We start from the raw sequence: 115,343 nt of genomic DNA on the forward strand, positions 1-115,343 counted from the left end.
GGCAGCCAAAATAAAACCTAAATGGGAGCTCCAATGTTCGCGTTGCTTCTGCATAAAAAAAACTGCATGATGGTGTATTGCGAAGACAGTCTAACATGTCGAGATGTTTCTTGACAAATGGACAGTCCCTAAACTACTCTTAGCAGCGAAGTCAATCCACTCGGAATATTAAAGACGGATGCAAATTTTATTCGCAAATTTATTCATTGAAGCAGCAGTCGTCGGCGGCGTCTGCATCGTGTTTCTCATCCTCATGGTAATCGCAGGCATCAAACAAATTTTAGAAGACCGTGAAGAATAATCCCTCTCCACCACAAACATACTTTGTCGGTTCCGGCAAGGGAGGCGTCGGAAAATCTACAGTAACGGTTAATTTAGCCGTTGCTCTCGCTGGGCAAGGGCTCAAAGTAGGGATTTTGGACGCGGATGTCTATGGCCCCTCCATTCCGATCATGATGGGCCTTAGAAGGCTGTCGCCAAGAGTGCAAGAAGACGGCGACGGCAGGGAACAGGTCATCCCTTTTACGAAGTTTGGCATTCAAGTGATCTCTTTGGGCTTTTTCATTGAGGAAGCGCGTTCCGTTGTTTGGCGGGGGCCGATGCTTCACTCGACGCTGCAAAAAATGCTGCAAGATGCCGCATGGGGTGAGCTGGACTTCCTTCTGATCGACCTCCCTCCAGGCACAGGCGATGTACCGCTATCGCTGTCTCAACTCCTCCCAATTCAAGGAGCTTTAATCGTAACCACTCCTCAAGAAGTCGCCATGCTAGACGCCATCAAAGCGATCAACGCCTTTTCTCAGCTTAATATTCCTTTGATCGGCATTATTGAAAACATGGCGGGATTCACCCCTTCCGGCTCCCAAACAACCTATCCCATTTTTGGAGAAGGAAAAGGTGCAGAGCTTGCAAAACGTTTTGAGACAACGCTTTTACATAGTATTCCCCTTATCCCGGAAATCAGAAGAGGAGGCGACGAAGGCTACCCCTCTGCAGCACATTTAGGGGACGAGCAGTGCGGCCGCCATTTCCATCAACTCGCAGAATCTTTCCTCAATCAATGCAAATAAAAACAACAACACAAAAGAATTTAAAGACTTGGCTGGATGCCGATATTGCTCCTGAAATAAAAAAAGAGCTTAAGCGATTAATCAAAGAACATCCGAACGAAATCGAAGAAGGGTTTTATACACGGCTAACCTTTGGAACAGGCGGCCTAAGAGCGGTAATGGGACTTGGCACCAACCGCATGAACATCTACACTGTTGGAATGGCTACTCAAGGATTGGCCAATTACATGAAGCGTGTTGAGAGCAAAAAGCGCGTCTTCATCAGCTACGATTGCCGGAACAACTCGCGCCTGTTTGCAGAGCGCACTGCAAAAGTTCTGGCAGGCAATGGCATCGAAGCCATCCTGACAAAAGAGCTGCGCCCCACTCCTTACGTCTCTTTTGGCTGCCGTTTTTTAAACTGTGGCGCAGGCGTGATGATCACAGCCTCCCACAATCCTCCGGAATACAATGGGTACAAAGTCTACTGGAAAGATGGAGGACAGGTGGTAGCTCCGCACGATGCAGGAATCATTCAAGAAGTGAATCGCATCTCATCCCTTGATGAGGTCCATGCAGTCGAAGACCTTAAACACCCGTTCATCAAAGAAGTGTTGAAAGAGGTCGACACCGCTTATCTCGATACAATCGCTGCCATGCAACTGACTCCGGACACAAACCGGAAGTTCGGCAAACAGATCCATATCGTCTATTCCAATTTACATGGAACAGGAATCACCTTAATGCCTCGCGCAATGGAACGGTGGGGCTTTACTAGAGTTTCAACAGTGGAGGAGCAGGATGCGCCTGACGGCAGCTTTCCCACTGCTCGCAGCCCCAATCCGGAAGAAAAAAAAGCACTTGAATCCGGGTTAAAAAAACTCAAAGAGGTTGAAGGAGATCTTCTCATCGCGACAGATCCGGATGCTGACCGCGTCGGTCTTGCTGTTAGGCATCAGGGAAAAACACATCTTTTAAATGGCAATCAAGTCGCTTGCCTTCTGCTTAACCATATCTGCAAAGCCGAAAAAAAACTTCCAGACAATGCAGCTTTTGTCAAAACAATCGGCACAACCGAACTTTTCAGATCGATTGCCGAGGCACATGGAGGCGCATGCATCGAGGTGCTGACAGGGTTTAAATACATTGCCGAAAAAATCGAGCAATGGGAAAACACCCCTCAAGGAATGCAATTCATTTTTGGAGGTGAAGAATCATATGGCTACCTTTTTGGGACACACTCTCACGACAAAGACGCGGTCATCTCGTCTACCTTAATTGCCGAAGCCGCTTTGGCTGCCAAGTTGGAAGGGAAAACGCTCATCGATCAGCTGCATGCATTGTGGAAAACTTACGGTATTCATGTCGAGAAACTCTCCACGTTCACTTTCCCAGAAACCAAAGAAGGAAGGGAAAAAATGGAAAGCGGGATGCATAAAATCAAGCATTCCCCTCCAAAAACACTCAACGGCATTATCGTCAAAACCATTGAGAACTATCAAACATCGACAAAAACCAACCTGAGCACTGGATCGAAAGAACCACTTTCGCTTCCAAAGTCAGAGACTTTGCGGCTTTGGCTGGAAGATGGCAGCAAAGTGATGGTCAGACCTTCCGGTACTGAGCCTAAAGTCAAGTTTTACTGCGGTGTGAAAAGCGATTCATTCCACTCCATTGACGACGGAGTGGCCAAGCTGGAACTGCATGCGCAGCATTTGCTCGATTCCCTTAAGAATCTTTTTTAGCCCGCACTCTTTTTCTATTTCTTGGCTTTGACTCAGGTACTCTTTCTGGAGGGGGATGACCGATCCATTGCGGCTTTTTCTTTAAAAATTTCAAGACTTTACCCAATACTCCAAGATCACGCTTTGTGACCAATGTAACGACCATCCCTTGTTTATCAAATCGACCTGTTCTGCCGGAACGGTGAACGTAAATATCGGGATCATCCGACATTTCATACATAAACACATGAGAAACCTCGGAAAAATCCAGCCCTCTTGCCGCCACATCAGTTGCAACTAAATGCTGAATCTTTCCTCCACGAAATTTTCTCGTGACAATCCGCCTCACATCCTGGCTCAAGGCGCCATGGAGAAAATCGACCCCTTTCACGCTTTTTTGCAGAGATTTCGCAAGAGATTCCACTTGAAATCTCGTCCTTCCAAAAATAATGCTCTGTACAGGCTGGCACTCGTTCAACAGTTGAATTAAAGAAGCATCCCTTTGATCCGGCCGGCAGTATAAAAACCGATGTTCAATCGAACTAGGCCCCTGTTTTTTTTGGGTGAGCAGAATGTCAACGGGATCTTTCATGTGCCCTTCTGCAATGCGGCGGATCTCTTTGGGCATTGTTGCGGAGAAAAGGAGGATCTGATGTTCTTGGACAAGGCAATTAATGATAAATTCCAAATCCTCATAAAATCCCATGCTGAGCATTTCATCGGCTTCATCCAAAGCTAAAATAAAGACTTGAGATAAATCGATACGGCGGGAGTAGATAAAGTCGATCAGACGGCCGGGCGTGGCAATCAGGACATGGACTCGATGTCCGATTTTTGCTTCCTGAATATCTGCATCCTCTCCTCCATAAATCGCAAAAGCATGCACTCCCCTCTTTTTTCCGATTTTCTGCGTTTCTGTTGCATACTGAAGAGCAAGCTCCCGCGTTGGGACGATCACCAATGCCTGAATGGCGTCTTTACTAGTATCCACCATGTGGCATAAGGGGATTGCGCAAGCGGCAGTCTTTCCTGAACCTGTTTGGGCTAAAGCAACGACATCTCTTTTGTTGAGAATTTCGGGAATTGCTTTTGTCTGGATTTCGGAAGGCTCCAGATACTTCATTTCCCTAAGAGATTCAATGATCTTAGGGTCTAAATTGAAGTCGTTGAATGTCAAAGTGTTGATTTCCAATTTTTGAGCACGCTCATTTCAATGCCATTCTATCAAAATTTCCCTTTTCAACCAAGAAGGATTACATAATGTAATAAGCATTTCTTTTATTTAAAAAATATATTAAAATAAATTTGAAAAAGAAAGAGGTTGATCATGGTTCAATTCAATAACATTCAAAAAGCTCTTCATCATCAAATAGGGCAATCAGGCATTACTGTCGGAGATTGCCTGCACGTCATTGGCTCTAATTTTCTAGGTAGGACAATCACTCAATTATCGCTCTTATTCCAAGGCAAAGGATGGGTTAACGAAAAGCAAGCTCTTCAAAAGATTCAAAGTTTGGATTCTATAAGCCGGCAATCCATCCATTCCATCAGTGGACAAATCGTTCTCTCTCTAGAAGATGGCTATCTAAAAAATCGTTTAAATGATGACAACCCTCTTAGAGGCGATCAAAAAAAAATATCTCGAAAAGAAGAAAAGCAACTTTTAAAAGATTTAGAGCTACCTACAGACCAAACCATTCGAGAAATAATAAAAGAAATGAAGCTTTTGTCAGAATTAACCGAGTTAAAATACGAAGGCTGGTAGCTATTTCAATAAAAATTTAAACATTTCTTTTTAATTGATCTTAATCTATAATGGTCACTGAATACCGAGGCATTTTTAATGGTTAACTTCCAAAATATTCAAGAAGCATTAAATTTTCCCTTAGGTCAAATCAAAGGCGCCAAAGTTGAAGTGACCATTGGCGACTATCTCGATGTCATCGATTCTTCAAATGCCTTTACCAGGCTATTGACTCAAGTTTCTCTTTACATCCAGGGCAAAGGCTGGATTACCCAAGCCACAGCAGAAGAAATGATCAAATCTGTTGATCTGGAAACGCTGAACGCCATCACAAACATTTGCAAAAAAGTGATCACCAGGCTTTCCGAAGTCAATCTGATGAAAAAGGACTCTATCGGGTTCAAACTATCAAAAGTTGACGAACAGACGGTGTTAAAAGGGATCAAATCTCTTGGTGATCACCACATCGATAGATCGGTTCAAACAGTAATTCAAGAGATGCAGCTGTTGAGAGGGTGGGTAGGCGCAGAGAGGGTCAACCGCCATCAACATCTTGTGCAGCTCATGGGGCACTGGAATGTGGATCACTTTGAAATGATCAGAGAAGACGGCAAGCTTAAAAGCATTTTTTTGCTATTTGTCAACTGGGCAAATCAATGGGGCTTTGAACATCCTCCCGGCACCTTGGGAGAAGCGGTGAAATATTTGAACAACAACCAATCCAACAAACATTACATCGACGGAAACTTTGACATGAGCACATTCGATACCTCGCAGCTGGCAACTAGAGCCTCTATTTTAACGCTTATCTCGGGTTTCAAAGAGTGGTTAGCCTGGAGTTTGGAAACCGGAAAATTCAATGAAAGCAAAAAACAAGAAATCATTGACAGCCTCTGCAAAATCAACCCGGGAAATCAAGATCAAATCCGCAAAGCATCGGCAGACCTTCCTTCTTCTAAAGACTGAGGTCCAATCTTCCTTCAACCTCTTTTCTCATTCCTTTTGCCAAAAGAGGTTTCGGAATCCATCGACTTAATGCTAGTCCTAAACGATACTTCCAATTGAAAATGTGAACACGTTTGCGCTTTTGAATCTGCCGCCAGATCTCCTTGGCGGCATACTCCACGCCCATCGACCTGCCAGAAGGTTTTTGATGCTCATTTCCCGATGCTCGATAGCGGAAATGGGTATCCACCATGCCTGGGCAGCTTGTCAACACTCTCACCCCTAACGGCGCAACCTCAAAGTCAAAAGATTCCGAAAAATGGGTCACAAAACTCTTGCTTGCAGCATAGATGGAAAAAGTGGGAAAAATTTTCATCTCGCCCGCAACCGAGGAAACATTGAGAATCACCCCCTGCATGCCTGCTCCGATCAAAGTACGGGCGCCTTCGACCGTTAATTCCATCAACGCTTTCACATTCACATCGATCATTTCCTGCAACTGTTCAGTCTGGTAGGTCAGAAGATCGCCGTAAAGTCCGAATCCCGCATTATTCACAATAAGATCCGGTTTTCTGGATTTGACCGCTTTGACCAAGCTAATCAGCTGACCCGGATGCGAGAGATCACAGGTGATCACCTCAACAGGAACAAGCGGAGAGAGATCTTTTGCCAGCGAATGCAACCGTTCTGCAGAGCGCGCAACAAGGATTAAAGGGATCCCTTTTTCAGCGAAAAGACGCGCAAGCGCTTCTCCGATCCCATAGCTTGCGCCCGTAATAAGCGCTGTCTTAAAATTCATTGACTTCACTTTTCAACGTCTCCTCTCCAATTTCCCGAGTCGGGTATTTTACCCTTGAATGGCCGTAAGCGACAAGCGTCTTTACCAACGTTTCCTTAACAGTTGCTAATTCCTGAAGAGTCAAGCATGTATGATCAAACTGCCCCTCCTCCGATTTTTCCTTGATGATCCGGGAAGTCAACTCCCAGACGGTCTCTTTATTGAACTCATCAAGAGAGCGGGAGGCCGATTCAAGGGAATCTGCAATCATGATAATTGCAGATTCTTTACTCCGCGGTTCGGGGCCGGAATAACGGAAATCGCCAAGATTCACAACCTCGGCACCCTCCTGGTTCATTTTCAGCATTTTTCGATAGAAAAAGTAGACAAGCGTTGTTCCATGATGTTCTTTGATGACATCGATAAACTGCTCCGGCAAATTCGCTTTACGAGCCATCGCAACCCCTTCTGAAACGTGGGCAATGATCACCTGTGCAGACTCTTGGGGAGTCAGCAGCTGGTGGATATTCATCCCTTCCCCGTGCTGATTTTCAGAAAAATACTGAGGTGTCGCCATTTTTCCTATATCGTGATAGAGCGTTGCAACCCGGCAGAAAAGGCCATTGGCGCCAATCGCAAGCGCTGCCGCCTCAGCAAGATTTCCTACAACAACGCTATGCTGGTAGGTTCCCGGAGCCTCAATGCTCAACCTTCTCAACAGATCGTGATTAGGATCCATAAACTCCATCAACGTAACGTCTGTCATAATCTTGAAACCGCTTTCTAAAAGCGGCAGCAGACCAACCACCAAAACTGCCGTCAGCAGCATAAACCCGCCAGCACTAAAAATATCGACCCAAAACCCATTCCAATCCGTAGATTGGTACAAGTGCATGGAAATGATCACGACCATACTGCAAAGCCACGCCTTGCCGCAAACAACGAACACCTCGCGCCTTTGCCTTAAACCTTTTGCGCTTAGAATGGCAATAAGCGCCGTTGCCAAGTTGAGAATCATAAATCCCTGTCTTTCAAATGCAAGCCCCATCATTAAAATGATCGTAAGAAAAGCGCTCGTAAATGTGGCAATGGCGGGATTGAGCAAACTGCACAAAAGAATAGCCGAAAACGGCACGAACAGCGGATAGCGGATCACTTCGATCAGATTGCTCTTATTTGTCAAAAAGAAAAATTCGACCGACTTTGCAATGATAAAAGTTAACACAATCACTGTCACAATTAAAAAAAGCTTCCGATTGGAAGCCATGATTTCGGGGTAGTGGACATGGACAAAAGCTGCACAAATCGCCGTTAACAGAAGAGACAGCATCAAGCTTCCGGCAAGAGTTGAGGGATGCCAAAGATTCCTCTGCTCGTTCATTGCATTTTTCATCGCCTGCAAGATGGCAACATGCCTGGAAGTCACCCGATCTCCCTGATCAATGATTCGACTGCCAGCACTGATCTTGGTATACTTTTCCGGAACGCTTTTTTGAATACGGGTCCTTACCGCTCTTTGCTGAGGAATATCTTCAATAAGTTCCCATGTCCTTTTCTTAAAATAGTCGATGATAAAATCATCGGTATCCGAATGGAATTTCTCAGGAGGAAACGCCATTTGAGCAGCCAGATGCCACGTACTTTTCGGCAATGAAACCGGCGCATCCGTCTGAAGGGGAGTATAAATGATATAGCTACTTGTCGGCAGACTCAATTCATTCATTTTTTGCAAAGTACGGGAATCTGTAAATCTGATCGAAACAAGCGCTCTGTCAAGCGCATCAGCTCCCTTATACATTTCGTCGAACGCGGTATCTCCAAGCTCTAACCTCCAACTTTCATCTTTGATCAGAAAATTTTCAAACTCTCCCCTTACCAGTTTGATCTGCTTGTCGGATATCTCATAAATCTTGCCAATGTCCCGGACAGCTTCCTGCCTTAAAATAATCGTTGCCTCTTCATCATAAAACTCCAAGTCGGTTTGTGCAACGATATAGCTTGGAGCAATGCTGCCTAACTCGAGAACCTCGACCCGCACCTCTCTAAAGTGCAAGATCGAGAACAAGGACAGGGCAAAAATAACTCCGATGATGAGTTTGATTCCCAGACTTTTGTCAAAGTAGCCTTGTTCATTGGAAAATTTAAATTCGGAAGCATCCGTGTTTTCGTTTTGAGAGGTCATGAACCTATCCGTTACTTGCTAATGGTTCAGGTTTTTTCATTTTTTGAGAGATTTCTTTGTCATTTTTCTTGCCAAATCTGCTCAAGTTTGCCTTCAAAGAATGACAAAAAAAGATCCAATAAATGAAAGGAGACAACAAATATGAATTGACGGGGAGGTTCATAATCCTGGCTTATTTTGCAACTCACCCCTATTATTGAAAATCTTGGAGAATTTTTACCAGCTAAGATTATGAAACAAACAATTCTCGTTGTTGGAGGGGCCGGCTATATTGGATCCCACGTCAATAAACAACTGCATGAAGCCGGATATCAAACAGTTGTGCTAGACAATCTCTCAACCGGAGACAGGAAAAGTGTCACTAGAGGCTCCTTCATCAAAGGGGATGCTTCCTCCTCCAAACAGCTTGATGAAATTTTTAAGTCGCAGAAAATCGATGCCGTGATGCACTTTGCAGCCTTTACCGATATCGGTGAATCGGTTGCAAATCCCTACCAATACTACCGCAACAACGTCTGCCATACGCTTAATCTTCTCCATGCCATGGAGAGATACAAGGTGGATATTTTTATTTTTTCCTCAACTGCTGCAATCTTCGGCCTTCCTCAAACAAATAAAATCGCGGAATCCCATCCTAAAAATCCAATCAATCCTTACGGAAAATCCAAATTGATGGTAGAGCAAATGTTATCGGATGCGGAAAGTGCGTACGGACTGCGCTCTTGCGCTTTGCGCTACTTTAATGCTGCAGGAGGTGATCCCGAGGGAGAAATAAAAAATCATAAAAAGAAGGAAACTAACCTTATCCCCATCCTATTGCGCAGCTTGAAAAGCGGAGACCATTCGATCACCATTTTTGGTACAGACTACCCGACTCCCGACGGCACCTGCGTTCGAGACTATATCCATATCCTCGATCTAGGCCAAGCGCACATCCGGGCCATGGAGCAACTATTTAACGGGGCTTCCTCTTCTCAATATAACCTGGGAAACGGCCAGGGATTTAGCGTAAAGGAAGTGATTTCAGCTGTGGAATGTGTGACCAAAATCCCCGTTAAAAAAATCAGCGGAGAGAGAAGGCTCGGGGATCCCCCCCTATTATTAGCCGATTCGCGAAAAGCAGAGCAGGAATTGGGTTGGAATCCTCGATTCCCCTCCCTGGAAGAGATGATTTTCCACGCATGGAACTCTCTTAATTAAAAATTAATTTATTAAAAAAAATAATTTTATCTTGTATAATAAACTCAAAAGGTGATGTTAATAAAAAAGTGAAGTATCATGGCACAGCCAGACTTTCAATCCAGATTTCCTACCGATAATTTTTTTCATTTTGGCCTAAATGATCAAGCAATCGAAAGCGCAACTCAAAAAATCGATCAACTTTTAACCGAAGCCGGAAAATGGGTGGCCGATGACAAAAAGCCGCAGGCAAGAGCCTCTGCAAGGAGCCGCATCCATGTCATCCTTGAGGTTGATAAAAACAATCCTTATCTAATTAAGAATGTAGAGGTTGTCCAATCAAACTGGCTAGCCTGGCAAATCACAAAATTGGGGAAATTCATTCAAGGAATCCGCGAAAACAAAACCTATCATTTTGGGAAAGGAGGCGCAATCCGCAATTTATCACAGTATATGAAAGCTTTATCTGAAGAGTATGCTAAAAATTCTTCTTTAGACGATCATCAAATTCTCCGATCTGAAAGCAGTTTTAACCCTACAGTTCGAAAAATCAGCAATTTTCTTGAGCTCATTACTCCTAACAAGAAAAAGGGGGGAAATCAAAAAAAATTGAAGACGTTATACCTTCAACATGACATTGCTATTGCGCATGCTATGGTACGCAAAGGGATTCAATTGTTAGATTCAAATCCTCAACAAGGAATCCTCGATATTTTAGAAGGGAGAAGAGAGTTATTATTTAGAGGGTATGACTTACATGAATACAGCAAAGATCTCTTCGAGAGTTTCAGGTAGTCCTAAACAAGTAATGCCATCCTTTTGTTGTAATCACAAATGAAATACTGAATCATACCAATATGGTTGGCTAATTTTTTTGAAAATGACAGGGTTTTCCTAACCAGCCTCGAACATCTTTGCCTCAAGGTGTTGTTAAATCTTTCAATGTAACTCGTTTTTCCTGAATTTTTTCCGACTGCCTGGTGTTGCTTCCAAGGAAGGACTTCGTAGTACACAGAGAACCTATCAGAGTAAAAGAAGGTTTTTTTTTTAAATCCTCAGGAAGTTTTGCTAATAATGCTTCGGCAGCTCTCTTATCCCTTTTTCCTACATGCATTGCCAAAACCTGCCTGCTAGCCGAATGGAACGCCAACCAAAGCCATTGCTGATTTTTCTTATTTCCGACATAACTCCACTGTTCATCAAGCTCTATAATTGCCACTTCAAAATCCTTATAATCCTTGACCACAGTAGCGTTTAAATCGTCGGGCAACTCATAAATTATCTGTTGTATAAAGCTGTAGTGCTACCCGTTAATCAAGCAAAAACTAAGAGAGTTTTCGCCCCCCTGATACAGGAATTTTCGAAGCTCTCAGATTGCAGTAAATGCTGCCTTTCAGCTCGCTAACGCTCGGCATTGACCGCAATCTGATTTCTCCTTCAATGCTTCCTATCAGGGGCGCTCGCATTAAGCAGCCTCACATTTATAATAATGTTTTTCCATTTCATTTGGAGATCGGTATTTCAAAGTAGAGTGCAGGTAATCGGAATTGTATTTCAGAACCCAACTTTGCAATTCTTTTGAGAGTTCTTCTGAAGACCTCCATTCTTTTAGCCATAAAAGCTCCTCTTTCATGGTGCGCATGAATCGCTCGGTCTCTGCATTTCCCTTTGGATTGTTGTAGCTTGTGTAAATTTGCTCTACATCTACTTTTGAGCAGTAACGCATATAAGCCTCTGAAGTGGGCTGACATCCGTTATCTGAGACAAGTTTTAGTCCTTTGCCACGGGCCCCTTCTGGAAATTGCGTGTTAAGCGCCCGGTCTAATGCTTCTAGCCAGTCTATTGACTTAGAGCGCCTTCCAGACTTCAACCCCACAATTTTTTTCGTGTACCAGTCAAGTACAACTGTTATGTAAGTCCAGCCATCGCCTTCGACAAAAACTTTTGTCATGTCTGTTCCCCATATCTGATTAGGTTTTTCCGCCTTGGGCTTCGGTCGATGATGTCTATCAGCAGTTTTAGGCCTCATTTTTTTGGCGCAAAGAAGATTTCGCTCTTTCATAATTCGATAAATGCGTTTCAAATTGCACGGTATTCCATCTCTATAACGCAAACTTGCCCATACTCGCCTGTAACCCCAAAAGGGGTGCTCCATTTTTATCTGAGCAATTCTTTCGGCGAGGACATCATCGATTTTTCTTCTTATCTCAGGACGTTTTCTCTTCACAGATACCACTCCTCGTCGTTTTTTTTTAACTCGAGAGTAAGATCTGCAACCACTTGTTTCAAACGATTGTTTTGCTTCTGAAGACGTGCTTCCTTTTGGTCTGATTTTCCTTTTTCAAACGCTCGGCTCGCATTGTTTAGAAAACAGTCCTTCCATTGGTAGAACTGAGCCTGACTTATTTCGTATTCAGTGCAAATTTCGGCAAGGGGACGACCCTTTAATCCTTCCAATACAATTTTTGTTTTTAATTCAGGAGTCCATTTTCTTCGTTTCATGAGTAAAGCCCTATAGTTTAGATAGTTATTTTACTCTCTTAGCACCTTTTATGTCTTAACGGGGAGCAGTATAAAGCTCAATAACCAGGGCATACTCACACTGAAAATTCTACAGATGCCTTCTAAAGAAACTCTTTCCAGAAGTGCTTGACGGACCTCACTTTTAGTTTGATCTGTAATAATTTTTTGTTGGGGGTCTAGAACAAATTGGCGGCCGCAAACAAGGCAACGATGATTTTGTTTTCCATTGTGGATATGTCCATTCTTTTTTACCGCGGTTGACTCGCATTTAGGGCACGATGGGTTCATTTCATTTCTCCAGCTGTTATGGCTGAATATGAAACTTTAAATTTCCATCAGTGTCAAACGAATTTTGATTTGAGCATTACATGTTTAGGACTACCGAAATCGACAAAAAAATAAGACAGCTCATTGATAAACAAAAAAAGGAAGAATTCATGCTTCTTGCAAATGAAAAAACAAGAATTTTGGAAATGGTTGCAGCCTATAAAGAGAGAAGAGACCTTGAAAATCAGTTAAAAAGAGCAGAACAAAAAGCTGGTGAAGCTGAGGCAAAAGTCATCGGATGGAACCAATTATTTCAAGGATTGCATCATTTTACCAAAGTCTTTGCCCGTTACGCCAAAGCAGATGAGACGTCCAAACAAGTGGCAGAATTAACCGAAAAAATGAAAAGCGGAAAAGAGGAAATCTCTGCCCTTAGACAAAGGCAAGAAGTTATTCATGGAAAAATCGAGCGTTTGAAAACTTATTACAAGGCACAAGCTTCTATAAGCTCTGCTCAAGCAATGGCGGGGCTTCTCGAACGCATCGGCGAGTTTCAAACTGCCCAAATTTAACATTGCAAAGTCTAATCAGTGGGAGTAAAATAACTCCCTTATGACTGAATATCAAGTACTCGCCAGAAAATACCGCCCCCAGACATTTCGCGAAGTCCTGGGTCAGGACGCTATCGTCGCTACTCTGAAAAACGGCATCAAAAAACGGAGAATGGCTCACGCCTACCTTTTTTCCGGCTCTCGCGGCACAGGCAAAACAACCTTAGCACGCCTCTTCGCCAAAGCTCTCAATTGCCAGGCGCCCTCCAATGATTGCGAACCGTGCAACGCTTGCTCTTCCTGCAAGGAAATTGCAGCGGGCAGCTCGCTCGATGTGCTGGAAGTCGATGGTGCTTCCAACCGAGGAATCGACGACATCCGGCAGATCAATGAAACCGTCGGCTACTCCACTGCTTCAGGCAGGTACAAAATCTACATCATCGACGAAGTGCACATGCTCACCAAAGAAGCGTTTAACGCGCTTCTAAAAACGTTGGAGGAGCCGCCCGAAAAGGTAAAATTCTTTTTCGCGACAACAGAGCCGCATAAGGTGCTTCCAACAATTCTAAGCCGCTGCCAACGCTTTAACTTAAACCGCATTCCTCAAGATTCCATCATTGGCAAGCTAAAACGGATGACCGAAGAGCAGGGCTTCCAAGCTGATGAAGACGCTTTGCGCCTTGTCGCCAACCGAGCTGACGGAGGCTTGCGCGACGCAGAGTCTCTTCTCGACCAAATCCTTTCTTTTCATGAAGGGGGTATTATCGACAGCCAATCGGCTGCAAAAATTCTGGGAGTGATGCCGCAAGAGACTTTTTTCCGCTTGGATAAAGCAGCGCAAATCTGCAACTTTGCCGAAGCATTCGAAATCGCAGAAGAGATCTTTTCCGAAGGGAAAGACTTGACTCATTTTGTTGAAATGCTGTCGGAACATTTCAGAAACATTTTAGTCGTCAAATTATCCGGAGCCGACACTCCTCTTTTGTCTCTTTCCGAAAACGCCAAAAAACAGTACATAGAATCTGCACAAAAATACCGCAAAGAGCAATGCCTGGAACTTATCGACTACTTGGTGAAGACACAACAGGAGATCCGCTTTGCCCCGTCTCCACGCATTGCGTTGGAAGCTGCTCTTTTGCATGTCATCCGGACTGTCCACAAAATCCCAATCGAAGTGATTGTGCAGCGGTTAGCCGAATTGGAGAACAAAGCCCTTTCCATACCGCAAACAGCCTCCCCTCCTCCGGTAGCACAACCTGCCCCAAAACCGAAGCCAAAGGAGGCTGCGCAGCCGAAAGAAAAACCAAAACCAATGCCGGCAAAGCTCATCGATCCGGAAAAACAAGCTCAATACGATACTCTTCTCCAGTTCGCAGCCGTCGAGCTAGAAGGGACTCTACAAAAATCATCACAGAGGTAGTTGAAAATGGGAAAAGGATTCCAGAAAAAGAAAAAGCAAGCACGTCAAATGCAAGAGCAATTCGCTCAACTTCAAGAACAGATGCAAAACGTCGAAGCTGAAGGACAAGCAGGCAATGGTTTAGTCACGATCAAGCTGAACGGAGATTTTGAAATCAAAAGCCTTAGGATTAAGCCCGACTGCGTCGACCCTGATGATGTCGAGGGGCTGGAAACATTAATCAAAGCTGCGCATAAAGACGCTATGGAAAATGTGCGTAAAACGATGCCTTCAATGGGCGGCGGCATGCCCGATCTCGGAAGCCTGGGCTTTGGTTTTTAGAGGCGCAGCCTAACAATTGTAAAGCTGATCATCGGGAGAGTTGCGCATGTACTCTTCCGAAAGCAAATCTTGAATCTCTTTTGCATGCGGCAGCATCAGCGCTTTCTCAGCAAGGGCGCAAGCTTCTACAATGCAGCAGCTGCGCACAGCACGACGCACAGTCGGAAGATAACGGGGCGCAACAGACAATTTATGAACCCCCAAACCAAGAAGAAGTGCGGTAAAACGGGGGTCAGCAGCAATCTCTCCACACACAGTCACAGGGATTCCCTGATGGTTTGCCTCGCTCACAATGAGCTTAATCATCCTTAAAACACTTGGATCTGTCGACGCATGAACCTGATGGGGCGAATGGCTGCGGCGGTCAACAGCTAAGGAATATTGCACAAGATCATTGGTCCCTATAGAGAGAAAATCGCACTCCTTGGCGATAAGGTCGGCGACAATAGCTGCCGAAGGCACTTCAATCATCGAACCGACACGCACTTGCGGAATCCCCTCCACCCCTTGTTGACTAAGCTCTTCAGTTGCTTCAAATAAAAGCTCCTTAGCTTCAACTAACTCAGACAGCGTCGAGATCATAGGAAACATGATGCTAACATTTCCATGGCAGCTCGCCCTCAAAATCGCACGCAGCTGAGATTTGAAGATATCACGTTCTTTTAGGAGATAGCGAATGGCTCGGCAGCCGATAAACGAACTCCCCTCAGCAGGGAAATAAGGGTTGAGCATTAACTTGTCGCCTCCGAAATCAAAGGTGCGAATCACAATGGGAAGACCGCGCATCTTCTCAACAAGTTTTTTATAAAACAAACACTGCTCTTCTTCTGTAGGGAAGGAATCGTTGTTCAAAAACATATACTCGGACCTGAACAGCCCCACCCCTTCTCCACCATATTCGTGAAGAACATCCACGTCATCTACCATATCGATATTTGAAAAGAGCTTGATCCGATAACCGTCGATTGTTTCGGCAGGCAGCGGCTCCTTTTCTCCCCAGGAGATCACTTGGAGCTCAAGCTTCTGCTTCAATTCTTGATAAGCTTTCAATGTCTCTACAGTAGGATAAAAAATGATATCGCCTGTGCGGCCGTCTACAATTACTTGTCCTTCCTGTTCCAACTCCAACAGCTGTTCAAACGCAATATCAGACACATAAGGAATTCCTTTTGCTTTGGCAACAATCGCCGCATGAGAAGTCGCACTCCCCTTATGCGTCACAAAAGCTTTAACGAAAGAAACGTTCGCCTCTGCAGTATCGAAAGCGGTCAAATCATCGGAAAACACGATGGAGTTCTCTGGAATATCGGCAAGAGACACACTGACGCTATCGCGCAAGTACCCCATAACCCTGCGGGAAATATCCTGGATATCTTTAAACCGCTCTCTGAAAAAAGGGTCGGCCAGGGACTGAAACTTTTTTTGATATTGGCTGACAAAAGAATGAAAGACATGCTCGGCATTTTTGAAAGACCTTCTAATCTCCTCTTCGATATGCTGAGTCAACAATGGATCCTGCATCATCTGGATATGAGCATCTAAAATCGCTGCGCCTTCCAAAATTTTTTCTTTCTTTAATTTTCTCTGAAGTTTCTTAATATCATCCCGGCTGCGCTCGACTGCCCTGCGATAACGGTCGATCTCTTCATCGATATCTTTTCTCGGAATGGTAAATTCCGGAACATTATCCTCGATTAAAGTAAAAAAAAAAGGGTTTGCCGATCGCAATGCCTCGGCAAATCGGAGCTCCCTGCAAGCAAACTTGCCTCTCTTTAACCTTCATGATTCTCCAAACTGGGTATCGAAAGCTTCCACCAGCTTCCCCATAACCTCTTCTGCGTCATGTCCTTCCACAGTAATCGTAATACGGGAATTGCGCTTGGCAGCGAGCATTAAGATACTTAAAATACTTTTAGCATTCACTGTTTCTTTCCTGCAGGTGAACTGCACACTGCTCTGTACGCGCTGCAAGAGCTTGACAATCATTGTCGCAGGCCTGGTATGAAGACCCAGCCGATTTTTAACTTGGACTTTTTGTACTAATTTCACTGTCGAACGACCTGGATTGCGGTTTCTTGTTGATCATGTTTAACAATTTCGAATTGAATTCCTTAGCCGAATGATAGCCCATTCCCCTTAAACGATGATTTAAAGCAATGGTCTCTAATAAAAGAACGACATCTCTTCCGGGCTTTACAGGAAGAATATGCAAAGGAAGCTTCACTCCAAGAATGTCGCAAAATTTCTCATCAAGTCCAACTCTGTCGTAAAAACTTTGCTCATCCCAAGACTCCAATCTAACGACAAGGTCGATACTCTTGTAATCCCTCACACAAACAGCGCCGTAAAGGTTTGCGACATTAATGATCCCAATTCCGCGGATTTCCATGTGATGGCGCGTCAACTCGGCACCACTTCCTTCAAGATAGTGGCCTTCCCGTTTTTTCACCTTGACGATATCGTCAGAAATCAGGCGATGCCCCCTTTCGATCAGTCCCAAGGCAGCTTCGCTTTTCCCAACAGAAGAATCTCCTTGAATCAGCACACCTACTCCAAAAACCTCAACAAGAGTTCCATGCACACTCATGCTCAAAGCAAATTCCTCATTAAGAAGGAGAGTCAGTTTACTGAGTAAATTCATCGTGCTCATGCTAGCGCGAAACAGCGGAACACCGCGCTCTTCGCACAAATGAATCAATTCCTTGGGTGGACGGAACCTGCGAGCAACAATCACAGCAGGGGTAGGTGTGACCAAAACCCCCTCTAGCCTTTCCACGCGGACCGAAGGTTTAAGATCGCGCAGATATTCAATTTCCACCTTGCCAAAAATCAAAATTCTTTTATCTGCATGTCCCTTTAAATATCCTGACAAGCTTAAACCGGGCCTGTGAGCCTCAGGAACTTTGATTCTCCGCTTCATCCCAACGCTTCCGCTGATCAGCTCAAGGCCTAGGCGCGCTCCGTGCCTTTTGTATAGATCCTCAACTAAGTACATTTATATGTTCATCTGTTCCAGGTAAAAAATTAACCAGCCTAGAAACGTCGGGAATGTCATCGTTTCAGAGCTTTCGCCGTTTCCGATCTCCGAAATGGAATTCATCTCTCCGCTGTAATACACATTCCCCATCTCCTGTTCCGGATGCCAACCGCTCCAGAAGCACTGATAATAAGGCATCCCAAACGATTTATAGAAAGGGATCAACCCCTCAGGATCAACTGGATTTCCGCTCGTCGTCGTCACCATTCCTTGGCTTGCAATGAGCGCTTGCAGCTGCTTGTAAGTAGAAGCAACCTTTTCAGCACTCATAATACCGGTACAATCCGTTGTTTTACAGAAACCATTATGAATCTGCAAAAAAGCTAAATAATCTTCAGGAAGAATATAATCTAAGAACAGTTTTTGTAAATCAATAACATCTTCTTCTGATGCCGGAATTGCTCCTCTATAAAAACCTCGGTTTTGACTGACGCTGTACACCATTTCCACTTTCAGCGGATCCGATTTTTTTACCTGAGTCGCAAAACACCCCACATCATCTAATTCTCCAAAAAACTGCGAAATCGCCTCATCCAAATGAAGATGATAAGGGAGCTTCGCAAGCCAATAATCCAACGTAAACTGAATCCTGTCATTTCGGGGAAGTTGACAAAGCTCATGCCAGCCTTTCGGCAGAGCCGGAATAGAATCGCATAGATTTTCCCAATCCATATCGGGACAGTCGTGAAAAGAAATGACCTTAGAAAATTTTTTCCTAGGGATCTCCTCATCGGTATAACCATAATAGTGAAGGACATGCTCGTTCATGAATTTGCAACCATTCGAGTTCTCTTCAATATAAGGGCTTTCCCCTCTCCTGTAAATAAAAAAATTCTAGAATTTTTATTAATTATTAAGCTATAGTAAAGATAGGTAAAGCAATGAATTTTGATAGCAGAGCAGTCATTATTGGAGTTAATCTCCGCGATCTGGAAAGCCAAATCTCGGGAAAACATCTTTTCGTCGACGTTGTCTTCATCGACAGGTCGAATGAAATTCTCCATCCATTGCTCTACCAACTGAACGCCCAGGCAATGCGATCTGACCAAGATTTAGAACAATTCCGTCGCAACGGTTATCTTTCTCTTGGCTGCAACGCCTTTGCAATGGTTGGCGAAGTGATCGGAATTGATAAAAAGAAAAAGCAGATCCATCTAAGAAACAACGATTCTGTCACCTATAAGCACTTGATCACTGCAACTGGATTAAGCCAGACTCAAATGGGTTCTGTCCACGACCAGGAGATGACTGCCGGATTCCATACACTGTCGGAAGCTCTCCGGATCAACAAAAATGCAAGACAGCTGCATAGCAGCCCTTCATTTGAGCATCTGCGCTTTAACAAACAACGGACGCATGCCTTAACAAAGCAAAAAACGGCAGATGAATCGACGATTCAAAATCTGATCAAGACTCTTTCACAATACGACTCTTCAAAACCTTTGGAAATGACCTTGGCTGGCACTAGTACCCTGTGTACTAGCCACAGGCTCTATGAAGTTCAGCTCTAAGCATCCCATCCTCATTTACGCATCCGCTTCACTCTTCGGCTTTTATTCTGCAACAGATCTATCCCCTTGGTTAAGCATTCCTTTAACCGCCTTCTTTTTCCTCGATCGAAATCGACTGCTGCTTTGCGCAATCTTATTCTGTACTTTCTTCGCCTATTCGAAAATCAACTACCCGACTCTTTCCATTCCTCCTGAAGGGATTCATTGCCAAGTTCTTTTTACCCCTTCCTCTGTTGCCGCTTCCCGTTCAGCATTCGGCACTCAATGGATCTATCAAGGAACAGCGACCACCCTTCTTCAGAAAAATACAGTTCCTTGCCAAATCCGGCTGCCAAAGCGAGCATCAGCTCTCCGCCCTCCTGCAGACAGATCCTACATGATCAAAGGGATCTTGAAGCCCGGATACGGGTACCAAACCTCTCTTTACCCCGACAAGGAAGAGCCCTGGCTTCCCATCAAAGGAACATGGACCCCGACAGAGTGGCGCTATGCTTCAAAACAATGGGTGAAAGGATATGTGTCCAGACATTATTCCCCTTTCCAGTCCGCTGAATTTTTAGGAGGAATTTTAACAGGAGATTTTGAAGACCAGGCAATTAAGCGATCGTTCGGACGCGCGGGCCTACAGCACATTCTTGCAATTTCAGGTTTTCACTTTACCATCCTTACTGCAGTTTTTCTCTTTTTTTTAAGGCTCCTTCTCCCTCCTAAATGGGCACTAAATACACTCCTCATCCTATTATGTTCTTACTTTGTGTTTTTAGGATGCGGCGCATCCATCTTGCGCGCCTTTCTGATGAGCCTCTGCGCAATCATCGGCCTTTTATGCCGCCTGTCTCCGGTCGCTCTAAATTCATTGGGATTTGCTGTTTTTGCTATCCTTGCAATCGATCCTCTGCTCGTTTTCTCGATCGGTTTTGTTTTCAGCTTCAGCGTTACAGCTTCCATTCTTTTATTTTTTCCTTCGACCTTGAAACTTCTCAACGCTATTTTTCCTTCCAGGGAAGCCCATGTTCTGAAACAGATGGGAATTGCCGACCAACATTGCTATCTCATCGTAACAGCTGCCAAAAACACTCTTGCCCTTGCTCTCGCGGTGAATCTAACCGCAATCCCTTTAACCCTGTTTTTTTTCGGAAAATTTCCTCTGATCAGCCTTCTATGCAATCTAGTTGTCCCATTGATGGTCAGCATATCAATGTTTTTGTTTATTCTTGGCATCTTCATTCCCTGGCTGCACGGCCTGAACCAATTCCTTGTAAGAATTTTGCTAGACTTCGTTGATCAGCTGCCAGCTCCTCTTCATGTGCATTGGCGCCTGCCCTTAAACAAGCCTGCTCTGCTTGGATGGTTGACTGCAGCAGCTTTGCTCGGCATTTGGGGATGGAGAAAAGCGGAGCGGCGCCTGGAAATCATCTATTGACATTTAAAGCGCATTCCTCCAATATTTCCCTCATTAATGGCGGTCGTAGCTCAGGGGTTAGAGCACTGGATTGTGGTTCCAGGGGTCGAGGGTTCAAATCCCTTCGGTCGCCCACCTTTTTTTCCTGTTTATGTCAACTGTCGAAGCGATTATCCTTGGAATCATTCAAGGCCTCACAGAATTTTTCCCTGTCAGTTCTTCTGGACATCTCACTCTGGCTCAACATCTTTTTGGAATTGAAAACCTCTCTCGAATGATCCCTTTCGATCTCGTCTGCCACCTCGGCACTCTTCTTGCCATCTTCATTGTCTTCAGAAAACAGATTAAGTCTTTGCTGACAAGCAACTCCAAGTTTCTGCTTCAAATCATGATCGGCACACTTCCTCTATTCCCCATCCTGCTGATCCTGAAACAAATAGAAAATTTGTACGATCAAACGGAGCTGCTTGGCTATTTTTTTCTGATTACCGCAGCACTCCTCTGGATCGGCATTCGCAGCGGCTACGAGCAGGCAACTGAAAAAAAACAAAAACATTGGATCAGAACCCCTTTAATCATTGGCATTTTTCAAACATTTGCCCTTTTGCCCGGTGTCTCGCGAAGTGGAGCGACCATCTCCGCTGCCAGATTATTAGGTTGGAAAACTGAGGAAGCTCTAACTTTTTCATTTCTTCTTGCAATTCCAGCCATCTTGGGAGGAACTGTTCTCAAAACAATCCAGCTGCTTTCCGGAAACTCATCTCTAATAGGCAATCTGTCCATCTCTAACTACCTGGCAGGGTTTGCGGCGGCATTCGTGTTTGGCTTGGCAGCTCTTAAAATCCTAATCAAGCTGGCAGCTAATCAAAAAATGATGTATTTTGTATGGTATTGCCTGTTGATCGGGCTAGCCTGCATTTTATTGAACTGAAGATTATGAGTGGAAAACGCCGCACAAAAGCGGTCAAAAAAAAATCGAAGAAACAACCGTTGGCAATCAGCGACCTGCCTGCCGAGGCGCAAGGATCGCTACTGTTTGCTCTTGGCCTCATGATGCTGGTCAGCCTTTTGAGTTTCGCGTACGGCGAAGGCTCAACCAATTGGCTGGGCCTTGTCGGCTATACCCTTGGCTGGATCCAAACTGCCCTGCTTGGACTGTCGAGCTACCTGCTTGCAGTCTACGTCGGGTGGATCGGCTGGCGCATCATGTTCAAAAAATCGATCAACAACCTTGTTTTCAAGCATTTGAAGGTTGGGCTTCTCATGGTTTCCTTCAGCTTGATCCTAACCTCCATCGAAGAACTTTTTCCCTCTGCATCCGAGCAGATCAGAAGCTTTTTCTACACCCAGCTTTCCCGGCGCAACCTTCACTTCCATCTCGGAGGAGCTCCTTTCTACTTTCTCTATAAAGACTTGCCGTTATTGAATTTGGAAAAAATCCTAAACGCTGGAGGTGTGCTGATCACCTCTTTTTGCCTGCTCCTTGCCAGCATCCTGCTTTTAACCAAAACTAATCCCCGTTCCATTTTTTCCTTTTTTGCTTCGCTTAAGGAAAAAATCGGGGAACAATTCAAACAGGAATTGAAGCCGGCTCCTGTTATTCAAGAACCCGGAATTAGGCCCAACCTCTTACGCAATGTCAAATTGCGCATCCCTTCTTTTTCTTCTGCGAAAAAAGAAAAAAAAGAAGATCATGAACTATTGGAGATCAATCCCGATCTAAACTTGAAAGACCGTCCGTCAATCTCAAGAAAATCTCTAAGTGAAGCATCTTCGAGCTCGCAGCCATTTGAAGGGCATAAAGAGCGGATGCGCACTCAGGCAAAAGAGACACCGACTAAACCGGAAACTAAAGAGGAACGCAGGGAACGCGCATTGCAAGAGCAAAGCGTGTACAACGGCGACTTTACGAATTACAAACTTCCTGTGTCCTCCATGCTGACGCCGCCCAAAAGAGTGGATCAATCGTCACTCAAAAAAGATCTGCGCCGTCAGGCCGAAGTTTTGGAGGAAACGCTGCTCAGCTTCGGAATTGAAGCAAAAGTGGGCCAGATCAATTGCGGTCCAACCATCACATCGTTTGAAGTGCATCCCGCAATTGGCGTGAAAGTGCAGAAAATCAAGGCACTAGAAAGCGACATCGCCCTTAATATGGAAGCAAAATCGATCCGTATTCTGGCTCCAATCCCCGGCAAAGCAGCCATTGGGATCGAAGTTCCCAATCCAAATCCGCAAGAGGTCGGATTTAAAGAATTGCTCAATTCTTACCAGCAGGGATCAAAAAAGTACCAAGTCCCTCTTCTGCTTGGAAAAACCGTCAACGGCGATTATGTGACCGAAGACCTTGCACGGATGCCTCATTTGATTATCGCGGGTGCAACAGGATCGGGAAAATCGGTCTGTATCAATACGATCGTGATGTCGATTCTGATGAACGCAAAGCCTGATGAGATCAAAATGATCATGGTGGATCCCAAGAAGGTCGAGCTGACTCCCTATACACGCCTTCCCCACATGCTTGCTCCGGTCATTACCGAACCTGCTGGCGCTTGCGCCGCTCTTCACTGGCTCGTCAAAGAGATGGAAAACCGCTATGAGATCCTCAAACAGGTGGGATATAGAAACATCACCTCTTTCAATGAGAGGAAAATCGATCGGGAATTTGAAGAGGGATTGAAAAAAGAGATTCCGGAAAAGATGCATTACATTGTTTGCATCATTGATGAATTGGCCGATTTAATGATGGTTGCGAGCAACGATATCGAAACGCACATCGCCCGAATCGCTCAAATGGCGCGCGCTGTCGGGATCCATTTGATTTTAGCCACGCAGCGCCCCTCCAGAGAGGTGATCACAGGGTTGATCAAAGCCAACTTTCCCACCCGTATTGCATTCAAAGTCTCCAGTCGGATCAACAGCCAGATCATTCTCGATGAAGTGGGAGCCGAGACGCTTCTTGGCAACGGCGACATGTTGATGCTTCCTCCAGGCGTCCATCATCTCACCCGTGCGCAAGGAGCTTATATCCGCGACGAAGACATCAATACGGTTGTGCAAAAAATCTGTGATCAATCGCCTCCCAATTATGTCATCGAATCTTTCGATCAAATGGAAAGTCTTGGAGCATTGGACAACGCCGGTGACATCAGCTCCCGCGACCAGCTCTATGATGACGCTCTTGAGATCGTTTTGAGCACAGGAAACGCTTCTACAACGTTTTTACAGAGAAAGCTCAAAGTTGGTTATGCCCGTGCTGCCAGCATTATGGATCAGCTGGAGGAAGCGCGCATCGTTGGACCGGCAGAAGGTTCAAAGCCTCGGAAAATTCTCGTCAAATCAGAGACAGCTGACGATCTATTTGATGAATAACCACTTAAATAATAGGCGGACATGTTTGGATACACTCCTCTTGCTTCAGGATCGAAAGGCAACTGCATCTATCTTTGCACTCCCCACTGCAAGCTTTTGATCGATGCAGGGATGAGCGGACTTGCCATCAAGAGAAGACTTGAAGAGATCAATGTCGACATTGATGAGATCGATGCGATCCTCGTCACTCACGAACACTCCGACCACATTCAGGGATTGCGCGTACTGGCTTTTAAACATCGAATTCCCGTTTTTGCCAACCACGAGACGGCAAAAGGAATTGTCAACCGATTTCACGACTGTCCAAAATTCAAAATTTTTTCAACAGGAGAGTCCTTCGAGTACTGCGGCTTAGAGATCCATCCTTTCAGTATTCAGCATGACACTCTTGATCCTGTCGCTTTCACGATTAAAATCGACAACTTGAAAATCGGATTCTGTACAGACTTGGGGTTTGTGACCTCTCTCGTCCGTAAAAATCTCCTTCAATGCGACTATCTCTATCTGGAAGCGAATCACGAACCCTCAATGGTTCATTCATCCGCTCGGCCAGATGTCTACAAACAACGCGTTTTAGGACGTAGCGGCCATCTCTCAAATCAAGCTTGCGCTGAGCTGTTAACCCAAATTGCCCATCCTAACCTGAAGCATGTCCATCTTGCTCATCTTTCTGAAGAATGCAATTCCGAAGAGAAAGCGATGTCGACAGTCAAACAGATTTTATCGGATGCAAACATGAATCTAGAGTTAAGCATCGCCCCTCAACACTCTATTGGAAAATCTGTAGTTTTTAATTAGGGCGTGTAGGCGATTTTAGGAAACTGAAGGAATATGTTAAAATTTTCTCAATTTTAACGCAAAGACCGCAAAAAAAATGTGAATATGTAAGACGTCAGCAAAATAAGCCTTTCAACTTATCAAGAAATCCCTTTCTCTTAGGAAGGTTTGCCGGGCTTTCCAACTTTGCAAACTCTTCGAGAATTTCGCGCTGCTTTTTAGAAAGATTAGTAGGCGTTTCAACAAAAATCCGCACAAGCAGATCCCCTTTTCCATGGCCATGCACATTGGGAAACCCTTCTTTTCTCACGCGGAGAATTTTTCCGCTTTGCGTCCCTTCAGGAATCGTGATTCGGCAAGAGTGGTCTGTCAGAGAGGGCACCTCTTTTTTTGTACCCAAAGCCGCTTCAGAAAAACTTACAGGAAGATCAAGAAGAATGTCGTCTCCTTGACGCTCAAATACATCATGAGGCTTAACATTGATAAATACATACAAATCTCCAGGAGGGCCTCCGTTGGGTCCGGCATCTCCGTACCCCGCCATCTTAAGCCTCATGCCTGAATCGACCCCAGGAGGAATATGCACCTTGACATGCTGCTTTTTCTTGGTCATCCCCTTTCCATGACACTCCTTGCAAGGATCGGTCACCATTTGCCCTTCACCGTGACACTGCGGACAGGTCATGGACATGCTGAAAAAACCACGTTGCTCAAAGACTTGACCTTGGCCCCCGCATCGATCACAAGTTTTGATGCCATCGGAAGAACAGGCCCTCTTCCCATTGCAAGCACTGCACACGACATAATTCGTAATCGCCAACTCCTTGTCGACCCCTTTTGCAGCTTCTGCAAAATTAAGCGTGATATTCGCACGCTTGCTCGCTCCCTGGCGCTTGCTGCCTCCCTGAGCTCGGGCAAATCCTTCGCCGCCGCCAAAGAAACTATCGAAAATCGAATCGGCGCCCATGCCTCCAAATGCTCCCATGAACGTGCGCAACGCTTCATCCATAGAAGCAAAACCGGGGCCTCCGCTCATACCGGCGCCTCGTAAACCATCCTTTCCGTAGCGATCGTAAAGCTGCCGTTTTTGATCATCACTGAGCACTTCGTAAGCTTCTGAAATCTCTTTGAATTTTTTTTCTGCTTCCGCATCTCCCGAATTTCGGTCAGGATGATACTTTAAAGCCATCTTACGATAAGCTTTTTTAATCTCATCGGAAGATGCATTCTTAGAAATCCCTAAAACTTCGTAATAATCAGTCATACTCAGAAGCGGCACCTAGTTTTATCGGAGGATGTTTACAAAAGATAGAGAGTGAGAATTGCAGTAGATTTTTCTCTGAGAGGATCCAAAAAAAGATCTTCTCATGAAAAAGATGCTGCAAAATCTATTGCTGAATTTGTAAACATCCTCTCTGGTTTAAAAAAAAATAAATAAAGCTTGCGTACAAGCGACGGTTATCTTCTATATTTCAAAGCAGCTTTAGATTTCGCACGCTTTTTGATGGATGGCTTCATGTAAAAGCGATGGGCCTTTACAGATTTCATGACTCCTTCCTTATCAAGGCGTTTTTTAAGAGCGCGCAATGCCTTATCTATCGATTCACCAGGTCGAACTTTTACTGTCGTCATTAATGATCACCTAAATCTCGTTTGATGGTTTATACTGAAAGGAAATTAGCATACAGGAAAATAAGATATCATTCAACCCCTCATGTAGAGAAGGTCTAAAGATCCGTCAATTGAAAATTCCCCGTCCCTGTATTTTTTTTCAGCTCTTGAAGCAAAATGCTCCACGTTGATCGCTGTTTCCTGCCATTCCCACTGCCGGTTCAGATCATTTTTCTGAAATTTTTCCTGCAAACTTCTGCAATGGGGAGAAACAATCACATCGACATCTTTAAGCACAGAACCAATATGCTCCATTTTCCACACTTCAGGCCCTGTCAAATAATTCACCTCATTTCCCTTTTTTCTGCCTTTCATCAGATAACAGCCAGCCATCTTTGCATCAATCATCGCTGCAAAGATCCCTTGATGATCGGAAAGATACCCTTCAAGAGAAGAGACGCCGATAAGAGGAATGCCATGCGCAAAAGAGAGTGCTTTGGCAACCATGGACCCCACTCTCATTCCGGTATACGATCCCGGGCCGATCCCAACAGCAATCAACTCAATCTGACTGGATTGGATTTCGAGAACCTTGAGCCCCTCTTCAATTTTAGGCATTAAAAATTTTGAGTTGTGCAATCCCAAGGGCAAGCCGGCAAAATAACCGACCTTTCCATTCCGAATAAACGCGGCAATCCCTCTATCAGAACAAACATCAACGACTAACGTTAACATGAACGCCACTCAATACGGGTGGGCACAAAGACCTTTTCCAAGGTGCGGATGAAATAACTGTCGGTCATACCGGCAATAAAATCTGCCGTTTTTTGAATTGGAGAAGACTCCTTCAAATACGCCTCAGGCTTGTTCTCGAGAAAGTTTTTCCAAAGATAACTGTTTTCCTGCTGGCGTTCGAAATCTTGTAAAAGGTATTCAAAAAGGATGCGATAGCTGCGCTTCACTTTAGCCGACTCTTTTTTCAAGCTTGGATCCTGATAGATCCTTTCAAAATTAAATACCCTCAATATTTTCAAAGCTTCGAACGCTTCATCGGAAATCGCAATGTAATTTTTTTCAAAACTGTTGGAGATGATATCGCAGGCCAACGCTTTTAAGATTTCCCGATTCGATTTTCCAAGCAAAGTCTCGGGCACATCCCTCCGTTCGATGATCCCCAAATTGATCGCGTCTTCGATATCTTTTCCAAGGTAACTCATTGTGTCGCAAAGTTTGACCAGACACCCTTCCAACGTCGCAGGAATGATCGTTTCTTCCGGATATTTAAGCTTTGTTTCCAGATCTTTAAAATGATCATCCCAAGTTTTCCCATATCGGGGCTCCAAATGCGTTTTACGCATTCCTCCGTCATGGCAAAGGATCCCGTCGTAAACGGTCAATCCGAGATTCAGAGGTTCAATTTTTGAAAATAATCGGCATGATTGATAAGGATGGGCAAATGCATACCCGCCATATTCCTGAGTTAGCTCAGATAAGTACCCCTCCCCTTCATGGCCAAACGGCGGATGGCCGACATCGTGGCCGAGAGAGACAGCTTCCACTAAATCCAGATTCAACCGCAAGATCTCCGCAATGCCCCGGGCAAAATTACCGACAAGCTGCACATGAAGACCTCGATGCGTAATATGGTCATTTTCAATAAGGTAGGCAACTTGTGTCTTATCGATATAGCGCGCATAAGCCTTGGAATGCACGATTCGATCGACATCCCTCTTATACGGCAAACGATGGTCAACCTCGCTCAACTTATAACGCTTATGGCTATCTGAAAAAGCCGCCATGGGATGCATGTTGGCTTTTTCATTTTCCTGCGCCTTTTTGCGGCATTTCTCAAGAAGCGGAGAAACGTTCTCCGCTACGTTTAAGGGGTAAAAGCTGGGGAGTTCTTTCATACTCCCCAGTATAAACTAAAGACTATATTATTCGCCACCCACGCGCAACGGAACAAATGGTGTTTTAAGGAATAGGGTTTTATGCAACGCTTTCAATTGTTCGACATGCTTGAAGCTCATCTCCATCCCTTCAACAAATCTTTCAACCCTTTCTGTAAGAGGGGGACGTTTGCGCACCAAAAGAGCGCGCACCATCATCAGCATCAACACATGCCCTTGCTGCTCTGAGGTCAGTTTGCCGTCTTTTTGGCTGACGATGTAGCAGTTTGCCGCCAATTGAGCATTTGTCCCGGCTCCCCGGTCAATCTGATCTTTGCAGCTTCCATTCACAGAATCGAAGTCTCCCTCTACAATAATCATTTTTACAAGGTTGTCATAGAAAAGTTCGATGAACCAGCGCCGCTCTTCAACAGAGAGGTTCTCTTTGCCTTCGAATACCTTCTCATGAATTTGTTCAATGACATTTCTCGCCTTTTCGTCAAATTCCGGGATCAACTCGCGAATCGTCTCAGGAATGTAGCTGCCGGTGATGTGACGTTTCCCTTTACAAACCTGTTCAAATACATTGCCTTTGAATGTTTCAGCAAGATCCCTTTCTTTCCACTCTCCTTTCTGCTCATAAAAGGTAGAATTTTTCGAAAGAGCGATCGCAAAGTAAGCGCCTTTCACATCTTCATCATCTTGTTTGTCGAGAATCAACTTGCAACGAGCTGTTTCATCACCATTGATAAGGGAGGCCGTCCAACCTGTTTTTGGAATCAAATTCTGGTTATTGATAAATAAGTGTTTCTTTCCGACAGTTTTGTACCGCTTCATCAAGGCGATAAACTCTTCATTCATATGAGCTTGTGACCAAGAATCCTCATTTGTCGGCGTTCCCATACCCAACATTTTCACCTCTTTTTTCCCTACACGCAAACTCCAGAAATGGTGCGTCGGGTTTCCTTGACGATAGGGGTCGAAATTTCTGTTCCACTGACCGCGGGCACTGTTTGCCCATTGATTGAAAAGAGGAGCTTTTGCGCTATAAGGAACTGCACTGATCCTGTGATAGATCGTATTGATCCATTTGACAAAAGGATGCTCGCCATGGACAGTGTCATCCACTTCCTCTGGCAACTGTCCTAAGGCATCCGCCCCCATTTGGTTAAACAAAGCCAGCGTGTCAAAACACTGTTTTTCTAAAGAAACATGAGTAAACATAATCTCTGCAATCTGATGGAGGCTGGAGTTCTCCGAATCGCTCTTAAGCTCCTTTCGCAAAACGGGGATAAATTGCTCGTTGATCAAACTCCTCACCTGCCCCAAATAGTCTTGGCTAAAACGAGAGTCGTCAGTAGTATCAATTTCCACTTCGCATAAGATATCGTATAACCTCTGCACAGCATCACGATGGTTGCCGACAAAGAGCCTGCTGGATACTAAATCCTTGTCCTGTAAAACGAAGGGAAATGCTTTTTCTATATGCTTCTTCAGTTCCAGCACTTGCGTTTCGTATTTTATCACCTTCCAGGCAAGGTCCTTCACTTCCTGTGATTGACCGAACGCGCCGCCCAAGCGCTCCCAAAATGTTTTCGTCGATTCGACTTCTTCTTTTTTCGGTAATTCTTCTATCAATGCCTCAATAATTTCTAGAGCTTGATTAAGCTCTGACTCATCGCTTTCTAGCTCCAGCTTTTCTTCAATCGCTTTTGAAACTTCAACTAACCGATCGCCCATCTCTTGCATCAACGCCAAATCGCTTTCATTTTTCATCGATGAAGCTTCATGCATGAAGGCATGAATATCTTTTTCGATATTCTTAATTGTTTCTAACATTCCTTCTACACCTAAAGGAGGTTTTGCCAACGTTTCCAGTTCTTTATTACACTGAACCAGCTGTTTTCTAGCTTGCAGATACCGCTCCGACTTCAGCTCTTTACCGAAAACAGGTTGGACAATTGTATCTACTTTGGAAGCTGACGATTCCTGTGGACTGTCACTGTCGGACGGCTTCCGAAGATTGATAGGAGCATAGTGCCGTACCATCGCCCTAAAAACTGCAATTCCTCCCAACCCCAATAATGGCAAAGTCGCAAGCGCCGCCAATGCGGTTACTGTTATTGTTTTAAGCTTTTCCCACCTTGTTAATTGAAAAAAATCTTCCCTCGCTTGGAATTTATGAGAGAAAGGGCAAAAATAACTTGCAATTTTCATGAAATATTCCTTTATTTTTAATAAAAACACTAATATAGAATTGAATTTTAAATAAACTATAAAGATTAAAACTATATGACTATTAAAAATTTATTTAACCAATTAACTTCTTACCTTTGTCCACCAACTGAACACGTTTACTCCTCTCTTTACGATTCTCTTTGCGATGTGCAAACAGCGCTCGACCAACAACGAAATTTTCAAGAAGTCAGACAAGACGGCATCGAGCAATTAGCCGAAAAATTGAACGGGATTGTCGATGAAGTGATTAAAGTGGAAAGCAGTAGTTCTTTTGACCAAGACGACCTGCATAAACTTTACGAATTCTCCGGTTCATTACTCACTATCGATCCCGTCAACGCGGCTTTATGGGAGCGATTAGCAAAACCAGTGCAAGAGTTTATTTGCAGCCTTCACCCCCTATTTCAACCTCCAACAGATAAGATCGACCTAGCCATGCGCATCCCTCGCACTTCCAGACTGGGGAAAGGAGAAACAAAAACTTTGATGTTTGGAGACCGGCACATCTTCCGCGCAACTTTCTTAAAAACTTCTTTTTCAAGACTTTCCTTTTCCATTGCCAAGCAAAAAGACCTTAAGCTTAAAGCAACAGCTTCTCTGGACTCAAGGATACAAGAGAAGGTTCAGGAATACACGGCTCATCTTCCTTATGGAATCAACATTTTTTTTCACATAGATAAACTTCTAAAGACAATCCGACAATTCGGCAACCAGCCAAACCTGAAAGTGCAAATCGTTTCGCAGCTGACCCATCAGTTGTTTATCGCAAAACAAACCTACTTGAACATGATGCTTCATGCTGTGGGCATGCCGGCCAAATATCCTCTGGAATATGCCCTTCAAGGAGAATGGATCATCGAGCCGCGAGAAACATCCGAATCTCCTCAAAAGATTGCAGACCAAATCGCACAGTTTCTTATTTTAGAGAAAACTTTAGGGATCTATCTTCTGGGAGACTCTGAAAGTGTGCTAGATCCCGAACAAACAGCCTTATTTGAAGTAAAAGAAAACTTGCTTTATTGTTCGATCCCGAGGAAGCGAATTGAATTCCTACGCATGCCATTCGAACAAAGGCTAAAAAAGGTCAACGACTTCCTCGCGCAATCACATCCGGATTTTGCCCGCTGCATTCCTCAAATTGAAGAAGCGGTCGGCAAAGTTCCTAGTCCCAACAAAATAATCGAAATGATCAGAGAGGGATTTGCCTCCGGACGATTAGAAAGAGACCATCCACTCAACACCGCAATCGTTTCCGTATGCCTTCAGCTGCCTGAGGCATTCTTTTCACCCCCTATCGAATGGGATCAATTTCAATCTCCAAAAGATTTTTTCCTTTACTGTAAGCTCCAGCTTGAAACTTCAGGAAAAAGTCTAGAAATCCCTGAACAACAAACCTTTTTACAAGAACACCTCATTCTCATTTCCGCATGGCCGGAGGACAATCCAGAAGAAAAACAGCTGCGGTTGGAAAAGCTCCTCTTTGAAAACCTTGCACAATTTCAAAAAAGACGCATTGCCTCAATCATAAAAAACGCTCTAAAAAATTGAAAATAAATATTTTATTGAATATTGCAAATAAATCTGCTCAAAGCTTATTGTTTTATTAAAAATATCAGGATCATTATGTTAGACGAAGAAATGGAAGATATCGAAATAGAGATTGAAAACGCCCTTTTCGATTCGATCAACAACAACTCAAAAGATCCTGTCAAAGATGTGATCTATCCTGAAACAATCGATATTTTTCCTTTGATCAAGCGTCCCTTTTTCCCAGGAATGGCCGCTCCGTTGGTCATTGAGCCCGGCCCATTTTACGAAACGCTTAAAAGGCTGGCCAAATCCGACCACAAATGCGTCGGTCTTCTTCTAGCCAAATCTGAAGAAGCGGATATCTATAAAGTCAAGATGAAAGACCTCAATAAGATTGGCGTTCTTGCCAGGATTCTTCGGATTATTCCGATAGAAAAAGGCGGCGCCCAAGTGATCCTGAATATGGAAAAACGGATCAAGATATCTAAAAACGTCCCTGCAAAAAAACATTTGAGAGCCAAAGTCACCTATCACGACGATCAGATCAAGCAAAGCACTAAACTCAAAGCATACACCATCAGCATCATCTCAACAATTAAAGACTTGTTGAAGCTCAATCCTTTATTCAAGGAAGAGTTGCAAGTTTTCCTCAGCCATTCCGACTTTACCGAACCGGGAAAAATCGCCGATTTTGCCGTCGCGCTGACAACGGCCAGCCGCGAAGAACTCCAGGGAGTGCTGGAAACGTTCAATGTGCCAAAAAGAATTGAAAAAGCTTTGATTCTTCTGAAGAAGGAATTGGATCTCAGCCGCCTCCAGCAAAACATCAACCAAAAAATCGAAACAACGATCTCCAAAGGGCAAAAAGATTTTTTTCTAAGGGAGCAACTGAAAACAATCAAAAAAGAGCTTGGCATTGAAAAAGATGACAAAACTCTCGACAGAGAAAAATTCGAGAACCGCCTTAAAGACAAGATCGTACCGAAAGATGTCAGATCCGTGATCAACGACGAGTTGGAAAAGCTTTCCGTGCTTGAGCCTTTGTCCTCGGAATACGCCGTGGCCCGCAGCTACCTGGACTGGCTGACAATCATTCCTTGGGGAATTCAAAGCGAGGAGTGCCACGATCTCGAACGGGCTGAGGATGTATTGCAGCAAGACCACTACGGCTTGCAAGATATTAAACAGCGCATCCTGGAGTTTATCAGCGTCGGCAAGCTCGCCGGAAGTGTGCGCGGCAGCATTATTTGCATCGTCGGTCCTCCGGGAGTGGGTAAAACCAGTGTTGGAAAAAGCATCGCCCGTGCTCTTAACCGCAAATTTTATCGCTTTTCTGTCGGGGGAATGCGGGATGAAGCAGAAATTAAGGGCCACCGCCGCACCTATATTGGGGCGATGCCGGGAAAGATGGTTCAAGCCTTGAAATACTGTAAAACGATGAATCCTGTCATCATGCTCGATGAGGTGGATAAAATCGGAAACAGCTACCAAGGCGATCCGGCTTCAGCATTGCTGGAAGTGCTTGATCCTGAACAAAACAAAGATTTCCTCGACCATTATCTCGATGTGCGCTGCGATCTGTCGGACGTTCTTTTTATCGTCACAGCCAATGTTCTCGATACAATTCCGGAACCTCTAAAGGATCGGATGGATATCTTGCGCCTTTCCGGATATATCATGGAAGAGAAGATCGAAATTGCAAACAAATATCTGATCCCCCGCAACCGCAAGCTGATTGGATTAAAAGCAAAAGAGATCTCATTTACCAAGCCTGCAATCCGTCAAATTATCGAAGGTTATGCGCGGGAAGCCGGCGTTAGAAGTTTTGAAAACCAAATCAAAAAAATCATGCGCAAGGTGGCGCTGGAAATCGTCAAAGAAAGAGCTGAATGGGAAAAGAAAAAGCACAAGAAAGGGATGGAGCTTCCAGCCGAGAAAAGACTGATCACTCCAAAGACGGTGGAAAAATATCTTGGCAAGCCGGTTTTCATTTCTGAAATGTTCTATAAGAAAAATCCTATCGGAGTATGCACCGGATTGGCCTGGACTGCTCTCGGAGGTGCGACCCTCTATATTGAATCCATCAAAGTGCCAGCTGAAAAAACAAAAATGAAGCTTACCGGACAAGCCGGATCGGTCATGAAAGAGTCTTCGGAAATTGCATGGAGCTTTTTGCACAGCTCAGTGCACGCTTACGCTCCAGGGTTCACCTTTTTTGAAAAATCGGAGGTACACATGCATATTCCTGAAGGAGCAACCCCAAAAGACGGCCCTTCAGCTGGAATCACCATGGTCACATCCCTTCTGTCGCTCTTAACCAACACGCCTGTGATCGATAAACTAGGGATGACCGGTGAGTTAACATTAACCGGCCGTGTTCTTCCAATCGGCGGAGTCAAGGAGAAGTTAGTTGCTGCACGCAGATCCGAGCTGGAAACGATCATTTTTCCAAAAGACAACATCGGCGACTACGAAAAGCTTCCTGAATACCTAAAAGAAGGAATTACAGTCCATTTCGTCGAAGACTATCAACAAGTCTACAAGATCGCTTTTTCCAATCGAAAACATTTAGTAGGCAAGGAGTAAATGTGCCTCTTTGGGTTGATGACTATCAAAAAAAACTTCTTCGTCCCGAAGAGCTAGAAGATGCTGTCGAAGGAATCAAAAGCAGAAATCGTACAATTGCAACCTTAAATGGGTCGTTTGACCTGCTCCATGCGGGCCATCTGCACATCATCTACTCAGCTTCCCAAACAGCCGACTGCCTGATCGTTGCTCTCAACACCGATGCCTCCATCCAGCGATACAAAAGTTACGACAGGCCGATCATTCCCCTTCCCTTTAGGCTTCAAATGATGGCAGCCCTTGAATTTGTCGATTTTGTGACCTATTTCGACGAGACTGATCCAATTAAAATTCTATCGATCATTAAACCTGACATCCATGTCAATGGCGCTGAATATGGTGAAAACTGCATTGAAGCAGAAACCGTAAAAGCGTATGGTGGAAGGGTCGAAACTGTCGAGCTGGTAGACGGGCTTTCGACTTCAAATATCATCAACAAAATCGCCAGCCTAAAAACACATGCGTCTTCTCCACACCTTTAATAACGACCGAACTGCCCAGGAATTTTCACACTTTCTTAAAAAAGAAGGAGTGGACAATAAACTGGAAATTTCATCCATTACCGATTGGGGCAGCGACGATTACGGGACATTGAAATGCCTTCTTTGGATCATTGACGAAGATGATGTAGACGAAGCTTCAAAATGGCTTGAGGAATTTCTAGCCAATCCAGGCGATCCGAAGTTCAAAGAGGGCGGATTCACGCCGGAAGCACCGCCTCCCAAACCACAAATTAAGTTCAAGACAAAAAACATCGCAATTTCCGCAAAGGAACGCGCAAATAAATTTGGTGTTTTGACGTTGTATTTGATCTTATTTTGCACAGTGATTTTTTTCGCAACGCAAACGACTAAGCGCCCCCTAGAGACACCTCCTGCCAACTTTCCTCTAACACCCCTTTTTTCATCCCCTATCAAAAAACACCTGCTCTACGACTATCCGGCAACCTACGAAATGACGGACAAATTAGTGAAAGCCTATGGATTCGACAGGCTGTTTGAACCTCAAACGCTTCCACCTGAAGGAAGATATCTGCTCACTCAGATGTACAAAATCCCGATGTGGCACGGTTTCTACCCGATCATTCTCGATTCACTCAAACAAGGCAAGGCGTTGACTGGAGGAAAAGCTCCTCTTTTTGAAAAGATCCGAGAAGGGGAAGTGTGGCGCCTTTTCACCCCTATTTTACTGCATGCGGATATCTTTCATCTATTTTTCAATATGATTTGGCTGCTTGTTCTAGGTGTGCAGATGGAAAAGCGGCTGGGAATTTTCCGCATGATCCTTTTTATCCTGATCTCTGCCGCAATCTCGAACACAGCTCAATATTTGATGAGTGGTCCAGATTTTATCGGATTTTCCGGAGTTTTATGCGGGATGATTGTGTTTGTTTGGATCAGGCAAAAAAACGCTCCCTGGGAAGGATATCACCTTCAATCCTCAACGATGGCTTTTATTTCCATCTTCGTTGGAGCCATGGCAGGAATCCAACTGATCTCTTTTGCCTTGGAGTTAATGGGTCAGCCTTCGCTTGCTCCTCCCATTGCCAACACCGCACACTTAAGCGGCGCGCTTGCCGGCCTTATCATGGCGAAAGTCCCTTTTTTTAGTTGGAAAACATAAACCCAATCATCTATAATTTCGCTCCATGAGCGTTAGAGACATCACAATATTGGGCTGCTCAAGCCAGCAGCCGACAAGATTCAGAAATCAGGGAGCCTACCTCGTCCGCTGGAACGATGAAGGGCTTCTTTTTGATCCGGGCGAAGGAACGCAAAGGCAGTTTATCTTTGCCAATGTTTCCCCCACCTGTGTCTCCAGAATCTTTATTTCACACTTTCACGGCGACCACTGTTTGGGACTCCCCTCCATGCTAATGCGGCTGAATTTGGATAAAATTACCCATACAGTGCATTGCTACTATCCTGCTTCGGGTCAAAAATTTTTCAATAGACTGAGGCGAGGGACAATTTATCACGAAACGATCAAGATTGAAGAGCATCCGATCCATGAATCAGGCATTGTTGTTGATGACGGGCATTTTAAAATTGAAGCCGCTTTTCTCGAACATGGAATTGACAACATCGGATGGCGAATCACAGAACCCGACACAAGAAAATTCGATGACCGCCAGTTACAGAATTTCGGCATAAGCGGAAAAATGGTGCGAGAGTTGAAAGAAAAAGGAGCAATCACCATCAATGGAGCCCGCATCGCTTTAGATGATGTCAGCTGGATCCGTAAAGGAGACGCCCTGGCAGTTGTGATCGACACGCGCAAATGTCCGCAAGCTATAGAGTTGGCAAAAGGAGCTAAAACACTCATTTGCGAAAGCACCTATCTGGACGAGCATCGCAAGCTTGCGCATGCCCACTATCACATGACTGCAAAAGAAGCCGCCGAAATCGCAAAAGAGGCCGGTGTCCAGCACCTTATCCTGACACACTTTTCCGCGCGCTATTTAGACAGCTCGGCTTTCGAGAAAGAGGCCGGTGAAGTCTTTCCGAATGTATCAGCAGCGGATGATCTTAAAAAATTCCCCTTCCCCAGATGATGAATTACCTTGATGCATGCTGCCGTTTTATCCACCAGCTTAGGGTCGTCAAAAATGCCTCCGAGCACACCATCCGCAATTACGCAATCGATTTAAACATATTTAAACAACATCTTGAACAGGAATGGCAGAGCGATGAAGACTTTGCACTCAATCGCATCGAACGGCGTCAGATCCGCGGATTTCTCGCGATGATGAACAGCAAAGGAGCAAGCAAACGGACTATTTTAAGGCGCTTGTCTTCGCTTCGCACATTTTTCAAATGGGCATTTGCCAATCAACTGATCACTTCAAATCCTATTGAGGAGATCGAGAGTCCCAAACTGGAGAAAACAATCCCTACACCTCTTTCCTATACACAGGTGGAACACCTTTTCTCTCTACCCGAAATTGAAACGCTGCTGGGATCGCGCGACCGCTGCATGATGGAGCTGTTCTACAGCTCGGGCTTGCGTGTAAGCGAGCTGGTCGGACTTAACAAAAATGATGTAGACATTACAACGCGCTTAATGAAAGTCAGAGGAAAAGGAAAAAAAGAAAGAGTGATTCCAGTAACACACAACGCTGTCTATTGGATACAGAAATATCTCAGACATCCTGAAAGGAAATTCAGCTGCGAAGAAAATCACGCAATATTCCTCAATAAATTAGGAACGAGGCTATCGGTGCGATCCGTTGATCGAAACTTTAAGAGATATCTCATTAAATCCGGACTGGGAGGAAATGTAACGCCGCATACAATCCGGCACACAATTGCTACCCACTGGCTGGAAAACGGCATGGATCTCAAAACGATTCAAACTCTTCTAGGCCACGAATCGTTATCCTCAACAACGATCTATACTCATGTTGACGCAACGTTAAAGAGAAAAATCTACAAACAAGCTCATCCGCGCGCATAAGGCGCAATCAACTGCTCAATATTTTCTTCGAAGTTTTTTTTCATCTCCAAATAGCGTTGTCGATTAGCTTCTCCGACAGCTTTTAATTCACCTGGAGATAATTGCGTGATTTCACGTACCTTTGCTTCTACATCGGCAGCGGAAACGTAATATTTCATTGCCAGGTCATGTTTGCTAGCAGATTCGTAAGGGATGAGAAATCGAGGATCTCTAATAAACTCGTTCATGGGAGGAGCATCCGTTGTCACAACGACAGCCCCACAAGACATCGCCTCTGAAATGTAATGTCCAAACCCCTCTGCTTCACTAGGACATAAGTGAATAGCGGATCTATTTAAAACATCTAAAAGCTCCTCCTTCGACACATACTTCTGCTCCCATTTGACATTGGGCGTCAAATCACTCGGAGGAGCTTTTTTTTTGCTAATGACGGTCAATAAAGGAAAACTTTGGTTTGCCATCCATGCTTTAACAGTTGCATCTGTTCCTTTGTATGTGCTGTTTCCGGCTAAATGCAAATATTGATCCGATCTTTTAACCACATGTGGTTGAAAGCAGTCAGGAGATGTAAATCCTAAAAAATAGGTTTTCATTCCCAAATCGTTAAAAATTCTTTCCACTTCTTTTGTTCTGCACAGAATTAAGTCGATGTTTTTTAAATCCTCTAAATTCTGCCCAAACCACTCCGGATTCGGAATAAACCAGTTTTTGGCCGCTTTCGAAAAGTATTTTGGAACCATGTGCTCACAAAAAATATTGATATCCGCAGAAGAAACCTTCCAGCTTTTGCGGTCAACCCTGCGCACCTGAGCTCCTTGTGCTGTCAAAGCTTCAGTGAGAATAGCAGCATCAGTTGACAACCCATGACCATTGAGCCTACAAAACAAATTAATAGTGAGAGACGGATCCGAAGTTGGCTCAAGCGGCGAGGAAGAAATGAAAAGGTAGATGCCTAGAAAAATGCAGAGAGATAAGAGAATATACCGGTACATTGCAAATAGATCCAAATTTTAATGAGGTCGAGTCTATGACACACCAGATTAATTTGCAAACACTTATACCGAATCAATCAACTGCCTGAGATTTTCTTCAAAATTTTTTTTCATCTCCAAATAGCGTTGCCGATTAGCTTCACCGGCAGCTTTTAACTCGTCTGAAGAGAGTTGTGCAATTTCACGGATTTTTTCTTCTATAGAGCGAGAAGACACTCGATACAAGGTTGCCAAGCCTTCCGCCTTAACAGATTGATAAGGGACTAGAAATCGAGAATCTTCAATGAATTCATTCATCGGCGGAGCATCCGTCGTTACGACGATAGAACCGCAAGACATCGCCTCTGAAATATAGTGTCCAAATCCCTCTGTTTCACTCAGACATAAATGAACAAGCGATTCATTCAAATCATCTAAAAGCTCTTCCCTCTCCACATATCGCCCTTTCCATTTGATATTGGACGTTATACTGGCAGGAGGAGTTCTTTTACTAATCACGACCAATAAGGGAAAATTTTTATTTGCCTTCCAGGTTTTGACAATAGCAGCTGTTCCTTTGAGCGGGCTGTTTCCGGCTAAATGCAAATACTGATCCGCTTTTTTAATCGCATCCGATCGAAAGCAGTCAAGAGAGGTAAATCCTAGAAAATAGGTTTTCATTCCCAACTCGTTAAAAATTCTTTCCACCTCTTTTGTTCTGCACAAAATTAAATCGATGCGGCTTAAGCCCTTCAAACTCTGATTAAAAAACCACTCCGGATTTGGGATGAGCCAGTTTTTTTTCGCTTTCTTAAAATGCTCCGCATACATTTTCTCACAAAAGATATTGATGTCCGCGCACAAAACCTCCCGATCTTTCCGATCAACCCTACGCACTCGACACCCCTGCGCCGTCAAGGCTTCGTCCAAAACAGCGGCATCGGCAGACAGCCCGTGGTTGTTGAGTTCACAAAACAGATTGATAGTGAGAGGAGGAGCTTCTTCCAATATCGAAGTTGCCGGCAACATAGCAAAAACGAAAAGGCAAAAGGGCAAGAGAGTGAATTTCATCTGATCTGAAAGGTTGAATTTAGCTCGCAGTCATGCTATGATATGCCGAAACAATTTTCAAGAATTTAAATACTATGATCACTTTAAAAAATATTTCAAAAAGCTTCGGCAGCCGCACTCTTTTCGAAAATGTCGATCTGACCTTTCAATCCGGAAACCGCTATGGTCTAACCGGACCGAACGGATGTGGAAAATCCACTTTGCTGAAAATCATCATGGGAGAGGAAGAGGCAACGACCGGAACAGTGGCCCTTCCCGAACAGGTGGGAATGCTCAGGCAAAATATTGAAGACTTCCGAGGCTACAAGGTGATCGACGTTGTCATGATGGGCAATGAAAGGCTCTGGTCTGCGCTGACAGAAAGAGACAGCCTCTACGAAGTTGAAATGACTGACGAAGTGGGCATGCGGCTGGGCGATCTGGAGGGGATCATTGCCGAAGAAGACGGTTATACGGCTGAATCGGATGCTGAAGTTCTTCTCTCCGGAATGGGATTGACCGAAGATCAATTCCAGGTACCTATGCACTCCATTCCTACCGATATGCAGTTCCGCGTTCTTCTTTGCCAAGCTCTTTTTGGAGATCCGAAAGCGCTCTTGCTCGACGAGCCGACCAACCACATGGATATGGAATCGATCGGCTGGTTGGAGAATTTCTTAGTCAGCTACTCCGGAGCTCTGATCGTCACATCGCACGACAGGCACTTTCTCAATGCTGTCTGCACCCATATCGCCGATGTCGACTACGAAACTGTGATCGTCTACACGGGAAACTACGACCAGATGGTCGATGCGAAAACGAGTGTACGGCAGCGCGCCGAGCAAGATGCAAAGTCTAAAGAGAAGAAGATTTCTCAGCTGAAAGAGTTTGTCGCCCGTTTTGGCGCAGGATCGCGCGCTTCCCAAGTGCAGTCCCGTATGCGCGAAATCAGGCGGTTAGAGCCGCAGGAATTAAAAAAATCAAATATTCAACGTCCCTATATCCGTTTTCAAACGTCGGAGAAACAGCCTGGAAAAGTTGTTCTTGCAGTCGAGAACTTAACCAAAGGATTCGACGGTAACAAGGTGATTGAAAAATTTTCTATTGAAATTGAACGCGGAGACAAAATCGGGGTGATCGGCAATAACGGCCGAGGGAAAACGACTTTGATTAAGATGCTGGCCGGGGTTCTTGAAAAAAATGAAGGAAAAATCGAGCCCGGACATCAGGTGCACATTTCCTATTTTCCGCAGAACCATGCAGAAATTGTTGATAAATCCACAAAAATTAACGCTTTTGACTGGCTGAAGAAAAAGCACCCAAGCGCCTACGACCAGGATGTACGTGGTGTAATGGGAAAAATGCTTTTTGGGGGCGACGACGCTTTCAAAGAGGTTTCTTCTCTTTCCGGAGGAGAGACGGCCCGTTTAATGATCGCAGAGATGATGCTGGACACTCCTAACGTCTTAATTATGGACGAACCGAATAATCATCTGGACTTGGAAGCTGTGTCAGCCCTTAGCTTTGGACTTAAGGACTATCCGGGAACTGTGATCTGCGTCAGCCACGACCGCGATCTGATCGATACCGTAGCGGAAAAGATCATCGCTTTCGAAGAGGACGGAGTCAAAGTTTACGAAGGGACGCTGGAAGAATATCTGGCTCAGAAAGGATGAATACTAAAAGAAAATTCTTAAGGCTGCCATCTGTTTCTCAGCACAAGAAATGCGCTGAGCTTCTTCGTTGCTTCTATACAGATGCGCAAAGAGTATTCATTGACAATTACAATGAGATTCAAGATTGGATGGGGCAGCCCTCTTTGGAAGATTTATCTCCAAAAAGCGTAAGCGACCGTTTTCACAAACATTTGAAATATGCCGAAGTGCGTCTAAGAGAACATTCTTTACTTCCTCGCATCAACAAGAAAGACCGGCCAAAACCTTCTGCAAACCGAATCGATGTGCATCTCTACTTAGATCAAATCAGATCAGCACACAATGTGGGAAGCATTCTGCGGACAGTTGAAGCATTTCAGCTAGGAGATGTTTATTTTTCGAAAGACACTCCCCTTCCCACTCATCCTCAAGTATCGAAAACTGCGATGGGATGCTCAAAGGAGATCTGTTTTCAACGGCACGCCTCCCCTTCCGAGCTGCCCAGACCGTTGATCGCTTTAGAAACGAGTTCCGACGGAATCCCTATTGACAAGTACACATTTCCTTCCAGCGGCTGCCTGGCAGTCGGCAACGAGGAGTATGGCCTATCGGATGAGGTGTTGAGCCAGGCCGATGCAGTCGTTGAGATCCCCTTATATGGAAAAAAGAACTCTTTGAATGTCGCCAACGCGTTTGCAATTGCCGCAGCGGCAATCTCACAGCAATTTAGAGGCTAAGAAAAATTATGCATCAATCTAAAATTGATCAACAAGCGATCACAACCAATTTCCCTTCACCAGTCAAAGCTCCTCCACAGATGAGTGATGAAGAGCGCATCCATTATATCGCTGTCAGATTTAAGGAGATCATGGAGGCTCTCGGCCTTGATTTAAACGATAAATCTTTGGAACGCACTCCTCAGCGAGTTGCCCGCATGTATGTAAAAGAGGTATTCTCCGGATTAAATCCTTCCACATTTCCTCCCATCAGCTATATTGAAGACCAATACAAAACCTTAAACCGCTCAAACATGTTGTTCATGAAAGTCTTTGTGACAAGTTTTTGCGAACACCACTTTGTCCCAATGATCGGAACAGCTTATGTGGCCTACCTTCCCAATAAAAAATTGATTGGCTTGTCAAAAATCCCAAGAATCGTCCGATTTTTTGCTCGCCGCCCTCAAGTGCAAGAAAGACTGACCGCACAGATTGCAGATAGTTTGTCTCGCATTCTGGAAACCGAAGACGTTGCCGTTTCGATTAACTGCCAACATTTCTGCATTGCAGCACGAGGCATCGAGGATCAAAACGGTTGGTGCACGACTCAGGTGCTAAGGGGAAAATTTCACGATGAAGCTCTTCAAAGGCAGGAATTTTTCGATGCAATTAAGAGATCTTCTTTAAATCCATGAAGAAAATCGTGATTAAAGTGGGAACTTCCACCCTCACCGATGGAGGTCTGTCCCTGTCCCAAAAACACATGATAGAAATTGTGCGCCAAATCGCCAAAGCACACAATGCAAGGAATCAGATTGTACTGGTTAGTTCCGGTTCGATCGCTGCTGGCAAAGACGTCCTAAAACCTTCAAAATTAGACCGGTCCCTACCCGAAAAACAGATGCTGTCCAGCATTGGACAGGTGCATCTAATGAATACGTGGAAGCAGCTTTTTGCAATTTATCAACTTCAAGTAGGACAATTGCTGCTCACCAAAGGGGATTTTTCCCAAAGAGACGGTTATCTCAATGTACGGAACACGATCGATTCGCTGCTGCATCATGGGGTCATTCCGATCGTCAATGAGAACGATACAGTTGCGACAAGAGAGATTCAATTCGGCGACAATGATAACATTGCCGCTCTGGTAGCCAACCTGATCGCCGCCGATCAATTGATCCTCCTAACCGATCAAAAGGGACTTTACACAGCCGATCCTAATCGAGACCCGAATGCCGTCTTAATCGAGGATGTGCATGTCATCGACAAGCGCATCATTCAGCTGGCTGGCAAAACAACAAAAGGGAAAGGGATGGGAGCTGGAGGCATGTCGACCAAAGTGGAAGCGGCAAAACTTGCAACCAGAAGCGGAACTCCGACCATCATTGCCTCTTCGAAAAACCCTACAGTCATTGCAGAGATTATCGAAGGAAAAAAAACAGGCACCTATTTTTACGCAGAAACGACTCCCAAAGAAAGCCGTAAACGGTGGTTGCTCTCAGAAAAGGTGCAAGGCGTTATTTTCGTTGACCAGGGCGCAGAAAAAAAAATTACAGAGAAAGGGGCCAGCTTACTTCCCATTGGAATCACAGGAAGTGAAAAGTCCTATGGGCGAGGATCCATTGTCGAGATCCTGTCGAGCAGCAATCGGGCAATTGCAAGAGGAATCGTCAATTACTCAAGTGACGAGATCCAAAAGCTCATCGGTGCACATTCGACAGGAATTGAAAAAATTTTGGGCTACAGCTATGGATCGGAAGTGATTCATCGTGATAACATGGCTCTTCTTTGACTAAGGATCTAAATCAATGGCAGCTCTTGAATTTCTTGGCAGACAGGCAAAAGAAGCCTCAAAATCACTTTTCAAAGCGAGTACTGAACAAAAAAATCGTGCACTCGAATCGATCGCGACACTCCTTTTAGAAAGAGAAGAAAGCGTTGCCGAAGCCAACCGCAAAGACTTAAATGAGGCTAAAGAGAAGGGACTAGACGACGCCATGCTAGATCGCCTCTCTCTAGAGGAACGTGTGCAGGGGCTTTCCGAAGACATACGCAAAGTGGCCGCTTTAAAAGATCCGGTAGGAGAAGCCATTGAAACGCGTACGCTGGAGAATGGACTGAAACTCACGAAAAGGCGCACTCCCATTGGCGTGATCGGCGTAATTTATGAGTCCAGGCCAAATGTCACGGCCGATGTCGCCTCGCTCTGCTTAAAAGCCGGCAGCTGCTCTATCCTCCGCGGAGGCTCTGAAACGATCCGAACTAACCGCATCCTAGTCTCTTTAATCAAAGAGGCCTTGATGAAGAGCGATCTTCCTTCAGATGCTGTACAATTGATCGATTCTCCCGATCGCTCCCTTGTTCTGGATCTTTTGAAAATGCGTGATTGCATTGACATGATCATCCCTCGCGGCGGCGGCGGCTTGCATCAATTCTGCTTGGAGCACAGTACAATTCCGGTCATTACAGGAGGTATCGGAATCTGCCATCTTTATGTCGATCAATCGGCAGATTTGATAAAGGCTTTAGAGGTTATCCACAACGCCAAAACCCAACGCCCGACTGTGTGTAATGCTCTCGACACCCTCCTTGTGCACGAAGGGATTGCACAAACATTTATTCCGCAGGTGATCAAAAAACTCGATACCGTCGCTTTTAAACTTGATCCTCGGGCCCAGTCCATTGTGAAAAGCCCCCAAGCTCAACCAGCAAAAGAGAGTGACTGGGAAACAGAATGGCTGTCTCTGACCTTGGGCATCAAAGTCGTTCCCGATCTGAGCGCTGCAATTTCACACATTCAAAAACACTCCTCAGGGCACAGCGATGGAATATTGACAGCCGATCGGCAGCATGCCGACCAGTTTATCCAAGAAGTTGATTCAGCTGCGGTTTATGTCAACGCTTCCACCCGATTTACAGATGGATCGCAGTTTGGGCTTGGCGCTGAAGTGGCAATCAGCACACAGAAGCTGCATGCTAGAGGACCAATGGGATTAGAAGAGCTGACGACCTATAAATGGATTGTCGAAGGAAACTACCAAACAAGGGATTAAAAAGATGAATGTTTGCCTGATCGGATGCGGAAAAATGGGAGGAGGAATCGTGCGGAGGCTAGCCTCCGAACACAACCTATTCCTTTTTGACCATAATAAGGAAAGGGCTCGGCATCTCGCTAGCGAAATCGGAGGAAAAGCTTTCCAGTCCGCAGCTGATGCCATTTCAAAAGCAGAAGTGATCCTCATCGCCGTTAAACCTCAAGATATCGATCAACTAGCAAAAGAGACGCACCGGGAATTTTACGCTGAGCAGCTTGTTGTCAGCTGCCTTGCAGGAGTCACGACACAGACGTTGGAGACGCTTTTTGCAGAAATTCCTGTGCTTCGCATCATGCCCAATCTTCCCGTTGTTCATGGAGAGGGGATCGTCGGGCTAGTCGAATCGGACAATCTGGAGCAAGTTTTCAAAGAAAAAGCAAACCGTCTCTTTTCAAACTTGGGAGATCTGCATTGGGTGCCGGAGTCTAAAATCGATGCCATCTCTGCTTTAACCGGTTCAGGACCTGCTTTTGTCAGCGTCATCATCGAATCAATGATTGAAGCAGGAATCGCAATGGGCATAGACAGCGAGCAGTCCAGGAAGCTGGTTTTTCAACTGATCAGCGGAACTGTTGCTTCTCTGAAAGAATCCGGCAAGCCGCCGGCGCAATTTAAGCTCGAAGTGGCATCTCCAGGAGGCACATCCATTGCAGGGCTGGTCGCAATGGAGCAAGAAGGTGTACGCGCAGGGATCCTCAATACGTTCATCACCACCTACTACCGCAACTTAGAACTCTCTCAACAAGAGGATGAGTAGCCTCATGCATGCCCGTACAGGCGTCCTTCTTGTTAACTTGGGAACTCCAGACTCGCAGAAACCTGCCGACGTTAAAAAGTACCTTCTACAATTTCTGACAGATGCTAGAGTGACCGATCTTCCTTGGTTCAAACGGCAGCTTCTGGTTCGAGGCATCATCGTTCCAAAAAGATACAAGGAGTCAGCAAAAAGCTATTCCCGCATTTGGACGGAAAAGGGATCTCCTTTGCTCGTCCTGGGAAAACAAGTCAAAGCACTTCTACAGCAATCCCTAGGGGATCATTTTCAGGTCGAACTAGGAATGCGCTACCAAAATCCCTCGATAGAAAGCGCACTGCTTTCGCTAAAACAATGCTTTAAACTGGTCGTCGTACCGCTCTTTCCCCAATATGCATCTGCAACAACCGGATCAGTCCATGAGGAAGTGATGCGAGTCATCGGAAAATGGAATAGAATTCCCGAATTACAACTCATCAACAGTTTTCCCGTTCATCCGAAAATGATTGAAGCCTTTTGCGTGCGGGCATCAAATTTTCAGCTGGATAGCTATGACCACATCCTTTTCAGCTTTCACGGACTTCCGGAAAAACAGCTGCGCAAGGCCGATTTCTACAATCATTGCTTACAGTCCAAAGAATGCTGTGCAACATTAAATGAGAAAAACGGTCAGTGCTATTCAGCGCAATGTTATGCAACAGCACAAGCAATTGTAAAAAAACTGAATCTTCCTTCTACTAGATATACTCTTTGCTACCAATCGCGCTTAGGCAAAGATCCTTGGATCAAGCCGTATGTTTCAGATATTATCAAAGAACTGGCTCAAAAAGGAGCTAAAAAATTATTGGTTTTTAGCCCCTCTTTCGTGTGCGACTGTTTAGAAACCATCGATGAAATCGGCAATGAATATCTAGCTGAATTTAAAAGCTATGGAGGCGAGGCGCTTGACCTCGTCCCAGGATTAAACGACCATCCATTATGGGTTGAGACCTTAAAATCCCTTGTCTCTTAACGAGATCAAAAAAGTATTGTAAAAAAAGGGAAGAGGATAAGCCGGATTCTGTCATTGGACAATCATTCATCTAGGAACCCTGTCACCAAAGTTCTCAAGCGACTTGTTGAAAGCTTGGCGGAACACCTTAAGCGCTTTACCTTTGTCTTGCTTCGGATAGGGTTTATCACCCCTAGAGTCTCCTCTAGTGGGGCTTTGTTCATCAAACAAAGCATTTCACCCTGTCGGCTTACGCCGCGGAATATTTTCTGTGACACTTTCCGTAGCCTTTCGGCCCCCAGTCTTTCACTGGTATCCGATCCTGCGAAGTCCAGACTTTCCTCCCTCGCTTTGATAGCGACGGCGATTGCCTCTCTTCCCGTTATGTTGATTTTGTGGTCGTGCGACGGCGGCGTCTTGTTTTGGTTGCAACCGCTGTTCCCTCCAACGCTTCACTTTCTTGCCAAAAATGAATACGTGAACAGTGTTCGCAAAACACAAGTCTCTCTCCTTTGCGAACGAGATTTTCATGCTGTGCCGTCAATGTAATATGGCATCCGCTGCAGCATCGATTTTCGATCGGGACAACAACACGATCTTTCTTGTTTTTCAAAAGCATCTCATAAATGCGGAACAACTCGGGATCGGCGCTGCCGACCAACTCATCGCGCTGCTTCTGAATCGCTTTTCCCTCTTCGTTAATCCGCTCGATGCTTTCCTTGATCTCGTTTTCAAGAACCTTGCTGTTTTCAACAGTCAGCTCTAAATTTTCATTCAAGCTCTTCAGAGCTTCTTCTTCGGCAGCAACCTGATCGTACAGATCCGACAATCTCTGGTCTTTAGCAACGCGCTCTCTTTCCGCTTGAGAGATTTCATGGCTCAGCGCATTAAACTCGTCAACTTTCCTTACCTGGCTTTGCTGCCCTTCCAATTTCTTAATCTTTTCGGCAACTTCCTTAACCTCGCCTTCAAGAAGACGGATATTTTTTCGCAACTCGATGATCTCGCCTTCTTTGATCATCGTTTTTTGCCGCAGATCGCTCTTGATGCCATTGATGTGATTGAGTTCTTTGGTCCGCTCTTTTTTAAGCTTCATCAACTGGATCATTTGCATATCGAATTCTTGAATAGGTAAGATGTCTTTAAGAGCTTCGTGCATGGTATTCCTAAGTTAAATCTAACATTCAACCTAAGAGGATACGGCTTTTCCCCTTAATCCTCAAGTTCTTTTTCTACGTTATTGTGTTGGAACGACCAAATGCTTGACAGGGAAGTGCAAGAGATGCCAAATTTATACCGAATCAACCGTTTGAAATAAGGTTCCGAATGACTTATTTATCCGCCTATCTTGAAAAAATTCCAAAAACCGAACAAAACAGCGGAGCAATCTCCTTTTTAGCAGCGCTCGATCATTTGGAAACCCACTCGCCCGCAGTGGCTGCCTCCATAAAAAAGGAACTTGAAGACCAAAGGACCCACCTCAAGCTGATCGCTTCAGAAAACTACTCTTCCCTGGCAGTGCAACAAGCAATGGGCAACTTTCTTACAGATAAATACGCCGAAGGCTATGTTAACCATCGTTTTTACGCAGGATGCGAAAATGTCGACAGCGTAGAAGAGCAAGCGCAGGAAAAATTAAAAAAAATATTCAATTGTGATTGCGCCTACGTTCAACCTCACTCAGGAGCCGATGCAAACTTGGTTGCTTTTTGGTCCATCCTCGTCCACAAAGTGCAAAATAAAGAGATTGAAAGATTAGGAAAAAAAACACTCGACGAGCTGACGCCTGAAGAATATGAGCAAGCACGCCAGCTGATGATGAACCAAAAAATGTTGGGAATGTCTCTGAACGCCGGAGGCCATTTAACACATGGGTACATCCATAATGTTTCTTCCAAAATGATGCAAGCCCACACTTATGATGTTGATCCTGATACGGAATTGCTAGACTATCAAAAGCTTGCACAGCAAGCTAAAGAGGTGCGCCCTGTCATCCTCCTAGCCGGTTATTCTGCCTATCCCAGGCTGTTGAATTTCGCAAAGCTGCGTGAAATTGCAGATAGCATCGGATCCACACTCATGGTCGATATGGCTCATTTTGCAGGACTTGTAGCCGGCAAACAGCTGAAAGGCGAATATGATCCTGTCCCTTACGCTGATCTCATCACTTCCACAACGCATAAAACGTTGCGCGGCCCTCGAGGCGGATTAATCCTGTGTAAAAAAGAGTATGAAGAAGTGATCCGCAAAGGGTGTCCCCTTGTGCTTGGAGGTCCGCTGCCTCACGTGATGGCAGCCAAGGCTGTCGCTTTTAACGAAGCTAACACCCCTGAATTTCAAGCCTATGCAAAGCAAGTGATCGACAATGCGCGTGCTATGGCAAACGCTCTGCAGTCCAGAGGAGTCCGCCTGGTCACTGGAGGAACGGAAAACCATTTGGTCATTGTCGATCTCTCTTCTTTCGGCCTTACCGGACGCCATGCAGAAACAGCCTTACGTCGAGCAGGCATTACCATCAACCGCAATGCGATCCCTTTTGATAAAAACGGCCCTTGGTACACAACCGGTATCCGGTTGGGCACTCCTGCATTGACTACCTTGGGAATGAAAGAAAGCGAAATGAAGGAAATTTCTAATCTCATTGTCGACATCTTGGAAAACACCCGTCCGTCAACAGTGGAAAAAACGGGCGCACTTTCAAAAGCAAAAAGTGAGACCGATCCTAAAGTTTTTGATCGTGTGCGCTCCAAAGTTTCCGATCTCTTGAAAGGGCACCCTCTGTATCCGGAAATTGTCCTGGAAAAATCGTGATCAACTTCAACCCGTGATTGCGTCAAAAATCGATTCTTGAAATTGATTCGGTATAATTCTTGAAAAAAGGACAATAAAGGAACATAATTAAGATCAAAAGGAGACTGCTATGGCTAAATCAGATTTGAATGGAGAGCATTATTTGAAAATCGACGACCTGATCGATATAGAAATTTTAGAGGCACGCCGCCTCTTTTTATCGAACCAAGTGGATAACGAGACCGCAAACGAAATCATCCGCAAACTATGGTATTTGGAATTGAAAGATCCTGGAAAACCTATCCTCTTTGTGATCAACAGTCCGGGAGGATCGGTCGATAGCGGATTTGCTATCTGGGATCAAGTGCAGATGATCTCTTCTCCTGTGACAACGCTGGTGACAGGACTCGCGGCTTCTATGGGATCTGTTCTCAGCCTCTGCGCAGCAAAGGGAAAAAGATACGTCACACCGCAAGCGCGCATCATGATTCACCAACCAATGATCGGAGGGGTGATTCAGGGACAAGCGACCGATTTGGATATCCAAGCAAGGGAAATTTTGAAAACTAGGGAAAAGCTTGTCCGCATCTACATGGATGCAACCGGCAAGGACTATGAAACAATTGACCGCGCCATCGACCGCGACACTTGGATGTCTGCAGAAGAAGCGAAAGAATTTGGACTCATAGATGCAATCATCGACTCCTACAAAAGCCTTTGAATTGAGGACCTCCATCCCCTTTTCCAAATATACCGGATGTGGAAACGACTTTATTTTGATTGACAACCGAAATCAAGTTTACCCCTCCGAAGAATCAGATCTAGCTGAACATCTTTGCGACAGGCAATTTGGTGTGGGAGCGGATGGAGTCATCTTATTGGAACGCTCCGATAGGGCAGACTTCGTCATGCGTATTTTCAATCCGGATGGCACAGAAGCTGAAATGTGCGGAAACGGAATTCGTTGTTTGGGCAAGTTCTTACAGGAGCTGGGGATCGAAGGAACTAGGTTTACAATTGAAGTGATGGGTAAAAAATATCCACTTTCTCTGCATGATGACGGATCTGTTTCCGTCAGCATGCAGCCCGCTCCTGAAATCTCCTGGGACATTGAACTGTCAATCGGTCGAAAAACTTTCCATGTCGACTTTCTCGATACAGGCGTTCCTCACGCAACGCTTTCGGTAGAGAAACTTTCCGCCTTCGACTTAGATGCCATCGGACCAAAAATACGTTACCACGAAAAATTTATGCCTCAAGGCACAAATGTGGATGTTTATCACATTGATGAAAGCGACCCCTCACTCATTTACATACGCACTTACGAACGCGGAGTCGAAAGAGAAACAATGGCATGCGGTACCGGCGCAACCGCTTGCGCAATCATTGCCTGGACCAAAGAACAGATTGCCAATCCTATCCGAATTCAGGTCGCTTCCGGGGATATCTTAGAATTCAAGATCTCCGGTTCTCTTGGAAGGATTGATCAGATCGTTATGAAAGGGCCGGCAGAATTCATATTCCGAGGAAATTTCTCTATCTAGGGCGTGTCGTCAATTATAATGATCGGTATAGATAGAGAAATTTTCCTAAAAAATTTGTAAAGTTCGGACTTTAGGTTGAAAGCTGAAGTTTTTTCCTTTACAATAATGCATTAGAATTCAATCAAAGATTTCAGGAATTACCTAATTATGTTGGCAAAGTCTAAATCAAAAAATTCGCATCCAGAAGCGCAAAACCCACTGATTTTAAGAGCGCATCGCCTTATGGAAGCTTTTGCTAAATCAGATGATGAACGCGATTTTTACCTTGATAAAATTGAAGGATTTATCATCTATGTCGACCTCGACAAAACTCAAGAAGAGCTTGACAACCTGGAATCTGAACTCGAAAAAGACCCTGAACGCTACTCCCCCATTCCCAAACTTTCCTTCTTCGAATCCAAAAAAATCATGGAAAGCTTCGTCAATGAAAAGGTTTACGATATTGACACCAAGGAAAAATTGCTTGATATCATCCAGTCCAAAGAGGCCCGCGACAATTTCCTGGAGTTCATCTACGACCATCACATGGAACTGGAAAAATGGCAGCAGTTTTATCAAGAACGTTCACGCATCCGTATCATCGAATGGCTTCGCAGCAATAGCTTCAACTTCGTCTTTGAAGAGGATCTCGATCTTTCAACAAAAGCTGTAGAAAAACTCAAAGAGCACCTCTTCGATAAAAAAGTGCCCAAAGATGTTGAAGTTGCGCGGAAAACATTGATGACCAAAGCAAAATCCTATTATTCCAACGAAGCACTTAATCCAAGACCCAAAAGAGGCCGCCCGCCTAAGCAGCAGGAAAAAGTTGAAATGGAGCCTCAAGTGACAGTGGATATCTACACAACAGTTCCCTCAGCAGTGCGTGCATTTCTTTTCACTCCCGATATCACCAGTATTGCCGATGTCACTTTTTCATCTCGATTCGAAACTGGTAAAGAACTTTTGGATCATCTCAAGAATGGCACCTCGCCCTACGAGATGGAGGAAAGCATGAACAATATCAATGCTAAGCTGGCGCAATTGCGAGAGCTTTCCAGCAATTGGATGAACGATGATAATGAAGCTCCAACCAGCATAAAAGAAAAAGACTCTTTTGTTGGAGACTCTTATGAAGGACTAGGTGATGAAGATAAAGAGCTTTTCTTGAAGTTGGAAGAAAAGAAAAACTCTATCCAAAAAAAGAAAGAAGAAAAAAAACCCGTAAAGAAAAAAATACAGAAAGTACCTGAAAAAAAACCGGTTAAACGGATTATTCCGAAAGAACCAGCTGCAAAAAAAACAAAACCAACCAAGCGTCCTATTCGCAAACTGATACGGACGAAACCGGCAGAATCTCAATCAACAAAAAAGAAAAAGTAGCTTGTTTATGCACATCCGTCCCGAGAAGATCAATGAACTTCAAAGACGGATGGAAAGCTTGGGAATCCGCAACGAAGATCTTACGGAAAAGTTTATTCTTGGCTCCGGAAAAGGAGGCCAAAAAGTCAACAAGACAGCCTCTTGCGTTTATCTCAAACATGAACCTTCAGGAATTGAGATCAAATGCCAGTTGGAACGTTCACGCGAATTAAATCGCTTCTATGCACGCCGGCTTCTCTGCGAAAAAATCGAAGAAAAGATCCTCAAGATCAAAACTGAAAAACAGAAAGAGATCGAAAAAATCAAACGTCAGAAAAAGCGGCGATCTAGAAGGCAGCAACAAAAAATACTCGAAGAGAAACGGCATCAATCTGAAAAAAAAAAGTTACGGCAAAAGCCCGAATCCGAGTATACCGATCATTATTGAAAAATGTATCTAGCTCACGCATGACCCGCAATGCAGTTTTGGCCTTCCCATTTTAGCTTCGTATTCCTCATGAGAAACATACGCGACATACCCAATATATCCGATCAATGGCAACGCTCCTGCAATGTTAAAAAATGCAAGGCCAACAGAGTCAAAGGCAACACCGGAAACTAATTGGATCATCGAAATTTTCGAGATCCAATACGCACCCGCCCCGATACAAGAGGGAAGAGCGAATCGAAAACAGCAAAAACGTTCAACTGCAGCCCGATAAAGAACTGAAGCTGCTACCATCGTTACGCAAGTTGTGGCAAACGAAAGCGGCGACACCGTCATCAACCCGTACATTGCAGCAGCTCGAAAGAAATGGCAAGCGACTAAGGCTATTTTATACACAACCGGATGCTTATCTAAAAACGACGAGATTAAGCAGCAATTTTGCTCTACGAAACGATTGATTGATTTAGAAAATCCAGTGATCCCTTGCATGTGATTTTTCTCCTTAATCAGATAGATTCACGACTACTTTGCAAATTTTTCTTATTTTTGACTATATATAATTCCAGTATCTACTTAAGGACGAATTCATGAAAAAAATATTTGAAGAATTTAAAACTTTTGCCATTCGAGGAAATGCGATCGATATGGCAATAGGTATCATTATCGGTGCTGCTTTTAGCCAAGTCGTCAATTCGCTTGTCAATGATATGATCATGCCTCCGATCGGTTGGCTAGTCGGCGGAGTGGATTTTAGCGATCTATCGGTGACGATCAAACAGGCGTCTGGAAATCAAGAAGCCGTCAATGTGAATTATGGAGCTTTTCTGAATACGCTGATTAATTTCACTATTGTTGCTATCGCCACATTTGCAATTGTCAAAACAGTCAATAAGCTCACCAAACATAAAGAAAAAGAGACGACAACGAAAGAGTGTCCCGAATGCAAGCTATCCATCCCCAAAAAAGCAAAAAGATGCGGTCATTGCACGACAAAACTGGAATAACATAGGGCAAAATCTTCCATCAGCTCCTCTAGCGCGTCAACAGCTTCCAAAGCGACAGGATTATAAAGGGAAACACGGATTCCACCAGCTTCGCTATGCCCTTTAATCCCGATAATTTTACGCTTTAAAGCCTCTTCAACAAACTTCTGTTCTAAGCCTCCTTGAATAAAAAAACAGGCGTTCATTTCAGACCGGTCTTCCGGATTGACTCTGCTGAGATAGATTTCATGCCGATCCACTGCAGCATAGACTCTTTTTGCTTTTTCCGCATTGATCTTCATCAAGCCTTCCACCCCCCCTTTCTCCTTCATCCATCTGAGGACCAATAACATCATGTAAATGCCGAAAACCGGAGCTGTATTGTAGACTGTATTTCGATTGAGATGCGTACGATACTGCAGAAGAGTTCCCACATGCTCGGGACACCTTTCCGCTAGATCACGACGTACAATCACAAGCGTAACGCCGGCAATTCCTACGTTTTTTTGCGCACTGGCAAAAATCACGCCGAATTTAGAAAAATCCAAAGGTTTTGAAAAAATATCCGATGTCATATCTGCAACAATCGGAACGTTTCCCGTGTCCGGAAAAGTATGCCACTGCGTCCCGTAAATCGTGTTATTGGACGTCAGATACACATAAGGAGCATCAGGATTAAAGTTGTCTTGTGAAACTTTGGGAATCAAACAATGACCTGAATCTTCCGAGCTCGCAACAATTCTAACGGGGCTGACTCGCTTAATATCAGCAATCGCTTTTCCACTCCAATACCCTGTATGCAAGACATCAACGACTTTTCCTTCAATTGCCAGATTTAAGGGAGCCATAGAAAATTGCAATGTTGCTCCTCCCTGAAGCAAAAGCACTTCAAATGTATCAGGGATTTTTAGAAGCTTTCTGATTAAATCGCGCGCTTCAGCATAAATGTCTTCGAATAATTGTGTGCGATGCCCCATTTCAAGAATAGATAAACCGCTTGATTGGTAGTTAAGAAGCTGACGATGAGCTTCTTGAAGCACGGTGTCCGGTAAGGCTCCAGGCCCTGCGCTAAAATTGTACATTTTTTTATCCATGAAGCCACTCTAAAAATTTTTGCCGATCCACATTGCCCCCAGTAATCACGCAAACTACAGAACCACTCAACGGCCGTTTTTTCAGAAAACCGGCAAAAGAAACAGCTCCAGAGGGCTCCGCGACCAAGCCAAAAACGTTAAACAGTATTTTCATTGCTTCAATGATTTCTTGCTCCGATACCTTTACAGTTGAGTCGATATATTTCTTAAGTAAAGGCCAGTTATGCTTTCCTACACTGGGAGAAAGGAGTCCATCTGCAATGGTTTTTGTCGACGGCAAATGCAGACGCTCACCTTTTTCCAAAGAGGCTGTCAATCTAGCAGCCCCTTCGGGTTCGACTCCAATGACTTTTGTGTGCTGAGATATTTGTTTAATCACGCAAGAACACCCTGCCATGATCCCGCCGCCGCCAATCGGACCAAAAAAAAAGTGCGGTTTTTTCAGCTGATCGCACACCTCTAATGCTACAGACCCTTGTCCAGCAATCACATCAGGATCATCAAACGCATGGATCATGATCCTTTCCTTTTCACAAACAAGCTCGGCAACCTTCTCATCCCCTTCGGCATGCGTCGTTCCATGCAAAAAAACTTCGGCTCCCAAAGCTTCTGTTTTCTTAACTTTTAAGGCAGGCGCATGTTCCGGCATCACAACCGCAACAGGAAAACCTAGCCGATTTCCTGCATAAGCGATCCCTTGCGCAAAATTTCCGGATGAGCGCGCCACAATCCCAACGCCTGGCTGAATTTTTTGAAGAGCTGCATTGACAGCTCCGCGAGGCTTGTAGCTGCAGGTCCACTGAAAGTTCTCGCACTTTAGATAGAGGCCTGGAAATTCTAGGGATTGAATAAGCGGTGTTTCAATGATATAGGGAGCAATTCTCTCTCTAGCTTCCTTAAAAAGGCGAATATTCATAGATTAAAACTCCCGATCAATGTATTGTGTCAAATTAAAATAATGATCGGTATAAATGCAATATCGATAGAGAGCAACAATGAAAGAGATCAAAGTATCGTTTATCAACGAGCAAAAACTCCCCTTGGTCATCGAACCCAACTTCCCCAATCCTGCTTTCGAAGATCTGATAGAGATCATCAAAGAGCAAAACGCATTTCTCAAAGAAAACATGCTCAAATACGGAGGGTTGCTGTTCAGAGGATTCCCCGTTCACAAGCCTGAGGAGTTTTCAAACGTCGTCCGAGCCCTGGATACGGGAGAATTCGTCGACTATATTGGAGGAGGAGCACCGCGCGAAAAAGTAAAAGACAGTGTCTATACCTCCACTGAAGCTCCTCCCGCTATCAAAATCCATTTACATAACGAAATGAGCTTTGCCGACAACTACCCTAGTCATATTTTCTTTTTTTGCGAAACCCCTTCCAAACTGGGTGGAGAAACATTCATTGGCAACGCCAGGGAAATTTTGAAATCCTTGAGGCAGGAAACAAAAGAACGTTTTGAGAAAAAGAAGCTTAAATATGTCTCCCGCTATTATCATAAAAGCGCACTGATGGATCTCATCAACAAGTTTCAAAGAGGGCACAAAACATGGATAGATGTTTTTGAAACAGATCAAAAAGAAGAGGTCGAAAAGCGGTGTAGAGAAAACAATATCGGATGCAAATGGAATGTCAATGATTGGCTAGAGATTAGCCGCCTACGCCCTGCATTTCTAGAACACCCGAAAACCAAAGAAAAAGTTTGGTTCAATCAAGTTCATCTCTTCGACTACAATCCCCGTTTCATCGGATGGTGGCGTTATCTTGCCATGCGTGCCTTTTACTGCCGAAAACATACGATGGTTGATGAAATCTTTTTTGCCGACGGCCAAAAAATTCCAAGAGAGGATATCTACCACATTCACGACATCCTCGACAAGCATTCCATCTATTTCCCTTGGCAAAAAGGGGACGTGATGGCGTTGGACAACCTTTTAACCATGCATGGCCGCGCTCCTTTTAAAGGGAAGAGAAAAATCCTGACGGCAATGACGCGTTGATCAAACAGAGCTTTCTACAAATAGATCGATCTGAAGTTCTTGTCCTGGAGCTTGTGCGTATTGATCGAATTCCGTTATCCCGTGCTCTATCAACACTTCTTCGTCTAAAAAACAATTCCCTGTGACGACTTTGCTCTCTTGGGTAACGATATGATAAGCGGCATCAGCCATAATCGATGGTTTGCGGCTCTTATCCATTAGAAAGGGGAAAAAGGCTTTAATTGCCTGGGTAGCGATTGTCGTTTTAGGCCATAGCGAATTGACGGCAACCCCCTGTTCTCGGAACTCTTCCGCCATTCCCAGAGTACACATCGTCATGCCATATTTAGACATCGTATAGGCTACGTGAGGTTTGAGCCATTTGGGATCATAGCTAAGCGGAGGAGAAAGATTAAGGATATGGGGATTTTCGCTTGTGATGAGATGCGGTAAACAGAGTTTAGAGCAAAGGAATGTAGCACGCATGTTGCAAGAGACCATCAGATCGAATTTTTTCATCGGAGTATCCAGAGTTGCTGTAGGAAAGATGGCTGAAGCATTATTAATCAGGATATCGATGCCGCCAAAAGACTCTAAAGCCTGTTCTACAGCGCTTTTCACTTGATCTTCATTGCGAATATCCACCTGAACTGCTAACGCTTTTCCACCCCGCTTCTCAATCTCTTCAGCAACTGTATGAATGGTTCCGGGAAGTGTTGGATGCGGCTTGCTGGTTTTTGCCGCAACAACGACATTTGCCCCATCCTCGGCGCAACGCAAAGCAATCGCCTCTCCGATTCCTCGACTGGCCCCTGTAATTAATACTGTACGACCCTTTAAAGACATACAAAACATCTCCTTGTTTATTCAACATAATGAAGAAAAAAAAGATTTACGACAAATCAAGAATGTGATATTATTTAATAAATATTTTCTTTTTATATTTATCGGTTAAAAAAATGTCTCTTGAAGTTCGAGACGGCAGCGTCAAAACTCTCCTGACGATTTCGCTGCCTCTGATCTTATCCTTTTTATCCATGCTTGGAATGCTGACTGTGGATCGGCTTTTTCTCGCCCGTTACTCAACAGACGCTTTAAGTGCAGCAGTCAGCGGCGGAATGACTGCCTGGGCCTTGACATTCGGCGGACAAACATTGACAAATGTCTCCGGAATTTTCGCAGCACAATACAATGGTTCCAAGCAGTATTTGATGATGGGGAAACCTGTTTGGCAAATGATCTGGCTTAGCCTGTTCTTCATCATCCCTTTCGGAGCCGCAGCCATCTGGTTTGCTCCATGGGCATTCGCAGGCTCCCCTATTGAAACAGAGCAGGTGCTCTACTACCGCCTAACCATGGCGATCAGCCCTTTTATGTGCTTGCTTGGAGGATTAAATGGATTTTTCATCGGACAAGGCAAAACATCGATCATCACCTGGCTCACTCTGCTTGGAAACCTAATTAATCTTATCCTTGATCCTATTTTGATTTTCGGATACGGCCCGGTTCCAAGCATGGGAATCATGGGGGCTTGTCTTGCAACCGGCATAGGCTTGATCTGCCAGAACGGAGTGATGCTTTATCTGTTCTTGAAAAGGGAAAATAGAGAAACGTTTGGAACAAATGAGTGGATACCAGACCTTAGAGCCGTTTGGGAAATGGTCAAGATTGGAGGCCCCGAAGCTCTGGCGGCAATTTTAGAACTCGGCGCTTGGGCAGCACTCTACCTGCTTCTCAACGATTTGGGCGCTGTCCACATCCTTGTGACAAGCGTTGGGCAAAGCATTTTGATGTCGATGTTTTTCTTCGGAATCGGTTTGGAACAAGGAATTTCCAGCGTGAGCGGGAACCTGATCGGCTTGGGCCGCAAAGGCGAAGTGATGACAGCCTTCCTCTCCGGATGCAAGATTGTTGCCGTTTTTGGGATCAGCCTAATGGCTTTCCTTTGGCTCGGCAGCGAGTGGATTGTCGATCTTTTCCTCCAAGATCCGGAGCGCCTGGAAGGAGCTGAACGTTTATCCTCGCTGACTTCTGAAGAACTGGCTATAGCACGCAATTACGTGATAAAAAGCAGCCTAGTCATTGGAGCTTACATCATCATTGAAAATATCCGCTGCCTGCTGTATGGAATCCTCCGCTCCGCTGGCGATACGTTCTTTATCCTTGTCACCAGCATCGCAACAACCTGGCTGCTGCTTCTGGCACCCACCTATTTATTGATGACACTTTGGAAAATGCCTGTTGACACTTCATTTTGGATTTGGCTGACTTTTGCGGCAGCATCAACCTCTATCTGCTACGCAAGATTTGCTCAAGGAAGCTGGGCAAAGAAGCAAACTATATCTCTTCTGAAAACGAGAGACGACGAAGCTTTAACTTTTTCTGACTCTCGCACAAATTTTTCTCATTAATGGAATAAACATCTTTCGATTGACAAATATGGACGCCGACAGCAAACGCGCTGATCCAGTACCACGACTTTTCACTCTCGATCCAGCCCAAAGGACCGTTGTAACATCCAATATCGGCATCCGATCCGCTCAAAAATCCAACGCCTTGTGAATAATTTTGGGCTTTTTTTAAATCAATAACAGAAGACATCTTGGAATCATACAGCCCTTCCGGCAATTTTCCGGCGTCTAAGTATTGAGGATATCCTTTCTCGTCGTCTTGAACCCAAAACATGATCTGCTTTGCCTGCCTATCCCAGTCAATAGGAAGCTGATCAATGAATGCCCTACACATATCCAGGGATTTCTGAGTGAATCCGCATAACGCTTCAATCTGACCTTCTTTCAACCAGCCCGCAACAGTTTGGACAAGGCTCGGATCTTTCCAATCCAACCTCTCTTGCAATCTCAGACGGTGCAAAAGCAACAAGCTGTCAACAAGCATCAATTTGGCCAATCCATTCATGAGCAAATAATGAACTTTTCCTTTCTTTAGCTTAAAAAGATCGAAAGACTCCAAAGTTGGATTCTTAACTACCTCAGACAGATGGGGCCCATCGCCTACATCCCTTGCACCCCATGCCCCTGCATTGGGATACTGCGTTTTTAAAAATGGAGTTTCTAAACGACCCGCCCCCCTGTTAATATTTGGAATAAGATTGGCAAGAGGTTGATACTTTCGGACTGATTCCTCATTATGAAAAAGTTCGACGAATGGAGGAAGTTGGCCAAGAGATAGTTGCAGCCCACTGTCGAAAAGAAATTTTTTGCGCGCCTCATTCCAGGTGGAATCATCCTTAATCTGGTGAAGGTAATGATAGTAGTGTTCTTCTACCTGTTGCACATACAATGCAGGCTGATCTTTTTCCACATCTACAGGGAATTCTTCAAAGGGCAGGCTCTTAGGGTTAGAAATGGAAATGGGAATCGGCAAGCGGCTTTTAAAACGTGAACACTCCCTAAAAATTTCAATCATTGCTTTTTCTCTGCAAAATTCCGAGATAGACTCCCCTGTGCGCAAAAATTTGCAGGCAAATATTTTATCAGAATCATTAGGTTGGAATAAAACCGTTCTGCCAAGCACCTTAATGATTTTTCCTTTTGTGAAATCAACAGATGTTGATTTCAAATCTCTCCAATCCGTTTCAGTCTCATAAACTTTCTTAACTTTCCGGGCCATGCCCTTTGAAAAATTCATGACAAGATTCTCTTCAAACTCACCTTCTTTTTTCATCAAATCCATCCCCAGTTGATGGAAATTATGGAAGGCTCCCCCCCAAGGCTGAATAGACAGAGTATCGGCTGAACCAAGATCCATTCCCTGAATCAATTCAGGATGTTCAAAAATATAGCACAAGATGCAATGAGTCTCTTTGAGAGATAAATCCGCATATAGCATATTCCAAGCCTTCTTATCCAAAGTTTCAGGAAACTCAAGTGCATAGACTAAAACAGATAACCAGGGATGATGCGGAATTTGTTTCAGAACTGTATCGTCAAGGCGATTAAAAATTGCGGGATGAGCAGCGAGAAACGCCCTTTGGGAAGGAGATTGCAAATCCAATTCCCACCTGGAAGGAAACTCGATCATTGCCTTGCTAGATAAAGATAAAGAAGAGCTTATCAATGACATACTCTTAAGTATAAGAGAAAGAAGTATTTAAATCGTTAAAAAAGAATTCCTTTCACAAGGATCGCCGTGACCGTCTTGTCGTTGCCTCCCATACTGACAAGCATGCCATATGGATGCTTTGGCTGGATCTGATGATCCGCATTTGAAGTCAGCTGAAGCGTCAAATCCACCATCTGTCTGACACCTGTTGCCCCGGTAGGATGGCCGAATCCTCCCAATCCTCCGGATAAATTCGTTGGGATGGCTCCTTCTTTTGAAGTGACGCCGTCCAGTACCAAATGCGACGCCTGGCCGGGCTGAGCAAATCCAAGAGCCTCCAACGCCAGCAAAGCTGTAATGGAAAAGCAATCGTGCAGCTCCAAAAGCCCTAGCTCATCTTTAGTTAAGCCTGCCCGTTCAAACGCTCTACGAGCGGCAATTGCTGTTGTTGACAGTACTGTCCAATCTTCCGGATCCCGAGTAATGTCATCCTCTACACCAGCCAAAGAGATAATTTCAACAGCATTTTCTTTTTTGATCCCGCATTTCGACAACCCCTCTTCAGAAAAAATCCCGATAGAAGAAGCTCCATCACTGACTTTGGAACAATCGGTTGGATTTAAATGCGGAACAAACCGTTTTGGATTAGGCGGCGTCAAACCAAGCGCAAAAAGATCTTCCACCTTATTGTCATACTCCTGTGCCTTGGGATTTTGACGGGCGTTTTTGATGCTCTGCTCGTACCATTTTGCCATTCCCCGACGCGTTTCCTCATAGCCGTACCTATCATAGTAAGCACCAGCTCTAGTTGCAAAGATCCCTGGAAAAAAATGCGCGTATCCCTTCTTGCGCTCTTTGGAGTAATAAGACGCCCCTGCCAGCACATCTGCTCCATACACCGCTTTCACAGAATTCTGCATTTCAAATCCCGCCACAAAAACAGCGTCAGCGGTGTCGGAGAGGATCGCATTCACCCCCATTGCAAGAGCACGCCCGCCCGAACCGCAAGCACCTTCAACTGCCGTGCACGGCTTTCCCCGCAATTCGGGAACCATGAATGGTAAAAATCCCGGCAGATTAGCTTGTCTGAGAAAACGCCCCGACATAAAACTGGCAATAAATCCTTCATCAAATAAAGGCTGCTCCATCTGATTGCACGTTCCCTGAGCCGTTTCTTGAAGATACTCTTCAAACGGACGCAACTTTTTAGGGTTGAATTCAGGACGTCCCGATCCCATAAATACAGTGGTATATGGCGCAGCAGCATAAACTTTTTTTCTCACTTATAGACCTCCTGAGGCAGGTGCTCATCATCAGGGCCATACAAATGATAAAACCCGTTCACGATCACAGTGTTGACATCATCAATCGAACGAGCAACGCCATCTGCGACTAACTTGCGCGCAATATCCCGCGACCTTAGCAAATGGGAAGAAGCGATCCGTGCTGCAAGGGTATCGAGCTCAAACAGGTTTCTGAGGTATCTTTTTAAAAGTTCTTCCCGGTTTTTCTCCTTTCCCATCACTTTCCAGGGAAGATGCCCTTTGGGCAGCTCGCCAATTAAATCATTGGGAAGATCTACGTACGCCTTTGCCTTCAAATCATAGATTTTTTCAATCGTGTGGCCGCGATACTGGAAAAAACCGTCTTTTTGCGATCCATCGGAATACTGGCCTCCTGTACAGCCGGCAGCAACCATTTGATCGATTAAACCACTATGAAACTCAATCTTAAGATAATGGGCCATGATCTGCATGACGCGGAAGAGAACATCAATGCCAACATAATCAAAGAGCTGGAAAATCCCCATGGGACGGATCAAAAGGTCGCGCGTCATCTGATCGATAAAACAAAGCGCCTCCACAAGCGTATAAGAAGACTCTAACTCAGAAACCTCTTTCAAAGCTTCATTGATCTCGCGTAGAAAATGACCATTTCCAATAAAACCTGCAACATCTTTGGAATACACAATAATTTTTCCCAGACGTTTTGCCAACTCATCGGCTAGCGCAGCGAACGATTCGCCATTTTCAGCCGCAGGAATGATCTCTAATAATTTCTGCACAGCCGGAGGATTATAAAAATGATAGCCGATCATGCGCCCCTTTAATCCGGAAGCCTCCGCTAATACCCCAATGGGCAAAGAAGAGGTATTGGTGAAAAAAAGCGCGCTTTCAGAAGCTGTTTTCTTAAGCTCGGAAAAGACGCGTGTTTTGACATCCATCTCTTCGACAATCGCCTCAAAGATAAGATGCGCGTTTTTTGCTTGAGCAATCTCCTCTTCAAAGCGTAAGCAGTCAATTGCCCCTTGAACAAACGCCTCAATCATCTCTTGATTGCTGACAAGCCGTTGGTCATTCTTATAGTACTCGCGCAAGTCGTTGATCTGCTTTTCGGCAAAACGGGTCATCTGCGCACGCAGATAGTTGCGCAACCCCGATAAACTCTTAACATTGGAATCAATGAGTGTCAACGTGTATGCGCCAGATCCCACCTGCCCTTCTTTAGAAGCTTCCAAACAGGCAATCTCGCGCAGCAGCAGCAAGGAAATGCCGCTCCCCATTTTCCCGCCAGCGCCAACGACAGCAACAGAAGTCAATTTTTCATTAAGCACTAGTACCCCTCATCGATTTTTCTAAAAATGCCTGCATCGCTTTTTCCCTTTCAGGAGTTTCAAAGCAAATGGCAAAATTTGACTTTTCCAAATCAAGCCCCTCATGAATCGAAAGGCCATCTTCCCGATTAATTGCATCTTTCGCTTGATAAATCGCTGTTTGGGAATGCCCGGCAATGCTGCCTGCGACCGCCAAACACTCGCTGATCAAAGACTCTTTGCTGCACACACAGTTGACCAGCCCAATTCGGTGCGCTTCATCAGCGCTGATCGCCTTGCCTGTTGCAATCATCTCTTTAGCTTGGCGAACCCCAACTGCACGAACGAGCCGCTGCGTCCCGCCAAATCCGGGGATAATTCCGAGCATCACCTCCGGCAGCCCCAACTTTGCCGAATCAGCAGCGTAGATAAAATCACAAGCCAATGCCATCTCCAGCCCTCCTCCTAGTGCAAATCCATTAATCGCAGCGATCGTGATAAAAGGGGCCTTCTCTAAAAGAAGAGAGACACGCTGTCCAAGAGAAATAAAGGAGAGGATCTGTTGCTTGTCAAACCCTTGCATTTCTTTGATATCTGCTCCAGCAATAAACGCTTTTTCACCGGCTCCAGTCACAATCATAGCAACCAACTCCAGCTTTTCGCTCTCCTCTTCCAAACAGTGTTCCAGCTCTTTTAAAAGCTCTAAATTCAATGCATTCAAAGCTTTAGGACGATTAATTTTCAAAAGTCCAACTCGATTCCGCTTTTCAAATTCCAAATATTTCATACACTACGTCATAGCACAACAAGATTAACCCTTGCAAGGAAACACTTGAATCGGAGATATCATATTAGTATGAAACTTAAACTTTGGGATGTCTTAGGCCAAGAATCTCCCTTGCAAATCGTCGGTGTGATCAATGCTTATGCTGCGATCATGGCAAAGGAGGTCGGTTTTCGAGCGCTCTATCTTTCAGGAGCAGGGGTTGCCAACATCTCTTATGGCATTCCCGATATTGGAAAAACAACACTGGAAAATGTTTTGGAAGATGCTTTGCGCATCACACAAGCAGTCGATCTGCCTCTGCTCGTCGATATTGACACCGGATGGGACAAGCCGGAAGAGACAATACGCGCAATGGAAGAGATTGGCGTGGCCGGCGTCCATATCGAAGATCAAGAGTTGAAAAAAAAATGCGGCCATCTCAATGACAAAAAGATCATCTCAACTAGCGAAATGTGCGAGAGAATTCGCGCATGCATAGAAGCGCGCAAAGACCCGCAGTTTGTTGTGATGGCTCGCACCGATGCCTATGCCAATGAAGGGATCGACAAAACGCTTGAAAGGCTGCACGCTTACAAACAGGCAGGAGCAGGAATGATTTTCCCGGAAGCAATGCCGAAGCTTTCTCTTTATCAAACCATTAAACAATCAATTAGGCTGCCGGTTCTGGCAAATTTAACAGAATTCGGAAAAACCCCTCTCTTCACATTGGAAGAAGTGAAGGAGGCCGGCATCGACATCGCTCTTTACCCATTATCGGCTAATCGAGCAATGAATCTAGCTGCTTTGAAAGTTTTCCAAGAAATTCGGCAAAAAGGAACACAAAAAAATCTTTTGGAGATCATGCAGACAAGAGATGAGCTGTATCATTTCCTAAAATATATGGGTTAAGGATCATTAAAAAATGGTAGAGACAAAAACAAAACAAAAGAGCGGCGGTTTAGCCGGTATCATCGCCGGAGACTCCAGCATCTGCCTATGCGGAGCAAAAGAAGAGAGCCTGCTTTATCGCGGTTATCCGATCGAGGAATTGGCACAAAATGGAGGATTTGAAGAGACTGCCTGGCTTCTTCTTAGAGGAAAGCTTCCCAATGATAAAGAGTTAACCGGATACAAGCAAAAACTTAGAGCACTTCGAGAGCTTCCGGATACACTAAAGAAAATTCTTGAACAACTCCCCAAGCAGTGCAACATGATGGATGTTATGCGTACAGGCTGCTCGGCTCTTGGCAACATTGAGCCGGAAACTGGAAAGAGCGATCTTTTTCAAGTCGCCGATCGGTTGATCGCATGCTTTGGATCAATGCTTCTTTACTGGTACCATTTCCATCAATCGGGAAAAAGGATCCCTCTTGAGACCGGTGAAGACACTCTTGCCGGGCATATTCTGCATTTAATTTTGCAAAAGGAGCCGTCGGATCTGCATCGCAAATGCATGGATTGTTCACTTATCCTCTACGCCGAGCATGAATTCAACGCTTCAACATTTACCGTGCGCACAATTGCCAGCACTCTTTCCGATTTTTATTCCTGCATCTGCGGCGGCATCGGCGCGCTACGCGGACCTTTGCACGGAGGAGCCAACGAACTTGCGCTTTCACTCATCCAGCAGTTCGATTCTCCAAAAGCTGCAGAACAAGGGATCAGGGAAGCTTTGAGTAAAAAAGAGCGGATCATGGGATTCGGACACCGGGTCTACACAACAAAAGATCCCCGCTCCCCAATCATCAAAGGATGGGCATACAAGCTTGGACAAGAGACAGAAATGGCACAATGGTTTCCTGTTGCTGAATGCATTGAAAAGATGATGTGGGCCGAGAAAAGGCTTTTTCCAAACCTAGACTTCTACAGCGCATTGGCCTATCATTTCATGGGAGTGCCGACACCGATGTTCACTCCTCTATTTGTCATGTCGCGTATTTCTGGATGGTCTGCGCATCTGCTTGAGCAACGCGCCAATAATAAACTGATTCGCCCGCTTAGCAATTATATAGGACCGGAGAAAAAAACATGGACCCCCTTGTTAAACCGTTAGCGGATGAGGTGATCGCCAAAATCGCCAATTATACGATAAACTACAATCCCGACAGCTCAGAAGCGTTTCGCACAGCTTCCCTCTGTTTGGCAGACTCCATCGGCTGCGCCATCCTTTCTCTTCGATTTCCTGCCTGCACTAAACTCCTAGGGCCTGTCATCCCGGAAACAGTCGTACCAAAAGGAGTGCCGATCCCCGGAACAGATTATGTCCTCGATCCGATCAGCGCTGCCTTCGATATTGGCACGATGATCCGCTGGCTGGACTACAACGACACCTGGCTAGCTCTGGAATGGGGACATCCCTCTGATAACTTGGGTGGAATTCTTGCCGTCGCCGACTACCTTGACCGCAATGGAGAACGTCTGACAGTCAGAGATGTCTTAGCGGCAATGATCCAAGCGCATGAGATTCAAGGCTGCCTCTCTCTAGAAAATAGCTTCAACCGAGTCGGTCTCGACCACGTTCTCTTAGTCAAAGTTGCCACAGCAGCATTAGCAACAAAACTGTTAGGCGGCGATGAAAAACAGATCCAAGATGCCCTATCACAAGCTTGGATCGACATCGGACCCCTACGAACATACCGCCACGCACCTAATACAGGGTCGAGAAAATCATGGGCAGCAGGAGACGCTGCGAGAAGAGGAGTTCAGCTAGCTTGGATCACTCTTCAAGGAGAAGAGGGGTACTCTACTCCCTTGACTGCTCCTTACTGGGGGTTAAATGACGTTCTGATGAAGGAAAATCCCATTCAACTCAAAGGCAATCTGGGAAGCTACGTCATGGAAAACGTTCTGTTTAAAATTGCGTTTCCGGCAGAATTTCATGCACAAACAGCCGTGGAAGCTGCGATACAGCTTTACCCTGATGTCAAAAAAAAATGGGATCAGATCGAAAAAATAGAGATCCACACACACGAGTCAGCAATCAGAATTATCGACAAGAAAGGACCGTTGCGGGGTCCGGCAGACCGCGACCATTGCCTGCAATACATCGTGGCAATCGGGCTGCTTTTTGGCGAACTGACAGCCGATCATTATGAAGACAAAATTGCACAGGATCCTAGAATTAACGCACTGCGGGAAAAAATGACCGTTATCGAAAAACCTCGCTATAGCAAAGAATACCTGGATCCCAGGCTCCGTTCAATCGCGAATGCACTCACAATCTACATGAAGGATGGCAAAAGCCTCGGCCCCGTTGAAGTCGAATATCCTCTAGGCCATCGAAAAAGGCGGGAAGAAGGAACGCCTCTTCTTTATAAAAAGTGCGAACAAAACCTGTCTACCTGTTTTAAAAAAGGAAAAGTGCAGGAACTCATGCAACTTTTTCATGATCAGGAATCTTTTGAAGGATTACGCATCAGCGAACTCATGAACAGGCTAGCTGGCCTCAACCGCTCTTTTCCGGGTTTTCATGACCAAACTTAGCGCACATCCAATCACACTTACCACTAAAAGCAGCCACAAGCTTCTGTAAAATCCCTCCTTAAGAGCAGAATAATGGGAAAAAGTTGTCGCAATAATCGCAAGTCCAAAAGTTCCGCCTAACTCTTGAATCGTGACAAAAGTGCCAGAAGCAATTCCCGATTGATGAGATGGGAAGCATGAAATTGCAGCAGTCGCCGTCGGCCCCCAAATCAAGCTATATCCAACGCCAAAAATCAAACAGGAAACAGCAATTTTCCATAAAGGTGTGTCGGTATTAAAAAAAATTTGTAAAAGAACAAAAAACGCCAGTAATAAAAAACCAGACAGACTCATCAGCCATGTCTTCTCGTATTTTTCAAACCTTGCAATCAAGGGAGATAAAAAAGCGACAGGCAAAGTGATCCAAAGCATCATCAAACCGCTGAACATAGGAGAGAGACCCAGCTCCCTCTGAAAAAAGATAGGGAGGAGAAAAAAGATAGACCAGACAAAAAAGATGAGGCAAAAGCTAGCCAGAGAAGCGCTGAGAAATACGCGATTTTTCCAGAGTTGATCACTGATAATCGGAGCGGAAAACGTCTTTTCATGCTTAATCAAGCGATAAATACTCAAGACACCTAGAGCCATCAATCCACTCAAAAACAGAGAGGAAAAGTGTCTGCGCTCTGTTGAAACCAAAACAAACGCGGCAACAGTCAATGCTAAGTAGAGCATCCCTTTGACATCAACTTTTGCCGGATCTTTTTCATTGCGAGATTCTCGAGAATAGAAAAAAGTCAGAAAGAAACTCACCAAAATAACAGGAGCATTGATCAAAAAAACCCAACGCCACCCGAACACCTGTGTAATGATCCCTCCCAAAACAGGTCCTGCAGCCATTGCAGCCCCAATACATCCGGCCCATATTCCAACTGCCTCTCCCCTTTTCTCTTGAGGGAACTCCATAACCAGCATCGCTTGCGACACTGGAAGAAGAATCGCATTTCCCAAACCGGCAAAAGACATACCGAGAATTAAGCAAAAAGCTGTATTTGACAAACCTGCTGCCGAAATCCCAATCAACGTGGAAGTCAAGCCTAAAAGAAATATTCTTTTTCGACCAAAAATGTCTGCGATCCGGCCGCAAGTCACAAGGCATGCGCAGTTGATCAATCCAAAAGCCGTCATCATCCACTGTAGAATACTAACAGGAAGATTCAGATGGCTTTGAATGGAAGGGATCGCAGTATTGACCATTGTAAAAACAAGGGCAATCACAACACAGCCGAAACAAATACCGAAAGCTGCTAATGACAAGCCTTCATGAGAAACTCGATTCATCTAAGCGTCGCATCTTTCAACTGATAGAGTTGGTTTCCTGACTGGATTCAGCTTCCTCTTCATTTTTTTCAGTAGGATTCTCCAACTTAGGCGGATCGCTCTCTTCAAGTTCAACAAAAGACTCTTCCTCTTCTATTTCCTCCTCATCAGTTTCGGATTCAGAGTCAGAGTCTGAATAAAAAACGTCCTTAAACAAGGCGTTGCCTTTGTAGCGTTCAATCGTTTCCGAAATAAGATTTGGCGGAGGAGGCAACAAACTTCCAATGATTTGCGAATTTGGAGTCAATGGCTCTCCCAAATCTTGAGGCGAATCGTCTTCCACTTGTTTCGGCTCGGGCAAATCGATTTTGCCATCATCTTGCGTTTCATCGGAAATCCTATCCCTGCCCTTTCTCCTGCGATAATGTCTGCGCTTTTCTCTTTTCTTCGGCTGCTCAGTTTTCTGATCGGAAGAGGTCTTTTCTTGTTCTACTTTAGGACTCTCTTTCACAGCCGTTTTTTTGGGCGTCTCTTTTCCGCCGCCAATTTTAATCGAGCGGTCCAAGCCTACATTTTTCAACACCATGCGCGTCTCGCGCACTTCTAATATTTCGTAATCTGAAGCAGGAACTAAAAAGGCTTTTGGCCTCTCCATGGAACGTAAAAAAAATGTATTTCCAAAGGAAACAACTTCCACTGCATCGACAAAAAATTCCTCTTGTCCCGCTCCTTTACTGCTTCGAATCACTAATTTGCAACCCTCTTTCGGGGTGATCACACTTTCAATAATGGGTTCTCGTGTAAAATCCACATTTCACCTTTCTCTGTTATTAGGGCGTGTCCCTAGCTTTTTTATACGTTACCCTGCCAACGCATGCTCTTTAGATGCTAAAAACGCCAGCAGGTCGACAACGCGCGTGGCATATCCCATTTCGTTGTCATACCAAGCAACAACCTTATAAAAAGTATCGTTCAAGGCGATACCGGCCCCTTTATCAAAAATAGAAGAATAGCTGGAGCCGATAAAATCGGATGAGACCACTGGCTCATCGCAATATTGCAATATTCCCTTCATTTCACCTTCCGCAGCTTGTTTCATCGCTGAACAGATTTCTCCATAACTTGTTGATCTCGACAACTTCACTGTTAAATCGACAACGGAAACATCTGCAGTAGGGATTCGGAAAGCCATACCTGTCAATTTGCCCTGCACTTCAGGGATGCATAATCCAACAGCTTTGGCAGCTCCAGTAGAAGCTGGAATAATGTTTTGAGTAGCGCTTCGTCCTCCTCTTAAATCTTTTTTGGAAGGACCGTCGACAGTCGGCTGGGTTGCCGTCACAGCATGCACTGTCGTCATCAACCCCTCCTCAATACCAAAATGATCAAGCAATACTTTGGTGATGGGAGCAAGGCAGTTCGTTGTGCATGAAGCATTGGAAACGATCCTGTCAGTTTCTGGATTGTATGTGCGATGGTTGACTCCCATCACAAATGTTGGAACCTCTCCCTTTGCCGGCGCCGAAATGACGACCCGTTTGGCTCCTGCCTTCAAATGCTTATTCGCCTGTTCAGGAGAAGTAAATAAACCGGTCGACTCAACCACATAATCAACGTCGAGTTCTTTCCAAGGGAGCTGTTCCGGATCTTTCTCGTTTAGGATTATTGTTTTCATCCCTTCCACGAGAAAACTATTTCCTTCTATTTTAAGCTCTTTGTCGAAACGCCCATGAGTGGAATCATACTTCAATAAATACGCAAGATTTTCACATGGTACCAAATCATTGATCGCAACGATATTGATATCATCTCTCGATGTTGCTATACGGTAAACTAATTTTCCAATCCGTCCGAACCCGTTGATCGCTACATTAATGGACATCTGATTCCTCCTGAAAATTTATCTCTTTTGATTGCCTGGGTGTGTCTTCATCTCATTGACGACATGCCCTAATAAAATAACCGACCAAAAGCAGCTTGTAAAGGAGAAAATTTGATGAAAAGACGCTCACGTTTACCGCTTCAGATATCTATCTCTAGGGCGTGCGTCCCCAATGCTGAACGCAACGCTCAGAATGGGAATTTGAACCGAAAACTTTCCTTACAGAGTACTAGCTTGCATTTCCCACACATTTCCAGTGAAGCTGAACAATTTATCCAGTCATCCCTGCTTGAAATCGCGTGTGAAATGCAAACCAAAAACAGATTAACTTTCAAGAAACTCGATAATGCATTTTTGGGCATTATCGCCTACGCGTCGATCACTTTTTAAAACACGCGTATAGCCGCCTTGACGACTAGTAAAACGGGGTCCCAATTCGCTAAAGAGCTTCTCAATGACCAACCTATCATCATTGTATGATGAAGTATCACCGTTTTTTGCAGCGCGAGCCTGCTTTGGAGTCAAGCTGTTAAAACGGATCATCATCTGAGAGATCGCTCTGCGGCGGCTTGCCAAAGAGTTTTTCTTTGCCAGTGTGATCATTCGATCAGCATATCGCCGTAAACATTTAGCCTTAGGAACTGTAGTTTCAATTCTTTCATTAACAATCAATGACTTAAGCATATTAGCCATTAAACAGCGTCTGTGCGAAGACGTACGATTAAGCTTGCGTCGATCTTTTAAGTGTCTCATTCTTTATTACCCTTCTATTACTCTTCAAATGTTGTAAACTCTTTCTTAGGGTGCAAAGCTTGATACTCTTTGATTTTTTCCCTGACATTTTCGGCAGTGATGCCGTATCTCGAAAGATCCATTCCCAAGCCCAGCCCCATCTCCTGCAACTTTGCTTTAATTTCCGTTAGAGACTTCTTACCGAAGTTGCGAAACTCCAGCATACGTCTTTCAGGAATAGAAACAAGCTCAGCAATCGTTTCAATATTTGCACCGCTCAAGCAGTTTGTCGAGCGTACTGACAGCTCAATCTCATCAATTCGAAGCGCCAATTTGTCCATGATCTCGTCATCATCAGAATCGGAATCTTCCTTAATTTCATCAAAAGAAACCATCTGAGTTTGAACTTTTTTAAAGATTTCAAAATGCTTCAACCCAATTTGAGATGCGAATCCAAAAGCTTCTGTCGGTGTGACACGGCCATCAGTTGTCACTTCAAGCACAAGTCGATCAAAGTCGGTGTCCTGACCCACACGAGTATTTTCAACGTGGTAATTAACAAGCTTCACAGGAGTAAAAGCTGCATCTATGAGAATCTCATCAGTTGATTTATCATTGACAACATGCCTTTCAGAAGGAACATACCCTCTTCCAAAAGAAACGCGGAGATCAACCTGTTTTTGCATCGGAACAGTGACTGTAAAAATGTGATGGTTCGGATTCACGACCTCAAAAATACCACCTTCTACAATATCGCCTAAGCGGACTTCATACTGCCCTTTCCCATTATCGATATCTTCTTGAGTAATCTCGAGAACTTTCGTTAGAAGTCTTTGATTTCTTGCGTTTGGGGTGTCTTCCATTGGAAGCTTGCGCAGCTTCGCACCCTTGATGTTGAGAATGATATTAGTCATATCTTCAACAATGCCGTCGATAGCCATATACTCGTGTGCAACACCTTCAATGCGCACCCCAATAATCGCAGGAGCTTCAAGAGAAGTCAGCATGAGTCTGCGCAGGGAATTCCCTAAGGTATGTCCAAATCCTCTCTCAAATGGTTCTGCGATGAAACGAGCAAAAGTGCCTGTTGCTGTTTCTTCATCAACAACAATTTCATCTGGCATCTCAAATCTGCCGTACTTAACACTCATTTAGTTTCTCCTAAAAGTGACTGTGTTGATCCCAAAAGTTGGGGAACAATGGGGAGGGTTCCTAAAGATACCTATTTCATTCGTTTAGGAACACACCCTAAATTTACCTTAAATTATACTCTTCGTCTTTTGCGTGGACGGCATCCGTTATGAGGAACAGGCGTGCGGTCTTTAATTGTTGTGACTTGCAAGCCGGCACTGATAATTCCTCTCACAGCAGATTCTCTACCGGCACCAGGGCCGCGCAAATTCACTTCCACTTCTTTCATTCCATAACTCGCTGCAGTCTTTGCAGCATTTTGAGCAGCGACTGTCGCGGCAAATGCAGAAGACTTTCGAGAACCGGAAAAGCCAACTTTTCCAGCAGAAGCCCATGAAATCACCTTGCCGGAAGGATCCGTGATTGAAATGATCGTATTATTGAACGTCGCCTTGACATGCACGACACCGACAGCCACATTCTTAATGACTTTTTTCTTTGTCTTTACGGCGCCTTTTTTAACTGTTTGCTTAGCCAATGTTAAATTCTCCTATTATTACTTCTTCTTGCCGGCAACTGTTTTCTTTTTACCTTTACGGGTCCTTGCATTGGACTGAGTACGTTGTCCGCGTACCGGCAAGCCACTTCTGTGACGGATTCCGCGATAACAGTTAATGCTGATCAAACGCTTGATATTGTTTTGCACCTGACGCCTCAGGTCCCCTTCAACAATATAATCGTTTTGCAATAAGGTATTGATCTTAGCGATATCGTCCTCTGTAAGTCCACGAGCCCGCATATTTGGATCCAATTGCAATTTTTCTATGATCTCTTTTGCTTTAAAAGGACCAATTCCATATATATAAGTTAAGCTGATAATCAACCTTTTGTTATCAGGAATGTCTGTTCCGATCACACGAGGCATGTATTTCTCCTAGTCGTTCAATAAAATATCTAAAATTTTAACAAAGATTCCACTTATAATCAAATGGAATCCAAGAGCTTACCTTAAATGTAAGCTCTTAATCTCTTTACCTGCCGCGAGCCCTTCCCTTTTTCATAAAGCCTTCGTACCGTTTCATAAGGAGGTGGGACTCAATCTGCTTCATTGTGTCAAGCACGACTCCAACCAAGATAAGCAAAGCCGTACCGCCAAAGAAATAACTGATTGTTTGGGAAACACCTAAAACGCGTCCAGTAATTGTCGGTAGAATCGCTATCAGAGCAAGGAAAACCGCGCCGATGAGAGTGATTCTATTCATTGTATGCTCTAAATATTCCTGAGTTGGACGCCCTTGGCGAATTCCAGGAATAAATGCTCCGTTTTTTTTCATATCGGAAGCGATCTGATCCGGTCTAAACTGGGTAGCCGTCCAAAAATAGGTAAAAAAGATGATCAATCCGACATACATCACCATGTATGCTGTTCTGTCTTGTCTAAACCACATGGCAACAGATTCCAACCATGTTCCCTGTCCGATGAATGTAGCAATAGTCGCAGGGAACATCAAAAGCGAAGAGGCAAAAATGACAGGAATCACTCCGGCATAATTCACCTTCAGCGGAATATAAGAATTACCGCCCTGAACTTCTTTTCGACCAACAACCCTTCTGGCATACTGAAGAGGAATGCGTCGGTGTCCCTGAACAATTAATATTGTACCGATAGTGACCAAGACAAATACAGCCATGATCACAGCAACAATCGCAAAATTTAACTGACCGGCCTCTTGCGAATCGAGATTCAATTGTTGAAAGATCATGCCAATCGCTGTTGGAAAAGAAGAGATTATCCCTAGTGTAATGATCAAGCTCATCCCATTGCCAATCCCATTTTCAGTGATTTGTTCACCGATCCACATCAAAAACAGGGTTCCCGTTGTCATGGTAAAAATCATGACAGCGTAGAACAAAACGGGGTGTCCAAACATTTGAATGTTCAAGAGATCTCCTGCGATAATTCCAGGTTTTGTGATATTCATCTGGATGGCATATTTTGCAAACATCGCAGATTGAATAAAAGCCAGAATCAACGTCACCAACCGTGTCAGTCGATTGACTTTCCGCCTGCCTAAAGTGGGATTTTCTTGAATTTCCCTTTGAAGAGAAGGGATCAACGCTGTAAACAACTGCATCATGATCGATGCGGAAATGTACGGAACGACCCCTAAAGCGATCACAGTCATTTGTGAAAACGCTCCTCCAGTAAAGGTGTCGACCATTCGAAACAGATTTTGTTCGCCGCCGGTTAAATGTCTGAGGTATTGAATGGCTACCTCGCCATTAATCCCTGGAACCGGAATAAAAGCTCCGATTCTACAGACGACCAACATCAATAGCGTAAAACTAATCTTCTGTCGAAGTTCCGGTATTGAAAAGACTCTTTGCAAAGCTTGAATCATAGTTATCTCTTAATTCTCTATAAGTTAATTTCCGAAAGACGCGATTATATACAGCAATCAATTATTCGTCATCGGATGATTTGAGAGAAAAAGAAATATTTGCTTTTTGCAATTTATCTTTTGCGGAAACTGAAATTTTATCCGCTTCGATCGTCACTTTCTTGGTCAATTCGCCCTCTCCGAGAATTTTCAGCCCGTGAGATTTTCCATTAATGAAACCACGTTGACGCAAAGTTTCAATGCTGACAACATCTCCATCTTGATAGAGCTTGTCAATTTGTCCAAGATTGATACTGTCCAATTTCTTTTGGAACCTTGCGTTGGAAAACCCTCTGATCGGCAGTTTCATAAAAAGTCTGAACTGTCCGCCTTCATAACCCAAACGTCTTGTATATCCAGAACGGGATCCAGCACCTTTTTCACCACGTCCACAAGTTTTTCCAACACCTGAACCAATTCCGCGGCCAACACGTCGGCGAGACTTGGTCACTTTTGAACTATTTTTTAAGTTATTTAGCTTGTGCATTTTCCCCTCTCAACTTCCGAATATCGCTACGTGCGCTTAACTCATCTAAAGCTTTAAAAGTCGCTTTCACCTGATTGATTGGATTATTTGAACCTAAACTTTTTGCCATGACATCCTTGATGCCGGCCATCTCTAAAACCGCACGAACCCTAGATCCTGCGATAACTCCAGCACCTCTAGGAGCAGGCCGAAGAAGAATTTTAGCTCCATCCCAATCGACGATCACTTCATGAGGAATTGTTGTCCCTTCAGAGGCGAAAGTCATCAGATTTTTTCGCGCAGACTCGCCACCTTTACGAATAGCGTCTGTTAACTCATTAGCTTTTGCAAAACCATATCCAATTTTACCTTTGCCATCGCCAGCAAGAATTAAGGCAGAAAAGCTGAACTTTCGACCACCCTTGACGACTTTTGAACAACGGTTAATATAGAGAACTTTTTCTTCGATCTCGCCTTTTTCTTGTTCGCTCATTATCTCAACCTATCTTTAATCACTTAAAACTTTAACCCGGCTTCGCGTGCTGCGTCTGCCAATTCTTTAAGAATGCCGTGGTATTTATGCGCCCCCCTATCAAAGACCACTTCTTTGACATTTTGTTTGACCGCGCGTTCAGCGATGATCTCTCCAAGTTTACGGGCAGACTCTTTATTGCATTTGTTAAATTCAGTATTCTTCAAATCCTTTGAACGCGTTGAAGTCGACGCAAGCGTGATGCCTTTGTTATCATCAATCAACTGAACTTCAATATTTTGGTTGCTTTTCACAACACAGAGCCTAGGCTTTAAAGAAGTTCCGCGTAACTGCTTGCGAACTCTGAATACTCTTCTCTTACGTTTTTGATTTTGCTTATATTCAACAGTTTTCATAATACCCTTTTACTTTTTAGCCGCTGATTTACCAGCTTTACGTCTGACATACTCTCCAGAATATCTAATCCCTTTTCCTTGGTATGGCTCAGGGGGTCGAATCGATCGCACTGTGGACGCAAATTCACCGATTTGCTGCTTATCGGGCCCGCTGATAATAATTTTGGTATTTTTCTCAACTTTGATTTCAAGTCCTTGAGGAATCGTCAAATTGGTCGGATGCGACAAACCAACTTGCAAGTTCAAGAGATTCCCTTGAACAGCAGCCCGGTAACCAACACCGATCATCTCAAGATGTTTTTCAAAGCCTTGCGACGCTCCATGAACCATATTTTTGATTAAAGCATGATAGAGGCCTTGAAAATTTTTCATATCTTTCGCGTTTTGATCAAGCTGAACATGAACTTTACCCTCTTCAACAATCACATTGATGCCTTTCATGATTTTCTGCTCAAGCTGCCCCTTAGGGCCTTTGACTGAAATCTTTTCTTGATCGACTTTAACTTCAACCCCATTTGGAATATCAACTGGGACTTTTGCTTTACGTGTCATTTCAGAATTCTCCTAAACTTTCAATTACCAAATGAGACAGAGGAGTTCTCCGCCGACCTTTTTGTTTTGTGCTTCATTTCCGGACAAAATTCCGCTTGAGGTGGAAAGGATCGAAACGCCCAAGCCTCCATAAAACTTCGGAATTTCATTGTGTTTAACGTATTTTCTCAGTCCTGGTCTTGAAAGCCGTTTGAGTCCTTTGATTGCGGGTTGCCTATATGCACCATATCGTAGAAAAACTCGAATGGTCCCGCGATCGTTGTTGTCCTTTTTAACGAGATAATTCTCGATAAAACCTTCATTCTTTAAAATGTCTGCAAGGCTTTGCTTCATCTTGCTCCAATTGATATCGACATAGCGGTGTTGGGCCTTCAAACCATTTCTAATTCTTGTAAGAAAGTCGGCGACTGGGTCAGTTACTGCCATTTTCTATCTCCTATAAATATTTATATGGTTACCGACACTGGCAACTTTTTAAAAGGCAAGCCTAGCAATCTTAAAAGTTCGATGCATTGTTCATCACTTTTTGCTGTAGTCACGAATGTAATGTGCATCCCTTGAGTTCTCTTGACTTCGTCTAAATTGAGCTCTGGAAAAATCTGCTGATCGTCCAATCCAAGTGTGTAGTTACCGCTTCCATCTCCCTTAGGATTAAAACCGCGAAAGTCGCGAATCCTTGGGCAGACGATATTAAAAAATCTGTCCATAAAGTCAAACATGCGATCACCACGCAAAGTTACTTTTAAGCCAATCGGCATCCCTTCACGAAGTTTAAAATTCGAAATCGATTTTTTTGCTTTCGTGAGAATCGGTTTTTGTCCGGAAATCAATGAAAGTTCATTGATGCAGTCTTGGATAGCATTTTTATCCTTTGCAGCTTCTGCAATCCCCATGTTGATCACAACCTTCCTTAACGTTGGAATCGTCATCGGATTGGAGCAGTCAAATTTCTTCTGCAGCTCTTCCTTTACTTTCTCTCTATAATATTTTTTCAACCTAGACATACGTGCACTCTTTACTTTGAATAACTTTATTCGCCTTTCTTTTTTACGGATCGGTAAGTCGCATCGGTATCCCCTTCACGGTACACCAAAATACGATTGCCTTCATGGTCAATGCCAACCCGCAGTTTGCGAGGTTTCTCTTCATCAACACACAGCGTGACATTTGAAATATGGATCGGTCTTTCCATATCAATAATCCCGCCCTGCGGATTTAACTGGCTCTTTTTTACGTGCTTTTTCCGTACGTTTACACCTGCCACGATAATACGATCTTCTGTGCGAGATTGCACAGTGCCTACCAAGCCTTTATCGTTGCCGGCGATGACCATTACTCTGTCGCCTGTGCGAATTTTTTTGTTTTGTTTCTTCTTTTTTTGCATCGGTCAATGTATCCTTTAACTTAGATAACCTCAGGTGCCAAAGACACAATTTTCAGATAGTTTTTATCTCTCAACTCTCGCGCGACCGGCCCAAAAACACGCGAACCTTTTGGGTTTTTCTTGTCATCAATCAATACACAAGCGTTTGTATCGAACTTTAATTTTGTGCCGTCGGGGCGCTTGATATAATATTTTGTCCTCACGATGACAGCCTTGACAACCTCACCTTTTTTGATCGAACCGTTAGGCTCAGCCTCTTGGACAGAGGCAACAATGATGTCGCCGACGTTTGCATATCTACGCTTAGATCCTCCTAGGACCTTGAAGCATTTCACACGTTTAGCTCCAGTATTGTCTGCTACTAATAATTCTGACTCTTGTTGAATCATTTTCTATCTCCTAAGGGAGTCCTTCGTTATTTAATATTCGATTTACTTTAATTCTTTTCCACAACACGCCATCTCTTTAATTTTGAGTAGGGACGTGTCTCAGAAATTGTCACAGTATCACCGATCTGAAGTTGATCATTTTCAACATGAGCGTAAAATTTATTCGCTCTTTTGATCACTTTACCATATCGAGGATGCTGCATAGTTCTTTCAACCCGAACGATCACAGTTTTGTCCATTTTATTAGAAACAACTGTTCCTGTTTTCGTCTTGCGTTTTGCTGTACCTTTAGCAGTCATAGTTTCCTCAGCTTTTAACGGTTCGCCAGTTGCTTCTCACGAATAATCGTGTTAAATTTGGCGATATCTTTCTTTTTCTCTCTCAATAAATGAGGCTTTTCAAGCTTTTTGCTTCTCTTCATTTCGTTCTTCAACTCAAAAAGCTCTCTCTTCGACTCTTCAAGTTTTGCAACCAATTCTTCAATCGATTGATCTCTCATTTCTTGTGGCTTCATGATCACTACCCTTAAACTTGTTCTACCCGGTCAACAAAACGGGTTTTAATTGCTAATTTAGCAGCAGCTCGCCTCAAAGCATTTTGAGCGACATCGCGCGGAACATTGGCAACTTCAAATAAAATTCTTCCGGGTCTGACGACTGCAACCCACTGGTCGACTCCGCCTTTTCCTTTACCCATTCTAACTTCTGCAGGTTTCTTTGTGATCGGCTTATCCGGGAAAATACGGATCCACACTTTTCCACGACGACTGAAATATCGGTTAATCGCGACACGGCAAGCTTCGATCTGTCTTCCCGTTATCCAACCTCTTTCAAGAGCTTGAATACCGAATTCACCAAAGTGGACAAAGTTAGCACCTTTGCTCAATCCTCGCATCTGTCCTTTTTGGACTTTGCGCCTTTTTGTACGTTTTGGCATTAATACCATGGCTTATCCATTCTCCTTCTTACTGTAGTTGTCATCGCCTCGGTTAATCCAAACTTTAACCCCAATCGTTCCGTATGTGGTTTCAGCCCTGCTTGTCGCATAGTCAATATTCGCTCTCAACGTATGAAGAGGAATACTGCCTTCTTTATACCATTCGGTTCGAGCAATCTCAGCACCGCCCAATCGTCCGGAAGTTTGAACTTTAATTCCAACAGCACCAGCATCGAGCGATGACTGGATCGCCTTCTTTAAGGCCCTGCGGAAAGGGATTCTTCTTTCCAATTGCTTAGCAATACCATCTGCAACAACTTGCGCATCTGCATCAGGTCTTTTAATCTCTTCAACTTCAACCCAAACCTGCTTGCCTGTAAGTTTGTAGAGCTCGGTTTTAAGAGCGTCAATTTCTGCGCCTTTTTTACCAATGACAAGGCCTGGACGAGCAGTGACAATTGTCACTTCTATTTTTTCACTCATTCGCCTAATTTTGATCTTGGAGGTCCCTACAAGCTGCGATTTTTTTAACAGATATTCCCGAATCCGGCGGTCTTCAACAAGGAAATCGCCGAATTCTTGCTTATTAGCAAACCATTTTGATCTCCAGTCTTTTTTTCGAACCAAACGGAATCCAATCGGATTTACTTTTTGTCCCATTCGCTTACGCTCCTTCTCCTGCACTTACAACAACAGTAAAGTGACTCGTTCTTTTTAAAATCGGATGACGTCCGCCCCTGTTTCGAGGTTTCGCTCTTTTAAAAGTTGGCCCCTCGTCAACACGAACTTCACTGACGATTAAATTTTCCCTACGGGCTTCCAATTGCGTCTCCGCATTGGCAACAGCGCTGTCCAATGTTTTTTTCAACAGCCGGCCAGCTTTCATATTGCTGTATTGGAGCTGCAGCGAAGCATCTTCAACAGGAATGCCTCTGATTAAATCTGCGGCAAGCCGCGCTTTTCGCGGACTAATCCTTACATATTTCGTAATAGCTTTTGCGTTATTTTCGGCCATCTTTTATCCCTTATTTCTTAACTGGGTGTCCTTTAAACACGCGGGTAGGAGAAAATTCGCCTAAACGGTGTCCCACCATATTCTCAGATACAAATACAGTCAGAAATTTGTGGCCATTGTGAACCTCAAATGTATGTCCTACCATATCTGGAATAATCATTGATCGGCGCGACCAGGTTTTAATTGGTTTTTTGGTTCCAGCTTCATTTTGGTCATCAACTTTTTTCAGCAGATGGTGGTCTACAAAAAACCCTTTCTTAAGCGATCTTTTTGCCATAGTTATTTTTTCCTACGATCTTTAACAATAAGTTTTCTTGACTTGGAAATCGATCTGGTACGATATCCTTTGGTATACATAGCCCAAGGAGTTTGAGGAATGTTACCTTTGTTTCTTCCTTCAGCACCACCGTGCGGGTGGTCAACAGGGTTCATGGCAGTTCCCCGGACAGTCGGGCGAATCCCCTTCCAACGGTTCCTTCCAGCTTTCCCTTCAACCCTCAAGCTGTGTTCAGGATTGGAAACGGAACCAAAACTTGCTTTGCAACTTTCATTGACCATGCGCACCTCTCCGGAAGGCATACGCAAAGTCGCATAACCGCCGCTGCGCGCCATCAACTGTGCAGACATCCCTGCCGATCTGACCAATTTAGCACCGCGTCCGGGGATCATCTCAATACAATGAACGACCGAACCCAACGGCATATCTTTAAGCTTCATGCAGCATCCAACAGAATAAGGAGGCTTGTCGCTAGTCATCACAACAGCACCCTCTTTCAACCCTTGAGGAGCAATAATATACCGTTTTTCACCATCTACATAATTGAGAAGGGCAATATAAGCTGATCGGTTAGGATCATATTCAATCGAGGCAACTTTTGCAGGAATATTCCATTTATCTCTTTTGAAATCTACGATGCGGTATTTTCTCTTGTGTCCTCCACCTTTGTGACGACAGGTGATTCTTCCAAGATTATTTCTTCCGTTTGTCCTTTTCTTAGGCAGAAGTAGTGATTTTGTTGGTTCAACAACCTTTCTGTTATTTTTATTCGGACGTGTGAGTTGTTCCCTCTTTGGAAGGATCAATTGTCTCGTTCCTGGTGTTCTTGGCCGGTACTTCTTTAACATCGCTTCATCCTAATTTAGATATTCTCGATAGTATCGCCCTTTTCAAGGGTCACGATCGCCTTTTTAATTCCAGGACGAAATCCCGCGCGCCCTCGCACTCGGCGTTTTTTCGGTTTAAGATTAATCGTATTTACAGAAACAACTTTGATGTTGTTCTCTTTGTAAATCTGCTCCACTGCCTCAGCAATTTCGTTCTTATTCGCGCGTTTATCCACGACAAAAACGTATTTTGGGCTTTCGCAACGCTGAACGCATCGATTGCTGTCGTTATTGACCAGCTGCTGCAAAGTCATTGCCTTTTCTGTCACGTGGATACTTTTAACGACTTGATAGGGATCTTTCTTTTGCATTTTTCTTTACCTTGTCTAAGCTAGCCAATGATTGATTTCTTCCAACGCAGCTTCCGTCACAACAATATTGTCCGCCAACATCAAGTCGTAACCGTTCACGTTTTTTGCCAAAGCGAATTGCGTTTTTGGAATATTGTTTAAACTTTTTCTGAAGTTCTCATGATCGTTGCACTTGACACTAACAGCGACTGTCTTATGCGCCGTCTGAATTTCCTCATGCTTCCCTTCAGCCAAAAACAATACTCTTTTCCCAAGGTTTGCTTTCTTAATGAAAGCTGCCAACGTTTTGGTTTTAGGCTTATCCATCATCGCATTTTCGAGAACAATCATCCGGTTCTCTCTCATCATTTCACCGAGAAGGAATCGAATTGCCGATCTTTTTTCTTTTTTATTGATACGCACGTGTTGATCAAATTTCGGCTTAGGGCCAAAAACAACACCACCGCCACGGAATTGAGGAGCAACCAGAGATCCTTGACGTGCTCGACCTGTCCCTTTTTGCCTATGAGGTTTCTTTGTCGTGTGCTTCACCTCAGAACGCCCTTTAGTATTCGCAGACCACTGACGGGCGTTTTTGCGAATTGCCACGATATACTCTTTGATCAATTGAGAATGAATGCTTGATTCTGTAATCTTCGCGTTAGCCTCTACAGAACCCGTCTCCTTGCCTTCAAGATTATACTTCTTTAATTCAGTCATGATTACGCACCTGCCTTTTTCACAGCTTGTCTCATCGTAACCACACCATTTTTTGGCCCTGGAATCGATCCTTTGACGACGACGACATTTTCTTCCGGAATAATTTGTACAATCTCTAAATTTTGAATAGTTACTTGCCGATTTCCCATCTGACTTGCACGCTTGCCTCCAGGAAAACAACGTCCGGGAGTCGACCGTCCACCTGTAGAGCCCAAGCTTCTATGATTCTTTTTAGCACCGTGAGAAGCAGGCATTCCGCTAAAACCGTGCAGCTTCATTGCTCCTTGAAACCCCTTGCCGATAGATATCGCTGTCGCATCAATAAATTTCACTTCGTTAAATGCTGTCACATCAAATTCCTGCCCTACTTGGTAACCCGTTACATCAGACAATCTAGATTCCAACATATGCCTTCTTGGCTCGACACCAGCCTTCTTAAAATGACCTCTCAAAGGCTTTTTAACACGCTGATCCATTGTTCGAGGATCTTTCGTTGTTACTTTGTCAAATCCAACCTGAACCGCATCGTATCCGTCTGTCCCTTGCGTTTTGATTTGCGTAACAACATTGGGTTCCATTTCGATAACGGTACAGACGACAACATTCCCCTTTTCATCAAAAAGGTGCGTCATTCCACGCTTCTTTCCCATTAGTTTAAGAGCCATAACACAATCCCTTAACTCATCATTTATCGGCTTTTAACCGCACACTTGTTATTGTTTAAATTTCACTAAATTCTCAGGAATAAACCTTATCAACAAGTGAGAAGCTGCACATGAAATGTGTTCTTCTCCGCGTTTTCAAAGGGACCTTTGCATTCAGCTTTCATTTCTAAAAGCTTGAATGGAAAGATTATCAAAGATAGTCAATTTAGCACAAGAAAGAAATCAACGAATGTTGATTTTTCTACGTCTTGTCAGCTTGCTATCTAATTTTATCCTGTCTAAATTTGCATTTTCCTCAACTTCAGCCATCTCAACAACCTCTCTAACCAAAGAGCCTTTTTTGACTCGATAGGTTCCGGGTTTTTTAACTTTACCTTCCACAACAACCTCTACGAAAGGATTTTGAATAAATTGGGGATGCTGCTTATCAACAATGACATCGCGTTCGGAAAACCAGTAGTTTAAAAAAATAATAAATACAAAAAAGCCTACGATCATGATAGCGAACAAATGTTCGTAAAATGGAAGCGCAGGCTTTTTCATTAGCCAAATACAGGTTCTTTCTGCACTTTCGGTCCAACGGCAGAATAAATATTTTTCGTCAATCCAAGTGCATTGGAAACTAGACTCATTGAAGTGATCACAAGCGCAGCAGTCGGCAATGTCAATAGGGGAAATGTCAAAGAGAAAGCTGCGACAAACATCCCCAGGGAAATCATCACAATCTTGCCTATATCAACAGCTATTGAGAGCCATGATTTTTCACGTATTTTCTTGCAATTGGCAATGCGCGTCTCATACTTTTCAATTTTATATTCTTTAATCTTCTTAACCTCACCCTCATTAATTGCCTGCAAATAACTTTCGTACTTCAAAACTGAAACAAGGCAAACTTTATTCGTGGTTAAGGCATTCCCATCCTCTTTAATCTTCGCTTTCAGCTGTTTCGCATATTCGCCTGATAACCTTTCAAGTTTTTTCTTATTATCGGCTATTTCAGCTCGAAGCTTCTGGACCTCTTCACTCAATTTTTCAGATGTCGCTCCCTTACCTTCCAGCTTCTTTTGATATTTTAACTTAAGGTCCTGATTCTTTGACTCTACATCGAAAGCTGTCCATTTTCTCATTTTTTCCTTTGCAGACGACATCGAAGAAGTTGCCTTAGAAAGATCTTGCCCAACATACCAAAGGCCGAAAACAGCAGACGTCATATACAAACAATTTTTCACCATTTCCAGAATGGGAATATGGCAAACTATCATCGCTGCGCTATAAAAAAAACTCAACGAACATTTATCGATAAACAAAATCGTTTCAAAAAATTGTGCAACAGTCAACGCAACACGATTAGCAGTCTTCTGCCATCTGCTTAAAATAGAATCGCGGGTACTCTTCGTTCCCCATTCGCTCCCCCTTTCAAGAATATTTGTTGCGTTAATAACGGATGAAGCTGTTTTCAACTCGCCTGCAAGAAGGCCAAGGCCTGATGAAACCCCTTCATATCCAGGAACCAAACTTGTAACGATCTTCGCAAGAGCCACCCCTTGCGTTACTGTTTTCGCAAATTTATTTAGCGTATCGGTATGAGAAGCTGTATACCCAAGCGCCTCAACTGCTGTATTACTTCTGTGAATTGTTGATGTTGACATCGATACCTCAATTGTTATTATTTTTCAGCGCAATGCTGCTGCATTTTCTCGAACTGCAATTCCATGCAGATAAGAAGCTGTCCCCAGCACACAGGCTGTGATGCCGAATCCAATCACTCCAACCATGCAAGAACTTGCAAAGATCAAGAAACATGTTGCGGCAATTTCTGCCACAAGCCAAGCTAAGTCAATCCAAGCCTGACGCCTTTTATCACCATCTTCCGCTTCGATTAGACGTTCAATTGCATCAACTGCGAAAAAAATGTATCCAAATGCAGCGAATCCACAGCAAACTTGTCCAAAACTTACACCAAGACGAGTTGCTGCACCAAGAACGGGAACAGATCCGATTTTTTCCGCAATCCTGCCCAAATTCAGCAGTTTGCACTTATCCAAAATTTCCATGCCAAGACCGACAGAAGCGACAAACATTGCGGCATTGCCAAGGCTTTTGGCGGCAGTTTTTTCACTGATTTTGCATCCAAAATAGTGAACGCCGTCTAAAGTTTGCACTGTGTCTATGATATTTTTTGTTACACCTAAACGAGAAGAAATATGCGCATAGCTGCCTGGCTTCATCAGCGCAATCTCCGCCAGGGAGAAAAGATGCACACCAAGCTGTACAACCCGGCCAAACGCATTAGCATTTGTTCGAATCTGTCCGGATCTGACAAACAGTAATCGCATTCCCTCAAAGACATTCTTCGCAATTGAGCAGATCCCATGCTCAACTGTTTCTAAAAGATTTTTTTTTGTTCCATTTTCAATAGGATATTGAGGAGCACATACGCTCGAGACATTCATGTTTTCTCTCCTGGTCTGCCATTTTTACACTTAAAAAAGCCTTAAGCTGGATGGACATAATAGCATAACCATTAAGAATCGGTAAATACGATTAAATATTTTAATCTAAAATTCTGTAGCAATCTGCTTCACAGCTATTTCAGGTTAAAAAAGTAATCATAAAAAAATTTTACCGTGCCTGTCATCATGGATAACACCGCCAGAAAAATAGCAATTGCAGCGGTTCCTTCGAAAAATGAAAAAATTGTCCCTACCACATATCCCAAATTATTGATCATTCCCAAAATTGCACTCATTTTTAAGCGATGCCCAAACGTCCCTTCAAATCTGGACGAGGCATGATAGAGTTTGATGTTTTGATCAAGCGAGAACAGGTTAGCAAATAAAAATAAAGTCCATCCTGATTGGATAAAGGCATTTCCGGTCCCGTCAAGGTTCAGCCAGCTCACCCGTTCCATCTCGCCAAGGGTGCAGAGCACCCCAGATCCTAAATAACACAGTCCGTGCACTAAACTTTGTTTAGCCTGAATCTTTTTGATGTTTCTGATCTGCTGTTGACGACTTTCAGAAAAAGCATCTGTGTTCCGATTAGCAGACAAATATTCCAGCCCAATTTCCTGCAAGCCAAAGCCGAAAACACTAGTGGATTGCATGAGCCCGAAATGCTTCAGCGTCAATTGGAAAACACGTTCGGTTAATTTTATTGCAGGCCTGATGACATCAGGCAAAGAAACTTTACCGATTACATACGAGGGAAAAGAAGTCGGTGCCACTTAGAATACAACCTCTGTTCCCCGGAAAAGCTCGACAGGAGCCATCGCTTTTTTCCCTTCAAGCTGCAGCTTCTGAATCTTGACGGAACCTTCTCCACATCCAATTTCTACCCCCTCTTCATTGACAGCTATGATCTTGCGAGGAACAGAATTAACAGATGCGCCAAGAACGCTTTTGATCAGCTTCATCCGTTTCTTCTCTCCTTTTACATCGACCCAGCACCAAGCTCCTGGATAGGGTTGAGATCCACGCACCAAGTCATGAATTCTTCTTGCTGGCATTGTCCAGTCGATTTCGCAATCTTCCAATTCCACTTTTGGAGCGAATGTGGCCTCATCATCGTTTTGGGGCATTCCTTCAACAGGTCCATTTTCAAACTTTCGGATCGTTTGCAGTAGCATCTCCGCCCCTTTTTGGCATAAGCGTTCCTCGAGCTCTCCAAAAGTTTCATTTTCATCAATGACTAAAGATTGGGTTTGAATAATATCGCCTGCGTCCATTTTCTTGACCATGTACATAATCGAAACACCTGTTTCCTTTTCACCATTCATGATGGCGCGTTGAATTGGTGCGGCTCCTCGATATTTAGGGAGCAGACTTGTATGCAGATTGATGCACCCAAGCCTGGGCATGCCAAGAATATGCTCCTTCACAATTTCTCCATAAGCAACCACGACAAATAAGTCTGCTTCATAAGGAGGTAAGACGTTTGCAAACTCAGAAGAGGAGGCTTTTTCAGGTTGATACACAGGAAGACCATGTTCAATAGCAACCTCTTTAACTGGAGTGGAAATTAACTTGTTCGATCGCCCTTTGGGCTTATCCGGACGGGTGACAACGGAAACAATTTTTATTCCGTGTTCCAATAAATATCGCAAGACACTGGCAGAAAAATGCGGTGTTCCAAAAAAAATGACTTTCATCAAACTGTTACTGCTTGAGTTTCTTTAACAGAAACCTCTTCCTCCTCTTCATCCGTAAAAGGAATTTCCTCTTCTTCAGCATTAATCACTCCCTGAAGTCCGATAATCCCTCTTTTTGTTCTCTTGCAAAAAGAGATCCAATTTTCAATTTCCGGTAAAAGAGGCAGCTCGGATTCAATGCGGGCAATTGCTTCGTCAAGATGAAGCTTGGAACGGAACGTCAGCTTGAACGCTTGACTCAACGCTTTTCGTGTTTCAAGAGAAAACCCATGCCGTTTGAGTCCTATGAGATTCAATCCGCCGAATTTAAACGGAATTCCTGCGCCAATCGTATAAGGAGGAACATCGTGCGGCACACGACTCATGCCTCCCACCATCGCATAAGTTCCCACTCGAACGTATTGATGAATGGGAGTAAGGCCTCCGATGATCGCAAAATCTTCGATCGTGACATGCCCGGCAAGAGTTGCGTTATTACTCATTACAACATGGTTGCCGATGACACTATTATGCGCAATATGGCAGTATGCCATGATGAAACAATTGTCACCCACTTTCACATAAGTGTCTTCACCGGAAGAGGAGTTAATGGTGACAAACTCGCGAATCTCGCAGTGTTTGCCGATATTGACAAAAGTTCTCTCTCCCCGATATTTCAGGTCTTGCGACTTGGTACCGATACTGGCATTCGGATAGATCACTGTGCCTTCGCCAATCGTTGTATATCCGTCGATATAAGCATGGGATTTAATCACAACGTGGTCTTCGAGAGTCACGTTGCCCTTGACAACAGCGAAAGGCTCAATCGTGACGTTTTTTCCTATCTTTGCTCCTGACTCCACATAAGCCATGGGATGGATCTTTGATTCGCTCATGAAGTGTACTTCTCTTTGATTTTGATTTTGTTCTTAATTTACTTTAGATTTGGCTTTTGTCCACAAGAGCGAATCCCATTTCAGCCTCGACAGCCACCTTTCCATTCACGGTAGCAGTTGCTCGAACCTTGCCTCCCTTGCTGCTAATATGGATTCCTTCCCCTTCTAGATATAAAATGTCGCCTGGTTTAACCGGGTTTCTAAACTTTGCATTCTTAACGTTGAGAAGAACTCCAACTTTCTCCTTCTGGCCGCTCAAGTGCACCAAAACAGCGCCTGTTTGAGCAAGGGCTTCCAAGATCAATACGCCCGGCATAATGGGAGCGCCGGGGAAATGCCCCTGAAAAAATGCTTCATTTATTGTCAGATTTTTCTGCCCAAGGATGTACCCTTTTTCCATATCCACTTTTAGGATCTTATCCACTAAAAGAAAAGGATAGCGATGTGGCAGAATTTTAATGATTTCCTTAATATCAAGTGTTTCCGGATAGTCTAATGTATCGGAGGGCATCAGAGGGTCTCCCTTGTAAGCTTTTGATAAAGTTGTTGAGCAAACGCAACATTGGCTTGATGTCCTGATCGGATTGCAATCACATGAGCACGGAAGTCAAACCCAACCAGTGAAAGGTCTCCAATCATATCCAAAATTTTATGCCTTGCCATCTCATCTTGAAAGTAGAGGCCTCCTTTGCTAAAAACAGCCTCGTCCTTAATGATGACAGCGTTGTCCAGACTTCCTCCTTTAATCAACCCGCGCTTCATCAGCATTTCGACTTCTCGATACTCTGAAAAAGTGCGGCATTGCGAGAGCTCTTTGATAAATATTTCTTCTGTAATTTCAAAAGACTGATACTGGCATTTTAGAATCGCTGAATCAGGATAATTCAAAGTATAGCTGATCTTGTATCCATCATAAGGAATAGCAACAACATGAACCTCCTCTTCAGACCAATAAATCGGTTGATCCAAATAGACAATTGGAGCGGAGCCTTCTTGCCCAACAACACCAACTTTTTTGATCATTTCGATAAACACATCGCTACTTCCGTTTCCGACAGGAGGCTCGATAGAAGAAATTTCAATGATTAAATTGTCGATTTGACACGCGCGGACAGCAGCAAGCACATGTTCGACTGTATGGATTCGTACATCTGAGATCCCAATTGTTGTGCTTCTAGAAGTATCGCACACATACTCCAGGGTTGCAGGAATTTCAGGATGACCAGGCAAGTCGATCCGTTTAAACACAACCCCTGTTCCACACTCAGAGGGAACAAAGCGAATCGATACCACCTTGCCGGTGTGAATTCCGATTCCCGAAAAAGAAACCGCTTCACCAATCGTGTTTTGCGTCCTCGTAGATGTGGCGATTCCTTCAGCTACTACTGCCATTAAATTACATTCTCGAAAAATTGAATATCATCATAATGAAATAGAGGGAAAAGTTCAAGTTTGATCTCTTTTTCCCGCTCTAAAAAAAAGTAGTATGCAAAGTAAAGAAAAGCCAATAATCAATCTGTCTCCAAACTGTGAATACAGTGTGCGGTAATGGTACATCGGAACATCGACATACAACGCGCCGGACAACTTTTCCCGCTCGTCATCGCTATCTCCCAAAACTGCAACATCCCTACCCAATGCGTCAACACATGCCGTGATTCCTGTATTGCATGCTCTGGTTAGAGGAATTCCGTTTTCTACAGTTCTCAATCGCGCATGCTCAAAATGCTGCCTCACTAATTTCGATTGAGGAAACCATGCATCGCTGGTCAGGTTCAGCAACAACGTTGCGCCCTTGGTGCGGTTTTCCCGCATCATATCTCCAAAGATCTCTTCATAGCAGATCGACACTCCAAATCTGCAACCGTCATTACCCCAGACAACAGCCTCTTTACCCGGAGTAAAAGATCCAAATACCCCATATTGCGCTGCAAGGTTGCGGCAGAAACTGAACGGGATGTACTCTCCCATCGGAACCAAAATTCTTTTTTCATATCTCCTATGGCGATACTCATCCTCTTTTAAAGGGGTAAAATAAATAGCTGAGCTGAAATAATGCCTCTTGCCTTTGCGATCTTCAGCATCTTCCAATCCAATGACAACTTGGCTATCAAAAAGATTAGCAAGCGTCTGCGAAAGGAAAGCATTGTTCACACTCACTCCCTTCTCATCTTCTGATGCAAAGGGGAGTACTAACGGAGCTGCCTTTTTCAAAGCGTTGCTCCCAAAACGTTCTTCTATCATGCGCTTGACATCGTCATACCTATAAACAAACGAATAGGTGCCAAAAGGAACGACAAATTCCGGTAAAGCCAAAAGATCAACGGGTTTTTCCCGATATTTGCTTGCCAGAGTGTAAATTTGCTTCCATTCATCAAACACATGATCGAAATAGTCTTGGTGAGAAGTAAAATGGATCCCCTCCTCGACAGGAAAAGCGGTTTGAATTAATAATGCCTTGACTTTCGAACTTTTCTCAACCTTGCCTTGGTGCAAAACTAGCTGCACAGCTCCAAAAGCAAAAGGAAGCGCGGCAAAAACAGCAAAAACAGCAAAACGCTTCCACTTAAATGGCAAAAGCCAAACTCGCAACAAGATCAGGTTGGTCAGCAAAACATAAAAGCTTAGCCCGAAAACACCGGCAAGCGAAGATACTTGCAGCGTATAGAGATTTCCAGCCAAAGCCATTCCAGAAGGGTTGAAAGCGAAACCTGAAAGAAAAAACAAGCGGGACCATTCGCACAAAGTCCAAACAGAACAAATCATCAAAATGCGGGTCCACTCTGTTACCTTGCGTGGATCGGCCAATACAGAAATCAAACCGAACTGTAGTCCCATTAAAAGGGAATAAAGCAGCCAGGGAGCAACAATGTACAAATAGGGGTGGGATAAAGTCCAGGAAAGCTGAGTAAGCTGCACCGCTGCAAACCAAATAAATCCGATAAAAAACCGCATTTTCCAATTCGCCTTCCCAACAAGTAAACGGAAAATAAGTGCGTATCCCAGGATCGATGCCAAAAAAGAGGTCGCAAAACTCCAGGCTGGCTGTCCAAAAGAAACGATTCCCCAAGAGATGAGAAGGCACAAAATACTAATTTTTTTAGAGAGTGGCTCAATTTTCACGAATGTTCCCATGTTTTTCGACAATCTTATCACATTTTTCCTTTTAGAGCGTGCAGACAATTTATAATTATCATTGTTAAAAAAAACATTACTTTTTTAAATAATTTTTTATACAATAATAAAGGAGGATGAAGTTATGTATTTTATACATTTAATTAAAGAACTAGAAATGGAGTTCAATCTAGGAATAAAAGATCCATCTACTGAAGCGATCTGTCTCAAAATCAATGAAGAGTATCATCTCAGTTTTTATTCCAAAGACAACGGGCAATCAGTCCTCATAGAGAGCGACATCTACGAGCTGGAATCTTCTTTAGGCAAAGATTTTTACCAACACATGCTGTCCGCAAATTTCGAAGGCGTCTTGCCTTGGGAAACTTATTTTGGAATAAATCCAGAGACAAACCATGCACTTCTTATGAAAAAAGTTTTATTAGAACACATTGATTACGATGAATTTCTCATTCAACTGAATCAGTTTATCACTCTATATGAAGAGCTGCAACAACAGCTTTATCATTGGAAAATCGAAAGCTTTTTCCACAACAAGCCTACTTTCGAACAGAAATCAGAAAATCAAAATAAATTATTTATCTAGAAAGGAGATCATGATGAATATAGATCCTTCAAGTGGATTCATTTCCGATTTTTCCAGTCAACAGCCAGAAGACAAAGAGAAACCAAAAGTTGTTGTCACCTCATCCTCTTCCCCCCTTCCTGGCCATGATACAAAACCTTTAACAGATGAAGTCAAAGAGGTTAAAGTCGTTAGCGCAACTTTAGATTCCTCTTCCGAGGTTAACGATGTCGAACTTTGGTACAAGCAAACGATTGCCAATATGCGAGAATATGGAATCGCAAATGTCGATGTCGATAACATTGAGGACATCCAAGATTTTTTTTCAAATAATTACTCATTTTTCTTAGGAAGTTTGTCATTAGCGGCGCAGCAAAAAATAGGTCCTCCACCAACGGAATTTGCAATCATCGGCTTGGGATCTTTGGGAAGATATGAAGCCGGCCCCTATTCGGACCTGGATTTTGCCATCCTGATTGAAAAAGATAATCCGGAAATCAGGAAATATTTCTTAACGATGGCATCTGAAATGAACAAAATCGTCATGTCGCTTAATGAGGGCGTTAATGGGATTTCTTTTTGCGAAGGAGGGCTCACACCACCATTTATGCAAGGAAAATCTACAGTGCAATTCGGAAGCTCAGCTCTTTTGGATACTCCTGAGTCAATGGCTGAATGGTCTTTACCTACTCATACTCCAAAGAATTTTGAGAGAAGAGAAAATTTAGCTAACCCTGGAACAATTAGCAATTCTATGACTTTTTCTCAATTTATGTACGGTGATCAAACACTGATTCAACGAATGCGCGAGGCAACACAAGTGCTGATGCAACAAACACCTGAAAAAGATGAAATCGCCTCTTATAAAAAATGGCAGGGAGGCATTAACTATGGGAAACTTGTTGGACTGCAATTAATACAGCCGGGCCAGATACAGCCTCAAAGATCCGCTGAAGCAAACCTTAAAAAGGGAGTATTAAGCCCTATTATGAATATTGTGAGAGGGTTATGCATTTATCACGGAATCAACGAAACCAATATCACAGAAGGATTGATAAAGCTTGAAAAACAGGGGCATATTTCCCCTAAATTAGCAGTTCGTGTGATAGAGACTTACCAAGCCGCTTACAAAAAAAGGCTCCAACTACAAATGAGCGAACACAACAGCACATATCAAGTGCAAGATTTAACGAAAGGGGAAAAAGAGGAAATGGCTAGTGTTGTCAAGGATTTACAACAAAGAGCTGAAGCATTCACTCATTCGAGGGGAAAATCAAATCCTTTTTTCTAAACTTTTGAATTTCAATCGATAACAATTGATTGATATAAAGGCCTGTGATCACTGGGATTCGTATCTGGCGACTCAATTTTAAGATCAAGATTGGCTGAACTTTCTAAAACATTGCATTTCCCTGAAATACATTTTGCATAGATAAAATCGATCTTTGCCTTTCGATGATCCAACGTGGGATTGAAAGCTGTCGGTTGATTATCGTCAAAATCCCTAACAAATCTTTCCGACTCCAAAATTTCTAATCTTTCAGGATGAATATCCGGAGTGGAATTTGCATCCATGCCTAGCATGATGAGTTCCGGAATCCTCTCAGAGCAATCAAGCAATAATTTCACAATCTCTCGAAGCTCTTCATCACCGCTTTCAGTGACTCTGCGGCCGCATCTTTCACGTTCGGGCTGAGACAAATCATATCCATGGAGATGGATAGAAGCAATCCGAACAACTTTCTTTGCTGTTTTATCCATCAAATCCACTATTGAAAAACGTTTACATAGTTGCTCCGACTGACGCGAACCTAAAATTTCGGTAAATCTTTCTTTGTTCCACGCAACAAGCGTATCATCGCCGTCAAAATGAATCGCATAATTTTCCAGCCATTTTTTTAGGCCGGCATGCACTTCTTCACCCACTTCTTGCAAGAAAAAAATGTCGGGTTTTTTATCATCAGCAATTCTTTTAAAAACTTCCTTCAATTTTTCCATACGCAACCCGGGTACGCTTGATAGGTTTTCCCATGGCTGCTGTTTCGCTCGACGATATAGACCGATAAAATCCGCAACACAACCAATATTCCAAGATACTGTTTGATATTGAGAAATACTCATAACTCATTTCCTATATTAAAAGACATTACTATAGTTCATCTTTAAAATTAATTTCACCTTTAATTTTTAAAAGCTTATATGTTATGATGGTTGCTATACCGATCGTGATCCAAAAATTGGGAAGTGACATAATCAATAGACAACCGTTCCGTAATTATCATTTGCTACGCTTGCTGAAATCTTACGAAGGGCAGGAAATCCCTCTAGATTTGTGCATTCACCGCTATTTTAAAGAAAACCGCTCCCTAGGTTCCAAAGATCGCGCCGAGATCGCGGAAAACATCTATGGAATGATCCGCTGGCTACCGTTGATCAATCACTTGTCAGGCACACACTCCTCTTGGGAGAAAAGGCTCGAAACATGGACTGGATTGAATCCTGAAGAGTACCGCCACAACTCCTCTATTCCAAGCCACATCCGCTACAGCTTTCCAAAAGTGCTATACGACCTATGCGTTGCCGCGATGGGCAAGGAAAAAGCTGAAGAGATTTGCTGGGAATGCAACTCCCCTGCTCCCACAACGGTTAGGGTAAACCGATTAAAAGCAACACGTGACAAGCTTCTTAAAACCTGGGGAAAAGAATACCAAGTCGCTCCTTGTGAAGAGGCAAAAGAAGGAATCCGTTTTTTAAAAAAAATCAATTTTTTCCAGCTCCCGGAATTCCAATCCGGCTATTTTGAAGTGCAAGATGAAGGAAGCCAGCTTTTGGCCGCGATGGTAGAAGCTTTGCCAGGTCAAAAAGTACTAGACTACTGCTCCGGTTCTGGTGGAAAAACCCTTGCTTTCGCACAGAATATGGATGGTAAAGGGCAAATTTACCTGCACGACATTCGAACGCATATTCTCTCAGAAGCAAAAAGAAGGCTGAAAAGAGCCGGCATTCAGAATGCGCAGCTTTTAATGCCTGACGATCCTAAAAAGAAAAATCTGAAAAAAAAATTTGATTGGGTTCTAGTCGATGCTCCTTGCTCTGGAACAGGAACATTGAGAAGAAACCCCGACATGAAATGGAAATTTTCAGAAGAGATGCTTAAACGGTTGCTAGGACAACAACGAACTATCTTCGAGCAAGCACTTAGTTATGTCAAGCCCGGCGGTAAAATTGTCTATGGCACCTGCAGCATTCTCAAACAGGAAAATCAGGATCAGGTTGCACACTTCCTTAATACCTATCCAATAAAGCTGCATGGGGACATTTTCCAGTCTTATCCTGCAAGAGAAAAGATGGACGGTTTTTTTGGCGCCTGTTTTCAGGTTGATTGAGATATTCATTCCAGCTATAATGATCCCTTGTTTTAATATTTTCGAACAACGATTATGAATAGATCTATTTTCCTCACATTAGTTGCTGCTCTATTCATGTTAGGGCAACTTGCTGCAGTAAGCGCAAACAGCATGTTTCTTGCCCAGCCGAAACATATCTTTGTCAACAACCGTATTTTAGCCAAAATCAACGGACAACCGATCTCCGTTATTGACGTGATGAAGCAGATGGACATGTTCTTTTATCGGCAATTCCCTCAATACGCCAACTCTCCGGAAGCTCGCTATCAGTTTTACAACATGAGCTGGAAAAGAGCGCTTGAGGATCTGATTGACAAAGAACTGATCAAAGCTGATGCAAAAGAGGTAAATCTTCCGATGACTCACGGAGAAGTCAGACAGGAGATTGAAAATATTTTCGGCCCCAATATCATCGCCAATCTCGATAAAGCCGGCCTCACTTACGAAGAAGCTTTCGATCTAACAAAAGAAGACATCCTCTTCAAAAAAATGATGATGGCACGCGTCAACTCTATCGTCCTCCGATCGATCACTCCTCAAATGGTCGTGGATCACTACAAAACATGGGCGGAGCAAAACTCTCAACCGGAGAAGTGGATCTACCAAGTGATCTCTGTACGAGGAGGCAGCAATGAAGCCAGCAGCACCATTGCAAATACCGTCCACCATTTACTGCGGGACAAGGATGTCGAACTCTCCCAATTGAAAAGTCTGCTCCACCCCGATGAATTTAAGCTGTGCTCAGTTTCGCAAGAGTACTCTCTCTCTCCCAGTGAAATTTCAGACTCCTATAGGGAAATTCTCTCTTTGCTTAAACCCGGAGCATTCAGCGAGCCTATCGCCCAGAAAAGCCGCGCCAGCAAAACCGACGTCTACCGCATTTTCTATTTAAAAGAAATTGAGAAAGGAGGAGCTCCTTCTTTTTACGAAATACAAAACCGTTTGCGCGATCAACTGGTTGAAAAAGAGATGGCAACTGAACAAGCTAAATACCTGAGCCGCCTCCACCACCATTTTAAAGTCCATATTGACGACATCCTAAATGAAATCCCTGATGACTTCAAACCCTTTACGCTTAAGTAATCCCAGCCAGTTACGTCAATATCTCGAAATCTTGGGCATCTCTCCCAAAAAAAGCCTATCTCAAAATTTCCTGATCGACGGAAACATCATTGACAAGATCATTTCTCTTGCTGAAATCAATGCCCAAGATCAGGTTTTGGAAATTGGGCCAGGACCCGGGGCTCTTACTGATGCCCTGCATCAACACGGCGCTCGTGTTCTAGCCGTAGAAAAAGACCGTATCTTGGCCAAAGCGCTACAAGAAAGAGGCGGCGACATCCGTGTGATTTGCGAAGACGTCTTAAAAGTGGATCTTGAAAAGGAACTTTCAGAGCGTGCAACGGTAATCGCCAACCTGCCTTACAACATCACCTCTCCAATTTTAACTTCTCTCCTTCCAAAAACTCACGTATTCAAACGGATCGTCGTAATGGTCCAACTGGAGGTGGCAGAAAGACTCACAGCTTCTCCTGGAAACAAAACTTACGGATCTCTCACAGTATTTTCCAATCTATTTTCAACGCCGCAATGGGGTTTCAAAGTGAGCAGGCGCTGTTTTTTTCCAGAGCCTAATGTGGATTCTGCAGTTGTTCGGTTCGACCTCTCCCCTCCTCCAAAAGAGGTGGAAGATGAAGCATTTTTCCAATTGATCAGAACAGCTTTTGGCCAAAGACGGAAAATGTTAAAGTCTTCACTGAAAAAACTCTACCCCTCTTCCTCTGTCATGCAAGCTTTGGCAGGGATTGGCTTTCAAGAGACTGCAAGGCCTGAAGAATTATCATCTAATCAATTTGTCGAATTCTATCGCCATTTGATATACATGCGGTCATGAGACCTGAATTAGAAGCGATTAAGTCCCAGCTGCTCTCAGGAGACTTGTCCATCCAAGAAATTGAAGAACACCGGGATAAACGAGACGCATTTATCCCGGTATTTACCACTTGCCGAGTCTTTACCCTATATAAAGATAACAGCGTTATCGGCTATTACAAAGAAGAGAAATACGGCCTTTTTGGAGGAGCCATCATGAGTTCCCTAGCCTATGAAATGTCTGAAATCTTGGGAGTTTCAAGCCGACTCATTCCTTCGATGAAAATGGAGCCTTTTTCTATCGAAGGGAAACAGTATCAAGGAGGAGCGATTCAACAGGCCCAAGAAGGGTTAACATTTAAAAATTATCTCAATCATCCAGAGAAACGGAAGTCGACGATCTTAAAAGATGAATATGTCGAAGCTTTGATTGATTCTGTGATTATTGGAATGTTCGACGCTCATGCCAATAATATCCTTATCGACTCCAATGGGAATATCCATTTTTTCGATTTAACTCGAAGCTTTCCCCATTCAAATGCGTTTCTGGACAGAGGGGGATATCTTTCCTCACCTTATCGGGGCGGCCTTCTTTTCGGAAAAGAATCTTCTTCAATTCTCAATCTCACGAGTAAAAAAGCATTTCTTGAGAGACTCGGTGCAATGAAAAGCACACTGCCTCAAGTAAAACAATACCTACTTTCAGAGTCTGTTAGAAAACAAGCAAGAGAGCTTCCAGAAAATTGGTTCAACGCTGAAAAATTGTTTCAATCACTTGAAGAGCGGATTGAAAAATTGATCGGCGGTTTCAAAAACCATGCGATCAAGCAAGCAAGAGACATCGTCTTTCAGTCGTTTCCTTATTATCGACTCATCTGCCTTTTAAACTACTGCATGCTTCTGGACTGGAGAGCACATGCAAAAAATGCCTACCTTCTCAACAGGGCTTTACACGATATCGAACTTCCTCTCTTTTACGAGCTTCTTCCCATTCCTATTGAAGGGATGATTAAGGAATGCGTCAAACTTGGCTTGGATCCGCTTGCGATCAAAAAGCACGCCGAAAAAGAGTCTTTGATGCAAGCAATGTCTGGCATCGTTCACGATGTTCAAGAAAAACTCATTCACCCTTCCTCTACAAAAGAAATGCGTTTTCTTACCCAAAGAGAAGAACTGCTTAAGTCCGAGCTCAAAAGCATGGCAGAGATCGATTACAAAGATTGGGGAGAAAATTACCCCGAGGAAGATTTTTTTACACAGCCTAATTCATAGATCAGTCCGCCTATAAAAAGAACGGCAAGGCATGCCCCGAAAAACTTTAAAATTTTCCGGCCTGTTATCCGATCGCGCAACCTACGAAAAAAATGATGATCAACTTTTTCCTTTGCAAATAATGCTTCAGAATGAAGCTCCTTCCCATTATCATCTTCAAAGACAAGCACACCGACTTGTTGGTCTTTTTGCACAGGCAAACTTACTGCATTCCATTTTAACAAACATTTGAGCTTAGGCTCTTCTGAGGGATAGAAATCAAAAACCACATCGTTTTTAATGTAAGTCGCAATGCTCTTTGCAGCTCCCTCTACTCGGAGAGTCATTTTTTGCGGGCCTGCCTGAAAGACTTTCCGAGAGATTTTTTCCTCTTTAAACGCCTTGTTAAACAGCTGTTTGGCATCTAAAAACATTTTCTCACGGTCATCACAATGCATGAAAACAGCAATAAGCGTACGGTCTCCATCCTTTGCAGCCGCAACTAAATTATTTTTCGCCTGTGAAGTATATCCTGTTTTGACTCCAATCGCTTTGGAATAATAATACTTTCCCTTTCGCAGTAGACGATTAGTTTGTATCAAAGTTGTCGCTTTTTGCTTATTCGTCTCCGGCCTTTGACACCTCACTGTTTTGACAATTTCCCGAAAGGTTGAATTCTTAAGGGCCTCTCTAGTTAAAACAGCCATATCATAGGCAGTCGACACGTGCCGGGGATGATGCAATCCATGAGGGTTCATCAAATAAGTGGATGTACACCCCAACTCTTTCAAGTACAGATTCAATTCCTCCATAAACACAGGAATTGTTCCTCCCATATAAAGAGCGATCATATTTGAAGCATCCCCTCCGGAAGCGACCATCATCCCGTAAAGCAGATCGCGCAAAGAAAGCTCTTCCCCTTTCTTAATTCCGATATGCGAAGTTCCTCGCGTCAGCCAGTAAGCTGGCAAGGAATAGTTCGAACGGACCATTTCCTCTTCGGAGACTGAAGCAATGGCTTCGTGTTCAGCGGTCAACATTTTGTCAAGTTTTTGCTCTCTTAATTGAAGCGTGTAAATCGCAGTGGCAATTTTGGTCAAACTCGCGGGAAAATGTTCTTTTTTCCCATTTTTTTCATATAAAATTGCCCCTGTATCTGCGTTCATTAAAATAGCGGAATCAGCATGAATTTTGATCTCTATGCCGTTTAATATGGAGTTAGCAAGCAATAAAGCAAAAATTAGACAAAATGTTGAGTTCATTTCAGTACAAGTGGAGGTCGAAGATGCGCCATCTTACAGCATATACCAAATTAACTTCAAGAATCGGTATATGGCCTGAATATTGCATAACTAGCCTGCATACAAGTCTAACAAAGAGGCTATCTTATGCATAATATGCAATATTTAGAAAATTACTATAGAAGGTCTATTAAAAATATCTCGGAAAATTTGCCGGAAGACATCATCCAAGTCGATTTAAAGCTGCTCCATCAGCTGGATTTGATGAACTATTACGATTCCAATGACAGTGATCCTTCCTTAACGAGATATTTTCACGTCATCGAAACAGATGAAAAGATCACTTTGGTTAATGAAGATTTCATCGTTTGGATCGTTCCGGAAAAAATTAACGGAAATATGATGACATACACCCTTATTGCACTAAATACCCCGAATGAACCGCAGCTTCAAATGTGCTTTGTAACCTCCGGAGTCTATAACACTTCTCGGTTAGTGCTAAGATTATTGGAAAAGTATCTATCGGAAATCCAGGAAAATGAAACGCTGATTAATGGATTAAACAGCGAATTTAACAGATGAGGTGTTACCAGCTATAGACAACGTAATCAACGATTTTTTGTGCTAAAACGGCGCTTAAGGGGCGAATCACCGCTTCTCTAGCCGATTCCATATTAGTCAGCTGTCCCAAAGAAGTTTGATTGATTCCATCAGGGCTGAAATAGTAATCATGGTCAAAATCATAACTCGCTCGAATTCTCCCAGGACCAAGTTTAACACATCCTGTACATGATTCTATGACGGTAACTTCAGCAATTACAATCAATCTTGTCTCATTGGGAATAACAGAATTACCTGTTCGACACCTACCATCTTGATCGTCATATCCGTCATCGTCATCAGGGCCTTGCTGATAGCCAATATTTTGCTCAAAAAGATCAACAATATTCACTTTCAAACATAAATCTGCAGAGCGATTGCGATACGCAAAAGCACCGGACCTACTCATCTCTTTGATCAGCGCATTTGTCATCTCCCCTGTACGATCACCGCAAATGTATGGAATTGAAATTGTCTGATAAGTTGCCAACTGCGATCCCCTGCCTAATTGATAACCACAACCTGTAGAGAAAATAATTAGAAAAGCATAAATGTACCGCGTCATATCGAATCACTGACAAATTCAATCTCTTCCATAAGATCGGGAAACTCTTCCATGCCTTCCTTCTCCTCTTTGCCAGAATGGGGAGCTTCAATCAAAGCTGCCGGACAAAGGGAAGAAAGCCTGGAACGGCTTCTCCCGGCAATAACTGTCTCAGGAAACTCCAAAGACGCTTTTTGATAATAAATGACAGCCGCTCTAGGTTGGCTGATTCTTTCATAGAAAACAGCAATCTCATAGAGAGCCGACGCATACATCTCTTTCAAGCGCAGGTAATCGGCACGGGCAACGTCCAATCCAGCATCTCGAGGAAAATCAGCTTCGAAACGCTTTAAATTCATCTGAGCAAAGGCGATAAGATCAGGATTTTGCTTTTCTCTCTTTGCTTGATCGATATACACTTTCATAATCCGCATATAAGAATCGGGAGCCAGCTCATTTTTTGGGAAACGGCGGATAATCGTTTGAAACGCACTGACACTGTCGCGAAACTCCCCCATATGCCACAGCAAACAGGCTTTTGAATATAAAGCATGAATTGTTAATTCATCCCCTGGCATCGAAGCGATCACTTCGTCATAAATCTCCAATGCCAGATCTTGTCCATTAGCCCATTTAGGGAAAAATCGAGAACCGCGGTAGTGCCTTCTGGCACCCTTCCTGAATTGCTCTGCAATTGTAAATTTATACTCAACAGCTTCATGAAAAAAACGAGGATTCGACTGACTGGATAAATATCCGTTAAACGCACAGTTAGCTAAATCGAACTCACACAACTTGTAGTAGGACATTCCCAGGTAGAAAAAAGCATCCTGCCCATAAGAAGTATTAGGAAAATTGTGGGAAACAATATGCAAATGTTTCACTGCCAGAGTCATATCTCCATGATGAAAGGCGTTCATTCCAAGCTCAAAGTGATCTGCCGCCGAAAGATAAGGAGTATCCTCTTTTCTCGTCAGTTCTCCATCGTGATAAATAAATGCAGCATTTGCCTGTCCGACCAACATGCACAAAAGCAACAGAGTTAGAAAAGGGATTCTCATGATGACACCTCAAATGAATTGGTGACCATTTTATGAGACATCAAAAATGATGGCAAGATTAAAAAAAGTTACCGCAGGCCGGAGGGTAGAGGGAGGAGGAGGAAAAAAGGGCGGCCTGCGGTGAAACTGTTATACAAAAACCTAAACAATGTTCCTTCGTAATCTAAAGTAAGGATGTTTTGCACTTTAACTTTTCGGTAAGTTATACCAATGATTTCTTGTTTTGACAAGAACTTTTTCAAGATCACCGCCAACTAAATTTTTCTAATTTTTCTTTTAACTCCGGAGTCCATTCCACTCCCCAAGGTTGATCGATATGTAAAGCAGCCAAACTCCGACCATCCACCATAAAATCGATTTGCACAGGATTTTTACCTCTACTGGATTCGAACAGTTTTTTTATTTCAAGAATATGGCTTAACCGTGTTTTATCCGCATCTAGCTTCAAAGAAACTTTTTCGATCTCCACTTTAGGCTCCTCTTTTTTCTTTTGATTGGACCTGCTTCTTCTATTTTTCGAATGGCTTGCACGTGCCGCCATGAATTTTGCGCGATCAAACGCCTGATCGCACTCCTTGACTGTAGCCTCGTTTGCCTGAGTCAGATCGTCAAACCAACGACAAGAAAGGCGTAAACTCCCCTCACTGCGATCAACTTCGAGTACAGCGTAAAGCAGTTGGTTTTCTTTGATTAACTGATGCTTTTCCTCATACATCTCAGGCCAGATCGGAAGCTCAAAACTCTCAATGCCATCGCTAACCATGAGGATCGCAAATTTTCTTTGCGACTTGGAAGAAAAAAGAGTCCGCACAGTCTCAACTAAAAAAGCTGATCGGAAAACAGTCTGATGATCCAAGGTTTCAACATTACGCAACGCAATGCAAGATAACCGCTCGAGAATATCTTTAAAGCTGTTCATGGGGTGGCCGGTAAGGAAGAATCCTAATAACTCTTTTTCTTTTAAGTAGATCTGTCGACTGGGTGTGGGCATGTTCACTTTAGGCGGCTCGGCGAACAAATTTTCATTATTTTCCCCCATTAATTCAAACAATGAACGCACACCGGCTTTTTCCTCTTTTTTTTCCTTCATTGCCGATTCAAACATCGGTTCTACGCTCATGCGCAGCTGATCGCGCGACCATCCGGTGAAATCAAAACATCCTGCTTCAACAAGATTTTCTATCACCTTTTTACCAACTTTACTAGAATCAATCCGCTTGATGAATTGATACAAACTTTCAAAACGCCCCCCCTTTTCCCTCTCCGCAACGATCGCTTCAACAACTGAAGTTCCCACCCCCTTAATCCCGCTCATGGCAAAACGAATCCCTTCTTTAGAAGCCATGAATGTGGTTCCTGCTTCGTTCACGTCGGGAGGAAGCATTTTGATCTGCATCGCCTGGCACTCGCGAATAAATTTCGAAAGCTTAGTCAGATCGTGCCTGTCGCATGTCATCAAAGCCGCCATCCACTCTTCCGGATAATTCGCTTTCAAGAATGCTGTCACATAGGCAATGTAACTGTAAGCTGCAGCATGAGACTTGTTAAATCCATAAGCGGCAAATTTTTCCATTTTGTCGAAAATGTTCATCGATACATTTTCAGAGATTCCGTTTTCAAGCGCTCCAAGCCTAAATTTTTCCCTTTGCGCAGCCATCTGTTCAGCATCTTTCTTACCCATTGCCCGACGAAGCACATCCCCTTCTCCAAGGGAATAGTTAGCAAGCTTCTGCGCAATCTGCATCACTTGCTCCTGATACACCATGATCCCGTAAGTCTCTGCTAAGATCTCCTTCATCCATGGATGATCGTAATCAATCTCTTCCCGTCCGTGCTTCCGATTGATAAAAGAGGGAATCATATCCATGGGACCGGGACGGTAAAGCGCACTGACAGCAATGATCTCTTCAAATTTGTCCAGATGCAGCTGCCTTGCCAGATCCTGCATACCTCCGGACTCCAATTGAAATACTCCTAAAGTCTTTCCTTGGTTCAACAGATTAAATGCTTTTTCATTATCAAGCGGCAGGTTGACCCAGTCAATCTGTTCACCAACTCTCTCTTTGATCGCATTCACACAAGTCTGAATCGCAGTCAAGGTCTTCAGCCCCAAAAAATCGACCTTCAACATGCCTACCTGTTCAGCGGGTTTCATCGAATACTGCGTTGCCGGCATCTCAGCATCTTTTGCCACGCAAACGGGAATGTGGTTAACAAGAGGGTCGCCGCAAATAATGATCCCGGCAGCATGGATTCCAGTATTCCTTATGGAACCTTCCAATTTTTTTCCAAGATCAACTAAACGGCGAGTTTCCTCATCCTGTTCATAGAGTTGACGCAGATCATGATCTTTTTCCAAAGCCGTTTCTAATGTGATATTCAGGTCATCAGGCACCAGCTTAGCAATCTCATTTACTTTCGCAAGGGGCACACTGAGGACACGCCCGACATCACGCAGCACCATTTTCGCTTTCATCGTGCCAAAAGTGATGATCTGAGCGACATTGTCCTTGCCATATTTGTCGAGGGTATACTGGATCACATCCCCACGCCGATCCATGCAGATATCGACATCAATATCGGGATAAGAAAGCCTCTCCGGATTAATAAAACGCTCAAAGAACAAGTTGAATCTTAAAGGCTCGATATCTGTGATTCCAATCAGATAAAGCACAATCGATCCCGCTCCGGAACCCCTTCCAGGGCCGACAGGAATCCCATGATTTTTTGCCCAATTGATAAAATCCCAAACAATCAGCAGATAATCGCACATCCCTTTTGGCGCGATCACGCTCATCTCCTCTTCCAGACGTTCATGAACCACTTCTAAAGGGTCTCTGTCGGGATAAACCTCTTTCACTTTTTCCAGCCTTTCCGGAGTATACCTCTTGGGTATCCCTTCGGCACACAGCTGCCTTAAGAATTTTTCAACGGACTCCACCCTCTCAGCATCTGTATATTCCGTATTCTCAATGGATGGAGGAACATATACTGGATAGTGTTTCGTTTCAAAATCCAGCTCCATGGTGCACTTGTCAGCGATTGCAAGCGTATTTGATAGTGCCTCGGGAAGATCTTTGAAAAGCTCCCCCATTTCATCGGGAGATTTAAAATAAAACTCATGCGAAGAGTAAGTTCTTCTCTTAGGGTTGGGAACGCGGAATTTAGGGTTTCCCAGCGAATCTTTTTCCCAAATTTCTACAGGCTCGCCCGATTGCACATTGAGCAGAACCTCATGCGCCTGCCAATCCGAACGTTCGATATAGTGGCTGTCATTTGTCGCAACATAAAGAATCCCTTTTCTTTCGGCAATTTCCAAAAGGGCATCATTCAAACGATTCTGCTTCTCGATATAGCCTTGGTACTGCTGAATAAGCCACGATTCTTGATACATGCCGCCTTCATGAAGACTTGCTTCCGACATGGGATGGCGCTGCAATTCAATGTAAAAATCTTCACCAAACACCTCTAAATACCAATCGGCCAAACGGTCGCACTCATCGCCGGCCCCATCAAGAATTGCCTGTGAAAGCTTCGAACTCATGCACCCAGAAAGGCAGATAAGACCTCGGCTACGCTCCTTTAAAAGCTCCATATCGATTCGGGGGAAATAATAGAATCCTTCTAAAAATCCCCGGGAGCTCAGGGCGCAAAGGTTGTGATACCCCTCATCGTTTTTCGCCAGAAGCGTTTGATGGAAAGCTGCACGCTCTCCCCTCTCCTTTTTTTTCTCTAAGCGGGAATTCGGAGCAATGTACACTTCACACCCGATAATCGGCTTCACCCCATTTCCCTTGCAAGACTTGTAAAAGTCAACCGCGCCGAATAAATTTCCATGATCTGTTAACGCGACAGCTGGCATGCCGAACTCTTTTGCTTTTGCTGCAATCGCCTTCACAGATGCAGAAGCATCAAGGATCGAGTACTGCGAATGGACATGCAAAGGAACAAACATTTTGTGAAGACCCTCTAAGCTGTTGCAGGCTCAGGCTCAACAGAAACTTCATATTTGAAGACTCCCCATAAAGGAAGCAGCAAAAGAGCTGCCATCAAGGCGCAAACAACCATTCCGATAAAAAATCCTTCCCAGCCATGCTCTTGCGTCAATTTTCCAAAAGGATAGCCAGCAACAGCTGCCCCCATATATGCAAAGCAGCCGATAAATCCGGTTGAAGTCGCAGCAGCTTTCTTATGGGATAATTCCGCAGCAGCAACGCCGATCAGCATTTGAGGGCCAAAAATCGAAAAGCCTACAAAAAACATCGCCATTGAATCAAGCAATGGAAAGCCTTCGGGAATCACCCAAAAAAAACTCAAAGACAAAAGCATCCCCAGTGTGAACAAGACGTTGACAGGTCCTCTTCTTGCAGCGAAAAGACGGTCTGAAGACCAACCGGCAAACAAACTGCCGAAGAAACCTCCCACTTCGAACATGGAAACACAGCCATTTGCTCCGATGCGGCTATACCCTTTGGTTTCCAAAAGATACAGGGCAGTCCAGTCATTGACTGCTGTGCGGACAGCATAAACGAAAAAATAGGCGGCGGCCAAAAGCCAGATGTATTTATTTTTAAAAATGTAGTCGACTAAAATTTCCTTAGTCGATAAGTTCTCCTCCGCCCCATCTTTCTTTGCATTCGGAGGATAGTCATTGCGAAATTTTTCTATAGAAGGAAGTCCCAACGACTGTGGAGTATCCCTTAATCGATCCAACAGGAAGAAACTTCCGAATATACAAAGAACTCCCGGAAGAAACATTGCATAACGCCAGCCAAAATAAAGGCAAGCTCCGACAACCCAAGGGATCAGAAACGCCCCGACATTGTGCGAAACATTCCAGGAAGACCACCAAACTCCCCTTTCCGACTGCGAGTACCAATGCGTTAAAAACCGCGCGCAAGGAGGCCACCCAAACCCTTGGAACCAACCATTCAATCCCCAAAAAACGGCAAACATCAAAAGCGAGGAAGAGAGCCCGAAACAAATATTGAACACCCCCGTCATAAAAAGACCGAAAGCCATAAAGTACCTGGGATTTGAGCGATCCGACAAAATACCGGAAGCAAATTTGCTCACCCCATATGTGATCGACAAAATGCTGGCAAGCAAACCTAGTTGGCTTTTGTCATACCCAAGATCTTCGATAAGCCCGGGCATAGCAAACGTGAAGCTTTTTCGGGTAAAATAATAAAGAGCATAGCCGATGAACATTGAGTAGATAATGCGAATGCGCCAGTAGTTGTACTTCGTTTTCACAACTTCTGGATCTTTAATTTCGTCAATGTAAGGTGCAGGCTTAAATAGACTCAAAATAGAATTCAAAACATCAATCCCCTTCTTTTTCCCGGGTACCAGTGAATATTTTAACCTGCTTAATAAATTTCATTCAAGACTTTTCTGCAAGTTAAAAATATTATTTTATCTCCAGCCTTTTAGATCGACTTTATGCTTCACACTTTAATTGAGATATGCTAGAAGATTCCCGATACAAGAAAACTTGCGCATATACGAGGCTTTAGATAAAACATCATGATCAAGTTGACACTTAATCCTGATCAGGAATCCAAAGTGATCACTTTAGATAAAGAAGTGATTGTCATTGGCCATTCCAACGCGGATCATGTCGACCTTCCGATGGATATTCCAGGCATTTGCGCAAGGCATGTCGTCATCGAAGAACAAAATGAGCGCTTTGTCGTTATCAATGCAGCCAACGACCCATTTACCTCTCTGAACGGTCTGCCTTTTGGAAAAAAACCACTAAAAAACTACGATCAAATCGAGATTGGTGAAAATAAAATTAAATTTGAATTCATTGAAGACGACGCGCCTACGACTCAAACGGTGGAAAAACAGGAAGACGTCCCTGATGAAATTGACAAACTTTTAAAGGAAGTTGAAGAGCTTTCAAAGCCGTCTCTTGAAACAGCCCCTCCGCCGTCTTTGCCAGCGATTGAAGACCAAAAAGCAGAAGAGGAAGAAGAAGAGGCCGAATCGCTTTCTTCCAAGAAATACTATCTCAGGGACTTTGACGATGAATCAGAACAGTGGTCAGAAGATCGCCTGGAAGCAAACAACATTTACTCGCCAGGCAGAGAAAGCTTTGCTGACTCTTGGAAAATGCTTGCAGGACTCCTTCTTGCAATCATCGCTTTAGGCGCAGTAATCTGCAGCGGAGTTTATTTCCGGGCCAGCGGCAAAAATAGCCAGGAAGAGAAAAAGATCGCAGCGGGAATCGCAGATATCGCGATGGCGATGACTCATGCCAAACTCAACCACATCACGCCAAACAAACAAAACTGGTCTGATCCTAATTTCATCCGCAACAACCTTGCTCAAGTTCTTTCTCCCAACTTGCATACCCAAGCGCAAATCGACAGCGAAGGGCAGTTTACCAAATACCCCTACCGTTTAAGAGTATATACAAGCCGCAGCCTGGATCAATTCATCGTGATTGCCCAGCCAGCTCCCAATCTCATGCAGTGGCTTGTACACAAAAAAACGCTTGTCGTCGACTCCTCCACTATGGAAATGCGAAAAATTTCTGATTTGAAAGCATTAAATAGATTATTAGCCAATCCCGATCCCTTAGAAGGCAGCAACGGCGAAGATATTCATCACCTCATTAAAGAGGGGGGATTGATGTCGCTCAATTCATTGGCAGGACACAAAAACCATTGGGGGTTTTCTCCTCCCAAAACACTTGGGTTTATCCGCCCTGGCGCAGAAAATTACATCTATAACGCGCCACGCTACTACCCTTTTGGTGAAGAACTTTTACGAAAAGCCATTCAGCTATACAAAAACTCAAGCAGCCCAAGCGATGTTGCGATTATCCAAGATGAAATGGACGAAATTTCAAATTTTCCCAACATCGTTCTCTATACATCCGAGGGGCTGCAAATGGCAGTAGAAGCGCAAAAAGCTCTAAACACGTTCGCTCCAAACAGCAAGTTCTTGGTCGCCTATGTGAAATTCAATCCAAAAGGATTTGTTGCCAGCAGCCACTTGCTTATCAATGAAGAAAGGAGAGAAATCGCCTTTCTTCCATCGCCAAGAACCGAATTATCGACATTTTTCCCAACTTCAAGCGAGATGGAGCAAGAACCTGATTTCCTCTCGCTAAGTCCTATAGAAGACTCTCTCCTCATTGCAGAGAAAACAGCTTCTGATGACACTGACTTGCAACATCCGTTATATTTGCAACTAAAGGCATCCCACCAAGAAAGAAAGCATGCATTAAACGCAATCAGCAGGAAAATGCTCGAACTGCTTAACCAGCAGAACAACGCACTTCTTCCTGAATTTGAACCCTCTTTTTCAGAGCTTTTGTCTGAATACCTAAAAACGAGCCTCCACTATCAACAAAAAATTATTCAAAAACTTGCTAAACTTTATCAAGAGCATACCGATATGCCTTTAGAGGAGTTCGTCAAGTATGTGGATCAGGCCCAGCTTTCCTCTTTTGCGCAAGCTGCGCTTGATGATCAACCCACTCAACGACTTACACAAGAGGAAATTGAGGAAATTTTTGAAAAAATCGACAGGGCGGAGTCTCTCCACGAATTGGAGCATGTGTCCGAACAAGCCGCTCAAACCCTGACGCTGGAAAACCTTCCAGACACAAATTCTCTCATTCAATTCCAAGAGAAGGTGCGCACCCACACATTGAACCGACTACAGTTTTTACTTTTCTCTCCGAAAAGCCTTTATGCAACCGAACCGCTTGACGAAAGAGATAGAGGCGTCCTCATCAACATTCTTGAAAATTCCTGGATCAGCGATCCAGGGGAAAAAGATTATTTTCTCAGCGAATTCGACCATCTGATAGAAGAATTTGTGAAGTCAGGCTAGCCTATTTTCCACGGGATTGGTATACTTTCAAGCAACATAATTTAGTTGATCAACACATATGAATATCAAAGCTCCGCCGGGTGTGTTCGACATCCTGCCTATAGATCCTAAAACTCCATGGAAAGAATCCCATTTGTGGATTTATGTTGAGAAAGTGATCAGGGAAACGGCCGCGCAATACGGATTCCAGGAAATACGCACTCCTATCCTCGAAAAAACAGAGCTCTTCCAAAGAGGGGTCGGGGAAACCTCCGATATTGTTTCAAAAGAGATGTATATGTTCAATGACAGAGGAGGCAGATCGCTTTGTTTGCGTCCGGAAGGAACTGCACCTGTCATTCGCAGCTATATTGAAAACAACCTTTCTCATCAGGTGCCAATTCATAAATTTTTTTACATTGGCCCAATGTTCCGCTATGAACGGGCGCAGGCTGGGCGATACAGACAGCACCACCAATTTGGAGCCGAAGTGATCGGAACACAAGCTCCGGAACAAGACGCTGAAGTGATCGATCTTTTGTACACCACATACCGCAAGCTAGGCTTGCAAAACTTAAAAGTGATGATCAATTCGCTCGGCGACAAAGAGTGCCGCCTCCATTTTCGCCACGCTTTAAAAGAATATTTTTCACAACACAAAAAACATCTTTCTGAGGAAAGCCGGCAGCGCCTGGATAAAAACCCCTTGCGAATCCTCGACTCTAAAAGTCCTCAGGATCAGGAATTTATCGAAAAGGCTCCCTCGATCTTAGATTTTTTAAGTCACGAGGTGAAAACCCATTTTGAGCGTGTTCAGGAATATCTAACCTTTTTAGAGATTCCTTTCGCCATCAATCCCCATCTTGTTAGGGGGCTGGATTATTACAACAGAACAGTGTTCGAAGTTGCAGCCGAAGAGCTAGGTGCTCAAAACAGCATCGGAGGCGGCGGACGCTACGACTCGCTTATTAAAGAATTAGGAGGGCCGGATCAGCCGGCTCTTGGATTTGGCACAGGTATCGAGCGGATCATTCAAACGTTATTGAAGCAAGAAGCGCCTGTTCCTTCCGCTTATCGACCGACCTTTTTCCTCATCCCTTTAGGAGAAAAAGCCAAGCGTGCATGCTTTAAAGTGCTGCACTTTTTACGGGAAAACTCTATCGATGCGCAAATGGATTTTACAGGACGCAAACTCGGAAAAGTGATGGGATATGCGAACCAAATCGGTGCAAAATTTGTTGCTGTCGTCGGAGATCAAGAACTGGAAACAGAAACCGTCGAACTCAAAAATATGGAAACAGGGGAAGCGATTTCTGCGCCACTCTACCACCTTTCCCGCATTTTGCGAATTGAATCCGCAGGAGAAGATCTCATCCGGATGTGGGCCGATTTTAACACCCCTTTTAAAGAGCCTTTAGAAGCGAAATTTTTTCACGATAAAATAAAATCATCAATCGATCATACAAAAAAGCTGACTAAGGAGCTTCAAGACGCGATGGAAAAAATGGAATCTTTCCTCTAATGATCGGTATAAATAGCAATAACGAGATAGATTTATGTTTGATTATCGACGCACACACAACTGTGGAACTTTAAGAAAAAGCGATGTAGAAAGGAGTGTCACCCTTTCGGGATGGGTGCATAGAAGACGCGATCACGGAGGTTTGATATTCATTGATCTTCGCGACCGATTCGGAATCACGCAGCTTGTTTTCAATCCGGAAACGCGGCCGGAGCTTTTTTCCAATGCTGAAAAATTACGATCGGAGTGGGTAATTTCCGTTAAGGGAACTGTCATTCCCCGTGCAGAAGGGATGGCTAATCCCAGGCTGGAAACCGGAGAGATTGAAGTGGACATCCATGAGATGGAAGTCCTCTCTAAAGCTAACACGCCGCCATTTTCTATTTGCGATGATTTTATCGAAGCCAATGAAGAGATTCGACTGAAATACCGCTATTTGGATATCCGAAGAGGTAAAATCAAAGATCATCTTGTTTTACGACACAAAGTCATGCAAACGGTGCGAAATGTCTTAAATTGTCAGGAGTTTATTGAAATTTCCACTCCAATTTTGGGGAAATCAACGCCGGAAGGAGCAAGAGACTATCTCGTCCCGTCACGCATCCATCCAGGGACTTTTTACGCCTTGCCGCAATCTCCTCAGCTATTTAAGCAGCTTCTCATGGTTGCAGGCATGGATCGCTATTTCCAAATCGCTCCCTGCTTCCGCGACGAAGACTTAAGAGCTGATCGCCAACCTGAATTCACACAGATCGATATCGAAATGAGTTTCGGCACTCCTGAGGATCTTTTGAATATTATCGAAGAAATGGTAAAAAAAATCTTCAAAGATTGTCTAGGCCTTGAAATCAAGATCCCTTTCCGTAGACTGCCGTACAAGGATTGCATGGACAGGTTTGGCACAGACAGGCCTGATACCCGTTTTGGAATGGAGTTGTCGACAATCAACGACATAGCAAAACGTTCCGAATTTTCCGTCTTCAAAAACCAGCTAGATAACGGAGGAACCATCAAGGCGATCTGCGTCAAAGGCGGAGCGGAAATTTCTCGACGGGAAATCGAACAGTACACAAATTTTGTCGGCAGATTGGGAATCAAAGGTCTTGCTTGGATGAAAATGCAAGAAGGCGCCTTAGCTTCCAACATCGTCAAATTCTTTTCTCCCGAGCTTCAAAAGGAGCTAATCGAGCGGCTTCAAGTTGACGAAGGAGACCTTATTTTTATGATCGGTGATTCCGTTGAGCTTGTTAACCAAGGACTTGACCATCTTAGAAGAAAAATTGCTCAGGATAGAAAACTTGCCGCCGATGATCACCTTGATTTTCTTTGGGTCACCGACTTCCCTCTATTTGGAAAAGATGCTGAAACAGGGCGGCTGGAAAGTCTCCATCATCCATTCACCTCTCCTCATGTTGAAGACATGCATCTGTTAGATTCCGACCCGCTGCATGTGCGCTCCTATGGTTACGACCTTGTCTTAAACGGCTACGAGATTGGAGGAGGATCGCAACGTATTCATGACCAGAGTTTGCAAAAGAAAATTTTCGATCTGCTTCAAATCACTCCGGAAGAGCAAAACGAGAAATTTGGATTCTTCCTGGAAGCGCTGAAATATGGAACTCCTCCGCATCTAGGCATTGCACTTGGATTGGACCGCCTCATCATGCTGATGGCGCAAACGGACAATATTCGTGAAGTGATCGCTTTTCCAAAAACGCAAAAAGCAAGTGATTTGATGAACCAGTGCCCCAGCCCTGTGGCGGAGGATCAGCTCAGAGACCTTCATCTTTCTGTTACAGATGATACTGCCTAATATGGCTGTTTATACCGAATCAACTTCAAGAATTGGAATTTTGACAAAGAGTTGCCTTGAATTTGAGTCAGGCGAAGACGGCGCTGAAGCAACTCAACCTGAATAGGTTGAGTGATGCAAGCGGGTCTCAAAATCAAAGGCTAACGATGACGTCAAAAACCGATTCTTGAAGTTGATTCGGTATATACCGAACCGACTTCAAGAATCGGTCTAAATTTCTGAAACTTGTTAAATTTATCATTTCGACGTAGAGCGTGGTGGCTTTGAAATAACCTGCTTATGGAATAGAATTTTGTACGATTTTTCCGATATCAATGATATTCTAGACAACACTACTAAAATCCCAAGAATGGAGGTTACAGATTCATGGATTTTCGAAAAACGAGCATCATCCTATTTTTGCTTTGCATAAGTCCGCTTGCAGCTCAAGAAAACAGCACACAGCCGTCAATGCAATTTGTTGACGCAGAGAAAAACGATCCCGAAGAGCTCAAAAAGCTCTCAAAAGCTTTTGGTCATTTTATTGGACGAAATCTTGACAACCCAGGTTTTAGCTTCGATATCGAAATGGTGATCTCGGGAATTCGAGATGGCGCCGCAGGCAAACCTGCTCCAATGTCAGACAAGGAATATGAACAACTTCTGCAAGTTTATCAGGCAAAAGCGTACCTCGCCCTATCTGATGAAAACTTGCGAAAAGCCACTGATTTTTTAGCAGGAAACAAGCTCAAAAACAACGTGATAGAAATTGAGCCTGGGAAACTGCAATATGAAATCCTCAAAGAAGGTTCCGGTGAAACAGTCAAAGAGGATAGCTCTCCAAGCATTCATTACACCGGTAAATTCCTCGACGGACAAGTTTTCGGCTCAACAGAGCAAGCCGGCGAACCTGTCACCCTTTCTTTACAGCAAACGATCCCTGGATTCAAACAAGGAATTGTCGGCATGAAAGAGGGAGAGAAACGCCGCCTTTACGTCCACCCAGATCTTGGGTACGGCACACAAGGCCCGTTGCCGCCAAATTCACTTTTAATCTTTGATATCGAAATTGTAAAAGCAGACACTCCTGAAGATGACGAT

Annotated in this window: 117 protein-coding genes, 1 tRNA gene, 1 other RNA gene and 2 pseudogenes (2 of these 121 only partly in view); 51 read left to right on the plus strand and 70 right to left on the minus strand. The window is 44.0% G+C overall.

Going from position 1 to position 115,343, the window contains the following annotated elements; genetic code table 11:
* On the minus strand, positions 1-54 hold the 5' portion of the coding sequence (locus WCW_RS06785) for a sodium-dependent transporter (protein ID WP_013182466.1). 1,329 nt of this gene lie to the left of the window's left edge; the window shows 54 of its 1,383 coding nt (coding positions 1-54); the start codon lies at positions 52-54; its stop codon lies beyond the left edge, outside the window.
* Between the two features lie 124 nt (positions 55-178).
* On the opposite strand from WCW_RS06785, the gene WCW_RS10475 reads away from it, so the two are divergent.
* Genes WCW_RS10475 through WCW_RS06795 form a run of 3 tightly spaced genes read left to right on the plus strand, consistent with a single transcriptional unit; the run spans position 179 to position 2,794 of the window.
* Positions 179-301 (plus strand): hypothetical protein, encoded by a 123-nt coding sequence (locus WCW_RS10475; protein ID WP_013182467.1) that lies wholly within the window; start codon positions 179-181, stop codon positions 299-301.
* Positions 291-1,070 carry an Mrp/NBP35 family ATP-binding protein gene (locus tag WCW_RS06790; RefSeq protein WP_013182468.1) on the plus strand — a complete coding sequence of 260 codons (780 nt, stop codon included), beginning with the start codon at positions 291-293 and terminating at the stop codon, positions 1,068-1,070. Before WCW_RS10475 ends, WCW_RS06790 begins: the two co-directional genes overlap by 11 nt.
* Complete coding sequence (locus tag WCW_RS06795; protein WP_013182469.1) at positions 1,061-2,794, plus strand: phospho-sugar mutase; 1,734 nt, start codon at positions 1,061-1,063, stop codon at positions 2,792-2,794. Before WCW_RS06790 ends, WCW_RS06795 begins: the two co-directional genes overlap by 10 nt.
* Here the strand turns inward: WCW_RS06795 and WCW_RS06800 are convergent.
* Positions 2,778-3,965, minus strand: a complete 1,188-nt coding sequence (locus WCW_RS06800; RefSeq protein WP_013182470.1) for a DEAD/DEAH box helicase — start codon at positions 3,963-3,965, stop codon at positions 2,778-2,780. The genes WCW_RS06795 and WCW_RS06800 overlap by 17 nt on opposite strands.
* A 135-nt stretch (positions 3,966-4,100) precedes the next feature.
* Here WCW_RS06800 and WCW_RS06805 point away from each other — a divergent pair, with 135 nt between their 5' ends.
* Together WCW_RS06805 and WCW_RS06810 are read left to right on the plus strand one after the other, a co-directional pair.
* Positions 4,101-4,538 carry a hypothetical protein gene (locus WCW_RS06805; RefSeq protein ID WP_013182471.1) on the plus strand — a complete coding sequence of 146 codons (438 nt, stop codon included), beginning with the start codon at positions 4,101-4,103 and terminating at the stop codon, positions 4,536-4,538.
* Between the two features lie 78 nt (positions 4,539-4,616).
* Complete coding sequence (locus WCW_RS06810) at positions 4,617-5,483, plus strand: hypothetical protein (RefSeq protein ID WP_013182472.1); 867 nt, start codon at positions 4,617-4,619, stop codon at positions 5,481-5,483.
* Here the strand turns inward: WCW_RS06810 and WCW_RS06815 are convergent.
* Together WCW_RS06815 and WCW_RS06820 are read right to left on the minus strand one after the other, a co-directional pair.
* Positions 5,473-6,261, minus strand: coding sequence for an SDR family NAD(P)-dependent oxidoreductase (locus WCW_RS06815; protein ID WP_013182473.1), 789 nt, complete (start codon positions 6,259-6,261; stop codon positions 5,473-5,475). The two genes, WCW_RS06810 and WCW_RS06815, sit on opposite strands and share 11 nt — an antisense overlap.
* Positions 6,251-8,422, minus strand: a complete 2,172-nt coding sequence (locus WCW_RS06820) for an HD family phosphohydrolase (protein ID WP_013182474.1) — start codon at positions 8,420-8,422, stop codon at positions 6,251-6,253. Before WCW_RS06820 ends, WCW_RS06815 begins: the two co-directional genes overlap by 11 nt.
* Before the next feature lie 231 nt (positions 8,423-8,653).
* On the opposite strand from WCW_RS06820, the gene galE reads away from it, so the two are divergent.
* Positions 8,654-9,622, plus strand: coding sequence for a UDP-glucose 4-epimerase GalE (gene galE / locus WCW_RS06825; protein WP_013182476.1), 969 nt, complete (start codon positions 8,654-8,656; stop codon positions 9,620-9,622).
* 78 nt (positions 9,623-9,700) lie between these two features.
* Positions 9,701-10,396 carry a hypothetical protein gene (locus WCW_RS06830; protein WP_013182477.1) on the plus strand — a complete coding sequence of 232 codons (696 nt, stop codon included), beginning with the start codon at positions 9,701-9,703 and terminating at the stop codon, positions 10,394-10,396.
* Between the two features lie 2 nt (positions 10,397-10,398).
* Here the strand turns inward: WCW_RS06830 and WCW_RS10435 are convergent.
* The 4 genes and pseudogenes from WCW_RS10435 to WCW_RS06850 form a co-directional block, all read right to left on the minus strand.
* Positions 10,399-10,895 (minus strand): annotated as a pseudogene (locus WCW_RS10435) (IS1 family transposase); the annotation flags it as partial.
* Between the two features lie 171 nt (positions 10,896-11,066).
* Positions 11,067-11,828: an IS3 family transposase gene (locus WCW_RS06840; RefSeq protein WP_013181286.1), complete on the minus strand. Its 762-nt coding sequence runs from the start codon at positions 11,826-11,828 to the stop codon at positions 11,067-11,069.
* Positions 11,825-12,103 carry a transposase gene (locus WCW_RS06845; protein ID WP_013181641.1) on the minus strand — a complete coding sequence of 93 codons (279 nt, stop codon included), beginning with the start codon at positions 12,101-12,103 and terminating at the stop codon, positions 11,825-11,827. The genes WCW_RS06840 and WCW_RS06845 overlap by 4 nt, the downstream gene beginning before the upstream one ends.
* A 69-nt stretch (positions 12,104-12,172) precedes the next feature.
* A pseudogene (locus WCW_RS06850) lies at positions 12,173-12,412 on the minus strand (IS1/IS1595 family N-terminal zinc-binding domain-containing protein); the annotation flags it as partial.
* A gap of 80 nt (positions 12,413-12,492) precedes the next feature.
* On the opposite strand from WCW_RS06850, the gene WCW_RS06855 reads away from it, so the two are divergent.
* Genes WCW_RS06855 through WCW_RS06865 form a run of 3 tightly spaced genes read left to right on the plus strand, consistent with a single transcriptional unit; the run spans position 12,493 to position 14,683 of the window.
* Positions 12,493-12,963 (plus strand): hypothetical protein, encoded by a 471-nt coding sequence (locus tag WCW_RS06855; protein ID WP_013182480.1) that lies wholly within the window; start codon positions 12,493-12,495, stop codon positions 12,961-12,963.
* A 40-nt stretch (positions 12,964-13,003) separates the two neighbouring features.
* On the plus strand, positions 13,004-14,362 hold the full coding sequence (dnaX, locus tag WCW_RS06860) for a DNA polymerase III subunit gamma/tau (protein ID WP_013182481.1): 1,359 nt from the start codon (positions 13,004-13,006) through the stop codon (positions 14,360-14,362).
* Positions 14,363-14,368: 6 nt separating this feature from the next.
* Positions 14,369-14,683: a YbaB/EbfC family nucleoid-associated protein gene (locus WCW_RS06865; RefSeq protein ID WP_013182482.1), complete on the plus strand. Its 315-nt coding sequence runs from the start codon at positions 14,369-14,371 to the stop codon at positions 14,681-14,683.
* 9 nt (positions 14,684-14,692) lie between these two features.
* On the opposite strand, the gene ptsP is transcribed toward WCW_RS06865, so the two are convergent.
* From ptsP to WCW_RS06885, 4 genes are read right to left on the minus strand one after another with little or no spacing between them, the layout of a single operon-like run.
* On the minus strand, positions 14,693-16,411 hold the full coding sequence (ptsP, locus tag WCW_RS06870; protein ID WP_013182483.1) for a phosphoenolpyruvate--protein phosphotransferase: 1,719 nt from the start codon (positions 16,409-16,411) through the stop codon (positions 14,693-14,695).
* A gap of 51 nt (positions 16,412-16,462) precedes the next feature.
* Positions 16,463-16,732 (minus strand): HPr family phosphocarrier protein, encoded by a 270-nt coding sequence (locus WCW_RS06875; RefSeq protein WP_013182484.1) that lies wholly within the window; start codon positions 16,730-16,732, stop codon positions 16,463-16,465.
* A complete protein-coding gene (hprK, locus tag WCW_RS06880) occupies positions 16,704-17,678 on the minus strand; it encodes an HPr(Ser) kinase/phosphatase (RefSeq protein ID WP_013182485.1) in 975 nt (324 codons plus the stop codon). Before hprK ends, WCW_RS06875 begins: the two co-directional genes overlap by 29 nt.
* Positions 17,679-18,488: an SMI1/KNR4 family protein gene (locus WCW_RS06885; protein WP_013182486.1), complete on the minus strand. Its 810-nt coding sequence runs from the start codon at positions 18,486-18,488 to the stop codon at positions 17,679-17,681. It lies immediately after the preceding gene.
* A 113-nt stretch (positions 18,489-18,601) separates the two neighbouring features.
* On the opposite strand from WCW_RS06885, the gene WCW_RS06890 reads away from it, so the two are divergent.
* The 6 genes from WCW_RS06890 (at position 18,602) to WCW_RS06915 (ending at position 24,800) form a co-directional block, all read left to right on the plus strand.
* Positions 18,602-19,231: an NAD(P)/FAD-dependent oxidoreductase gene (locus WCW_RS06890; RefSeq protein WP_013182487.1), complete on the plus strand. Its 630-nt coding sequence runs from the start codon at positions 18,602-18,604 to the stop codon at positions 19,229-19,231.
* Positions 19,215-20,654, plus strand: a complete 1,440-nt coding sequence (locus tag WCW_RS06895) for a ComEC/Rec2 family competence protein (RefSeq protein WP_013182488.1) — start codon at positions 19,215-19,217, stop codon at positions 20,652-20,654. The genes WCW_RS06890 and WCW_RS06895 overlap by 17 nt, the downstream gene beginning before the upstream one ends.
* 39 nt (positions 20,655-20,693) lie before the next feature.
* Positions 20,694-20,766: transfer RNA gene (locus WCW_RS06900), tRNA-His, on the plus strand.
* 18 nt (positions 20,767-20,784) lie between these two features.
* A complete protein-coding gene (locus WCW_RS06905) occupies positions 20,785-21,564 on the plus strand; it encodes an undecaprenyl-diphosphate phosphatase (protein ID WP_013182489.1) in 780 nt (259 codons plus the stop codon).
* A complete protein-coding gene (locus WCW_RS06910; RefSeq protein WP_013182490.1) occupies positions 21,519-24,002 on the plus strand; it encodes an FtsK/SpoIIIE family DNA translocase in 2,484 nt (827 codons plus the stop codon). Before WCW_RS06905 ends, WCW_RS06910 begins: the two co-directional genes overlap by 46 nt.
* A 21-nt stretch (positions 24,003-24,023) precedes the next feature.
* The gene (locus tag WCW_RS06915; protein ID WP_013182491.1) at positions 24,024-24,800 is read left to right on the plus strand and encodes an MBL fold metallo-hydrolase; all 777 of its coding nucleotides are present in this window, start codon (positions 24,024-24,026) and stop codon (positions 24,798-24,800) included.
* Positions 24,801-24,894: 94 nt separating this feature from the next.
* On the opposite strand, the gene dnaJ is transcribed toward WCW_RS06915, so the two are convergent.
* The 5 genes from dnaJ to WCW_RS06940 form a co-directional block, all read right to left on the minus strand.
* Complete coding sequence (gene dnaJ, locus WCW_RS06920; RefSeq protein WP_013182492.1) at positions 24,895-26,043, minus strand: molecular chaperone DnaJ; 1,149 nt, start codon at positions 26,041-26,043, stop codon at positions 24,895-24,897.
* 194 nt (positions 26,044-26,237) lie between these two features.
* Positions 26,238-26,411: a 30S ribosomal protein S21 gene (gene rpsU / locus WCW_RS06925; protein WP_013182494.1), complete on the minus strand. Its 174-nt coding sequence runs from the start codon at positions 26,409-26,411 to the stop codon at positions 26,238-26,240.
* Positions 26,412-26,483: 72 nt separating this feature from the next.
* Positions 26,484-27,125 (minus strand): tRNA (adenosine(37)-N6)-threonylcarbamoyltransferase complex dimerization subunit type 1 TsaB, encoded by a 642-nt coding sequence (gene tsaB / locus WCW_RS09770; RefSeq protein WP_013182495.1) that lies wholly within the window; start codon positions 27,123-27,125, stop codon positions 26,484-26,486.
* On the minus strand, positions 27,119-28,300 hold the full coding sequence (locus WCW_RS06935; protein ID WP_013182496.1) for a deoxyguanosinetriphosphate triphosphohydrolase family protein: 1,182 nt from the start codon (positions 28,298-28,300) through the stop codon (positions 27,119-27,121). Before WCW_RS06935 ends, tsaB begins: the two co-directional genes overlap by 7 nt.
* 27 nt (positions 28,301-28,327) lie before the next feature.
* On the minus strand, positions 28,328-30,496 hold the full coding sequence (locus WCW_RS06940) for a hypothetical protein (RefSeq protein WP_013182497.1): 2,169 nt from the start codon (positions 30,494-30,496) through the stop codon (positions 28,328-28,330).
* 75 nt (positions 30,497-30,571) lie between these two features.
* On the opposite strand from WCW_RS06940, the gene WCW_RS06945 reads away from it, so the two are divergent.
* The 6 genes from WCW_RS06945 (at position 30,572) to xerA (ending at position 38,128) form a co-directional block, all read left to right on the plus strand.
* Positions 30,572-32,065 (plus strand): hypothetical protein, encoded by a 1,494-nt coding sequence (locus WCW_RS06945; RefSeq protein ID WP_013182498.1) that lies wholly within the window; start codon positions 30,572-30,574, stop codon positions 32,063-32,065.
* A 75-nt stretch (positions 32,066-32,140) separates the two neighbouring features.
* On the plus strand, positions 32,141-34,633 hold the full coding sequence (gene lon, locus WCW_RS06950; protein ID WP_013182499.1) for an endopeptidase La: 2,493 nt from the start codon (positions 32,141-32,143) through the stop codon (positions 34,631-34,633).
* A gap of 2 nt (positions 34,634-34,635) precedes the next feature.
* Positions 34,636-35,154 carry an adenylyltransferase/cytidyltransferase family protein gene (locus WCW_RS06955; protein WP_013182500.1) on the plus strand — a complete coding sequence of 173 codons (519 nt, stop codon included), beginning with the start codon at positions 34,636-34,638 and terminating at the stop codon, positions 35,152-35,154.
* Positions 35,132-36,295: a rhomboid family intramembrane serine protease gene (locus WCW_RS06960; protein ID WP_013182501.1), complete on the plus strand. Its 1,164-nt coding sequence runs from the start codon at positions 35,132-35,134 to the stop codon at positions 36,293-36,295. Before WCW_RS06955 ends, WCW_RS06960 begins: the two co-directional genes overlap by 23 nt.
* A gap of 25 nt (positions 36,296-36,320) precedes the next feature.
* A complete protein-coding gene (locus tag WCW_RS06965) occupies positions 36,321-37,226 on the plus strand; it encodes a ribonuclease Z (protein WP_013182502.1) in 906 nt (301 codons plus the stop codon).
* Positions 37,223-38,128 (plus strand): site-specific tyrosine recombinase/integron integrase, encoded by a 906-nt coding sequence (gene xerA, locus WCW_RS06970; RefSeq protein ID WP_013182503.1) that lies wholly within the window; start codon positions 37,223-37,225, stop codon positions 38,126-38,128. Before WCW_RS06965 ends, xerA begins: the two co-directional genes overlap by 4 nt.
* Here xerA and WCW_RS06975 read toward each other — a convergent pair.
* A complete protein-coding gene (locus WCW_RS06975) occupies positions 38,113-38,988 on the minus strand; it encodes a glycosyltransferase (protein WP_227738802.1) in 876 nt (291 codons plus the stop codon). The two genes, xerA and WCW_RS06975, sit on opposite strands and share 16 nt — an antisense overlap.
* Positions 38,989-39,183: 195 nt before the next feature.
* Positions 39,184-40,128, minus strand: a complete 945-nt coding sequence (locus WCW_RS06980) for a glycosyltransferase (protein ID WP_227738803.1) — start codon at positions 40,126-40,128, stop codon at positions 39,184-39,186.
* Positions 40,129-40,244: 116 nt separating this feature from the next.
* On the opposite strand from WCW_RS06980, the gene WCW_RS06985 reads away from it, so the two are divergent.
* Genes WCW_RS06985 through hemH form a run of 7 tightly spaced genes read left to right on the plus strand, consistent with a single transcriptional unit; the run spans position 40,245 to position 47,381 of the window.
* Positions 40,245-41,825 carry an ABC-F family ATP-binding cassette domain-containing protein gene (locus tag WCW_RS06985; RefSeq protein WP_013182506.1) on the plus strand — a complete coding sequence of 527 codons (1,581 nt, stop codon included), beginning with the start codon at positions 40,245-40,247 and terminating at the stop codon, positions 41,823-41,825.
* A complete protein-coding gene (locus WCW_RS06990; RefSeq protein WP_013182507.1) occupies positions 41,822-42,541 on the plus strand; it encodes a TrmH family RNA methyltransferase in 720 nt (239 codons plus the stop codon). Before WCW_RS06985 ends, WCW_RS06990 begins: the two co-directional genes overlap by 4 nt.
* Positions 42,542-42,549: 8 nt before the next feature.
* Positions 42,550-43,215 carry a GTP cyclohydrolase I FolE gene (gene folE, locus WCW_RS06995; RefSeq protein ID WP_013182508.1) on the plus strand — a complete coding sequence of 222 codons (666 nt, stop codon included), beginning with the start codon at positions 42,550-42,552 and terminating at the stop codon, positions 43,213-43,215.
* On the plus strand, positions 43,212-44,312 hold the full coding sequence (proB, locus tag WCW_RS07000) for a glutamate 5-kinase (RefSeq protein ID WP_013182509.1): 1,101 nt from the start codon (positions 43,212-43,214) through the stop codon (positions 44,310-44,312). Before folE ends, proB begins: the two co-directional genes overlap by 4 nt.
* Before the next feature lie 16 nt (positions 44,313-44,328).
* Entirely contained in the window at positions 44,329-45,573 is a 1,245-nt protein-coding gene (locus tag WCW_RS07005) for a glutamate-5-semialdehyde dehydrogenase (protein WP_013182510.1), read from the plus strand.
* Between the two features lie 4 nt (positions 45,574-45,577).
* Complete coding sequence (proC, locus tag WCW_RS07010; protein ID WP_013182511.1) at positions 45,578-46,372, plus strand: pyrroline-5-carboxylate reductase; 795 nt, start codon at positions 45,578-45,580, stop codon at positions 46,370-46,372.
* A 4-nt stretch (positions 46,373-46,376) separates the two neighbouring features.
* Entirely contained in the window at positions 46,377-47,381 is a 1,005-nt protein-coding gene (gene hemH, locus WCW_RS07015; RefSeq protein WP_013182512.1) for a ferrochelatase, read from the plus strand.
* 21 nt (positions 47,382-47,402) lie between these two features.
* Here hemH and rnpB read toward each other — a convergent pair.
* Together rnpB and cdsZ are read right to left on the minus strand one after the other, a co-directional pair.
* Positions 47,403-47,743: RNase P RNA component class A (gene rnpB, locus WCW_RS09835), an RNA gene on the minus strand.
* Positions 47,743-48,519, minus strand: a complete 777-nt coding sequence (gene cdsZ, locus WCW_RS07020; protein ID WP_013182513.1) for a zinc ribbon domain regulatory protein CdsZ — start codon at positions 48,517-48,519, stop codon at positions 47,743-47,745. Before cdsZ ends, rnpB begins: the two co-directional genes overlap by 1 nt.
* 167 nt (positions 48,520-48,686) lie before the next feature.
* Between cdsZ and WCW_RS07025 the strand changes: the two genes are divergently transcribed.
* The 5 genes from WCW_RS07025 to WCW_RS07045 all read left to right on the plus strand — a co-directional run bounded on the left by WCW_RS07025 (position 48,687) and on the right by WCW_RS07045 (position 53,480).
* On the plus strand, positions 48,687-50,171 hold the full coding sequence (locus WCW_RS07025; protein ID WP_013182514.1) for a glycine hydroxymethyltransferase: 1,485 nt from the start codon (positions 48,687-48,689) through the stop codon (positions 50,169-50,171).
* 109 nt (positions 50,172-50,280) lie between these two features.
* Positions 50,281-50,871 (plus strand): ATP-dependent Clp protease proteolytic subunit, encoded by a 591-nt coding sequence (locus WCW_RS07030; protein WP_013182515.1) that lies wholly within the window; start codon positions 50,281-50,283, stop codon positions 50,869-50,871.
* Positions 50,840-51,694: a diaminopimelate epimerase gene (gene dapF, locus WCW_RS07035; protein WP_013182516.1), complete on the plus strand. Its 855-nt coding sequence runs from the start codon at positions 50,840-50,842 to the stop codon at positions 51,692-51,694. The genes WCW_RS07030 and dapF overlap by 32 nt, the downstream gene beginning before the upstream one ends.
* A 147-nt stretch (positions 51,695-51,841) precedes the next feature.
* Positions 51,842-53,053, plus strand: coding sequence for a UPF0158 family protein (locus tag WCW_RS07040; protein WP_013182517.1), 1,212 nt, complete (start codon positions 51,842-51,844; stop codon positions 53,051-53,053).
* Positions 53,054-53,060: 7 nt separating this feature from the next.
* Positions 53,061-53,480 carry a peptide chain release factor family protein gene (locus WCW_RS07045; RefSeq protein ID WP_013182518.1) on the plus strand — a complete coding sequence of 140 codons (420 nt, stop codon included), beginning with the start codon at positions 53,061-53,063 and terminating at the stop codon, positions 53,478-53,480.
* A 9-nt stretch (positions 53,481-53,489) separates the two neighbouring features.
* Here the strand turns inward: WCW_RS07045 and WCW_RS07050 are convergent, their stop codons facing one another.
* Positions 53,490-53,969 carry a hypothetical protein gene (locus WCW_RS07050; protein WP_041941578.1) on the minus strand — a complete coding sequence of 160 codons (480 nt, stop codon included), beginning with the start codon at positions 53,967-53,969 and terminating at the stop codon, positions 53,490-53,492.
* A gap of 98 nt (positions 53,970-54,067) precedes the next feature.
* On the opposite strand from WCW_RS07050, the gene mscL reads away from it, so the two are divergent.
* Positions 54,068-54,484 carry a large-conductance mechanosensitive channel protein MscL gene (gene mscL / locus WCW_RS07055; RefSeq protein WP_013182521.1) on the plus strand — a complete coding sequence of 139 codons (417 nt, stop codon included), beginning with the start codon at positions 54,068-54,070 and terminating at the stop codon, positions 54,482-54,484.
* Here mscL and serC read toward each other — a convergent pair.
* Together serC and WCW_RS07065 are read right to left on the minus strand one after the other, a co-directional pair.
* Positions 54,460-55,545 (minus strand): 3-phosphoserine/phosphohydroxythreonine transaminase, encoded by a 1,086-nt coding sequence (gene serC, locus WCW_RS07060; RefSeq protein WP_211259910.1) that lies wholly within the window; start codon positions 55,543-55,545, stop codon positions 54,460-54,462. The genes mscL and serC overlap by 25 nt on opposite strands.
* Before the next feature lie 4 nt (positions 55,546-55,549).
* Positions 55,550-56,473 carry a threonine ammonia-lyase gene (locus WCW_RS07065; protein ID WP_013182523.1) on the minus strand — a complete coding sequence of 308 codons (924 nt, stop codon included), beginning with the start codon at positions 56,471-56,473 and terminating at the stop codon, positions 55,550-55,552.
* Positions 56,474-56,552: 79 nt separating this feature from the next.
* On the opposite strand from WCW_RS07065, the gene WCW_RS07070 reads away from it, so the two are divergent.
* A complete protein-coding gene (locus tag WCW_RS07070) occupies positions 56,553-57,557 on the plus strand; it encodes a TauD/TfdA family dioxygenase (protein WP_013182524.1) in 1,005 nt (334 codons plus the stop codon).
* Here WCW_RS07070 and WCW_RS07075 read toward each other — a convergent pair whose 3' ends face one another.
* Positions 57,558-58,382, minus strand: coding sequence for an SDR family oxidoreductase (locus tag WCW_RS07075; protein WP_013182525.1), 825 nt, complete (start codon positions 58,380-58,382; stop codon positions 57,558-57,560).
* A gap of 113 nt (positions 58,383-58,495) precedes the next feature.
* On the opposite strand from WCW_RS07075, the gene WCW_RS07080 reads away from it, so the two are divergent.
* Positions 58,496-59,947, plus strand: a complete 1,452-nt coding sequence (locus WCW_RS07080) for an MATE family efflux transporter (protein WP_013182526.1) — start codon at positions 58,496-58,498, stop codon at positions 59,945-59,947.
* Here the strand turns inward: WCW_RS07080 and WCW_RS07085 are convergent.
* The 4 genes from WCW_RS07085 to WCW_RS07100 are packed head-to-tail and all read right to left on the minus strand — an operon-like array spanning position 59,874 to position 64,978.
* Positions 59,874-61,619, minus strand: a complete 1,746-nt coding sequence (locus WCW_RS07085; protein WP_013182527.1) for a hypothetical protein — start codon at positions 61,617-61,619, stop codon at positions 59,874-59,876. The genes WCW_RS07080 and WCW_RS07085 overlap by 74 nt on opposite strands.
* A gap of 35 nt (positions 61,620-61,654) precedes the next feature.
* Positions 61,655-62,881: a thiolase C-terminal domain-containing protein gene (locus WCW_RS07090; RefSeq protein ID WP_013182528.1), complete on the minus strand. Its 1,227-nt coding sequence runs from the start codon at positions 62,879-62,881 to the stop codon at positions 61,655-61,657.
* Positions 62,878-64,212 (minus strand): 3-hydroxyacyl-CoA dehydrogenase family protein, encoded by a 1,335-nt coding sequence (locus tag WCW_RS07095; RefSeq protein WP_013182529.1) that lies wholly within the window; start codon positions 64,210-64,212, stop codon positions 62,878-62,880. The genes WCW_RS07090 and WCW_RS07095 overlap by 4 nt, the downstream gene beginning before the upstream one ends.
* Positions 64,205-64,978 carry an enoyl-CoA hydratase/isomerase family protein gene (locus WCW_RS07100; protein WP_013182530.1) on the minus strand — a complete coding sequence of 258 codons (774 nt, stop codon included), beginning with the start codon at positions 64,976-64,978 and terminating at the stop codon, positions 64,205-64,207. The genes WCW_RS07095 and WCW_RS07100 overlap by 8 nt, the downstream gene beginning before the upstream one ends.
* Positions 64,979-65,047: 69 nt before the next feature.
* On the opposite strand from WCW_RS07100, the gene prpB reads away from it, so the two are divergent.
* Genes prpB through WCW_RS07115 form a run of 3 tightly spaced genes read left to right on the plus strand, consistent with a single transcriptional unit; the run spans position 65,048 to position 68,440 of the window.
* A complete protein-coding gene (prpB, locus tag WCW_RS07105; protein ID WP_013182531.1) occupies positions 65,048-65,866 on the plus strand; it encodes a methylisocitrate lyase in 819 nt (272 codons plus the stop codon).
* 13 nt (positions 65,867-65,879) lie between these two features.
* Positions 65,880-67,010 carry a citrate/2-methylcitrate synthase gene (locus WCW_RS07110; protein WP_013182532.1) on the plus strand — a complete coding sequence of 377 codons (1,131 nt, stop codon included), beginning with the start codon at positions 65,880-65,882 and terminating at the stop codon, positions 67,008-67,010.
* Positions 66,986-68,440 carry a bifunctional 2-methylcitrate dehydratase/aconitate hydratase gene (locus tag WCW_RS07115; RefSeq protein ID WP_013182533.1) on the plus strand — a complete coding sequence of 485 codons (1,455 nt, stop codon included), beginning with the start codon at positions 66,986-66,988 and terminating at the stop codon, positions 68,438-68,440. The genes WCW_RS07110 and WCW_RS07115 overlap by 25 nt, the downstream gene beginning before the upstream one ends.
* Here WCW_RS07115 and WCW_RS07120 read toward each other — a convergent pair.
* The 35 genes from WCW_RS07120 to lnt form a co-directional block, all read right to left on the minus strand.
* Positions 68,393-69,760, minus strand: coding sequence for an MFS transporter (locus WCW_RS07120; RefSeq protein WP_013182534.1), 1,368 nt, complete (start codon positions 69,758-69,760; stop codon positions 68,393-68,395). The two genes, WCW_RS07115 and WCW_RS07120, sit on opposite strands and share 48 nt — an antisense overlap.
* A gap of 16 nt (positions 69,761-69,776) precedes the next feature.
* Positions 69,777-70,550 (minus strand): hypothetical protein, encoded by a 774-nt coding sequence (locus tag WCW_RS07125; protein ID WP_013182535.1) that lies wholly within the window; start codon positions 70,548-70,550, stop codon positions 69,777-69,779.
* A gap of 48 nt (positions 70,551-70,598) precedes the next feature.
* Positions 70,599-71,621 carry a type I glyceraldehyde-3-phosphate dehydrogenase gene (gene gap / locus WCW_RS07130; RefSeq protein WP_013182536.1) on the minus strand — a complete coding sequence of 341 codons (1,023 nt, stop codon included), beginning with the start codon at positions 71,619-71,621 and terminating at the stop codon, positions 70,599-70,601.
* A 324-nt stretch (positions 71,622-71,945) separates the two neighbouring features.
* The gene (gene rplQ / locus WCW_RS07135; protein WP_013182537.1) at positions 71,946-72,374 is read right to left on the minus strand and encodes a 50S ribosomal protein L17; all 429 of its coding nucleotides are present in this window, start codon (positions 72,372-72,374) and stop codon (positions 71,946-71,948) included.
* A 17-nt stretch (positions 72,375-72,391) separates the two neighbouring features.
* Positions 72,392-73,504: a DNA-directed RNA polymerase subunit alpha gene (locus WCW_RS07140; RefSeq protein ID WP_013182538.1), complete on the minus strand. Its 1,113-nt coding sequence runs from the start codon at positions 73,502-73,504 to the stop codon at positions 72,392-72,394.
* Positions 73,505-73,617: 113 nt separating this feature from the next.
* On the minus strand, positions 73,618-74,022 hold the full coding sequence (rpsK, locus tag WCW_RS07145) for a 30S ribosomal protein S11 (protein WP_013182539.1): 405 nt from the start codon (positions 74,020-74,022) through the stop codon (positions 73,618-73,620).
* 18 nt (positions 74,023-74,040) lie between these two features.
* On the minus strand, positions 74,041-74,409 hold the full coding sequence (rpsM, locus tag WCW_RS07150) for a 30S ribosomal protein S13 (protein ID WP_013182540.1): 369 nt from the start codon (positions 74,407-74,409) through the stop codon (positions 74,041-74,043).
* A 106-nt stretch (positions 74,410-74,515) separates the two neighbouring features.
* Positions 74,516-75,883: a preprotein translocase subunit SecY gene (gene secY, locus WCW_RS07155; RefSeq protein ID WP_368664663.1), complete on the minus strand. Its 1,368-nt coding sequence runs from the start codon at positions 75,881-75,883 to the stop codon at positions 74,516-74,518.
* A 64-nt stretch (positions 75,884-75,947) separates the two neighbouring features.
* On the minus strand, positions 75,948-76,412 hold the full coding sequence (rplO, locus tag WCW_RS07160; protein ID WP_013182542.1) for a 50S ribosomal protein L15: 465 nt from the start codon (positions 76,410-76,412) through the stop codon (positions 75,948-75,950).
* Complete coding sequence (gene rpsE, locus WCW_RS07165; RefSeq protein ID WP_013182543.1) at positions 76,396-76,884, minus strand: 30S ribosomal protein S5; 489 nt, start codon at positions 76,882-76,884, stop codon at positions 76,396-76,398. The genes rplO and rpsE overlap by 17 nt, the downstream gene beginning before the upstream one ends.
* 23 nt (positions 76,885-76,907) lie before the next feature.
* On the minus strand, positions 76,908-77,279 hold the full coding sequence (gene rplR, locus WCW_RS07170) for a 50S ribosomal protein L18 (protein WP_013182544.1): 372 nt from the start codon (positions 77,277-77,279) through the stop codon (positions 76,908-76,910).
* A gap of 9 nt (positions 77,280-77,288) precedes the next feature.
* Positions 77,289-77,831 carry a 50S ribosomal protein L6 gene (rplF, locus tag WCW_RS07175; protein ID WP_013182545.1) on the minus strand — a complete coding sequence of 181 codons (543 nt, stop codon included), beginning with the start codon at positions 77,829-77,831 and terminating at the stop codon, positions 77,289-77,291.
* A 24-nt stretch (positions 77,832-77,855) separates the two neighbouring features.
* On the minus strand, positions 77,856-78,257 hold the full coding sequence (gene rpsH / locus WCW_RS07180; protein WP_013182546.1) for a 30S ribosomal protein S8: 402 nt from the start codon (positions 78,255-78,257) through the stop codon (positions 77,856-77,858).
* Positions 78,258-78,277: 20 nt separating this feature from the next.
* Positions 78,278-78,835, minus strand: a complete 558-nt coding sequence (gene rplE, locus WCW_RS07185; protein ID WP_013182547.1) for a 50S ribosomal protein L5 — start codon at positions 78,833-78,835, stop codon at positions 78,278-78,280.
* 26 nt (positions 78,836-78,861) lie between these two features.
* Positions 78,862-79,215 carry a 50S ribosomal protein L24 gene (gene rplX, locus WCW_RS07190; RefSeq protein WP_013182548.1) on the minus strand — a complete coding sequence of 118 codons (354 nt, stop codon included), beginning with the start codon at positions 79,213-79,215 and terminating at the stop codon, positions 78,862-78,864.
* A 20-nt stretch (positions 79,216-79,235) separates the two neighbouring features.
* Positions 79,236-79,604 carry a 50S ribosomal protein L14 gene (gene rplN, locus WCW_RS07195; protein WP_013182549.1) on the minus strand — a complete coding sequence of 123 codons (369 nt, stop codon included), beginning with the start codon at positions 79,602-79,604 and terminating at the stop codon, positions 79,236-79,238.
* Positions 79,605-79,651: 47 nt separating this feature from the next.
* Positions 79,652-79,903, minus strand: a complete 252-nt coding sequence (gene rpsQ, locus WCW_RS07200; RefSeq protein WP_013182550.1) for a 30S ribosomal protein S17 — start codon at positions 79,901-79,903, stop codon at positions 79,652-79,654.
* A 14-nt stretch (positions 79,904-79,917) separates the two neighbouring features.
* On the minus strand, positions 79,918-80,118 hold the full coding sequence (gene rpmC, locus WCW_RS07205; protein WP_227738805.1) for a 50S ribosomal protein L29: 201 nt from the start codon (positions 80,116-80,118) through the stop codon (positions 79,918-79,920).
* A gap of 11 nt (positions 80,119-80,129) precedes the next feature.
* Positions 80,130-80,549: a 50S ribosomal protein L16 gene (rplP, locus tag WCW_RS07210; protein ID WP_013182552.1), complete on the minus strand. Its 420-nt coding sequence runs from the start codon at positions 80,547-80,549 to the stop codon at positions 80,130-80,132.
* Between the two features lie 3 nt (positions 80,550-80,552).
* Entirely contained in the window at positions 80,553-81,200 is a 648-nt protein-coding gene (gene rpsC / locus WCW_RS07215; RefSeq protein WP_013182553.1) for a 30S ribosomal protein S3, read from the minus strand.
* 4 nt (positions 81,201-81,204) lie between these two features.
* A complete protein-coding gene (gene rplV, locus WCW_RS07220) occupies positions 81,205-81,555 on the minus strand; it encodes a 50S ribosomal protein L22 (RefSeq protein ID WP_013182554.1) in 351 nt (116 codons plus the stop codon).
* Between the two features lie 10 nt (positions 81,556-81,565).
* Entirely contained in the window at positions 81,566-81,832 is a 267-nt protein-coding gene (rpsS, locus tag WCW_RS07225) for a 30S ribosomal protein S19 (protein WP_013182555.1), read from the minus strand.
* A gap of 2 nt (positions 81,833-81,834) precedes the next feature.
* Positions 81,835-82,680 (minus strand): 50S ribosomal protein L2, encoded by an 846-nt coding sequence (rplB, locus tag WCW_RS07230; RefSeq protein ID WP_013182556.1) that lies wholly within the window; start codon positions 82,678-82,680, stop codon positions 81,835-81,837.
* 14 nt (positions 82,681-82,694) lie between these two features.
* Positions 82,695-83,030 (minus strand): 50S ribosomal protein L23, encoded by a 336-nt coding sequence (rplW, locus tag WCW_RS07235; protein ID WP_013182557.1) that lies wholly within the window; start codon positions 83,028-83,030, stop codon positions 82,695-82,697.
* A 15-nt stretch (positions 83,031-83,045) separates the two neighbouring features.
* Complete coding sequence (gene rplD, locus WCW_RS07240; protein WP_013182558.1) at positions 83,046-83,729, minus strand: 50S ribosomal protein L4; 684 nt, start codon at positions 83,727-83,729, stop codon at positions 83,046-83,048.
* Positions 83,730-83,731: 2 nt separating this feature from the next.
* Positions 83,732-84,394, minus strand: a complete 663-nt coding sequence (gene rplC / locus WCW_RS07245; protein WP_013182559.1) for a 50S ribosomal protein L3 — start codon at positions 84,392-84,394, stop codon at positions 83,732-83,734.
* A 222-nt stretch (positions 84,395-84,616) separates the two neighbouring features.
* Positions 84,617-84,937, minus strand: coding sequence for an SLBB domain-containing protein (locus WCW_RS07250; protein ID WP_013182560.1), 321 nt, complete (start codon positions 84,935-84,937; stop codon positions 84,617-84,619).
* Positions 84,937-86,043 (minus strand): hypothetical protein, encoded by a 1,107-nt coding sequence (locus tag WCW_RS07255; RefSeq protein ID WP_013182561.1) that lies wholly within the window; start codon positions 86,041-86,043, stop codon positions 84,937-84,939. Before WCW_RS07255 ends, WCW_RS07250 begins: the two co-directional genes overlap by 1 nt.
* A 24-nt stretch (positions 86,044-86,067) precedes the next feature.
* Positions 86,068-86,847, minus strand: a complete 780-nt coding sequence (locus WCW_RS07260; RefSeq protein WP_013182562.1) for a hypothetical protein — start codon at positions 86,845-86,847, stop codon at positions 86,068-86,070.
* A gap of 134 nt (positions 86,848-86,981) precedes the next feature.
* A complete protein-coding gene (locus tag WCW_RS07265; RefSeq protein ID WP_013182563.1) occupies positions 86,982-87,620 on the minus strand; it encodes a hypothetical protein in 639 nt (212 codons plus the stop codon).
* Entirely contained in the window at positions 87,621-88,544 is a 924-nt protein-coding gene (fmt, locus tag WCW_RS07270) for a methionyl-tRNA formyltransferase (protein WP_013182564.1), read from the minus strand.
* Positions 88,544-89,419 (minus strand): acyl-ACP--UDP-N-acetylglucosamine O-acyltransferase, encoded by an 876-nt coding sequence (gene lpxA, locus WCW_RS07275; protein ID WP_013182565.1) that lies wholly within the window; start codon positions 89,417-89,419, stop codon positions 88,544-88,546. The genes fmt and lpxA overlap by 1 nt, the downstream gene beginning before the upstream one ends.
* Before the next feature lie 43 nt (positions 89,420-89,462).
* The gene (gene fabZ / locus WCW_RS07280; RefSeq protein WP_013182566.1) at positions 89,463-89,930 is read right to left on the minus strand and encodes a 3-hydroxyacyl-ACP dehydratase FabZ; all 468 of its coding nucleotides are present in this window, start codon (positions 89,928-89,930) and stop codon (positions 89,463-89,465) included.
* The gene (gene lpxC, locus WCW_RS07285; protein ID WP_013182567.1) at positions 89,930-90,811 is read right to left on the minus strand and encodes a UDP-3-O-acyl-N-acetylglucosamine deacetylase; all 882 of its coding nucleotides are present in this window, start codon (positions 90,809-90,811) and stop codon (positions 89,930-89,932) included. The genes fabZ and lpxC overlap by 1 nt, the downstream gene beginning before the upstream one ends.
* 54 nt (positions 90,812-90,865) lie before the next feature.
* Positions 90,866-92,542 (minus strand): apolipoprotein N-acyltransferase, encoded by a 1,677-nt coding sequence (gene lnt / locus WCW_RS07290; protein WP_013182568.1) that lies wholly within the window; start codon positions 92,540-92,542, stop codon positions 90,866-90,868.
* 136 nt (positions 92,543-92,678) lie between these two features.
* Here lnt and WCW_RS07295 point away from each other — a divergent pair, with 136 nt between their 5' ends.
* Positions 92,679-93,140 carry a CesT family type III secretion system chaperone gene (locus WCW_RS07295; protein WP_013182569.1) on the plus strand — a complete coding sequence of 154 codons (462 nt, stop codon included), beginning with the start codon at positions 92,679-92,681 and terminating at the stop codon, positions 93,138-93,140.
* Positions 93,141-93,150: 10 nt separating this feature from the next.
* Positions 93,151-94,410 carry a putative nucleotidyltransferase substrate binding domain-containing protein gene (locus tag WCW_RS07300; RefSeq protein ID WP_162268151.1) on the plus strand — a complete coding sequence of 420 codons (1,260 nt, stop codon included), beginning with the start codon at positions 93,151-93,153 and terminating at the stop codon, positions 94,408-94,410.
* 11 nt (positions 94,411-94,421) lie between these two features.
* On the opposite strand, the gene WCW_RS07305 is transcribed toward WCW_RS07300, so the two are convergent.
* Positions 94,422-95,240 carry an exonuclease/endonuclease/phosphatase family protein gene (locus WCW_RS07305; RefSeq protein WP_013182571.1) on the minus strand — a complete coding sequence of 273 codons (819 nt, stop codon included), beginning with the start codon at positions 95,238-95,240 and terminating at the stop codon, positions 94,422-94,424.
* 83 nt (positions 95,241-95,323) lie between these two features.
* Here WCW_RS07305 and WCW_RS07310 point away from each other — a divergent pair, with 83 nt between their 5' ends.
* The 4 genes from WCW_RS07310 to WCW_RS07325 are packed head-to-tail and all read left to right on the plus strand — an operon-like array spanning position 95,324 to position 99,670.
* Positions 95,324-96,505 carry an RsmB/NOP family class I SAM-dependent RNA methyltransferase gene (locus tag WCW_RS07310; protein WP_013182572.1) on the plus strand — a complete coding sequence of 394 codons (1,182 nt, stop codon included), beginning with the start codon at positions 95,324-95,326 and terminating at the stop codon, positions 96,503-96,505.
* Positions 96,506-96,559: 54 nt separating this feature from the next.
* Positions 96,560-97,609: a peptidylprolyl isomerase gene (locus WCW_RS07315; RefSeq protein ID WP_013182573.1), complete on the plus strand. Its 1,050-nt coding sequence runs from the start codon at positions 96,560-96,562 to the stop codon at positions 97,607-97,609.
* Positions 97,581-98,420, plus strand: a complete 840-nt coding sequence (rsmA, locus tag WCW_RS07320) for a 16S rRNA (adenine(1518)-N(6)/adenine(1519)-N(6))-dimethyltransferase RsmA (RefSeq protein WP_041941579.1) — start codon at positions 97,581-97,583, stop codon at positions 98,418-98,420. Before WCW_RS07315 ends, rsmA begins: the two co-directional genes overlap by 29 nt.
* A complete protein-coding gene (locus WCW_RS07325; protein ID WP_013182575.1) occupies positions 98,417-99,670 on the plus strand; it encodes a hypothetical protein in 1,254 nt (417 codons plus the stop codon). Before rsmA ends, WCW_RS07325 begins: the two co-directional genes overlap by 4 nt.
* Here the strand turns inward: WCW_RS07325 and WCW_RS07330 are convergent.
* Entirely contained in the window at positions 99,631-100,911 is a 1,281-nt protein-coding gene (locus tag WCW_RS07330) for a D-alanyl-D-alanine carboxypeptidase family protein (protein WP_013182576.1), read from the minus strand. The two genes, WCW_RS07325 and WCW_RS07330, sit on opposite strands and share 40 nt — an antisense overlap.
* Before the next feature lie 126 nt (positions 100,912-101,037).
* Between WCW_RS07330 and WCW_RS07335 the strand changes: the two genes are divergently transcribed.
* Positions 101,038-101,472, plus strand: a complete 435-nt coding sequence (locus WCW_RS07335; RefSeq protein ID WP_013182577.1) for a hypothetical protein — start codon at positions 101,038-101,040, stop codon at positions 101,470-101,472.
* 4 nt (positions 101,473-101,476) lie between these two features.
* Here WCW_RS07335 and lptE read toward each other — a convergent pair whose 3' ends face one another.
* The 4 genes from lptE to uhpC form a co-directional block, all read right to left on the minus strand.
* Positions 101,477-102,055, minus strand: a complete 579-nt coding sequence (gene lptE / locus WCW_RS07340) for an LPS assembly lipoprotein LptE (protein WP_013182578.1) — start codon at positions 102,053-102,055, stop codon at positions 101,477-101,479.
* A complete protein-coding gene (locus tag WCW_RS07345; protein ID WP_013182579.1) occupies positions 102,052-103,095 on the minus strand; it encodes a tetratricopeptide repeat protein in 1,044 nt (347 codons plus the stop codon). The genes lptE and WCW_RS07345 overlap by 4 nt, the downstream gene beginning before the upstream one ends.
* Positions 103,096-103,339: 244 nt before the next feature.
* Positions 103,340-107,050, minus strand: a complete 3,711-nt coding sequence (dnaE, locus tag WCW_RS07350) for a DNA polymerase III subunit alpha (protein ID WP_013182580.1) — start codon at positions 107,048-107,050, stop codon at positions 103,340-103,342.
* 14 nt (positions 107,051-107,064) lie between these two features.
* Positions 107,065-108,417: an MFS transporter family glucose-6-phosphate receptor UhpC gene (gene uhpC, locus WCW_RS07355; RefSeq protein WP_013182581.1), complete on the minus strand. Its 1,353-nt coding sequence runs from the start codon at positions 108,415-108,417 to the stop codon at positions 107,065-107,067.
* 207 nt (positions 108,418-108,624) lie between these two features.
* Between uhpC and WCW_RS07360 the strand changes: the two genes are divergently transcribed.
* From WCW_RS07360 to WCW_RS07375, 4 genes are all read left to right on the plus strand, one after another.
* A complete protein-coding gene (locus WCW_RS07360) occupies positions 108,625-110,949 on the plus strand; it encodes an FHA domain-containing protein (RefSeq protein ID WP_013182582.1) in 2,325 nt (774 codons plus the stop codon).
* A gap of 58 nt (positions 110,950-111,007) precedes the next feature.
* Positions 111,008-112,450: a histidine--tRNA ligase gene (gene hisS, locus WCW_RS07365; RefSeq protein WP_013182583.1), complete on the plus strand. Its 1,443-nt coding sequence runs from the start codon at positions 111,008-111,010 to the stop codon at positions 112,448-112,450.
* 34 nt (positions 112,451-112,484) lie between these two features.
* A complete protein-coding gene (gene aspS / locus WCW_RS07370; RefSeq protein ID WP_013182584.1) occupies positions 112,485-114,263 on the plus strand; it encodes an aspartate--tRNA ligase in 1,779 nt (592 codons plus the stop codon).
* A 366-nt stretch (positions 114,264-114,629) separates the two neighbouring features.
* Positions 114,630-115,343 carry the 5' portion of an FKBP-type peptidyl-prolyl cis-trans isomerase gene (locus WCW_RS07375; protein WP_013182586.1) on the plus strand. Its footprint extends 39 nt past the window's final position, so 714 of the gene's 753 nt are visible here — the first part of the coding sequence; it begins with the start codon at positions 114,630-114,632; its stop codon lies beyond the right edge, outside the window.

Source organism: Waddlia chondrophila WSU 86-1044, from assembly GCF_000092785.1.
Taxonomy (GTDB): Bacteria; Chlamydiota; Chlamydiia; order Chlamydiales; family Waddliaceae; genus Waddlia; species Waddlia chondrophila.

Bases quoted from the DNA above. Each gene is read 5' to 3' on its own strand.
- WCW_RS10475 (WP_013182467.1), top strand. From the start codon at position 179: ATGCAAATTTTATTCGCAAATTTATTCATTGAAGCAGCAGTCGTCGGC.
- WCW_RS06795 (WP_013182469.1), top strand. From the start codon at position 1,061: ATGCAAATAAAAACAACAACACAAAAGAATTTAAAGACTTGGCTGGAT.
- WCW_RS06805 (WP_013182471.1), top strand. From the start codon at position 4,101: ATGGTTCAATTCAATAACATTCAAAAAGCTCTTCATCATCAAATAGGG.
- WCW_RS06810 (WP_013182472.1), top strand. From the start codon at position 4,617: ATGGTTAACTTCCAAAATATTCAAGAAGCATTAAATTTTCCCTTAGGT.
- WCW_RS06815 (WP_013182473.1), bottom strand. From the start codon at position 6,261: ATGAATTTTAAGACAGCGCTTATTACGGGCGCAAGCTATGGGATCGGA.
- WCW_RS06820 (WP_013182474.1), bottom strand. From the start codon at position 8,422: ATGACCTCTCAAAACGAAAACACGGATGCTTCCGAATTTAAATTTTCC.
- galE (WP_013182476.1), top strand. From the start codon at position 8,654: ATGAAACAAACAATTCTCGTTGTTGGAGGGGCCGGCTATATTGGATCC.
- WCW_RS06830 (WP_013182477.1), top strand. From the start codon at position 9,701: ATGGCACAGCCAGACTTTCAATCCAGATTTCCTACCGATAATTTTTTT.
- WCW_RS06845 (WP_013181641.1), bottom strand. From the start codon at position 12,103: ATGAAACGAAGAAAATGGACTCCTGAATTAAAAACAAAAATTGTATTG.
- WCW_RS06855 (WP_013182480.1), top strand. From the start codon at position 12,493: ATGTTTAGGACTACCGAAATCGACAAAAAAATAAGACAGCTCATTGAT.
- dnaX (WP_013182481.1), top strand. From the start codon at position 13,004: ATGACTGAATATCAAGTACTCGCCAGAAAATACCGCCCCCAGACATTT.
- WCW_RS06865 (WP_013182482.1), top strand. From the start codon at position 14,369: ATGGGAAAAGGATTCCAGAAAAAGAAAAAGCAAGCACGTCAAATGCAA.
- hprK (WP_013182485.1), bottom strand. From the start codon at position 17,678: ATGTACTTAGTTGAGGATCTATACAAAAGGCACGGAGCGCGCCTAGGC.
- WCW_RS06885 (WP_013182486.1), bottom strand. From the start codon at position 18,488: ATGAACGAGCATGTCCTTCACTATTATGGTTATACCGATGAGGAGATC.
- WCW_RS06890 (WP_013182487.1), top strand. From the start codon at position 18,602: ATGAATTTTGATAGCAGAGCAGTCATTATTGGAGTTAATCTCCGCGAT.
- WCW_RS06895 (WP_013182488.1), top strand. From the start codon at position 19,215: ATGAAGTTCAGCTCTAAGCATCCCATCCTCATTTACGCATCCGCTTCA.
- WCW_RS06905 (WP_013182489.1), top strand. From the start codon at position 20,785: ATGTCAACTGTCGAAGCGATTATCCTTGGAATCATTCAAGGCCTCACA.
- WCW_RS06910 (WP_013182490.1), top strand. From the start codon at position 21,519: ATGGTATTGCCTGTTGATCGGGCTAGCCTGCATTTTATTGAACTGAAG.
- WCW_RS06915 (WP_013182491.1), top strand. From the start codon at position 24,024: ATGTTTGGATACACTCCTCTTGCTTCAGGATCGAAAGGCAACTGCATC.
- dnaJ (WP_013182492.1), bottom strand. From the start codon at position 26,043: ATGACTGATTATTACGAAGTTTTAGGGATTTCTAAGAATGCATCTTCC.
- rpsU (WP_013182494.1), bottom strand. From the start codon at position 26,411: ATGACGACAGTAAAAGTTCGACCTGGTGAATCGATAGATAAGGCATTG.
- tsaB (WP_013182495.1), bottom strand. From the start codon at position 27,125: ATGTTAACGTTAGTCGTTGATGTTTGTTCTGATAGAGGGATTGCCGCG.
- WCW_RS06935 (WP_013182496.1), bottom strand. From the start codon at position 28,300: ATGAAAGAACTCCCCAGCTTTTACCCCTTAAACGTAGCGGAGAACGTT.
- WCW_RS06940 (WP_013182497.1), bottom strand. From the start codon at position 30,496: ATGAAAATTGCAAGTTATTTTTGCCCTTTCTCTCATAAATTCCAAGCG.
- WCW_RS06945 (WP_013182498.1), top strand. From the start codon at position 30,572: ATGACTATTAAAAATTTATTTAACCAATTAACTTCTTACCTTTGTCCA.
- lon (WP_013182499.1), top strand. From the start codon at position 32,141: ATGTTAGACGAAGAAATGGAAGATATCGAAATAGAGATTGAAAACGCC.
- WCW_RS06960 (WP_013182501.1), top strand. From the start codon at position 35,132: ATGCGTCTTCTCCACACCTTTAATAACGACCGAACTGCCCAGGAATTT.
- WCW_RS06965 (WP_013182502.1), top strand. From the start codon at position 36,321: ATGAGCGTTAGAGACATCACAATATTGGGCTGCTCAAGCCAGCAGCCG.
- xerA (WP_013182503.1), top strand. From the start codon at position 37,223: ATGATGAATTACCTTGATGCATGCTGCCGTTTTATCCACCAGCTTAGG.
- WCW_RS06980 (WP_227738803.1), bottom strand. From the start codon at position 40,128: ATGTTGCCGGCAACTTCGATATTGGAAGAAGCTCCTCCTCTCACTATC.
- WCW_RS06985 (WP_013182506.1), top strand. From the start codon at position 40,245: ATGATCACTTTAAAAAATATTTCAAAAAGCTTCGGCAGCCGCACTCTT.
- WCW_RS06990 (WP_013182507.1), top strand. From the start codon at position 41,822: ATGAATACTAAAAGAAAATTCTTAAGGCTGCCATCTGTTTCTCAGCAC.
- folE (WP_013182508.1), top strand. From the start codon at position 42,550: ATGCATCAATCTAAAATTGATCAACAAGCGATCACAACCAATTTCCCT.
- proB (WP_013182509.1), top strand. From the start codon at position 43,212: ATGAAGAAAATCGTGATTAAAGTGGGAACTTCCACCCTCACCGATGGA.
- WCW_RS07005 (WP_013182510.1), top strand. From the start codon at position 44,329: ATGGCAGCTCTTGAATTTCTTGGCAGACAGGCAAAAGAAGCCTCAAAA.
- proC (WP_013182511.1), top strand. From the start codon at position 45,578: ATGAATGTTTGCCTGATCGGATGCGGAAAAATGGGAGGAGGAATCGTG.
- hemH (WP_013182512.1), top strand. From the start codon at position 46,377: ATGCATGCCCGTACAGGCGTCCTTCTTGTTAACTTGGGAACTCCAGAC.
- cdsZ (WP_013182513.1), bottom strand. From the start codon at position 48,519: ATGCACGAAGCTCTTAAAGACATCTTACCTATTCAAGAATTCGATATG.
- WCW_RS07025 (WP_013182514.1), top strand. From the start codon at position 48,687: ATGACTTATTTATCCGCCTATCTTGAAAAAATTCCAAAAACCGAACAA.
- WCW_RS07030 (WP_013182515.1), top strand. From the start codon at position 50,281: ATGGCTAAATCAGATTTGAATGGAGAGCATTATTTGAAAATCGACGAC.
- dapF (WP_013182516.1), top strand. From the start codon at position 50,840: ATGCAATCATCGACTCCTACAAAAGCCTTTGAATTGAGGACCTCCATC.
- WCW_RS07040 (WP_013182517.1), top strand. From the start codon at position 51,842: ATGTTGGCAAAGTCTAAATCAAAAAATTCGCATCCAGAAGCGCAAAAC.
- WCW_RS07045 (WP_013182518.1), top strand. From the start codon at position 53,061: ATGCACATCCGTCCCGAGAAGATCAATGAACTTCAAAGACGGATGGAA.
- WCW_RS07050 (WP_041941578.1), bottom strand. From the start codon at position 53,969: ATGCAAGGGATCACTGGATTTTCTAAATCAATCAATCGTTTCGTAGAG.
- mscL (WP_013182521.1), top strand. From the start codon at position 54,068: ATGAAAAAAATATTTGAAGAATTTAAAACTTTTGCCATTCGAGGAAAT.
- serC (WP_211259910.1), bottom strand. From the start codon at position 55,545: ATGTACAATTTTAGCGCAGGGCCTGGAGCCTTACCGGACACCGTGCTT.
- WCW_RS07065 (WP_013182523.1), bottom strand. From the start codon at position 56,473: ATGAATATTCGCCTTTTTAAGGAAGCTAGAGAGAGAATTGCTCCCTAT.
- WCW_RS07070 (WP_013182524.1), top strand. From the start codon at position 56,553: ATGAAAGAGATCAAAGTATCGTTTATCAACGAGCAAAAACTCCCCTTG.
- WCW_RS07075 (WP_013182525.1), bottom strand. From the start codon at position 58,382: ATGTCTTTAAAGGGTCGTACAGTATTAATTACAGGGGCCAGTCGAGGA.
- WCW_RS07080 (WP_013182526.1), top strand. From the start codon at position 58,496: ATGTCTCTTGAAGTTCGAGACGGCAGCGTCAAAACTCTCCTGACGATT.
- WCW_RS07085 (WP_013182527.1), bottom strand. From the start codon at position 61,619: ATGTCATTGATAAGCTCTTCTTTATCTTTATCTAGCAAGGCAATGATC.
- WCW_RS07100 (WP_013182530.1), bottom strand. From the start codon at position 64,978: ATGAAATATTTGGAATTTGAAAAGCGGAATCGAGTTGGACTTTTGAAA.
- prpB (WP_013182531.1), top strand. From the start codon at position 65,048: ATGAAACTTAAACTTTGGGATGTCTTAGGCCAAGAATCTCCCTTGCAA.
- WCW_RS07110 (WP_013182532.1), top strand. From the start codon at position 65,880: ATGGTAGAGACAAAAACAAAACAAAAGAGCGGCGGTTTAGCCGGTATC.
- WCW_RS07115 (WP_013182533.1), top strand. From the start codon at position 66,986: ATGGACCCCCTTGTTAAACCGTTAGCGGATGAGGTGATCGCCAAAATC.
- WCW_RS07120 (WP_013182534.1), bottom strand. From the start codon at position 69,760: ATGAATCGAGTTTCTCATGAAGGCTTGTCATTAGCAGCTTTCGGTATT.
- gap (WP_013182536.1), bottom strand. From the start codon at position 71,621: ATGTCCATTAATGTAGCGATCAACGGGTTCGGACGGATTGGAAAATTA.
- rplQ (WP_013182537.1), bottom strand. From the start codon at position 72,374: ATGAGACACTTAAAAGATCGACGCAAGCTTAATCGTACGTCTTCGCAC.
- WCW_RS07140 (WP_013182538.1), bottom strand. From the start codon at position 73,504: ATGAGTGTTAAGTACGGCAGATTTGAGATGCCAGATGAAATTGTTGTT.
- rpsM (WP_013182540.1), bottom strand. From the start codon at position 74,409: ATGCCTCGTGTGATCGGAACAGACATTCCTGATAACAAAAGGTTGATT.
- rplO (WP_013182542.1), bottom strand. From the start codon at position 76,412: ATGCACAAGCTAAATAACTTAAAAAATAGTTCAAAAGTGACCAAGTCT.
- rpsE (WP_013182543.1), bottom strand. From the start codon at position 76,884: ATGAGCGAACAAGAAAAAGGCGAGATCGAAGAAAAAGTTCTCTATATT.
- rplR (WP_013182544.1), bottom strand. From the start codon at position 77,279: ATGAAAACTGTTGAATATAAGCAAAATCAAAAACGTAAGAGAAGAGTA.
- rplF (WP_013182545.1), bottom strand. From the start codon at position 77,831: ATGACACGTAAAGCAAAAGTCCCAGTTGATATTCCAAATGGGGTTGAA.
- rpsH (WP_013182546.1), bottom strand. From the start codon at position 78,257: ATGGCAGTAACTGACCCAGTCGCCGACTTTCTTACAAGAATTAGAAAT.
- rplE (WP_013182547.1), bottom strand. From the start codon at position 78,835: ATGTCTAGGTTGAAAAAATATTATAGAGAGAAAGTAAAGGAAGAGCTG.
- rplX (WP_013182548.1), bottom strand. From the start codon at position 79,215: ATGCAAAAAAAGAAGAAACAAAACAAAAAAATTCGCACAGGCGACAGA.
- rplN (WP_013182549.1), bottom strand. From the start codon at position 79,604: ATGATTCAACAAGAGTCAGAATTATTAGTAGCAGACAATACTGGAGCT.
- rpsQ (WP_013182550.1), bottom strand. From the start codon at position 79,903: ATGACTGCTAAAGGTACAGCAAAACGCAAGACGAAAACAGGAACAGTT.
- rpmC (WP_227738805.1), bottom strand. From the start codon at position 80,118: ATGAAGCCACAAGAAATGAGAGATCAATCGATTGAAGAATTGGTTGCA.
- rplP (WP_013182552.1), bottom strand. From the start codon at position 80,549: ATGGTATTAATGCCAAAACGTACAAAAAGGCGCAAAGTCCAAAAAGGA.
- rpsC (WP_013182553.1), bottom strand. From the start codon at position 81,200: ATGGGACAAAAAGTAAATCCGATTGGATTCCGTTTGGTTCGAAAAAAA.
- rplV (WP_013182554.1), bottom strand. From the start codon at position 81,555: ATGGCCGAAAATAACGCAAAAGCTATTACGAAATATGTAAGGATTAGT.
- rpsS (WP_013182555.1), bottom strand. From the start codon at position 81,832: ATGGCAAAAAGATCGCTTAAGAAAGGGTTTTTTGTAGACCACCATCTG.
- rplB (WP_013182556.1), bottom strand. From the start codon at position 82,680: ATGTTAAAGAAGTACCGGCCAAGAACACCAGGAACGAGACAATTGATC.
- rplW (WP_013182557.1), bottom strand. From the start codon at position 83,030: ATGCAAAAGAAAGATCCCTATCAAGTCGTTAAAAGTATCCACGTGACA.
- rplD (WP_013182558.1), bottom strand. From the start codon at position 83,729: ATGACTGAATTAAAGAAGTATAATCTTGAAGGCAAGGAGACGGGTTCT.
- rplC (WP_013182559.1), bottom strand. From the start codon at position 84,394: ATGGCTCTTAAACTAATGGGAAAGAAGCGTGGAATGACGCACCTTTTT.
- WCW_RS07250 (WP_013182560.1), bottom strand. From the start codon at position 84,937: ATGAAAAAGCCTGCGCTTCCATTTTACGAACATTTGTTCGCTATCATG.
- WCW_RS07255 (WP_013182561.1), bottom strand. From the start codon at position 86,043: ATGTCAACATCAACAATTCACAGAAGTAATACAGCAGTTGAGGCGCTT.
- WCW_RS07260 (WP_013182562.1), bottom strand. From the start codon at position 86,847: ATGAATGTCTCGAGCGTATGTGCTCCTCAATATCCTATTGAAAATGGA.
- fmt (WP_013182564.1), bottom strand. From the start codon at position 88,544: ATGAAAGTCATTTTTTTTGGAACACCGCATTTTTCTGCCAGTGTCTTG.
- lpxA (WP_013182565.1), bottom strand. From the start codon at position 89,419: ATGAGCGAATCAAAGATCCATCCCATGGCTTATGTGGAGTCAGGAGCA.
- fabZ (WP_013182566.1), bottom strand. From the start codon at position 89,930: ATGCCCTCCGATACATTAGACTATCCGGAAACACTTGATATTAAGGAA.
- lpxC (WP_013182567.1), bottom strand. From the start codon at position 90,811: ATGGCAGTAGTAGCTGAAGGAATCGCCACATCTACGAGGACGCAAAAC.
- WCW_RS07295 (WP_013182569.1), top strand. From the start codon at position 92,679: ATGTATTTTATACATTTAATTAAAGAACTAGAAATGGAGTTCAATCTA.
- WCW_RS07300 (WP_162268151.1), top strand. From the start codon at position 93,151: ATGATGAATATAGATCCTTCAAGTGGATTCATTTCCGATTTTTCCAGT.
- WCW_RS07305 (WP_013182571.1), bottom strand. From the start codon at position 95,240: ATGAGTATTTCTCAATATCAAACAGTATCTTGGAATATTGGTTGTGTT.
- WCW_RS07310 (WP_013182572.1), top strand. From the start codon at position 95,324: ATGATGGTTGCTATACCGATCGTGATCCAAAAATTGGGAAGTGACATA.
- WCW_RS07315 (WP_013182573.1), top strand. From the start codon at position 96,560: ATGAATAGATCTATTTTCCTCACATTAGTTGCTGCTCTATTCATGTTA.
- rsmA (WP_041941579.1), top strand. From the start codon at position 97,581: ATGACTTCAAACCCTTTACGCTTAAGTAATCCCAGCCAGTTACGTCAA.
- WCW_RS07325 (WP_013182575.1), top strand. From the start codon at position 98,417: ATGAGACCTGAATTAGAAGCGATTAAGTCCCAGCTGCTCTCAGGAGAC.
- WCW_RS07330 (WP_013182576.1), bottom strand. From the start codon at position 100,911: ATGAACTCAACATTTTGTCTAATTTTTGCTTTATTGCTTGCTAACTCC.
- WCW_RS07335 (WP_013182577.1), top strand. From the start codon at position 101,038: ATGCATAATATGCAATATTTAGAAAATTACTATAGAAGGTCTATTAAA.
- lptE (WP_013182578.1), bottom strand. From the start codon at position 102,055: ATGACGCGGTACATTTATGCTTTTCTAATTATTTTCTCTACAGGTTGT.
- WCW_RS07345 (WP_013182579.1), bottom strand. From the start codon at position 103,095: ATGAGAATCCCTTTTCTAACTCTGTTGCTTTTGTGCATGTTGGTCGGA.
- dnaE (WP_013182580.1), bottom strand. From the start codon at position 107,050: ATGTTTGTTCCTTTGCATGTCCATTCGCAGTACTCGATCCTTGATGCT.
- WCW_RS07360 (WP_013182582.1), top strand. From the start codon at position 108,625: ATGATCAAGTTGACACTTAATCCTGATCAGGAATCCAAAGTGATCACT.
- hisS (WP_013182583.1), top strand. From the start codon at position 111,008: ATGAATATCAAAGCTCCGCCGGGTGTGTTCGACATCCTGCCTATAGAT.
- aspS (WP_013182584.1), top strand. From the start codon at position 112,485: ATGTTTGATTATCGACGCACACACAACTGTGGAACTTTAAGAAAAAGC.